Annotated in this window: 105 protein-coding genes, 2 tRNA genes and 1 riboswitch (2 of these 108 running past the window's edge); of the genes, 44 read left to right on the forward strand and 63 right to left on the reverse strand. The window is 47.9% G+C overall.

Annotation, left to right across the window (positions count from 1 at the left end; genetic code table 11):
• Positions 1-1,383, forward strand: the 3' portion of a protein-coding gene (argH, locus tag ACJJIZ_RS01495; RefSeq protein WP_444914996.1) for an argininosuccinate lyase. The gene continues 42 nt to the left of window position 1, outside the view; 1,383 of the gene's 1,425 nt are visible here — the last part of the coding sequence; its start codon lies beyond the left edge, outside the window; its stop codon occupies positions 1,381-1,383.
• A 7-nt stretch (positions 1,384-1,390) separates the two neighbouring features.
• Here the strand turns inward: argH and cyaY are convergent, their stop codons facing one another.
• Entirely contained in the window at positions 1,391-1,717 is a 327-nt protein-coding gene (cyaY, locus tag ACJJIZ_RS01500) for an iron donor protein CyaY (RefSeq protein WP_282930329.1), read from the reverse strand.
• Between the two features lie 107 nt (positions 1,718-1,824).
• On the opposite strand from cyaY, the gene lptM reads away from it, so the two are divergent.
• The 4 genes from lptM to ACJJIZ_RS01520 all read left to right on the forward strand — a co-directional run bounded on the left by lptM (position 1,825) and on the right by ACJJIZ_RS01520 (position 5,225).
• Positions 1,825-2,175: an LPS translocon maturation chaperone LptM gene (lptM, locus tag ACJJIZ_RS01505; RefSeq protein ID WP_282930330.1), complete on the forward strand. Its 351-nt coding sequence runs from the start codon at positions 1,825-1,827 to the stop codon at positions 2,173-2,175.
• 11 nt (positions 2,176-2,186) lie between these two features.
• Positions 2,187-3,440 (forward strand): diaminopimelate decarboxylase, encoded by a 1,254-nt coding sequence (gene lysA, locus ACJJIZ_RS01510; protein WP_444911921.1) that lies wholly within the window; start codon positions 2,187-2,189, stop codon positions 3,438-3,440.
• Positions 3,441-3,533: 93 nt separating this feature from the next.
• Positions 3,534-4,364: a diaminopimelate epimerase gene (dapF, locus tag ACJJIZ_RS01515; RefSeq protein WP_444914997.1), complete on the forward strand. Its 831-nt coding sequence runs from the start codon at positions 3,534-3,536 to the stop codon at positions 4,362-4,364.
• A 123-nt stretch (positions 4,365-4,487) separates the two neighbouring features.
• A complete protein-coding gene (locus ACJJIZ_RS01520; protein WP_444895478.1) occupies positions 4,488-5,225 on the forward strand; it encodes a DUF484 family protein in 738 nt (245 codons plus the stop codon).
• A gap of 74 nt (positions 5,226-5,299) precedes the next feature.
• Here the strand turns inward: ACJJIZ_RS01520 and ACJJIZ_RS01525 are convergent, their stop codons facing one another.
• The 5 genes from ACJJIZ_RS01525 to ACJJIZ_RS01545 form a co-directional block, all read right to left on the reverse strand.
• Positions 5,300-5,524: a hypothetical protein gene (locus tag ACJJIZ_RS01525; RefSeq protein WP_108731384.1), complete on the reverse strand. Its 225-nt coding sequence runs from the start codon at positions 5,522-5,524 to the stop codon at positions 5,300-5,302.
• A gap of 383 nt (positions 5,525-5,907) precedes the next feature.
• Positions 5,908-6,246 (reverse strand): P-II family nitrogen regulator, encoded by a 339-nt coding sequence (locus ACJJIZ_RS01530; protein WP_108731383.1) that lies wholly within the window; start codon positions 6,244-6,246, stop codon positions 5,908-5,910.
• An 87-nt stretch (positions 6,247-6,333) separates the two neighbouring features.
• On the reverse strand, positions 6,334-7,593 hold the full coding sequence (gene amtB, locus ACJJIZ_RS01535; RefSeq protein WP_444914998.1) for an ammonium transporter AmtB: 1,260 nt from the start codon (positions 7,591-7,593) through the stop codon (positions 6,334-6,336).
• Between the two features lie 54 nt (positions 7,594-7,647).
• Positions 7,648-7,986 carry a P-II family nitrogen regulator gene (locus tag ACJJIZ_RS01540; protein ID WP_282930336.1) on the reverse strand — a complete coding sequence of 113 codons (339 nt, stop codon included), beginning with the start codon at positions 7,984-7,986 and terminating at the stop codon, positions 7,648-7,650.
• Between the two features lie 52 nt (positions 7,987-8,038).
• Positions 8,039-8,752, reverse strand: a complete 714-nt coding sequence (locus ACJJIZ_RS01545; protein ID WP_444914999.1) for a TorF family putative porin — start codon at positions 8,750-8,752, stop codon at positions 8,039-8,041.
• A 437-nt stretch (positions 8,753-9,189) separates the two neighbouring features.
• On the opposite strand from ACJJIZ_RS01545, the gene ACJJIZ_RS01550 reads away from it, so the two are divergent.
• From ACJJIZ_RS01550 to ACJJIZ_RS01575, 6 genes are all read left to right on the forward strand, one after another.
• Positions 9,190-9,432: an accessory factor UbiK family protein gene (locus ACJJIZ_RS01550; protein ID WP_444915000.1), complete on the forward strand. Its 243-nt coding sequence runs from the start codon at positions 9,190-9,192 to the stop codon at positions 9,430-9,432.
• 29 nt (positions 9,433-9,461) lie between these two features.
• Positions 9,462-10,958 carry a YifB family Mg chelatase-like AAA ATPase gene (locus tag ACJJIZ_RS01555; protein ID WP_444915001.1) on the forward strand — a complete coding sequence of 499 codons (1,497 nt, stop codon included), beginning with the start codon at positions 9,462-9,464 and terminating at the stop codon, positions 10,956-10,958.
• Positions 10,959-11,111: 153 nt separating this feature from the next.
• Positions 11,112-13,529, forward strand: a complete 2,418-nt coding sequence (locus tag ACJJIZ_RS01560; RefSeq protein ID WP_444915002.1) for a Kelch repeat-containing protein — start codon at positions 11,112-11,114, stop codon at positions 13,527-13,529.
• Between the two features lie 182 nt (positions 13,530-13,711).
• Entirely contained in the window at positions 13,712-13,999 is a 288-nt protein-coding gene (locus tag ACJJIZ_RS01565) for a putative quinol monooxygenase (RefSeq protein WP_444915003.1), read from the forward strand.
• 7 nt (positions 14,000-14,006) lie between these two features.
• A complete protein-coding gene (locus ACJJIZ_RS01570; RefSeq protein WP_444915004.1) occupies positions 14,007-14,450 on the forward strand; it encodes a MarR family winged helix-turn-helix transcriptional regulator in 444 nt (147 codons plus the stop codon).
• A complete protein-coding gene (locus ACJJIZ_RS01575) occupies positions 14,447-14,644 on the forward strand; it encodes a putative antibiotic biosynthesis monooxygenase (RefSeq protein WP_444915005.1) in 198 nt (65 codons plus the stop codon). Before ACJJIZ_RS01570 ends, ACJJIZ_RS01575 begins: the two co-directional genes overlap by 4 nt.
• A 32-nt stretch (positions 14,645-14,676) precedes the next feature.
• Here the strand turns inward: ACJJIZ_RS01575 and bla are convergent, their stop codons facing one another.
• The 6 genes from bla to ACJJIZ_RS01605 form a co-directional block, all read right to left on the reverse strand.
• Positions 14,677-15,549 carry a subclass B3 metallo-beta-lactamase gene (gene bla / locus ACJJIZ_RS01580; RefSeq protein ID WP_444915006.1) on the reverse strand — a complete coding sequence of 291 codons (873 nt, stop codon included), beginning with the start codon at positions 15,547-15,549 and terminating at the stop codon, positions 14,677-14,679.
• 9 nt (positions 15,550-15,558) lie between these two features.
• Entirely contained in the window at positions 15,559-16,509 is a 951-nt protein-coding gene (locus tag ACJJIZ_RS01585) for an alpha/beta hydrolase family protein (RefSeq protein ID WP_444915007.1), read from the reverse strand.
• 145 nt (positions 16,510-16,654) lie between these two features.
• Positions 16,655-17,212, reverse strand: coding sequence for a GNAT family N-acetyltransferase (locus ACJJIZ_RS01590; RefSeq protein WP_444906662.1), 558 nt, complete (start codon positions 17,210-17,212; stop codon positions 16,655-16,657).
• A 12-nt stretch (positions 17,213-17,224) separates the two neighbouring features.
• Positions 17,225-17,728 carry a GNAT family N-acetyltransferase gene (locus tag ACJJIZ_RS01595; RefSeq protein ID WP_444906663.1) on the reverse strand — a complete coding sequence of 168 codons (504 nt, stop codon included), beginning with the start codon at positions 17,726-17,728 and terminating at the stop codon, positions 17,225-17,227.
• Positions 17,729-17,745: 17 nt separating this feature from the next.
• Positions 17,746-18,198 carry a YaiI/YqxD family protein gene (locus ACJJIZ_RS01600; RefSeq protein ID WP_152450565.1) on the reverse strand — a complete coding sequence of 151 codons (453 nt, stop codon included), beginning with the start codon at positions 18,196-18,198 and terminating at the stop codon, positions 17,746-17,748.
• 2 nt (positions 18,199-18,200) lie between these two features.
• The gene (locus tag ACJJIZ_RS01605; RefSeq protein ID WP_252084134.1) at positions 18,201-18,419 is read right to left on the reverse strand and encodes a DUF3565 domain-containing protein; all 219 of its coding nucleotides are present in this window, start codon (positions 18,417-18,419) and stop codon (positions 18,201-18,203) included.
• Positions 18,420-18,572: 153 nt separating this feature from the next.
• On the opposite strand from ACJJIZ_RS01605, the gene rep reads away from it, so the two are divergent.
• Complete coding sequence (gene rep / locus ACJJIZ_RS01610; RefSeq protein ID WP_444899313.1) at positions 18,573-20,606, forward strand: DNA helicase Rep; 2,034 nt, start codon at positions 18,573-18,575, stop codon at positions 20,604-20,606.
• Positions 20,607-20,792: 186 nt separating this feature from the next.
• On the opposite strand, the gene ACJJIZ_RS01615 is transcribed toward rep, so the two are convergent.
• Both ACJJIZ_RS01615 and ACJJIZ_RS01620 read right to left on the reverse strand, forming a co-directional pair.
• Positions 20,793-22,721: a hypothetical protein gene (locus ACJJIZ_RS01615; RefSeq protein WP_444915008.1), complete on the reverse strand. Its 1,929-nt coding sequence runs from the start codon at positions 22,719-22,721 to the stop codon at positions 20,793-20,795.
• A 324-nt stretch (positions 22,722-23,045) separates the two neighbouring features.
• Positions 23,046-23,468 carry a c-type cytochrome gene (locus ACJJIZ_RS01620; RefSeq protein ID WP_444916179.1) on the reverse strand — a complete coding sequence of 141 codons (423 nt, stop codon included), beginning with the start codon at positions 23,466-23,468 and terminating at the stop codon, positions 23,046-23,048.
• 191 nt (positions 23,469-23,659) lie between these two features.
• Between ACJJIZ_RS01620 and ACJJIZ_RS01625 the strand changes: the two genes are divergently transcribed.
• Positions 23,660-23,736 (forward strand) — tRNA-Arg (locus tag ACJJIZ_RS01625).
• A 478-nt stretch (positions 23,737-24,214) separates the two neighbouring features.
• On the opposite strand, the gene moeA is transcribed toward ACJJIZ_RS01625, so the two are convergent.
• Together moeA and narL are read right to left on the reverse strand one after the other, a co-directional pair.
• On the reverse strand, positions 24,215-25,456 hold the full coding sequence (gene moeA, locus ACJJIZ_RS01630) for a molybdopterin molybdotransferase MoeA (protein ID WP_444915009.1): 1,242 nt from the start codon (positions 25,454-25,456) through the stop codon (positions 24,215-24,217).
• A gap of 41 nt (positions 25,457-25,497) precedes the next feature.
• Positions 25,498-26,163, reverse strand: a complete 666-nt coding sequence (gene narL / locus ACJJIZ_RS01635; RefSeq protein WP_108731363.1) for a two-component system response regulator NarL — start codon at positions 26,161-26,163, stop codon at positions 25,498-25,500.
• 198 nt (positions 26,164-26,361) lie between these two features.
• Here narL and ACJJIZ_RS01640 point away from each other — a divergent pair, with 198 nt between their 5' ends.
• A complete protein-coding gene (locus ACJJIZ_RS01640) occupies positions 26,362-27,975 on the forward strand; it encodes an MFS transporter (protein WP_444906669.1) in 1,614 nt (537 codons plus the stop codon).
• 54 nt (positions 27,976-28,029) lie between these two features.
• On the opposite strand, the gene ACJJIZ_RS01645 is transcribed toward ACJJIZ_RS01640, so the two are convergent.
• From ACJJIZ_RS01645 to ACJJIZ_RS01700, 12 genes are all read right to left on the reverse strand, one after another.
• On the reverse strand, positions 28,030-29,229 hold the full coding sequence (locus ACJJIZ_RS01645; RefSeq protein WP_444915010.1) for a hypothetical protein: 1,200 nt from the start codon (positions 29,227-29,229) through the stop codon (positions 28,030-28,032).
• Between the two features lie 100 nt (positions 29,230-29,329).
• Entirely contained in the window at positions 29,330-30,448 is a 1,119-nt protein-coding gene (locus ACJJIZ_RS01650; RefSeq protein WP_444915011.1) for an ATP-binding cassette domain-containing protein, read from the reverse strand.
• The gene (gene modB / locus ACJJIZ_RS01655; protein WP_444915012.1) at positions 30,448-31,170 is read right to left on the reverse strand and encodes a molybdate ABC transporter permease subunit; all 723 of its coding nucleotides are present in this window, start codon (positions 31,168-31,170) and stop codon (positions 30,448-30,450) included. Before modB ends, ACJJIZ_RS01650 begins: the two co-directional genes overlap by 1 nt.
• Complete coding sequence (gene modA, locus ACJJIZ_RS01660) at positions 31,167-31,949, reverse strand: molybdate ABC transporter substrate-binding protein (protein ID WP_444915013.1); 783 nt, start codon at positions 31,947-31,949, stop codon at positions 31,167-31,169. Before modA ends, modB begins: the two co-directional genes overlap by 4 nt.
• Positions 31,934-32,413: a molybdopterin synthase catalytic subunit MoaE gene (gene moaE / locus ACJJIZ_RS01665; protein WP_444916180.1), complete on the reverse strand. Its 480-nt coding sequence runs from the start codon at positions 32,411-32,413 to the stop codon at positions 31,934-31,936. The genes modA and moaE overlap by 16 nt, the downstream gene beginning before the upstream one ends.
• Positions 32,414-32,423: 10 nt before the next feature.
• The gene (gene moaD, locus ACJJIZ_RS01670; RefSeq protein WP_282951930.1) at positions 32,424-32,669 is read right to left on the reverse strand and encodes a molybdopterin converting factor subunit 1; all 246 of its coding nucleotides are present in this window, start codon (positions 32,667-32,669) and stop codon (positions 32,424-32,426) included.
• 21 nt (positions 32,670-32,690) lie between these two features.
• Positions 32,691-33,182: a cyclic pyranopterin monophosphate synthase MoaC gene (gene moaC / locus ACJJIZ_RS01675; protein WP_444915014.1), complete on the reverse strand. Its 492-nt coding sequence runs from the start codon at positions 33,180-33,182 to the stop codon at positions 32,691-32,693.
• A gap of 3 nt (positions 33,183-33,185) precedes the next feature.
• Positions 33,186-33,728 carry a molybdenum cofactor biosynthesis protein B gene (gene moaB, locus ACJJIZ_RS01680; RefSeq protein WP_108731355.1) on the reverse strand — a complete coding sequence of 181 codons (543 nt, stop codon included), beginning with the start codon at positions 33,726-33,728 and terminating at the stop codon, positions 33,186-33,188.
• 2 nt (positions 33,729-33,730) lie between these two features.
• Positions 33,731-34,330 carry a molybdenum cofactor guanylyltransferase gene (gene mobA, locus ACJJIZ_RS01685; protein WP_444915015.1) on the reverse strand — a complete coding sequence of 200 codons (600 nt, stop codon included), beginning with the start codon at positions 34,328-34,330 and terminating at the stop codon, positions 33,731-33,733.
• Positions 34,331-34,334: 4 nt separating this feature from the next.
• Entirely contained in the window at positions 34,335-35,312 is a 978-nt protein-coding gene (moaA, locus tag ACJJIZ_RS01690) for a GTP 3',8-cyclase MoaA (protein ID WP_444915016.1), read from the reverse strand.
• Positions 35,301-35,451, reverse strand: a riboswitch (molybdenum cofactor riboswitch). It overlaps the preceding gene by 12 nt.
• A gap of 196 nt (positions 35,452-35,647) precedes the next feature.
• Positions 35,648-36,856, reverse strand: coding sequence for an alginate export family protein (locus tag ACJJIZ_RS01695; protein WP_444915017.1), 1,209 nt, complete (start codon positions 36,854-36,856; stop codon positions 35,648-35,650).
• Between the two features lie 143 nt (positions 36,857-36,999).
• Complete coding sequence (locus tag ACJJIZ_RS01700; protein ID WP_444915018.1) at positions 37,000-38,301, reverse strand: MFS transporter; 1,302 nt, start codon at positions 38,299-38,301, stop codon at positions 37,000-37,002.
• Between the two features lie 412 nt (positions 38,302-38,713).
• On the opposite strand from ACJJIZ_RS01700, the gene ACJJIZ_RS01705 reads away from it, so the two are divergent.
• The 4 genes from ACJJIZ_RS01705 to ACJJIZ_RS01720 all read left to right on the forward strand — a co-directional run bounded on the left by ACJJIZ_RS01705 (position 38,714) and on the right by ACJJIZ_RS01720 (position 46,684).
• Positions 38,714-40,189 (forward strand): NarK family nitrate/nitrite MFS transporter, encoded by a 1,476-nt coding sequence (locus ACJJIZ_RS01705; protein WP_444915019.1) that lies wholly within the window; start codon positions 38,714-38,716, stop codon positions 40,187-40,189.
• Positions 40,190-40,290: 101 nt separating this feature from the next.
• Positions 40,291-42,063 carry a bifunctional protein-serine/threonine kinase/phosphatase gene (locus tag ACJJIZ_RS01710; protein WP_444915020.1) on the forward strand — a complete coding sequence of 591 codons (1,773 nt, stop codon included), beginning with the start codon at positions 40,291-40,293 and terminating at the stop codon, positions 42,061-42,063.
• A 599-nt stretch (positions 42,064-42,662) separates the two neighbouring features.
• Complete coding sequence (locus ACJJIZ_RS01715) at positions 42,663-46,229, forward strand: hypothetical protein (protein WP_444915021.1); 3,567 nt, start codon at positions 42,663-42,665, stop codon at positions 46,227-46,229.
• 119 nt (positions 46,230-46,348) lie between these two features.
• Positions 46,349-46,684, forward strand: a complete 336-nt coding sequence (locus ACJJIZ_RS01720; RefSeq protein WP_444915022.1) for a hypothetical protein — start codon at positions 46,349-46,351, stop codon at positions 46,682-46,684.
• Between the two features lie 91 nt (positions 46,685-46,775).
• Here ACJJIZ_RS01720 and csrA read toward each other — a convergent pair whose 3' ends face one another.
• Complete coding sequence (gene csrA, locus ACJJIZ_RS01725) at positions 46,776-46,964, reverse strand: carbon storage regulator CsrA (RefSeq protein WP_444915023.1); 189 nt, start codon at positions 46,962-46,964, stop codon at positions 46,776-46,778.
• Between the two features lie 731 nt (positions 46,965-47,695).
• Between csrA and ACJJIZ_RS01730 the strand changes: the two genes are divergently transcribed.
• Both ACJJIZ_RS01730 and ACJJIZ_RS01735 read left to right on the forward strand, forming a co-directional pair.
• Positions 47,696-48,538: a hypothetical protein gene (locus ACJJIZ_RS01730; RefSeq protein WP_444915024.1), complete on the forward strand. Its 843-nt coding sequence runs from the start codon at positions 47,696-47,698 to the stop codon at positions 48,536-48,538.
• Between the two features lie 126 nt (positions 48,539-48,664).
• Entirely contained in the window at positions 48,665-49,123 is a 459-nt protein-coding gene (locus tag ACJJIZ_RS01735; RefSeq protein ID WP_444915025.1) for a hypothetical protein, read from the forward strand.
• Between the two features lie 215 nt (positions 49,124-49,338).
• Here the strand turns inward: ACJJIZ_RS01735 and ACJJIZ_RS01740 are convergent, their stop codons facing one another.
• Positions 49,339-49,914, reverse strand: coding sequence for a hypothetical protein (locus ACJJIZ_RS01740; RefSeq protein ID WP_444915026.1), 576 nt, complete (start codon positions 49,912-49,914; stop codon positions 49,339-49,341).
• Positions 49,911-50,603, reverse strand: a complete 693-nt coding sequence (locus ACJJIZ_RS01745) for an AHH domain-containing protein (protein ID WP_444915027.1) — start codon at positions 50,601-50,603, stop codon at positions 49,911-49,913. The genes ACJJIZ_RS01740 and ACJJIZ_RS01745 overlap by 4 nt, the downstream gene beginning before the upstream one ends.
• Before the next feature lie 262 nt (positions 50,604-50,865).
• Here ACJJIZ_RS01745 and ACJJIZ_RS01750 point away from each other — a divergent pair, with 262 nt between their 5' ends.
• From ACJJIZ_RS01750 to ACJJIZ_RS01805, 12 genes are all read left to right on the forward strand, one after another.
• The gene (locus ACJJIZ_RS01750) at positions 50,866-51,078 is read left to right on the forward strand and encodes a hypothetical protein (protein WP_444915028.1); all 213 of its coding nucleotides are present in this window, start codon (positions 50,866-50,868) and stop codon (positions 51,076-51,078) included.
• A gap of 160 nt (positions 51,079-51,238) precedes the next feature.
• Entirely contained in the window at positions 51,239-51,757 is a 519-nt protein-coding gene (locus tag ACJJIZ_RS01755; RefSeq protein WP_444915029.1) for a hypothetical protein, read from the forward strand.
• Between the two features lie 519 nt (positions 51,758-52,276).
• The gene (locus tag ACJJIZ_RS01760) at positions 52,277-52,654 is read left to right on the forward strand and encodes a hypothetical protein (RefSeq protein WP_444915030.1); all 378 of its coding nucleotides are present in this window, start codon (positions 52,277-52,279) and stop codon (positions 52,652-52,654) included.
• A gap of 184 nt (positions 52,655-52,838) precedes the next feature.
• Positions 52,839-53,378, forward strand: coding sequence for an SF0329 family protein (locus ACJJIZ_RS01765; protein ID WP_444915031.1), 540 nt, complete (start codon positions 52,839-52,841; stop codon positions 53,376-53,378).
• Positions 53,379-53,904: 526 nt separating this feature from the next.
• On the forward strand, positions 53,905-54,597 hold the full coding sequence (locus tag ACJJIZ_RS01770) for a hypothetical protein (RefSeq protein ID WP_444915032.1): 693 nt from the start codon (positions 53,905-53,907) through the stop codon (positions 54,595-54,597).
• Between the two features lie 8 nt (positions 54,598-54,605).
• Complete coding sequence (locus ACJJIZ_RS01775; RefSeq protein WP_444915033.1) at positions 54,606-55,022, forward strand: hypothetical protein; 417 nt, start codon at positions 54,606-54,608, stop codon at positions 55,020-55,022.
• A 247-nt stretch (positions 55,023-55,269) separates the two neighbouring features.
• On the forward strand, positions 55,270-55,788 hold the full coding sequence (locus tag ACJJIZ_RS01780; protein ID WP_444915034.1) for an HD domain-containing protein: 519 nt from the start codon (positions 55,270-55,272) through the stop codon (positions 55,786-55,788).
• A 345-nt stretch (positions 55,789-56,133) separates the two neighbouring features.
• Positions 56,134-56,430 (forward strand): hypothetical protein, encoded by a 297-nt coding sequence (locus tag ACJJIZ_RS01785; protein WP_444915035.1) that lies wholly within the window; start codon positions 56,134-56,136, stop codon positions 56,428-56,430.
• 607 nt (positions 56,431-57,037) lie between these two features.
• Positions 57,038-57,400 (forward strand): hypothetical protein, encoded by a 363-nt coding sequence (locus ACJJIZ_RS01790; protein ID WP_444915036.1) that lies wholly within the window; start codon positions 57,038-57,040, stop codon positions 57,398-57,400.
• Positions 57,401-57,495: 95 nt separating this feature from the next.
• Positions 57,496-57,825 carry an energy transducer TonB gene (locus ACJJIZ_RS01795; RefSeq protein WP_444915037.1) on the forward strand — a complete coding sequence of 110 codons (330 nt, stop codon included), beginning with the start codon at positions 57,496-57,498 and terminating at the stop codon, positions 57,823-57,825.
• Positions 57,826-58,451: 626 nt separating this feature from the next.
• Complete coding sequence (locus tag ACJJIZ_RS01800; protein ID WP_444915038.1) at positions 58,452-58,862, forward strand: hypothetical protein; 411 nt, start codon at positions 58,452-58,454, stop codon at positions 58,860-58,862.
• A gap of 114 nt (positions 58,863-58,976) precedes the next feature.
• Positions 58,977-59,120: a helix-turn-helix domain-containing protein gene (locus ACJJIZ_RS01805; protein WP_444915039.1), complete on the forward strand. Its 144-nt coding sequence runs from the start codon at positions 58,977-58,979 to the stop codon at positions 59,118-59,120.
• Between the two features lie 133 nt (positions 59,121-59,253).
• On the opposite strand, the gene ACJJIZ_RS01810 is transcribed toward ACJJIZ_RS01805, so the two are convergent.
• Positions 59,254-59,739 carry a hypothetical protein gene (locus ACJJIZ_RS01810; protein ID WP_444915040.1) on the reverse strand — a complete coding sequence of 162 codons (486 nt, stop codon included), beginning with the start codon at positions 59,737-59,739 and terminating at the stop codon, positions 59,254-59,256.
• 845 nt (positions 59,740-60,584) lie between these two features.
• Here ACJJIZ_RS01810 and ACJJIZ_RS01815 point away from each other — a divergent pair.
• The gene (locus ACJJIZ_RS01815; RefSeq protein ID WP_444915041.1) at positions 60,585-63,671 is read left to right on the forward strand and encodes a TonB-dependent receptor; all 3,087 of its coding nucleotides are present in this window, start codon (positions 60,585-60,587) and stop codon (positions 63,669-63,671) included.
• Positions 63,672-64,193: 522 nt separating this feature from the next.
• Here ACJJIZ_RS01815 and ACJJIZ_RS01820 read toward each other — a convergent pair.
• The 7 genes from ACJJIZ_RS01820 to ACJJIZ_RS01850 form a co-directional block, all read right to left on the reverse strand.
• Positions 64,194-64,658: a PraA/PraB family alkane oxidation protein activator gene (locus tag ACJJIZ_RS01820; protein ID WP_413663995.1), complete on the reverse strand. Its 465-nt coding sequence runs from the start codon at positions 64,656-64,658 to the stop codon at positions 64,194-64,196.
• A 1,122-nt stretch (positions 64,659-65,780) separates the two neighbouring features.
• A complete protein-coding gene (gene can, locus ACJJIZ_RS01825; protein ID WP_282930420.1) occupies positions 65,781-66,428 on the reverse strand; it encodes a carbonate dehydratase in 648 nt (215 codons plus the stop codon).
• A gap of 1 nt (position 66,429) precedes the next feature.
• A complete protein-coding gene (locus tag ACJJIZ_RS01830) occupies positions 66,430-67,254 on the reverse strand; it encodes a peptidylprolyl isomerase (protein WP_282930421.1) in 825 nt (274 codons plus the stop codon).
• 54 nt (positions 67,255-67,308) lie between these two features.
• Positions 67,309-67,998 carry a respiratory nitrate reductase subunit gamma gene (narI, locus tag ACJJIZ_RS01835; protein ID WP_282930422.1) on the reverse strand — a complete coding sequence of 230 codons (690 nt, stop codon included), beginning with the start codon at positions 67,996-67,998 and terminating at the stop codon, positions 67,309-67,311.
• A gap of 4 nt (positions 67,999-68,002) precedes the next feature.
• On the reverse strand, positions 68,003-68,725 hold the full coding sequence (narJ, locus tag ACJJIZ_RS01840) for a nitrate reductase molybdenum cofactor assembly chaperone (protein ID WP_444906695.1): 723 nt from the start codon (positions 68,723-68,725) through the stop codon (positions 68,003-68,005).
• 19 nt (positions 68,726-68,744) lie between these two features.
• Complete coding sequence (gene narH / locus ACJJIZ_RS01845) at positions 68,745-70,292, reverse strand: nitrate reductase subunit beta (protein ID WP_444915042.1); 1,548 nt, start codon at positions 70,290-70,292, stop codon at positions 68,745-68,747.
• A 2-nt stretch (positions 70,293-70,294) separates the two neighbouring features.
• Positions 70,295-74,089: a nitrate reductase subunit alpha gene (locus ACJJIZ_RS01850; RefSeq protein ID WP_444915043.1), complete on the reverse strand. Its 3,795-nt coding sequence runs from the start codon at positions 74,087-74,089 to the stop codon at positions 70,295-70,297.
• A gap of 296 nt (positions 74,090-74,385) precedes the next feature.
• Here ACJJIZ_RS01850 and ACJJIZ_RS01855 point away from each other — a divergent pair, with 296 nt between their 5' ends.
• On the forward strand, positions 74,386-76,236 hold the full coding sequence (locus ACJJIZ_RS01855) for a histidine kinase (protein ID WP_444915044.1): 1,851 nt from the start codon (positions 74,386-74,388) through the stop codon (positions 76,234-76,236).
• A 481-nt stretch (positions 76,237-76,717) separates the two neighbouring features.
• The gene (locus ACJJIZ_RS01860; RefSeq protein WP_444895521.1) at positions 76,718-77,395 is read left to right on the forward strand and encodes a CHRD domain-containing protein; all 678 of its coding nucleotides are present in this window, start codon (positions 76,718-76,720) and stop codon (positions 77,393-77,395) included.
• 97 nt (positions 77,396-77,492) lie between these two features.
• Here the strand turns inward: ACJJIZ_RS01860 and ACJJIZ_RS01865 are convergent, their stop codons facing one another.
• Entirely contained in the window at positions 77,493-78,692 is a 1,200-nt protein-coding gene (locus ACJJIZ_RS01865) for an alginate export family protein (protein ID WP_444915045.1), read from the reverse strand.
• Between the two features lie 379 nt (positions 78,693-79,071).
• Between ACJJIZ_RS01865 and ACJJIZ_RS01870 the strand changes: the two genes are divergently transcribed.
• Entirely contained in the window at positions 79,072-79,515 is a 444-nt protein-coding gene (locus ACJJIZ_RS01870; RefSeq protein ID WP_444915046.1) for an SRPBCC family protein, read from the forward strand.
• Positions 79,516-79,716: 201 nt separating this feature from the next.
• On the opposite strand, the gene rtcA is transcribed toward ACJJIZ_RS01870, so the two are convergent.
• The 5 genes from rtcA to ACJJIZ_RS01895 all read right to left on the reverse strand — a co-directional run bounded on the left by rtcA (position 79,717) and on the right by ACJJIZ_RS01895 (position 83,802).
• Positions 79,717-80,736 (reverse strand): RNA 3'-terminal phosphate cyclase, encoded by a 1,020-nt coding sequence (gene rtcA / locus ACJJIZ_RS01875; protein WP_444915047.1) that lies wholly within the window; start codon positions 80,734-80,736, stop codon positions 79,717-79,719.
• Between the two features lie 45 nt (positions 80,737-80,781).
• Positions 80,782-81,942: a slipin family protein gene (locus tag ACJJIZ_RS01880; protein ID WP_444915048.1), complete on the reverse strand. Its 1,161-nt coding sequence runs from the start codon at positions 81,940-81,942 to the stop codon at positions 80,782-80,784.
• 369 nt (positions 81,943-82,311) lie between these two features.
• A tRNA-Ser gene (locus ACJJIZ_RS01885) sits at positions 82,312-82,383 on the reverse strand.
• 14 nt (positions 82,384-82,397) lie between these two features.
• Positions 82,398-82,526 carry a hypothetical protein gene (locus ACJJIZ_RS01890; RefSeq protein ID WP_444915049.1) on the reverse strand — a complete coding sequence of 43 codons (129 nt, stop codon included), beginning with the start codon at positions 82,524-82,526 and terminating at the stop codon, positions 82,398-82,400.
• Positions 82,527-82,572: 46 nt separating this feature from the next.
• Positions 82,573-83,802: an RtcB family protein gene (locus ACJJIZ_RS01895; RefSeq protein WP_444915050.1), complete on the reverse strand. Its 1,230-nt coding sequence runs from the start codon at positions 83,800-83,802 to the stop codon at positions 82,573-82,575.
• A gap of 219 nt (positions 83,803-84,021) precedes the next feature.
• On the opposite strand from ACJJIZ_RS01895, the gene rtcR reads away from it, so the two are divergent.
• From rtcR to ACJJIZ_RS01910, 3 genes are all read left to right on the forward strand, one after another.
• Entirely contained in the window at positions 84,022-85,620 is a 1,599-nt protein-coding gene (gene rtcR / locus ACJJIZ_RS01900; protein WP_444915051.1) for an RNA repair transcriptional activator RtcR, read from the forward strand.
• A gap of 60 nt (positions 85,621-85,680) precedes the next feature.
• Positions 85,681-87,171 carry a C13 family peptidase gene (locus ACJJIZ_RS01905; RefSeq protein WP_444915052.1) on the forward strand — a complete coding sequence of 497 codons (1,491 nt, stop codon included), beginning with the start codon at positions 85,681-85,683 and terminating at the stop codon, positions 87,169-87,171.
• Positions 87,172-87,259: 88 nt separating this feature from the next.
• On the forward strand, positions 87,260-88,042 hold the full coding sequence (locus ACJJIZ_RS01910) for a TSUP family transporter (RefSeq protein WP_444915053.1): 783 nt from the start codon (positions 87,260-87,262) through the stop codon (positions 88,040-88,042).
• 84 nt (positions 88,043-88,126) lie between these two features.
• Here the strand turns inward: ACJJIZ_RS01910 and ACJJIZ_RS01915 are convergent, their stop codons facing one another.
• From ACJJIZ_RS01915 to ACJJIZ_RS01960, 10 genes are all read right to left on the reverse strand, one after another.
• Positions 88,127-89,353 (reverse strand): glycosyltransferase family 2 protein, encoded by a 1,227-nt coding sequence (locus tag ACJJIZ_RS01915; protein WP_444915054.1) that lies wholly within the window; start codon positions 89,351-89,353, stop codon positions 88,127-88,129.
• Positions 89,350-90,333, reverse strand: coding sequence for a glycosyltransferase family A protein (locus tag ACJJIZ_RS01920; RefSeq protein WP_444915055.1), 984 nt, complete (start codon positions 90,331-90,333; stop codon positions 89,350-89,352). Before ACJJIZ_RS01920 ends, ACJJIZ_RS01915 begins: the two co-directional genes overlap by 4 nt.
• Positions 90,334-90,601: 268 nt before the next feature.
• Entirely contained in the window at positions 90,602-91,645 is a 1,044-nt protein-coding gene (locus ACJJIZ_RS01925; RefSeq protein ID WP_444915056.1) for a DUF5700 domain-containing putative Zn-dependent protease, read from the reverse strand.
• Positions 91,646-91,896: 251 nt separating this feature from the next.
• Positions 91,897-93,681, reverse strand: a complete 1,785-nt coding sequence (locus tag ACJJIZ_RS01930) for a DUF885 domain-containing protein (protein WP_444915057.1) — start codon at positions 93,679-93,681, stop codon at positions 91,897-91,899.
• 205 nt (positions 93,682-93,886) lie between these two features.
• A complete protein-coding gene (locus ACJJIZ_RS01935) occupies positions 93,887-94,624 on the reverse strand; it encodes a YopT-type cysteine protease domain-containing protein (protein WP_413663975.1) in 738 nt (245 codons plus the stop codon).
• A 627-nt stretch (positions 94,625-95,251) separates the two neighbouring features.
• Positions 95,252-95,989, reverse strand: coding sequence for a YopT-type cysteine protease domain-containing protein (locus tag ACJJIZ_RS01940; protein ID WP_444915058.1), 738 nt, complete (start codon positions 95,987-95,989; stop codon positions 95,252-95,254).
• A gap of 642 nt (positions 95,990-96,631) precedes the next feature.
• Positions 96,632-97,639, reverse strand: a complete 1,008-nt coding sequence (locus ACJJIZ_RS01945; RefSeq protein ID WP_444915059.1) for a fumarylacetoacetate hydrolase family protein — start codon at positions 97,637-97,639, stop codon at positions 96,632-96,634.
• Positions 97,636-98,196 carry a VOC family protein gene (locus ACJJIZ_RS01950; protein ID WP_252084079.1) on the reverse strand — a complete coding sequence of 187 codons (561 nt, stop codon included), beginning with the start codon at positions 98,194-98,196 and terminating at the stop codon, positions 97,636-97,638. Before ACJJIZ_RS01950 ends, ACJJIZ_RS01945 begins: the two co-directional genes overlap by 4 nt.
• Before the next feature lie 14 nt (positions 98,197-98,210).
• A complete protein-coding gene (gene hppD, locus ACJJIZ_RS01955; RefSeq protein WP_444906715.1) occupies positions 98,211-99,290 on the reverse strand; it encodes a 4-hydroxyphenylpyruvate dioxygenase in 1,080 nt (359 codons plus the stop codon).
• 274 nt (positions 99,291-99,564) lie between these two features.
• Positions 99,565-99,816, reverse strand: coding sequence for a hypothetical protein (locus ACJJIZ_RS01960; protein WP_413663971.1), 252 nt, complete (start codon positions 99,814-99,816; stop codon positions 99,565-99,567).
• Between the two features lie 348 nt (positions 99,817-100,164).
• Here ACJJIZ_RS01960 and ACJJIZ_RS01965 point away from each other — a divergent pair, with 348 nt between their 5' ends.
• On the forward strand, positions 100,165-101,145 hold the full coding sequence (locus tag ACJJIZ_RS01965) for a calcium/sodium antiporter (RefSeq protein ID WP_413663970.1): 981 nt from the start codon (positions 100,165-100,167) through the stop codon (positions 101,143-101,145).
• A gap of 138 nt (positions 101,146-101,283) precedes the next feature.
• Positions 101,284-102,270: a glycerophosphodiester phosphodiesterase family protein gene (locus ACJJIZ_RS01970; RefSeq protein ID WP_444915060.1), complete on the forward strand. Its 987-nt coding sequence runs from the start codon at positions 101,284-101,286 to the stop codon at positions 102,268-102,270.
• A 6-nt stretch (positions 102,271-102,276) separates the two neighbouring features.
• Here the strand turns inward: ACJJIZ_RS01970 and ACJJIZ_RS01975 are convergent, their stop codons facing one another.
• The 8 genes from ACJJIZ_RS01975 to ACJJIZ_RS02010 form a co-directional block, all read right to left on the reverse strand.
• Positions 102,277-102,597, reverse strand: coding sequence for a chaperone modulator CbpM (locus ACJJIZ_RS01975; RefSeq protein ID WP_413665909.1), 321 nt, complete (start codon positions 102,595-102,597; stop codon positions 102,277-102,279).
• A 5-nt stretch (positions 102,598-102,602) separates the two neighbouring features.
• The gene (locus tag ACJJIZ_RS01980) at positions 102,603-103,556 is read right to left on the reverse strand and encodes a DnaJ C-terminal domain-containing protein (protein WP_444915061.1); all 954 of its coding nucleotides are present in this window, start codon (positions 103,554-103,556) and stop codon (positions 102,603-102,605) included.
• 142 nt (positions 103,557-103,698) lie between these two features.
• A complete protein-coding gene (locus ACJJIZ_RS01985) occupies positions 103,699-104,067 on the reverse strand; it encodes a hypothetical protein (protein ID WP_444915062.1) in 369 nt (122 codons plus the stop codon).
• A gap of 408 nt (positions 104,068-104,475) precedes the next feature.
• Entirely contained in the window at positions 104,476-105,039 is a 564-nt protein-coding gene (locus ACJJIZ_RS01990) for a TFIIB-type zinc ribbon-containing protein (RefSeq protein ID WP_444915063.1), read from the reverse strand.
• A 182-nt stretch (positions 105,040-105,221) separates the two neighbouring features.
• Positions 105,222-107,219, reverse strand: a complete 1,998-nt coding sequence (locus ACJJIZ_RS01995) for an ankyrin repeat domain-containing protein (protein WP_444915064.1) — start codon at positions 107,217-107,219, stop codon at positions 105,222-105,224.
• A 205-nt stretch (positions 107,220-107,424) separates the two neighbouring features.
• Positions 107,425-109,134 (reverse strand): flotillin family protein, encoded by a 1,710-nt coding sequence (locus ACJJIZ_RS02000; RefSeq protein WP_444915065.1) that lies wholly within the window; start codon positions 109,132-109,134, stop codon positions 107,425-107,427.
• Positions 109,135-109,788: a YqiJ family protein gene (locus tag ACJJIZ_RS02005; protein ID WP_444915066.1), complete on the reverse strand. Its 654-nt coding sequence runs from the start codon at positions 109,786-109,788 to the stop codon at positions 109,135-109,137.
• Complete coding sequence (locus ACJJIZ_RS02010) at positions 109,788-110,450, reverse strand: PspA/IM30 family protein (protein WP_444915067.1); 663 nt, start codon at positions 110,448-110,450, stop codon at positions 109,788-109,790. Before ACJJIZ_RS02010 ends, ACJJIZ_RS02005 begins: the two co-directional genes overlap by 1 nt.
• A 735-nt stretch (positions 110,451-111,185) precedes the next feature.
• Between ACJJIZ_RS02010 and ACJJIZ_RS02015 the strand changes: the two genes are divergently transcribed.
• The 3 genes from ACJJIZ_RS02015 to ACJJIZ_RS02025 all read left to right on the forward strand — a co-directional run.
• Complete coding sequence (locus tag ACJJIZ_RS02015) at positions 111,186-112,598, forward strand: nicotinate phosphoribosyltransferase (protein ID WP_444915068.1); 1,413 nt, start codon at positions 111,186-111,188, stop codon at positions 112,596-112,598.
• A 197-nt stretch (positions 112,599-112,795) separates the two neighbouring features.
• Positions 112,796-114,427 carry a TldD/PmbA family protein gene (locus tag ACJJIZ_RS02020; RefSeq protein WP_444892495.1) on the forward strand — a complete coding sequence of 544 codons (1,632 nt, stop codon included), beginning with the start codon at positions 112,796-112,798 and terminating at the stop codon, positions 114,425-114,427.
• Positions 114,428-114,462: 35 nt separating this feature from the next.
• Positions 114,463-115,343, forward strand: the 5' portion of a protein-coding gene (locus ACJJIZ_RS02025; protein WP_444895545.1) for a TldD/PmbA family protein. 451 nt of this gene lie beyond the right edge of the window; the window shows 881 of its 1,332 coding nt (coding positions 1-881); it begins with the start codon at positions 114,463-114,465; its stop codon lies beyond the right edge, outside the window.

The following is a 115,343-nucleotide window of genomic DNA, read 5'->3' on the forward strand; positions in this document are numbered from 1 at the left end:
GCCGCCAAACTCTGGGGCGGCCGCTTTAGTGAAGCCACCGATGCCTTTGTCGAGCGATTTACCGCCTCGGTGACTTTTGACCAGCGCATGGCCATGGAAGACATCCAAGGATCACTTGCCCACGCGCAGATGTTGTCAGAAGTGGGGGTATTAAGTGCTGATGAATATCACAAGATAGCCGACGGCCTGAAGGGCATCGCCGAAGAGATAAAAGCGGGAGAATTTCCCTGGTCTGTGCAGCTCGAAGATGTCCATATGAATATCGAAGCGCGCCTGACCCAACGCATTGGTGCCACTGGCAAGAAACTGCATACCGGCCGCTCGCGCAACGATCAGGTGGCAACCGACATCCGCCTGTGGCTGCGTGGGCGCATCGATCTAATTGCTGCCGAACTGACCCGCCTGCAAAATGGCTTGGTCGATATAGCGGAGCGCGAAGCCGATACCATTATGCCCGGCTTTACTCACTTACAGAGCGCGCAACCGGTGACCTTTGGCCACCACTTACTGGCCTGGAATGCCATGCTGAGCCGGGATTTCGCGCGCCTCATGGATTGCCGCAAACGGGTTAACCGCTCACCGCTGGGGGCCGCAGCACTGGCCGGCACCAGCTATCCGATCAATCGCGCACGCACAGCGGAGCTGCTGGGCTTCGATGCCCCCACAGAAAACTCCCTCGACTCAGTCAGCGACCGGGATTTCGCTATCGAGTTCTGTGCTTTCGCCGCGCTGCTGCTCACCCACCTGTCTCGGGCCAGTGAAGAGCTGGTGCTGTGGACTTCCAGCCAGTTCGACTTTATTGATCTGCCCGATCGCTTCTGCACCGGCTCCTCAATTATGCCACAGAAGAAAAATCCCGATGTTCCGGAGCTGGTGCGCGGAAAAACCGGCCGGGTTAACGGCCACCTGATTGCGCTGCTGACACTGATGAAAAGCCAACCGCTGGCCTACAACAAGGACAACCAGGAAGATAAAGAACCGCTATTCGATGCCGCCGATACCGCACTGGATTGCCTGCGCGTGTTTGCCGATATGGCGCCGGCACTGAAGGCAAAAAAAGAAAATATGCTGGAAGCTGCGGCCAAGGGCTTCTCCACCGCAACGGATCTGGCCGATTACCTGGTACGCAAAGGAGTGGCCTTCCGCGATGCTCACGAGATTGTCGGGCAGTCCGTATCCTTTGCTATTGAACAGGATAAAGACTTATCCGAACTCAGCCTGACCCAACTACAACAGTTCTCAACAGAAATTGACGAAGATGTATTTGAGGTGCTGACTTTAGAGGGCTCGGTTGCGGCTCGCGATCATATTGGCGGTACCGCACCAAACCAAGTGCGCGCGGCCTGTAAACGCGCACGGGAAGAGATTTCGCAGCGCACTTAAGCGCTGTTTAAGCGGATAATCCGAGGGAAACCTGTTCGCCTTGCTGCTCGCTCAATACGCGGTCGAGCAAAGTCGGCAGGTCCTCACCGGTCGTGGTGCACTTCCAACCGGGATTTTCAAAAGAAAGATGGTAGCCACCGGATTTGGCGGCGACCCACAACTCCCGGTTGGCGGACTGGCGCGAGAGAATTACCTGGCTGCCATTGTCTTCCAGGGTCAGGGTCAGCACCGCATCACTGCGTTCGTAGTCGATATCCCAATCGCAGTGATCGAGTGCATCCTCAATACCGATTAGAGTCTGCTCCACAGCCGCATCATATTCCGCTTGGCTCATCTTTGGTTACTTCTGTTACCGTGTAATGTGTTGAATCAGGTGGGCCGCTATACTATCAGGCTTTTGCCGGTTGCCGCTGCGAATCTCCGACTCTCAGGATGTTATCGATGCTCAAAAAACGACTCTCTCTATTAACAATCACCATCGGTGCCACCGCACTGTTACTGGGCTGTGGCCAAAAAGGTCCTCTCTATCTTCCACAGGACCCCGCCATGCCCGCCTCCAATATTCCAGGTGGCCCGCCGGAGACAGTACCCACCAGTGGTGCAGCACAACCCGGCGAGCCCGGCTCTGCAGCAGAGCAAGCGGTGGAAACTGTTGATGAAATTGAATCTGAAGACGGCTATGGGCCCGACTTTGATATCGATGACACCATTGAGACCGGCCCGACTATCGAAGTCGACGACGAATCGGGCACAGCGGATGACTCCAATGTCGAGGAAGATTTAGAAGAGTAAGAACCGGTCATATGAGAGAGTTTAGTTATCGCGACGGTAGCCTGTGGGCTGAGCAGGTTTCACTGGAACAAATAGCTGAGAATTTCGGCACCCCCACTTATGTGTACAGCCGCGCACACTTTGAACGGCAATATCGGGATTACGCCGAGGCCCTCGGCAATCGTCCCGGCCTAATCTGCTACGCAGTGAAAGCCAACAGTAACCTGGGCATTCTGTCACTGCTGGCACAGCTGGGGGCGGGCTTTGATATTGTTTCCGGCGGGGAACTTGAGCGAGTGCTGCTCGCCGGCGGCGACCCATCGCGAATCGTATTTTCCGGAGTGGGTAAAACCTCAGAGGAAATGCGGCGCGCTCTGGAGGTTGGGGTGCACTGCTTCAATATTGAATCAGAAGCGGAAATTGATCGCCTTGAGCGCGTGGCCGCAGAGTGTGGCAAGACCGCCCCAATTTCCATCAGGGTCAATCCCGATGTGGATGCCCAAACCCACCCCTATATTTCCACCGGTCTCAAAGAAAATAAGTTTGGCATCGCCATAGACAAGGCGATCGAGGTTTATCAGCACGCGGCGGATTCCGAGCATCTGAAAATTACCGGTGTGGACTGCCATATCGGTTCCCAGCTCACCGAAGTCGCCCCCTTCCTGGATGCACTCGATCGCCTGCTGGTTCTTATCGATCAGCTCGCCGAGCTGGGAATTACCCTGGAACACCTGGATCTGGGCGGAGGCCTCGGTGTGCGCTATCGGGGTGAGGAACCACCCCCTGTCGGGGATTACCTGGCGGAGGTCCACAAGCGTATCGGCGAACGCAATTTATCCCTGATTCTCGAACCCGGCCGCTCCATTGCCGCCAACGGCGGCGCCCTGCTGACCCGGGTCGAATACCTGAAGCGTACCGAAGAACACAACTTTGCTATCGTCGACGCCGCCATGAATGACAACCTGCGTCCAGCCCTTTACCAAGCGTGGCAGGATATTGTGCCAGTGACACCGGACGAGAGTGAAAGTACCCTGTGGGATATTGTCGGTCCGGTATGCGAAACGGGCGACTTCCTGGGTAAAAATCGCTCCCAATCTCTACGAGAGGGGCAGCTGTTAGCCATGTTGTCGACCGGTGCCTACGGTTTCACCATGAGTTCCAATTACAACAGCCGCTGTCGCGCTGCTGAAGTACTTGTGGATGGCGACAAAACTTACCTGGTGCGTGAGCGGGAGACTTTTGCCGACTTGGTTCGCGGTGAGACCACTGTCCCCAAAAAAGCCTGATCAGCTACTTGCATCGCAGTGGGGTCCATTTTTCAGCCCGGGCCCCAAACCGCAGCTAACGCCGCGGAAAATCAGTACGAACAGAGAAATGGAATGCGCGTTAAATTCAGCAAGATGCATGGGCTCGGCAACGATTTCGTGATGCTCGACGGCGTCAGCCAAAAAATTAAACTGACCCCGGAAAAAACTCGTCGCCTGGCAGACCGCTGCCTCGGCGTGGGCTGCGACCAGGTACTGCTGGTGGAGCCGCCCCGCACACCCGAGGCGGATTTTCGCTATCGAATATTTAACGCCGATGGCAGCGAAGTGGAAAATTGCGGCAATGGCGCCCGCTGCTTTGCCCGCTTTGTACGTGAACGCCGCCTTACCGGTAAGAAAAATATCCAGGTAGAAACTGCCGCCGGTTTACTACACCTGAGAGTACTGGACGGGGATCAGGTTAGTGTCGATATGGGAGCACCGGTCCTCGAGCCCCAAAAAGTACCTTTTTCCGCCGATCGCCGTGCAGAGTCCTATCCCCTGGAAGTGGACGGGGAGACCTTCACCATTGGTGCTGTATCCATGGGCAACCCCCACGCGGTTCTGCTGGTGGAAGATATCGCTTCCGCACCGGTAGAAAGACTCGGGCCCCTAATTGAACGCCACCCGCGGTTCCCACAAAAGGTCAACGCTGGCTTTCTGCAAGTGGATACACGCACCGAAGCCCAGCTCAGGGTATTTGAGCGCGGGGTTGGCGAAACTCGTGCCTGTGGCACAGGCGCCTGTGCTGCCATGGTATACGCACGCCTGCGAGACCTGGTGGATGACAAAGTCCAAATTCAGCTCCCCGGCGGCATACTGACAATTCACTGGAGCGGACCCGGCCAGCCAGTTACTATGATCGGGCCCGCAACCACGGTTTTTCACGGGCAGATTATTCTCTAAACAATTGTCCGGGTATTTGGCAGTAAACCCGCCACAAGCGGGTACGGGATAACTCAGAGAGCAGAACGCTTCATCACATCAGTTGTCCGATGCCCCATCCCCGTGCCAGAAAAAGCAAACACAATGGAACACACAGACGCCAATCAGCCCCCAGAAGAGATTGCCGGCGACACTCACAAGGAAACCCAGCGTGACGATAAACTGCTGGCACGGCAGGTAGCTCGCTACCTGATTCAAAATCCAGAGTTCTTTGAAGAGCGCATGGAACTGCTGGAAACCATCAAGTTGCCGCGGGAAAATGGCAAGACCGTGTCGCTGATGACCCACCAAACGAATTTGCTGCGAGAGCGCAATATCGAAATGCGCCAGCGCCTCGACCAGCTCTTGCACAACGCCCGGGACAACGACCAGTTATTTTTCAATAGCCGCCGACTTATCCTGGCACTGCTGGAAGCTGAAAATATCGGTGAAGTCACAGAAGCTCTCTATGCCAGTTTCGCCGCTGACTTCAATGTTGAGTTCACCAGCCTGACTCTATTCGAGCCATTATCTGCTCCCCGCCAAAGCCTAGGACAAGTTCAGACCAGCACATTTTCCGATGCCGAGACGGCAATTGGCGGAATAATTCGTAACGGCCGCCCCATCTGTGGTGTTTTGCGCCAGCGGGAAAAAGAATTCCTATTTGCGGAAAAAGCGCAATATATCGCTTCAGCTGCCGTAGTTCCTTTGGGCAATCAACTTGGCACCCTAGCGGTAGGCTCTGCTGATCCCCAGTACTACCGGTCTAGCCTGGGTACTTTATTCCTATCCTATATCGGCGAAGTCCTGGAGCGCCTGCTACCGAAACTGCTCAATCGGTAAAAGCTCTGAGAGGCTGAGAGGGGTTTGGCCAACTGTCACTCCTCCTGCTGGAGGAGCAACAGCGACCAGAGAGATTAGATAGGGCGGCTGCCATATTTTGGCTGCGGTTTGCGCGGGGGGTCGGCGGTAACTTCTGGATCAACTTCACTAATCGCGCCGCCACCGGCGAGAAACTCCTCTACATCGGAACTTAACTGGCTTCTGGCGCGCTGGCGAGAGGTGATACTGCGCTCTTCTGCAAATTCCTCGGAGTCCTTGCTGCGAGAGTTCTTACCCTGATCTTCATAACCATCTTTCATAGCTAAAACCCTGTAACCTTTACTCCTGTTACAGAGGGAGTACCTCTGTGCCGCCCCTTTCCCGCGGCATCTACAAAACTGACAACCACTTTTCAGTGGCGATCCCCTACCGCGTCAATAGCGGCGATTAATTTATAGGCAGTTCCCCACCCCCGTGCCAGTAACACAAGGAGGAGGCTGTAGAGTTTTTTGTTGGGAAATGAAATGGGAATATTTCAGTTAGTTATGCAGATTTTTGCGCCTGCCCCCGTAGCAGGTATTTCAAGCAAAATAGATAACAAAGATCGAAGGCGAGATAGCGGGACTTATCAGAAGTGCGTATAAAGCCCCTTGCGGGGCTTATGATACTCAATCGCTACGTTATGAAAGAGTTATCAAACAGGTTACACAGCTTCGCTACCGGTTTCACCGGTACGGATACGAATGACTTCTTCGAGAGCCGTGATAAAGATTTTGCCGTCACCGATTTTGCCGGTTTGCGCCGCCTTGGTGATTGCCTCAACAGCGGAGTCCACCATCTCATCATCAACAGCGAGTTCCAATTTTACTTTCGGTAGGAAGTCCACCACATATTCGGCGCCACGATAAAGTTCTGTATGGCCTTTTTGACGCCCAAAACCTTTTACCTCGGTGACGGTCATTCCCTGCACGCCCACTTCAGACAGGGCAGTGCGTACATCATCCAATTTGAAGGGCTTTACTACAGCCGTAATCAATTTCATCTTGAGTATTTCCCCTGATTCGTCCTCGTCGAGAGAACCTTACCCAGGCCACTGCCCCGCCTATGGGGCAGCACCGACACTGTTAACTTACTTGTTCATAAATTCCGGGTAAGCTTCCATTCCGCATTCGGTCAAGTCAACACCCTCTTGCTCCTCATCTTCGCTCACACGGATACCAGTGACGAGCTTGAGCAGGTACCACACTGCAAATGAACTGACGAATACCCAGCCAAAGATGGTCAGTGCACCAATCAATTGCCCGCTGAAACTGGAATCATTGTTAGTCACAGGTACCAATAGCAAACCGAGCAAGCCGACAACGCCGTGTACGGAGATAGCGCCCACCGGATCATCGATTTTCAACTTATCCAGGGTGATGATAGAGAAGACCACCAACACACCAGCGATCATACCGAAGAGGGTTGCCTGCAATGCACTCGGGGTCGATGGCTCCGCAGTAATTGCTACCAGACCGGCCAGGGCGCCATTGAGCAACATGGTCAGATCCGCTTTACCGAACAGGATACGGGCGGTGATCAGTGCAGCAATAGCACCACCGGCAGCAGCGGTATTGGTATTCACAAAGACCATGGCGACGGAGTGCGCACTGGCAGCATCGCCCAGCTTCAGTACGGAGCCGCCATTGAAGCCAAACCAGCCCATCCACAGGATAAAGGTACCCAGGGTTGCCAACGGCAAGTTAGCACCGGGAATGGCATACACTTGGCCGTTGGGGCCGTATTTGCCTTTGCGCGCGCCCAGTAGCAGGACACCAGCAAGCGCAGCCGCTGCACCCGCCATATGCACGATGCCGGAACCGGCAAAATCAGAGAAACCGAGATCACCCAGGTTGTACAGGCCGAAGACCTCTTTGCCGCCCCAGGTCCAGGCACCTTCCAGCGGGTAGATAAAGCCAGTCAAAACTACTGCAAAGGCCAGAAAGCTCCACAGCTTCATACGCTCGGCAACCGCACCGGAAACAATGGACATGGCGGTAGCGACAAAGACTACCTGGAAGAAAAAGTCTGAAGCCCCGGAATAAACGGAGTCACCTTCGAAACCATTTTCAGCTGAATCGCTGAGGACACCTTCCAGACTAAATGCCTCAATACCAGACAGAGCCCAGCCACCATCGTACATAATGGCGTAGCCAGTCAGCAGATACATAATGCAGGCAATCGCAAACAAGGCCACATTCTTGGTGAGAATTTCTGTGGTGTTTTTGGAGCGCACCAAGCCGGCTTCCAGCATGGAAAAGCCGGCGGCCATCCACATCACCAAGGCGCCGCACATCAGAAAGTAAAAAGTATCAATTGCATACTGCAATTGAAAAATTTGGTTCTCCATATTCCTCTCCGTTCAAATCTGGATATTTATTAAAATTATGTTTTCGGTTTTTAATTAAATTGCTGCATTACCGGTTTCTCCGGTACGTATGCGCACGACCTGCTCAAGCTCTGCGACAAATATTTTTCCGTCACCGATCTTGCCACTCTGCGCGCTGGAACCAATTGCTTCGATAACCGCATCCAGTTGCGAATCTGCCACCGCTATTTGCAGCATGGTTTTCGGAAGAAAATCCACCACATACTCTGCGCCGCGATACAACTCCGTATGCCCTTTTTGGCGACCAAAGCCCTTCACTTCAGTGACCGTTACACCATTAACCCCCGACTCCCGCAGGGCATCTCTCACAGCATCCAGCTTGAAGGGTTTAATGATTGCAGTGATTAATTTCATGGTATTCCCCTAAAGAAAAACGAGCCCTCGCATTAACGAAGGCCCTTTTGTATTACCAGGTATAAGCCGCGCCGGCGAGCAATGTAGGTTCGCACCAGTCGGTCTCGTAGCACTCTTTATCGCTGACATCGGTGCCCACGAAAGAAGCGCTCAGGCTCAAGCCGCCAAATTCTTTACTGAGGGAAACGGAGTAATCGATATAGGAATCAGATCCATCGAGAAAACCTTCTTCTTCAAAAAGGTTTAATCCCAGATGTAGATCGAGAGAAAGGTCTGAGGGAAGAGCGAAACTATATTCCGCATAAGGGTAATAAAACTCACCGGTATCCGCCCAATAATCATTGGAATAGGCAAACCCCAACGTTAAATCTGAAAAACTCAGGCTGCCGTATATTTCCTGATAATCTTCATCGGCATTTCCGCCGTGATAGGCGTAATAGATGTAGCCAACATCAAAGCTGACACTGTCATTGATATCTCCGCTATAACCGCCGTAAAAATCCTGTTCATAATCGGTTTCATCGGAGCCGTAATCAAAATCCACTTGGGATGCCCAGGTGCCAATATAAATGCCGTTTCCAAAATCAACATCGACACCACCCTGTACTGCGGGGCCTCCATCAGTCTGGCTAATTCCACGGAATCTATAGTCAGAAACAAGACCGGCATTGGCACTGATGCTGGGGCCACCCTCGGCGGCCATCGATAAATTTGCAGCGCCCAGTGCGAGAGCGGCACCGGTGACAAGAGTGGCAACTTTATACATTTTATTTTCCACTGTGATCCTCCAAGAATTTTTAAGCTGTTATTTCGAGTGCTTTTATGGCGCCGCCTGCAATCAGTCCTTCACTGTCGGGTGTGACAGAGGGTCGCTTGCGTCTCGTGAACTGCTACTTTCCCAGACTCCCAATGATCGTTAATGGGACACCTGCACAGATTGTTTGCAGACTTGATGCCAACACCGCAAGCGCAAATAAAATCAATGAGTTAGAGGAAATTAAGTTAGTGAAATCAGTACGAATAGAGGCGAATTGGCAATGAGATGCACCAACATAGGCCCCTCCACCAGGCCGTGCACTGAAGTGGGGAGCAAAGGTTTTTAGTGCACTCAGAACGGTGCGCAGGTAGTCTGCTTTTTCCCCAAAATGCACTGGGTTACAATCCAGTACTATTCATATTCACCCGATTAGCGAGGAATTGCCTGTGGCAGCCGATAAACTGCAACAGCTGCTGAAAGAGCTACAACAACAAGGCGCCGTGGTAACCAGCGACTTGCGTAGTGCTCTTGAGGTTTCACTGGACAAATTGCCGCTGGTCTCCCAACGGGAGTTCGATACCCAAGTGGAGATACTGCGTCGCACCCGCGAAAAACTGGCACGCCTCGAAGATAAAGTCGAAATGCTGGAGCAAGCATTAGCGCAGAGAGACAGCGCCGCCGAGGACTAAGACACAGGAGTCACTTCAAGGATGAAATCGTGAGCCTCTCAGTTACCTACTCCCGAGCCCAGCTCGGGGTCTCCGCCCCCTTGGTAACGGTGGAAACCCATCTGGCAAACGGCTTGCCCGCTTTCCATATTGTCGGCCTGCCCGAAGCTGCCGTCCGCGAGAGCCGCGACCGGGTGCGCAGCGCCCTGATCAACAGTCATTTCGAATTCCCCCAACGCCGTATCACCGTCAACCTGGCCCCCGCCGACCTCCCCAAGGAGGGCGGCCGCTACGATTTGGCGATTGCCATTGGTATCCTCAGCGCCTCGGGACAGGTTCCCACCGAAATTCTGGAACGCTATGAATTTATTGGCGAGCTAGCACTCACCGGTGCCTTGCGGGAAGTAAGTGGTAGCTTACCGGCAGCGGTAGCCAGCACCAATGAAGACCGTAAACTCGTTGTGCCTACCGAGAACGGTGCGGAAGCCGCGCTGGCAACCGGCGAAGTCAGCATTGCCAACTCCCTGCTGCAAGTTTGCGCCGAACTTCATGGGCGTGAATCTATGCCCAAAGCTGTTGCAGAGCCTATTACCGAAGAGCACCTGTGCGCGGACTTAGCCGATGTGCGCGGTCAACTAAAGGCCCGCCGCGCTCTCGAGGTGGCAGCAGCCGGCGGCCACAATCTGCTTTTTTACGGCCCTCCCGGCACCGGCAAAACCATGTTGGCCAGCCGCCTGCCGGGCATATTGCCCCCGCTGACAACCGAAGAGTCACTAGAAGTAGCGAGCGTTTACTCCAGCGCAGGCCTACCCCACCAGAGCCTGCGCCCTTTCAGGGCCCCGCACCATAGCGCCTCACCAACGGCGCTGGTGGGTGGTGGCAGCACCCCAAGGCCCGGTGAGATATCCCTCGCGCACCGGGGAGTCCTATTCCTCGATGAAATGCCCGAATTTCCCAGGCACGCTCTGGAGATACTGCGGGAACCCCTGGAGAATGGTGAAGTGCGTATCTCCCGCGCGCGAGCCCAAGTCACCTATCCCGCTCACTTTCAACTGGTCGGGGCTATGAACCCCTGCCCCTGTGGCTATTTAGGCGAGCCTCGCTGTCGCTGTACCCCAGACCAGATAGATCGATATCGCAACAAGCTCTCGGGCCCGCTATTAGATCGTATCGACATGCAGGTAGAGGTGGGCGCTATGAATGCAGTCCAACTGCAGGATTCAGCTCCCGGAGAAACTTCCGATACCGTGAGAGAGAGAGTTTGTGCCGCACGCCAGCAACAAATACAGCGGCAAGGTAAGACAAATAACCTGTTAAAAGGCGCAGAGCTGGAAAAGCACTGTGCCTTGGGGGAAAAGGAAAAGCACCTCTTACGCCAGTCAGTAGAAAAGCTGGGGCTATCCGCGCGTAGTTACCATCGGGTCCTTAAAGTAGCTCGAACCCTGGCAGACCTCACTAATTTTGAACATATAAGTACTACTCAAATTGCTGAGGCACTAGCCTATAGAAATCTCGACCGAAGAAATGTAATTGCTTTATCAAACTAGTCAAAAACCTGAGTTATAAAGTAGATAGTTATTAACCCTTTCCAATCCCTATCAATATTTAGGATTAAAATCAGTATCTAAATACTGTTATTATTTTCTATATAAAATTAGCTCTAATTAATACGTAAGTACGTACTCATAAAGGACGAGTCGATGATAAAAATAAAAATTAACCCCATTTTATCATTATTTATCACTATATTTATTAGTATTTTTTTAACTGGCTGTGGTGGTGGTGGTGGTGAGAAGTCTGACTCATCGTTGAGCCAACAAAATTTGACATTCGCCTACACTGGTTCAATTGATTTATATCTTGGCGACAGTTTACAAAATACTGCAACTGGGCAAGGCTCAGGCTTAATCGCTTATAGTTCTAATAATCCAGAAATAGTCACTGTTGATTCAGAAGGCTTAATCACTGCTATAGCCGCAGGCTCAGCTACCATAACGGCAAATATAGATCAGGACAATCAATACTTTTCCGCTTCATCTAGCTATCAAGTTAACTCTGAAATAAAAACAATCAGTATGACTGCGTGGGTAGGCAAATCTGATACTAAAATTCAGTTTTCTGAGTCAGATGACAATATCTTATTTTATCGTAGCGCTGAGAATGAGTGTAATCTAGAAAGCTATAATACTTGTAAAAATGGGCAGTTAAGTACTATCAACGGTCAAATAGTTACCGATACAGCTGCCACTCTCTCCCAGCCAGCTTTCTACAATCTTGTTTCTGATACTTCAAAAGCCTCTGTCACAGTAACTACATCAGAATTTTCTGGGAGAGAGGGACACCAGGTAATAGCTTTTAAAGAAAAACTTTGGCTCATCGGTGGTTATGATGGTTTGGAGTACCAAAATGATATCTGGTCCAGTAGTGATGGAATTATTTGGGAACTACAAACCAAAAATGCACCTTTTCCTCTAGCCTGGTCCCCTAAAGCCGCCGTATACAATAATAAATTATGGGTTGTTCTAAGTCCTATTAGTAACCCTGAAAATAATGAAATTTGGTCATCAGATGACGGCATTACCTGGGAACTGGTTACGGATAATCCCAATTTTCCGAGTCGCATTACACAGAGGTTTATTACTCACGATGATAAATTATGGATCATTGGTGGTGCGTATAGAGATTCAACAGGGGACAATTTTCACAATGATGTATGGTCGTCTACTGATGGAGTCACATGGACTCTTGTTACAGAAGACCCCTCATTCTTAATCGGATGGGCAGCAGAAACCATTAGTTTCAACAATAAACTATGGATGATCGGCGCCCTGGGATTTGATTTCACAAAGAGTGAAATTTGGTCATCAGAGGATGGAGAACATTGGAAACAGGTATCAGAAGAGACCCCATTTATGGCGAGAGAAGACCACCAACTAGTATCCCATGACAATAAGCTTTGGGTAATTGGTGGCAGTGAAGGTGGCAGCCCAAATAATATAAACGATATTTGGTCATCAACAGACGGAGTTAGATGGCAGCAAGAAACCGAAAGTACTCCTTTTTCATCCCGTGAAAACCATCAAGCTATTAGTTTTACCGGAAAAATATGGTTAATTGGCGGTCGGTCAGGTGGTATGTTTAGTGGGTTAAGAAATGACATCTGGTCATCTATAGATGGTGTGAATTGGCAACAACACACAAAAACTGATGAGATACCACCAAGAACACAACATCAAGCTATTTATTATAAAAATAAATATTGGATTATTGGTGGTTCTGGAAGTTCAAAGAATGATATCTGGTCATCTAGTAACGGGGCAGATTGGACACTAGCGACAGACAGTCCAAATTTCCCTTTCAGTTATCGACATCAAGTCGCGATCCACAATGAAAAAATATGGTTAGTTGGAGGTAATGACGGAGCATGTTGCGAGCAATCTCACGGATTAAAGAATGACGTTTGGTCATCTATTGATGGAATAGATTGGAAGTTAGAGTCAGAGACTCCTGGATTCTCAGCCCGATTCGGCCATCAACTCATAAGTTACGATGAGCGGCTATGGCTTATTGGAGGTACCGAAGATTATGGCGATACAGGAAAAAAAGATATCTGGTCATCAATAGATGGTATTAACTGGACACTTGTCACAGATAACCCTCCATTTATATCTCGCCACTTTCATCAGGCACTCAGTTTCAATAATAAAATTTGGGTTTTTGGAGGAAAAGGGGACTTAGGTTCAGATGATGTCATGTGGTCATCTACCGATGGTATCAATTGGTCAAAAGAAACGCTTAACCCAATCTTTAATACTCGTTACGATCACCAATTTGTAGCCTTTAAGAATAAGCTATGGCTAATTGGGGGATGGGACACAGAAATGGCGGAATATACCAATGATATATGGTCTTCTATGGATGGGGTTAACTGGACTCTGGAAACCTCTTCCGCCCCCTTCTCAGCCAGAGGCTCTCACGAAATAGTGAGCAATGGTGACCATCTATTACTTATTGGGGGTCAGGGTGAGGGAATAAATAATGACATATGGAAATCAGAAGACGGTATCCAGTGGCGTAAGCTTTACAAGCGCCAAGTTTATTTTGCCACTCCAAGGTAGCTCATTACTAGTTTCGTGCAATCTTCATTTCTGTGGCTCCTAGTTGAGCCACTGCTATCTCTACAATGTTAAGTAAACCGACTGTTCTCCTCCACTCCTTACATTAAACTGACCCACAAGTAGTTTGACAATCCACCCCATTTGATTATCATGATAACTAAATTCCATAGAGAGCGACGTTTATGGCTATAAATTTATTCATTATTGCCAAGATTTCTCCCAAGACAGAGTTCTTTGACCAAGCCAAGCAGGCCATCCTGTCCATAGTGGCTAATACATTGGAGGAAGAGGGCTGCCTGAAGTTTGCAGTACACGAGGACGGGGAAAACTTGTTTTTATACGAGGAGTGGCGCAGTCAGGAAGATCTCGATAAGCATTACACTATGCCCTACATCACCCCGATTTTCGAAGCCTATCAAGAGTGGCTAAAAGAGCCTGTGGAGATCAATAAGCTGGAGAGGTTAGCTTAAAACCCTTATGTTTTTTCTCAAAGAACTTCCCTCACAACAGATGGTTGAGGGATATTCCAAACGATTTTCTGTAAAAGATCCTGCTGCCGTTCAGGGCGCCCTCACCATGATGCGGGATGCGAGCCTCCTATTGCGGGAGCTGGAGGGGTATTTTTCTGAACACGGAACCTCCCAGCTGCGCTTCCTGGTAATGATCGTTATCGACCGGGAGCCTCAAAGAGACAGTTTGCTAGCTTCAGAAATCGCAGAGCGCATCGATGTTTCTCGGCCAGTAATGACACGAACCCTGAAAAGTATGGTGGAAGATGAGCTCATCGTTATGGGAGCAGACTCCAGCGATGGTAGGGCAAAATGTGTAGCACTTGCCAAGAGTGGAAAACAATTTTTACAGAAAATCTTACCCGGGTATTTTAAGACAATTTCTAAATTTATGGAGGAGTTGAACAAATGAAGAAAGCGATACTACACGCCCTGTGCATCTGGGCATTGGTTTACCCTATTGTTACTCTATTACTTCTAGGGATGCAAGCACTGGAATTGCAAATTGCAATTGGTTTAAAAGCGCTAATAATGACCGCTATTCTGGTCCCACTAATGTATTTCTATCTTGTACCAAAGGTGCATCAATTTTTGGCTCGGCATTAATTCTGACAGGCCATGTTTTATATCACCAATATCTAATCAACTGAATCTCTCTCAGTCTCTAGCTTTTTATTTAATTTTGCTTCCGCTTTCTCTGCATATTGATGACAGTTCACTGATTTTTTCTGTATAGCTATGTTTTTAAACTCCCAGCCGCTGGCAGGTGCATGAGGGGTAAGTAGTAAATCACAAGGTAAATCCCGCACACGGGCAAAGCTTGTGCGGAAGTCCTCGACGATATTTGGATAACGGCGGTTATCAATCAGTTGATAACCGGGCGCTGTAAGGCTATCCACATAAGCTATATCTTTAGTTTTACCATCAACTTTGTCTTCCCAGGTCCAGGCCATACTGCCTGGTGTATGGCCTGGGATAAAATGTACGCGTAGACGCAAATCCCCTAGAACCACTTGCTCGCCATCGTGCAGGATTCGATCCGCCTTTATTGGCGGATATAAAAGTTCGTCGGCAAAGTGAATATCATTGGCACCACCGCGAGCCATTAACACCGCTGACTCGGCATTAGTTACCACCTGTGCACCAGTTACGCGTTTTAGCTCCGCTAAGGAACCTATGTGGTCTGCATGGGCCTGGCTGTGCAAGATTAATTTGAGATCCGAGGGGGCGACTCCCAACCTGCGCATATTCTCCAATAAATGCTCGGCCGTCTGCTCCATGCCACCGTCAATTAGAATTGATCCCTCTTTGCCTTTTAATAACAGTGAGGTAATTCCCTCGGTACCTATTTGCCATGTGTTACCTGCAATCTTTAGAGGCGCTACTGGCTGACGCCAGGATTCTGGTACCTTGTAGGTTTCCAGTTGTGGTAAGACAGCAAAGTTTTCCGCTACCGAAAAACTGGAATAAGCTGCCATTACTATTGCGGCTAACTTGATTCTTTTATTCATTGATCAGTCTCAACTTTTACCGGCACCAGGGATACACCCGGGAGCTCCATTTAGTGCAGTCTTTTTGATCCATCCAGCAATTCTTTCAAAGACTTCTCCCCGGTGATTTACGCCATCCTTATCCGTCATATAGTGATCGTAACCGGGGTACTCCCAATAAGTCAGCTCACAACGTCCGGCTGATGCGTAGGCATCTCGTGCTGCTCGGCCGGAACTGACCGGGGCAGATTTATCTTCTGTGCCCTGGATCAATAATACGGGGGCATGGCTGTTCAATAAATCGTTGACCGGTACCCGATCGACGACATCGGCCCACCAACGCATAGAGTTTCCACCCCAGACTTCCGCGCTTTCTGGGTTAGCTCGGGCATAGGCGAGTTTGGCATCTACCTCTTTAGCTACGTGGGGCGGAACCAAGCTCTTTAGCACTTGAGCAAAGGATTCCCCCAATCCACTTGAAAAGACCACTGCCGCATCGGGATTTAGCCTCGGCGCCAGTCGTGCAACAAGATCACCACCTTCGGAACCGCCGAACAAGACCAGCTTGCCATTCCACCAATCAGCCCCGCGCAGTTCGTCGACAATCTGCTCTACATCTACCGCACGCTGCTCAACGGTATGGTTAGCTACATACTCTTTTGAACAATCTTTAAATTGCTCTTCCGGGCTGTCAGAGTGAGTTACACCATATTTTTCTACCACTAAAACAACATATCCTGCCGCTAACTCTTTAGCCTGCTGGATAGTAGTATTTTTAACAGCAGGTAGGCAGCCAGATCCCTGGGCTATCAGGAACAAGCCATATTTCCCTTTAGCCGATGGTTGCTCTAAAGACCAGTAAAGCGTTGATCCATCAGGGCGTTTACTGACTTTAAGTAGAGGTTCGGCGGACACGCCGATATGCAAAGTCGCTAGCAGAAAACCAGTTGCCGTTATAAAGGCCGATTTAAGAAAACCCATAGCGAGAACTCCCTGCCCTCACCTGAAATTAATGGTGGGGCTATATTTGCTTGGTTATTGTTGAAGAGGGGGTGGACCTCATATTCATCCCCTCTCCGAACCCAAGAAAAAGTAATGGTTCCCGAGCTAACTGAAGCTAATCACATCAAGATTTTTTCCAATCATCAGCACTTAAGCGATAAAGGCAGTGCCGCTGTAGATGGCTTTCGCTGGGGACCAGTGGATGTTCAAAGACGAGAGAATCCCGCCGCATACCCAGTCGCTCCATCACCCTCTGGGAACGAAGGTTTTGTAGTGCAGTAAAGGAAACGACTTCGCTGAGATTCAGGGTATTAAAAGCTACATCCAAAGATGCTTGTGCAGCTTCACTGGCATAGCCTTTTCCCCAATGGGGAAAGGCCAAGCGCCAGCCAATCTCTACCGCTGGAGTGAAGGGCAAATCTTCGGTCACATTTTTCATACCGACAAATCCGAGAAACTCGTTGGTGTCTCTCAGCTCCAAGGCCCAAAAGCCCCAGCCGTACTTCTCAATATGCGCAATACTGCGATCCACACCGGCATCACTCTGCTGTCGCGTCAGCAATGAGGGGAAAAACTCCATCACCCTTGGGTCGGCATTCATTTCCGCGAATACAGGCTTATCTTCCGCTCGCCACTGGCGCAGCTGTAAGCGTTCGGTCGTGGGTTGTATTAATTCAGGCATGAAATATTCGCGCTATTCAATATTTTGTTTCTGCTGAAAATCTACAGACGGTGCGACCATAAAATCGCACTGATCCAGCCATTTTCGCTGCCCTGGATAAGCCGCTTCCTCAAAACCCAATTTCTGGTAGAGAGTCCGTGCCGCTAGATTAGTACGCAGGACAAATAAAGAGCACTCGATTGCATCCAGGGCTCTGGCTCCTGTTTGTGCAAGCTGTACTACCAGCGCACGCCCTAATCCGGCTCCGCGATGATTGGGAGAGACAATTAGGCGACTTAGGTGGCAACGACCCAGGTGTTGGTAATACTGCCCAAAAGCCAGCACATCACCGCTGCTGTCCTGAAGTGCGTAGCTGGGCAACTCCGGCCAACGACAATCCTCCAAGAAGGACCTCCCCTCGAACGGAAACCTGAAATCAGGACCACCCCACTGTTGGCACTGCTCCCTATCAGGTAGCCAAGACATCAATGTTGGGAATTGCCACTCTTCCATTGGCTTCAGTCTCAAATTATCCACGGCAATTCTCCTTAAAGTTACTTGCGACTCTTTGCCAGCCATCGATCTAACTGATCGGCAAAAGCTTTGCGGTCCGCCTGGCTAAGGGCCGGTGGTCCGCCGGTATGCACGCCGCTGGAGCGCAGGGTATCCATAAAGTCCCGCATATTAAGACGCGCGCGGATATTGGCCTTCGTATAGCGCTCCCCACGGGGATTAAGGGCTTCAGCACCCTTGTCGATCACCTCTGCTGCCAGTGGGATATCGCTTGTAATAATCAGGTCCCCCGCCTCACAGCGCTGCACTATCTCGTTATCCGCCACATCAAAACCGGCTGTCACTTGCACGGAGCGAATATAGCGCGACGGCGGCACCCGCACCGCTTGGTTGGCCACCAAAGTCAGTTCTGTGGCTGTGCGCTCAGCGGCGCGAAACAGGATTTCCTTGATGGCGACCGGGCAGGCGTCGGCATCGACCCAGAGTTTTGTCATGGCTATACAACCTTTTCGAGCGTATCGGGCGGTGCACCCTCATCGCATTTCTTGCAATTGAGCTGGAATCCCAGCATGGACTCGCGCCCTTGTTCAGTAATCACCCAGGGCCGGTTGGTCCAGGGAGGATTGTGGCGTACATGTTGGAAGTGGCCACAGGCGAGCTCCGCCACCCAGTGATTCTCTTCATCCAGGTGGTAGCCGGCGATGGGTTGTTGCATGGGGTTACACAAGCAGGGAATAAGGCGCAGTTATAGCCAATCCCAAGGGCAAAGTATACGTGTGGCCGGTGGTTCGCACTGGTACTGGGATGATTCGAGCCAAGACTGCTAGAATCTCCCGCTTTTCCGCGACGCGAAGATGCAGCCCCATCTATGACCCAGCTCAATCCCCGCCAATCCGAAGCCGTGAAGTACGTCGATGGCCCTTGCCTGGTGCTGGCCGGTGCCGGCTCCGGCAAGACCAGCGTAATCACCCGCAAGATCGCCTACCTGATCGAGCAGTGTGGCTACGCCGCGCGCAATATCGCCGCCCTCACTTTCACCAACAAGGCGGCACGGGAGATGAAAGAGCGGGTCAGCAAACTGCTGGCGGGCCCGGATGGCAAGCGCTCAAAAGCGAGTCACGGTCTCACCGTATCCACCTTTCACAACCTTGGGCTGAATATCCTGCGCAAGGAATACCGCGCCGCCGGCTTTAAGCCCGGTTTCTCCATCTTCGATGCCGAAGACGCCCGCGCCCTGATCAAGGAGCTGATGCTCAGGGATGGCGACCTGGATACAGACCTGTTGGATCGGGTACAAAACCAGATCTCCAACTGGAAGAACGATATGCTCACCCCGCGCCGTGCCCTCGAGCAGGCACAGAGCCCCGGTGAACAGGCCATCGCGGTTGCCTACGATCGCTACTGTGAAGCCCTCAAGGCCTACAATGCCGTCGACTTCGACGACCTGATCCTGCTGCCGGTACAGCTGTTCGACAAAGATCCAGAGTTACTGCAACGCTGGCGCAAAAAGATTCGCTACCTACTGGTGGACGAATATCAGGACACCAACAACTCCCAGTATCTGCTGGTAAAGCTGCTGGTGGGCGGGCGCGGTGGCCTCACAGTGGTGGGAGACGATGACCAGTCTATCTACGCCTGGCGCGGCGCGCGCCCGGAAAATATGAGTGCGCTGAAGACCGACTTCCCCAACCTTCGCCTGATCAAACTGGAGCAAAACTACCGCTCCACCAGCCGCATCCTCAAAGTGGCCAACCACCTGATCGCCCACAATCCTCACGAATTCGACAAAGCATTGTGGTCCGATCGCGGTCTGGGTGAGGAGATCCGCGTGCTCAAGGTGGCTAATGAAACTGAAGAAGCAGAACGAGTCGCCAACGAGGTTTTCCTACAAAAGAGCCGTCGCGGCTGCAAATTTATGGATTTTGCCGTGCTCTATCGCGGCAACCACCAAGCGCGCCTGATCGAAATGAAATTGCAGGAGCACCAGGTTCCCTACCAGATGTCCGGCGGTACTTCCTTCTTCGCCCGCGCCGAAATCAAGGATGTGATGGCCTACCTGCGCCTGTTGGTGAATCCGGATGATGACAACGCATTCCTGCGCATTATCAATACCCCGCGTCGCCAAATAGGTACCAGCAGCCTGGAAGCCTTGGGCAACTACGCCAAGGGCCGCGAGATTTCCATGTTCAAAGCCTGCTCGGAACTGGGCTTTAAGGAGCATATCAACGAGCAGGGCTACGAGCGCCTGAATCGCTTCGCCCTGTGGCTCGAAGGGGTACAGCGCAACTGTCGCGATACCACCGCCAATGGTGCCCTGCGTGAAATGCTGGAAGATATCGACTACGCCGGTTGGCTCTCGCAAAACGCCAGCAGCGAGAAGGTGGCCGAGAAGCGCATGGAAAATGTGTATTGGCTGCTGGAGAGCCTCAACAAGATTATGGAGGGCACGGACGATGAGTTGGAGCAGGATATCCGCCTGGAACAGGCCATCTCCAAACTGATCCTGCGGGACATGCTGGAGCGCCAGGAAGAAGAGGAAGCCACCGATAAGGTCAGCCTCATGACCCTGCACGCCGCCAAGGGCCTGGAATTCCCCCACGTGTTTATGATCGGTATGGAAGAGAACTTACTTCCCCACCGCAACAGTATTGAAGACGACAACATCGAAGAGGAGCGCCGTCTCACCTACGTGGGTATTACCCGCGCCCAGCGCACCCTCACCATGACCCTGGCGGGCAAGCGCAAACAGTTCGGCGAAACTCAGGACACCACACCCAGCCGCTTTATTGACGAATTGCCGGAAGAAGATGTGTTGTTGGAAGGATTTGGTAAAGCGACGCCGGAGCAGAATCAGGCGAAGGGAGAGGAAACTTTGGGGTCTTTGTTGAGTATGTTTGATTGATGAGTATGATCCTGTCGATCAACCCTACAAACAAAAAAGGCCGCTTAATAAGCGGCCTTTTTTGTTTCGAACTACCAGCTGACTTCAAAACTCTGATTCATGCCGCCGCCAATATCTTACTTATGCTTGTAAAAAGAATTCTTCTAAATCAGCAATTGCACTTTAAAAGCTAATTAGAGTAAAGAACTACTGAATTGCAGATGACTTCCAGCGACCAATATAACCCGAGGCCTCCACACAGGAGCCAGTACCATTCCTTTTACAATTATCAATTTCCTGATATAGACGAAGGTAATAAAAGGTACCATCAAAAAAGAGGGGCTCAACTTCTCGATATCGCCATTCTATACAATTCATGTTGCCTTCAGGACAACTACTATATGTTTCACCAGAAATAGGATCTACAAAATATCGATGTTCCCGCATAATATTTGTATCAGACCAGCCAAAACGACTCCACTCTCCCTCAGTTATATATTCACTTCCTTTATACACCTGAGCACCACTACCATCAGCATAGTATCGAAGTCCAAATGTATCATAATAATTCGGAAATTCCGGATCAAGTACATCGAAGATACCATCGTAAAGAAAAATATCTGAAGGCGTAGGTATCTCAGTACCACGCACAACCGGGGTAGCATAGTGCCCCCCAATCGAAATCAAAGAACCATCTGCTCGGCGTGACACTCCCAAAGTCCGTATGGCCGCATCATCAGCACCGAAAGTATAATACTCTACTTTCGTGCCCCTATTACTATCTATTATCAGATTCCCATCATCATTGAATGAGAGTACTCCACCATCTATATAACCAGAACGAAGATCAAATCTTTGGTTAATTGTACCATTTGTATTTGGAACAATAATGGACGGTTCCCAGGGGGCTACATGTGGATACCTTTCATCATCTGTTCGCCCCCTAAAGCCTGCAATAGCAAACGCAGCTGAAGATATCGCTTCTAGATTTCCTAATCTCTGTGTATTCACTTGAGCAAAATTATTCACCACATAGGAATCAACAGTTTCTGTTTCTCTTCCGTCTAGCTGTGGGCAAGAATAATCATAGTCAATTTTATATACCGAATAAAATGCAGCATCATAATATTTAATCAACTGAATACTATTCAGCTCAGCTGCATAGTATTCACCTTCATCCCAACACGATAAAAAATTATCTACTCGACCCGAGTCAGAGACATCTAAAACTGTCATATTATCAACAGTAGTATAATTCACAAAACTGTTTGATTGGTCATCATAGTTGCCATCAACAAATTGCCCAGAACCTGATCCTTCCCCATATAGGTTCATGGCAAAACCATATATACTTTCGCCATTAGGATGTAGCTCAACAAATAGCAAGTCCTCTCCAGAGTATGCCTTTACAGGTATAATCTGCTCTTCATCATTCAAAAATTGCTCGAGCATCTGGCCATAAGTATCCATCCCTATCGGAGATGTATTTTTTAACTCCAATGCTACTTTTGCAGCTATTGGATAATCTTGAATGAAATCATAAGTATTTTCGTGAGAAAAAAGGGAAGATTCACCACCATTAATAATATAACGTAACCCAATAGCACTCTCTAACAGTATTTCCTGTGGTAAAACCTGAGATGCACTCAACAATTCATTAGATGTAGTGATATTACCTTCATTCACTTTTTCCAGAAAAGCCGCCGAAGCAGTAGATAAGGCATTTACATAGAGTGTCGGCAGTTCATCACTAGAAACAATGCCATCTTTTTCATATTCTTCGATCTGTGAAAAATCACCAGCATAAGATTTAAGAATAATTTCTTTACGCTCTTCTGTGGCTGGATAACGGACAGCTATGCTAATTAGATCATCCTCCACTGCCTCTTTTATTTCTGCTGAAAATGCTTTCCCATCAACAGTTGCATCGTAATCAGTGTCACCTACCTTGACTATTACAGAAGCAACGCCTTCAATATTTTCTCCAATTAGACCTTGGATAGTGACCTGGACAGATTGTGAACCGCCACTTCCAGACGTTTCCGGCGATACGCTATTACCACTACTACCTCCGCCGCTACAAGCAGCCAATACAAACGATAGAGCAGTGAAAGAGAGGAGTTTCCCCAGCTTCATGAGTAATTTCCTTGAGTTATTGTATACATCTAACCTACAGGCAGGCACGAATAATACAGAGTTATCACGTCAGGAGGGATTAAATGCCTAATTACGACTTATTACATTTACCGCTGCAGCTTATCTAATACTGAATTTTCTTATGGTGATTTAAGACAGATGATATCCTTTGGCCTTATGCGACACTTAACAAGCTTATTTGATGTCCAGGTGTTAGCTGGAAATTACCGAAAGAAAAAGTCGATTAGAGGAAGGTGAGTTTTCCTTAGGCGAGATACAAAAAAGGCCGCTCAATGAGCGGCCTCTTTCCAATAGTGAAACAGCTTACTTGCTGTTATCCACCATGTAATTCACAGCAGCTTTGATCTCGTCATCGCTACAGTCCATACACAGGCCTTTGGCCGGCATGGCATTGATACCGTTAATGGCATTGTTGTAAAGAGTGTCCATGCCCTTGGCAATACGGGGAGCCCAAGCTGCGGCATCACCAAATTTTGGCGCACCTGCAACACCCATTGCGTGACAGGTCTGGCAGCTTGCGTTGTAGATATCCTGACCACTGCGAGCAGCGCTGCCGCTAGCACCCTCAGGAGCTGCCGCTACTGCCGCTGCACACTCTTCACCTTTCATGCAGGTTTCACCTGCCGGAGCAATTCGCTCTGCGATTTCTTCATCAACAGACTGCTGGGCCACTGCCGTAGCCGCACTGACGGCCAATGCCGCCACAATACCCAAAATACGCTTCATCATATTCCCCCAAAAGGACCGAAGTGAGTTGGCCCACAAACGTTCAAAATATCGTCGCAAACTCCTACGCCGCGCATTATAAGCACTGCACCGCCACCTGCCAAAGACTATATAAGCCAACAGAATGTCCTTTAACCCGCCCCCCAGCTTCTGTATAATCCGCCTCCCATTGGCACAGATAGCCAATTAAACCGCCCGTAGCTCAGCTGGATAGAGCGTCGCCCTCCGGAGGCGAAGGTCAGAGGTTCGAATCCTCTCGGGCGGGCCATATACAAAAAAGCCCGCTTATGCGGGCTTTTTTGTATATGGCTAACTCCCAGGGTTTTGTTCGAACTCAGGTTCGACTCGGAGGCAGCAAAGCTGTCGTAGAGCAGCGAGCCCAAAGGGCGAAGCTAATCCTCCCGCACACCATCCGCTTATGCGGGCTTTTTTGTATATGGTTAACTCCCAGGGTTTTGTTCGAACTCAGGTTCGACTCGGCGGCAGCAAAGCTGCCGTAGAGCAGCGAGCCCAAAGGGCGAAGCTAATCCTCCCGCACACCACCCTCTTATGCGGACCTCTTTGTATATGGCTAACTCCTAGGGTTTTGTTCGAACTCAGGTTCGACTCGGAGGCAGCAAAGCTGCCGTAGAGCAGCACCCCCCAAAAGGCGAAACAAACCCTCACCGTCTTTACTAACTTTTATCAAATTAATTTGGATATAACTTATGAGCCCATATTCAATACAAAAGCAGCTGTAAAAAACCCTACCCCAACGGCACCCTCAAAGGCTCAATCACCACCTGCTCCCCAGCCTCTACACTACCACTCTCTCGCGCTAAAACGATAAAGCAGTTAGCAGCAGCCAGACCGGAAAGAATATGGCTCCCCTGGGTACCAACCGGTTCTACTACCAATACCCCGTTTTCATCACTGCGATAAACACCCCGCTGGAAATCGGTACGGCCGGGCTTTTTATTCAACGGTTTTAACAGTTTTGCCTGTAAGGTCTGCGGGCCAGTCCACTGATCGCCTTTCATCACACTCAGGGCGGGGACGGCCAGCTGGTAGAAAGTTACCAGGGCGGAAACTGGGTTGCCGGGTAGGCCGAAGAAGGGCGTTCCCTGTAGGAAACCAAATGCAAAAGGTTTGCCGGGCTTCATCGCCACTTTCCAGAAGCCGATCTCTCCCAGCTCTTCCAACACTTCACGGGTGTAATCCGCTTCGCCAACGGAGACTCCACCGGAGGTGATAATAGCATCGGCCTCTTCGGAAGCGCGCTGCAAGGCATTGGTAATAGCCTGTTTGTTATCGGGCAATATACCCAAATCCAAAACGTCCAGGTCCAGCTGTTCCAGGGCGGATAACAGGGCAATGCGATTGCTATCGTAGATATCGCCCTTACCCAGGGCTTCGCCAGGCTGGCGCAGTTCATCGCCGGTGGAGAAAAGTGCGATTACCGGTTTGCGCACTACAGTCACTGTGCCCACACCGGCAGCAGCGAGCAGGGCAATATGTGGAACGCTGATGCGCTCTCCGGCCTTGAGCAGGCTAGCTCCTTCAGCCACATCTTCACCGCAGCAGCGAACATGGTCGCCAGCGCGAACTTCACAATTTATTCGTATCGACTCCCCTTGGGCATCGACATTTTCCTGCATCACTACCGTATCTGCACCTGCGGGTACTGCGGCTCCCGTCATAATGCGCACGCAAGTGCCGGGGTTCACCACACCGTCAAAAGGTGCACCGGCAAAAGATTTGCCGATCAGTTCCAGCGGCAAGCCACTGGCCAGGTCTTCAAAGCGCAGGGCGTAACCGTCCATTGCGGAGTTGTCGCAGGGCGGTAGGTTTACTGTGGAGATAACATCCTCAGCCAATACTCGACCGGCGGCTTGTGCCAGGGGCAAAGTCTCAGTGCCACTGGTTGGGCTCAGTGCCTCGAGAAGTTTTTCGCGGGCGCTTTCGATGGGCATCAGGCCCGGTTGGCTACAGCAGTCGATAGTGGGCATGGACAATATCTCTTACTTCATTCCTTTGCGGTTGGGACAAACTAGTGGCTGCGGTTTTGGGATTCCGGTCGCTTCTGATTAACCATCCACACAGCAGCTTCTACGCGGGAGCGCATGCCCAACTTTTTCAATAAGTGTTTAACGTGAACCTTTACAGTGGCATCACTGATATCCAATTCACGGGCGATTAACTTGTTACTGAGGCCATCGGCGATCAATTGCAAGATCTGGTATTCGCGACTGGTAAGCGTCGACAGGGTATCCGCACCAGAATTGTCCGGTTTGCGCAGAGCGGAGGCGAGGATCTCGGTAAGGCGCTGGCTGATAGCGAGCTTGCCGTGTGTGGCCTGGATAACCTGATCGAGAATATCTTCCGGCTCCATATCCTTGAGCAGGTAACCATCGGCACCGGCACGGATACAGGAAACTACGTCCGCGTTGTTATCGGAAACCGTGAGTATCACGATACGTGAGGCTACATCGGCTGCACGCATTGCCCGCAGGGTATCCAGCCCGTCCATACCGCGCATATTCAGGTCCAACAGAATAAGGTCCGGCTCGTGCTGTTTGGCTAGCTCCAGCGCTTCCTCCCCGCTACTGGCCTCGGCTACCAACTCCAGGCTGGGCTCCATAGCAAACAATTGCTTGAGACCTTTACGAAACAGAGGATGGTCATCAACCATCATTACCGTGGCAGAAGAAGTCATGGGGTGTCCTGCTTCATTGCTGTAAGTTGTACTAATTCTGAACAGTGACTTTAACACAGGGCTCAGTGCCTGCGCTTACCCCCAAATGGGTAGCTATTACGCGCGGGGGCAAAGGGGTTACTTACTGTTGGTAATTGAGCAGGGATAAGCCCCGGCCCATAGTGGCCGGACGAATCATTTCGAGGAGGAGTGGCCGCCGTGTCTGACATCTACGAGTGGGCCCCAGAGGACAGCAAATTCTGGCAGTCCAAGGGCAAAAAAATCGCAAACCGGAATTTGTGGATATCCATTCCCAGTTTGCTGTGCGGCTTCGCCGTGTGGCTCTACTGGGGCATTATTACCGTTCAAATGCTCAACCTTGGCTTCCCCATTGCCAAAGCCGATCTGTTTACCCTGATGGCAATTGCCGGCCTCACCGGTGCTACTCTTCGAATACCCAGTAGTTTCTTTATTCGATTGTTCGGTGGGCGCAACACCATTGTCTTTACCACGGCCCTATTGATGATACCTGCCCTAGGCACGGGTATCGCCTTGCAAAATCCTGAGACCCCATTGTGGGTATTCCAGTTGCTGGCTCTGCTGTCAGGTATTGGCGGTGGTAACTTCGCCTCTTCCATGTCCAATATCAGCTTCTTTTTCCCCAAGGAAAAACAAGGGTTGGCACTTGGCCTGAATGCGGGCCTGGGTAACTTCGGTGTTACCACCATGCAGATCCTGGTACCGCTGTTTATGACCTTCGGTGCCTTCGGCGCTGCCGGCGGCGATCCCATGACCCTGGTTAGCAGCTCTGGCTCCCTGATTGGCAAAGTACCAGCCGGTTCTGAAGCGTGGATTCAAAATGCTGGTTTTGTATGGCTGCTGTTCCTGATTCCACTGGCCTTTGTAGGTTGGTTCGGTATGAACAACCTGCGCACCGACGAAGTCACCCCGGATGTGGGCAGCTCTATCGGCGCGATGTTGAAGATGACCATGATGCTGGGAATCGGCCTCTTCACCGCAATCACAGGTCTGTGGCTATTGCTTCCCGAAGCGGCCAACGGTTCAGGCTGGGGTGTGCCCAAGGAAATCGTTCTGGTGCTGGTAATCGCCGCTACCGTGTTCGGCTTGAAGCTGCTGCCCGGTGAGATTAAAACCAGCTTGCAGCGTCAGTACCGTATCTTCAACAACAAGCACACCTGGGTGATGAGTGTCATTTACACCATGACCTTCGGCAGCTTTATCGGTTTCGCAGCGGCCTTCCCCCTGGCTATCAAGGTGATCTTCGGATACAGCCACGTGATGGTGGACGGGGTTATGACTCACGATACCATCAATAACAATGGCCCCAGCGCCCTGATGTACGCCTGGATGGGTCCGTTTATCGGCGCTCTGATTCGCCCGGTAGGTGGTTGGATCTCCGACCGCATCGGCGGAGCCCTGGTTACCCAAATCTGTGCTGCCATCATGGTGGGGAGTGCCCTGGGTGTGGCTTACTACATGAAGGCCGCCTACGGCTCAGCCACTCCGGAAGAGTTCTTCCTGCCCTTCTTCCTACTGTTCCTGGTGCTGTTCGCCGCTACCGGTATCGGCAATGGCTCTACCTTCCGCACCATCGCCATGGTGTTCCCGAAAGAGCAGGCAGGCCCGGTATTGGGATGGACTTCAGCCGTTGCCGCCTACGGTGCCTTCTATATTCCCAAGGTCTTCGGCGAGCAGATCAAAGCCACTACCCCGGAGTACGCTCTGGCAGGCATTGCTATCTTCTACGCGGTTTGCCTGGTGGTTAACTACTGGTTCTACCTGCGCAAGAACGGCGAATTCTACAATCCATAATTTGGTCTCACGGGCGGGGAACCGCTGTTGCGGGGAGGTTTAACCTCCCCTTTTTTATTTCACCTGAATCAATATCGGCGTTATATCCGAACCTTCAAGCAGGCTGGAAATCAGCTGTCTATCGGTATCCCTGCGATAGTAGATCGTCACTTCATCCAAGTCTTCAACGGTCGGCATCGTCGGGCATAGATGCCTGGCAATAGCTATACACATCTGCTCATAAAAATCTAAATCGTGCAGCTTATCCAGATAGATATGGCACCCTGCGATATCCTCAGCACTAATCGTATAGTTGTAACCTATGGGCGGCTGAAAATAGTAGGCCTGCACAGTAATAGACCCATCTGCATTTTCAGTGACTTCGTATTGGACAGGTCTGCCGCAGATACTCTGTTGGTACCCAACAAGATCCTCCGCAACTGAGGCAAGACTGTCATCCGTCTCAATGGTGCTCTCAATTTCACTGTAGGCTTGATGGATAGCTTCAAAGCAGCTCAAGCAAGACATAACACCCGCTTCTTGCAGCTCTGGCAGCAGTTCTGTCGCCATATCTTCAAGTAATTGCACCAGCTTTTCTGCCGAGATAGCGTCGCGAAAATAGTAAGAGCCTTCTCTCTCAGTCGCCGACTGAAAGATTTTTAGCTTGCGCTCAGGGCAATAGAAATCGAGGTGGTAGAGAGGCTGTTCTGGATCGGAAGTGTGGTTATTCAGCTCTACCTTGCCCAAATACGGGATAAAAAAGGTAAAGGACCAGTACTCCGGGCAGTGAATAAATCGCCGGCAGTGCTCTTCGATATAACCGGGCAAATGTTGAAGATCGAAGAAATTGGCCAGATGGTAGTTACCACCCTGGTATTTCACTATGGAGTCGTAGTTATAGAACGGGTGCTCGCCGTGGAAATCTATCTTAACGCTCTGCCCACTGGCTGCGCGGCAAGCCAGATGAAAGTACAAGGCATCGTCTTTGTAAGTAGAGTGGATAACGATAGCGTCGCCCTTTCGGCGAAGCTGATAACGGAAAGCATCGACCCGGTAGGGCTCACAATCCTCAAGTAGCTCGGCAATTTCCAGCTCACCCGATTCCAGGCGGCTTACTCGATAGTTGTGCCCGCCTTCTTCTATGCAACGAGTAAGTACTGGGTGTAGATCCTCAATGGTCACAGCTTTCGCTACAGGTAAGCCCTCGACCTGTGCTTTTTCCCGGTAAAACTTATCGCCCTCGTTAAAGAGAGAAATTCCCAACACAACGCCCATAGGAGCACCACTAAGTTAGCTGATGTTCAAACTTAGCAAAAAAATTACTGGGGTTTTAGGGATCGAAGAAATGCACTTTCAGAAATTGCCCTGGAACTACTTATAAACCGGCAAGACTACCGGCCTTAAACTGGGCAAAGTAGGTAGTGCCTTCACGCAGTTCTAGGCGCTCGCAGGAGAGACGGGAAATATCTGCGTAGAACACCTGATCAGCAGCGGCTAACTGTAAACGAATGCGGCCATCAGTAAGGTTCTGCTTAGCAACTAAAGTTACCGGCAGGCAATTGAGGATACTGGACAGGCCCGGCTTCTCTACACTGAGGCTGATATCTCCAGCTTCCAGCAGAAAAGCAGCGGTATCGCCTTTTCGATAATGGCCTGTCACCCTATCTGCAAAGATGGAAATTCCCCCTAGATCCAAAGTGAGCAGACCATCGCTTAGGGATTCCACTCGCGCTTCAATCCGGCTGCGGCAGCTATCCCCTACGCCGTGGCTATCCAGGCGCTGGGCAACTTCAGGTAAAGAAAGTGGTGCGGACAAATTGGCAGAATCCATCCACAAACAGCGCTGGGCCAGCAGCTGGATTTCATCAAAGTCGTGACTAGTCCAGATTACCAGCGCCGGATATCGGGCCCAGAAATCCCGTAGGGTCGGCAATAGGCGCCGCAGTACTTGGGCGCGGTCAACCGCTGAAAGCGGCTCATCAAATAATTGCAGCGGCGCATTGTTAAAAAGCTGGCGTAATACAGCCACACGCTGCGCTTCTCCGCCAGACAATAGCTCTACCGGCTGATGGAGTAGCGGATCAATACCAAAAGCCTTTAGCAGCCGATCACACTCTTCCTCGGGCAATGGCCTGCGGCTGTAACGGCGGGCTAGTGCCAGGTTATCTGCCACCGACTGGCCGGCAAACAAGCGGCTGTCCTGAAAGCCCAAAGAAAGCGTTCTTTTGTGGGTAGCCAGGGCGCGGAGTCCGCGCTGCCAAACCGTATTGGCAAAAGTGATATTGCCACGGCAATGGCGCTGGCCAGCCAAAGCAGCCAGTAATGTGCTCTTGCCGCTGCCGGAGGGACCGGTAAGGCCAAAAACTCCAGAGGCTGGCAGCTCTAATTGCCAGGGAGTCGCAGCGTTAAGCGGAGTCACCAGCCCTGAAACACTCAGTCCGGTGGAATCAGAAGTGGTAGACGCAGTACCGAATAGGGGTAAGGTGATTTCCATTAGCCCAGCACCCCCATTACCGGTTTAGCCTGCTCGTTGTTTGATCCGCGCGGGGCCAAACTATGTCCCAGCCAACGGGCAGCGAGTAGCAGTACCGTAGTAATTCCCATCAACATCAAAGCCAGCCGGTGCGCGGCTCCGTATTCCATCGCCTCCACATGTTGATAAAGAGCGATAGAAACCACCTGGGTCTCACCGGGAATAGCGCCACCAATCATCAGCACTACCCCGAACTCACCCAGGGTATGGGCAAACGTTAAAGCGCAGGCACTCACAATAGCGGCGCGACTCGCCGGCAAAAGAACTTTTAATAGTGCCGCCCAGGGCGGTATACCCAGTGCTGCGGCAGCCTGGGTCAGGCGCTGGCCATTGGCATTAAACGCGGCCAACAGCGGCTGCACCATAAACGGCAGGGAATAAATCACTGACGCAAACACCAGGCCAGTGAAGGAAAACACCAAGGGGCCATCAAAAAGTTGTGACAACCACTGCCCGGGCGCATAGTTAGGGGAAAATAAAAGCAGTAAATAAAAGCCCAACACCGTGGGTGGCAGTACCAGCGGCAGGGTAATTAATACCTCGATACCGTGGCGCCAGCGGCTCTGCCATTGGCTCAATTTCCAGGCCAGGGGAACACCGATAATAAACAGGAGTAAGGTGGTTAATCCGGCCAATTTTAAAGTTAGCCACAAGGCCTGCCAGTCGGCAGTGTCGATATTCATAAGCCACTCCCTCCATCTCTACTTCGATCTTGAGTTGGCAAAACACCGTAACCCAAGTGGTATAACTGCGCCTGCACTTCCCCTGAACGCAAATAGTTAGCGAGGGATTGTGCCTCTTTAGGTCGACGACTCTGGGTGGGAATCAGCAGCTGCTGTTCAATGGGTTTGTACAAATGCTGCGGCAGCAACCAGTAGTTGTCGCGGCCGGCTGCTTGCATCTGGCTGGCGGCGACAAAGCCCAACTGCGCATTGCCGGAATCCAACATTAAGTAGGCTTGGCCTGCATTGTGCGCTCGGGCTAATTGAGTTTGTTTTTTCTTCCACAAATCCAGGCTTTGCAGCGCTTGCCGTGCGGCACTGCCGAATGGCGCTACTTTCGGATCGGCTAATACAATTTTATCGGGCCAGGTTTGCAGTAACTGCTCGATATTCGATTCCGATTTTGGGTGCCAGAGGGCCAGTAAACCCAGGGCGTAAGTCTGACGACTGTTGCCCAGTGCCCCGCCCTGCTTTTCCAACAGTTCAGGTCGCTCGCGATCCGCAGACAGGAATAAATCAAAGGGCGCGCGGTGCGCTATTTGTTGGTAGAGCACCCCGGAGCTGCCGCTACTGATTTGCACCACACAGGCATGGCGACGCTCAAATTCCGGCAGTACCTCTTCCAGTGCCGGGCGGAAACTGGCCGCTACCGCCACCCGCAAGGTGCAGTTATCCGCATTTACCGGTAGCGCGATGGCCACCAGTAAAGCGGATAGCAGCAGGCTCAGCCGGCGGACCACTTTTCCATCTCCGCAGCATCACTGGCCCGGGCTTCGACCCAGCGCTCTGAAGGCTTACCGGACTCATCCGCAACCGCTTCGCGCTTCCAGAAAGGCGCCTCAGTTTTGAGGCGATCCATGATGTATTGGCAGGCGGCAAAGGCAGCCTGGCGGTGGGGGCTGGTAACGCCGACAAAAACAATCTCGTCGTTGATCTGCATGGGGCCAACCCGGTGGACGATAGTCACGCGGCCCAGGGACCAGCGATCGCGGGCATCATTGATAATCTGTTGCAGGCTTTTTTCGGTCATGCCCGGATAGTGTTCCAGGGCCAGGCCGCAGACATCACTGCCCGCATTGAAGTCCCGCACCGAACCCACAAACAGGGCGCAGGCACCATCACCACTGTTGCCTTGCAGCGCAGTATATTCAGCCGCTACGTCGAGGGGCGTTTCACAGACTTCAATACGATCAACGGCTTTCATATTGGCACCACTAACCGCCGGTAACCGGCGGGAAAAATGCAACTTCATCCCCAGCCTTCACCTGGGCTCCGGTTTCTGCAAGCTCCTGGTTCAGGGCCATACGAATATCATCCCTTTGCAGGTGCGGGCTCCAATCCGGGTGCTGTTCACATAGAGTTTTACGCAACTCGCTGAGACTGCCGGAAAAGTCCTCCAGGGTAGTCTCGCCCATGCCCAATTGCTGGCGCAGACGCGCGAAAAACAGAACCTTTACCATCGCTTTACACCTCTGAAATTTTTACGCCTTGTCCGCAGCATCGCTGCGCCAGTGGCCGCGCTTACCGCCGGTTTTTTGCAGCAGGCGGGTCGGGCCGATTTCCATCGCCGGGTCCACGGCTTTACACATATCGTAAATGGTCAGCGCCGCCACCGAGGCTGCGGTTAACGCTTCCATCTCTACTCCGGTGCGTCCGGCCAAGCGGCAGAAAGCGGTGATATGCACACTGTGCTTTTCCGGCTGTAATTCGAAATCCACCGCTACTTTGGTCAACGCCAGCGGATGGCACAGGGGAATTAAATCCGAGGTTTTCTTGGCGGCCTGGATGCCGGCGATACGAGCTACAGAAAGCACATCGCCTTTTTTGTGCGCCCCTTGGCTCAGCAGTGCAAAAGCCTCTGCACTCATACTGATACTACTCTCGGCCAGGGCACTGCGGTCAGTGATGTCCTTCTCGGTAACATCCACCATGCTGGCTTCGCCACGCTGGTTTAAATGGGTTAACTGGCTCACAAATTACCCCCGGCTCTCGCAGGGCGCGCTGGCAAAGCGCACATGGGGAATAAAGTTACAAGGCTTGTGGCGGGCATCCAGCTGCTCCAGCAATATGCCTTCCCAAGCAGTGCGACAGGCTCCGGTGGAACCGGGCATACAACATATCAGCGTGCGATTAGCCAGGCCGGCGAGCGCGCGGGATTGCACGGTAGAGCTGCCGATATCCCCAAGGGAAATATGGCGGAACAGCTCGCCGAAGCCGTCGACGGTTTTATCGAACAACGGGCTCAGGGCCTCCGGCGTGGAGTCGCGATCGGTAAAACCAGTACCGCCGGTCACCAATACCACCTGCACTTTCGGATCGGCAATCCAGGCGGAGACCACCGCGCGCATCTGGTAAACATCGTCCGGGGTAATGCGCTTATCTGCGAGCTGATGGCCGGCAGTTTTGAGGGCTTCCACCAGATACTGGCCAGAGGTATCAGTCTGCTCGTTGCGGGTATCGGATACGGTAAGTACCGCGATATTGAGCGGTACAAATTCTTTGCTTGCGTGTGCGGACATAATCAGTGGTCTCTCAAAAAACTGTTTTCTGGAGTTTTATCCGGCGTACTCAAGCCGAGATAATCTGCCGGCGTATTGATATTGCGATGCCAATCGCCAGCACTTTTTATGGGTATGGATTTGGCCCCCAGGTGACGCAGCAGCGCGCCGACAGAATTGCGCGCACTGCCTTCGACGGCACGGCGCAAATAATCCAGGCAGTCGCCATTTAAAGGCAGCCACAGGGGAAAAAAGAAGTTTTCAAAATAACAGGGCCGGCCACTTGCCTGCCCTTCAGCCAATAACTCTGCGAGGTGCTTCCGCCCGAGCAGAGGCATATCTACCGGAATCACCAGGGCTGCATCGGCACCAGTTGTCAGGGCCACCGAATAAAGGCCGCCCAGTGGGCCACGCTCTGGCACCAGATCTTCGATAGCTCCGGGGCGGGCGCCGCTGGTCACGACTTTTTCCAGCGGAAGCTCACTCAGCAACGCCTCGGCATGCTGCAAAAAATTGCCCTGTTGGGGGTGTGCCAGCAGGGCCTTGTCGCAGCCCATCCGGCTGGAGCGGCCACCGGCCAGCACCACGCCAATTGTCGATTTACTAACAAGAGCCCTGGCCATAACCCTAGCCCCCCAGCATCGCCAGGTTGCGGGTAGCGCCGGTAAAACCTTCGTGCAGCTGGTGGCCTGCGGTCTTATCCACAATCAACTCGCGGATATGAGCTGCCAGCGCCTCGCTATCGCCATCGGCGATGATTTCGCGCATATCAAAGCCCTGGTCGGCGAACAGGCACAGGTGCAACTTGCCCTGGGCCGATACCCGCAGGCGATTGCAGCTTGCACAGAAGTCTTTGCCGTAAGGGGTAATCAGGCCGATACGACCGGCGTAATCCGGGTGGAAATACTCCCGCGCCGGACCGGCATCGCGGGTGCGGATCACCTGCTCCCAACCTTCCCGCAGCAACAGGGTTTCTATATCGCCACCGGAGACATGGTTGCTGGCGAAGAACTCGCGGTTATCGCCGGTGCGCATCAATTCAATAAAACGCAGGGTCACCGGAGTCTCGCGAACCCAGGCGAGGAAATTATCCAGCTCCGCCAGGTTGTACTGGCGCATCAGCACTGCGTTGACCTTGGTATCGATACCCAAGGCCAGGGCGCGATCCAGGCCTGCTAAGGCTTTATCCAGGCGGTTGTGGCCGGTGATATGGTGGAATTGAGTTGGGTCGAGGCTGTCGATACTGACATTCACCTGATCCAAACCCGCGCGGTGCCAGTCGTCTATCTGACTGGGCAGGCGGTAACCATTGGTAGTGATGGCTAAGCGGCGAATCTTATCGCTAGCGCGCACGGCTTCGAGCAGCGGCACCAGGTCTTTGCGCAGGGAGGGCTCTCCGCCAGTAAGGCGTACCTTTTCCGTACCCAGTGAAGCGAAAGCGCGCACTAATGTGCCCACCTCAGCGACTGAGAGAGGATTTTCCCCTTCCAGGGAACGTCCGCAACCGATGCCCTCGGGCAGGCAGTAGTTGCAGCGGTAGTTGCAGATGTCCGTCACGGACAGGCGCAGGTAGTAAAACCTACGGCCAAAATTGTCTTGTAACATTAAACGCCTTTCCAATTTCGGGAGGCCGCGCAGTTTCCCGCTAGACCCTGGTGGCCGGTACGGCCACGGTCCCGGCACCTTGCAACGTCAATAAAAAACGACGCGGTTTAGGTAGCGGGACTCGGTGTTTAAACTGATGTCAGTGTATCAAGCTGGTTAATTTATGCTTGGGGCAAAGGTGGTACTCCCTTGGTGCTCGAACTGATGCTCCTCGGGGAGACATCAAAACGTGGAGCTTCAGTCGATTAAAATTTATAAATTATAAAAACAGGTTCAAGGTGCGGGGAAAACCCCGGCCGAAGCCGGGGGCCTCGCTAAGGAGTTCTTTCAGCCGCTTAGAAATTAGCGGTTACCATGATCCAAAGCTTGTCGGTGTCAGTGCTGTACTCATCAGCACGATAAGTTGCGTACTTAACGAGTGCAGAAATGTCGTCGGTGATTTTGTGCCCGTAGCTCAGGTTCCACTCATCACCGTAACTAACGGAGCCCTCGGCCGCTTCAAAGTTGTGATAGGTCAAGCCCAGCTTGCCACCGGCCACTTTCATAGAACCGCCAACATACAGATCTTCGACACCGTCAGCGGGGGTTCCCAGGAATTTATCAGTGAAACCCTGGAACTTGTGCAAGGTTGCCAGCGGGGTTTTAAAACCAACGTCATTGTCGGAACCCAAAACTTCATAACCGAGTTTTGCCGCAACAGGACCCAGATCAGCGCCAAGTTCTGCCAGGTAATAATTAGCACTATAGTCATACTGGTTGTCACCAATATCTGACTGGTGCGCATAACTCAGGTTGGCTTTTACCGGACCAAATTTACCTTTGTAATCTACCCCATAAGTGCGACTTGCATTATCGGTGAAATCTTCCAGATCCAGATTGTAAACAAAAGCGCTGATTTTATGGTTTTCAGCTACTGGATAAATCGCGTGTAGCAGTTGGATATCGCCGCCCATATCGGAACCAGCACTGTCTTCACCGAAAATACGGTTAACGTTGTAGACGTAGCTATAATCCAACTGGAAGCTATCGGCACTTCCGTACTGGTAACGAACACCATCGTAAGTCTGCTCGTTTTGTCTCCAGCCAACACCGCCGACAAATCGCTGCCCGTCCAGGTTAATGCGCTGGCGACCGGCGGTAATTATGGAGTTGTAACCATTGTAGCGAATATAGGCCTGGTTAATTTCAGTTCCTTCCGGATCAGCCACCACCGGGTATTCGCCTTCACCATTAACGGTGGAGTTGTAGCTGTCATTGCCAACTGCCGTAACATCATCCATTTCCAGGAAGCTGGTAAAGCCACGGTAGCTGCCACTGCGCCAGTTGAGGCGGGTTCTTAAAGTGGATGCAACTGCTTCATCATCAATACCATCCTGATCAACAGTCTCTACGCGGTAACGCAGATTCAATCCGACTTCACCGGATTTCAACGCATCCACCAGAGTGGCATTTTCACTTTCCTGCGCAGCGGCCTGCAATGCGACAGTGCTGCATGCCCCCAACAGTAAGGCACCGAGAATTTTTGGGAATTTGGAAACGGTCATGACGCTTTTCCTTTGCAACAACGGAGTGAACAGTGACAAATTACAATTTTTCAGACTCGACTGAAACCATAGATTTTTTCCTGCTTAATTAATCTTTACTCCCTAGCCTTTACTCAGGCGTAATCCCTTATTGGTAGTGGGCACTACCTATCCGGCAAAGCCTCGGTTTCGCTGGTTTCCTCAAGCAGGAAATTATTTTGCTGTGCGTACTGTAAACGCTGCATATAATTTTCTCTTTGAATCGCCAAATACATAACCAACATACAAATAGCGAGCACACCGTAGAGCAGCATAAAGGCCGCACTGTGGATACCTACTAAGTCCTGAGCGATACCAAAAAGAACAGGCAGGGTAAAACCACCGAGGGCACCAATAGTGGCTACGGTACCGCCAACACTCCCCATATGCGCAGGGAAATTATCGTGCAGCGCTTTGTAAACAGACGCGCGGCCAAATCCCTGGGCGATACCGATAACCAGTAGCAGTAAAGTGAACAGCTCAATACCCACTTCAATATTTAAATGCACATCCCGTTCCACCCCGTGAATAGTCATACTGGTGGGCGGGTAACTGAGGAAGAAAAGACAGACCAGGCAGGTCCAGAAAACACTCCAATTGACGGTGCGCGCACCGTAGCGATCAGCAAACCAACCCCCCAAAGCGCGCAGTGAACTGGAAAGGGCCACAAACAACAGGGTGAGTGCCATGGCTACCGGCGTGCTGACTTGGTACACCGACAGATAGTAATTCGGCAACCACAATAAAAGCGCGAGAAAACTGCCAAAAACAAAGTAATAGTAGAGCCCATAACGCCAAACCCGGATTTGCGTTAGCGGCTTTAAATGGCTGCGCAGATCCGGTTTTCCCCGACTACGCATATAGCGGGTTTCCTCTGGTGCAAAAAATTCGAATAAAACCATCATCAGAATAATCCCGGCCCCATAAGTCGGCCCAATCCACTCGCGACCAAACCAATTTTGAATGGCTGGAGCCAATGCCAAGGTAATTGCGGCTCCGGCATTTCCTGCACCAAAAATGCCCATCGCCGTGCCCTGCCGCCCTCTTTCGAACCACGGGCTGATATAGCGAATCCCCAAAACAAAAGACACCCCGGAAATGCCCAACCACAGCCCCGCCAGCAAATGGGCCCCGTAGCTATTGATAAAGGGCAATAAAAAGAGCACAGGCAGCAACAACAGCATCTGCAATAAAATCAGCTTTTTCGCAGAAAAATATTCCACCAGTAATCCCACCGGAAAACGCAACAGCGCCCCACTCAAAATCGGCGCAGCCAGTAGAACCCCGTATTCGGTCGCGGACAAATCCAGTTGCCCGCGAATCTCTACCCCCAATACCGCGTAGAGCGTCCAAACAGAAAAGTTAGCGGCGAACATGGCCGAGGCAAATATCAGCGCGCGCCCGGCGAGTTGCTGTGTATATTGCACGGCAGGCACCTCCAAAATATTGGCTGTCGAAAATTAATTGCCACCCCGGTTATTCACCGCATTGAGCCCCCGCCCCAGGAAAATGATCACAGAAATACAGCGGGGGCGAGAAATCTACAGAGGCAAGCTATTGGCAAGATGCACAAAAAATCGGCTAGCGACAATTACTCCCAAAAACCCTTTTTAATCATTATCAATTTCCGCCAACTACCCCCACAGGGGTAGAAACGCACTAAAAACCGCCCCTACCCACTCCGAGCTACTAACCCCAAGGGGTTACTCCCTTCCAACTACAAATCGATTTCCCTTCCACTTACCCCTTTTGCGCGCTTTCCCTCTGGCGCTGCTCAAATACTATCGGTCATGACCCTATCCACCTCTAAAAATTTCTGAGAAGCCGGAGAAAATAGTCATGAGTCAATCCAGCGGCCTCAATTTATTTAATTGGGGCGATCCCAAAATAAAGACGCTGCACGTTACTTGGTTTGCGTTTTTCCTGACTTTCGTGGTGTGGTTCTCCCACGCTCCGCTGATGGTCTTTATCAAGGAAGCGTTCGACCTCACCAGCCAGCAAGTAAAAGCCCTGTTAATCCTCAACGTGGCACTCACCATCCCCGCCCGTATCATTATCGGTATACTGGTGGATAAATTGGGGCCGCGCCTGGTGTACAGCGGGCTGCTGATGACCTCATCTTTAATCTGTTTGGGCTTCGCCACCGCAGACAGTTATGAATCCCTGGCCCTGTTCCGCTTCCTGCTGGGATTTGTGGGTGCCGGCTTTGTAATTGGTATCCGCATGGTGGGTGAATGGTTCCCAGCCAAACAAGTTGGCCTGGCAGAAGGTGTTTACGGCGGCTGGGGGAATTTCGGTTCTGCTGCCGGTGCCATGACCCTGCCCACCATCGCTCTGCTGTTCGGCGGTGAAGACGGCTGGCGCTATGCCCTGGGCCTCACCGGCATCATCGCCGGCCTGTACGGCATCATCTACTACCGCGTTGCCCGCAACACTCCTAAAGGTTCCACTTACTTCAAGCCGAAGAAGAGCGGCGGCCTGGAAGTGACCAGCAAGCGGGATTTCTACTTCTACCTGCTGATGAATGTGCCCATGTACCTGGCACTGGCAGCGCTGGCTTACAAACTGTCTCCCAGTGGCGTAGCCCTGCTGAGTCAGAATGCCACTTACGCAATGTGGGGACTGCTGGTAGCACTGTTCGCCTTCCAGACCCGTATGATCTGGAATGTAAACAAAGACCACCTGCGCGAAGGTGTGCCCGAGCTGGAGAAATACAACTTCAAGCAGGTAGCCATCCTCGACCTGGCCTACTTCGTCACCTTCGGCTCAGAGCTGGCCGTGGTTTCTATGCTGCCTCTGTTCTTCCTGGAAACCTTTGAAGGATTGAGCCCGGTGAAGGCCGGCCTGCTAGCCTCTGGCTTCGCCTTTATGAACTTGGTGGCTCGCCCAACCGGTGGATACTTCTCTGACAAACTGGGACGCCGCCGCAGCCTGATGTTCCTGATCGGCGGCCTGGCAGTGGGTTACTTTGTTCTGAGCCAGATCAACGGCGGCTGGTGGATTCCCGCTGCGGTAGTTGCCACCATGTGCTGCTCTTTCTTCGTGCAGGCCGGTGAGGGTGCCGTATTCGCCGTCGTACCCCTGGTGAAGCGTCGCATGACCGGGCAGATCGCAGGTATGGCCGGAGCCTACGGCAACGTCGGTGCGGTTACTTTCCTTACCGCCCTGTCCTATGTCAGCTACAGCCAGTTCTTCCTGATTATCTGCGGCGCAGCAGCGGTGATCTTCTTCGCCTGCCTGTTCCTGGAGGAGCCCAAAGGCAATATCGCCGAAGTGCTACCGGATGGCACAGTGCAGCTGATCAGCGTGGAGTGATCGGAAAGCTGTTATCAAGCAACAAACGCAAAGGAGGGCCAATGGCCCTTCTTTGTTTTTCGCCGTTGGTCTGAGGGGACGAAAAGAGATAGGAGAAAGCTGTGAGCGAAACCAATTCCGGGGTGCAAACAGAAACCGAGGCAAACCCCGAAGCCCAGACACCGCGATTGAGCCACGGCCTCTGCACTAGTGCCGGCATCAAACCGCAGAACGAAGACGCGGCAATCTATCACTGGCCAGCCAGCCCGCACTTACAGGAATACCTGGGCGCAGTCGCCGCACTGGCCGATGGAGTCAGCTCTGCCGAAGCTGGTGCCCAAGCCAGCCACACCGCCACCGAGCAGTTTGTGCGGGACTATTACAAGGTGCCGGATACCTGGTCTGTCGCCCACGCCGGACAGAAAATCCTCGCCTCCATTAACAGCAAGCTATACCGCAAGAGCCACGACTTTCCCCAACAGGAAAAGGGCTTCCTGTGCACCTTCTCTGCCCTGATTTTTAAATCCCGCACTGCCCACTATTTCCATATCGGCGACAGCCGTATCTATCACCTGCGCGGTGACAACCTTAAATGCCTCACCCGGGACCACAACATCACCCTGGCCCACCGCCAGCAGATGCTATCCCGCGCGCTGGGAATGGATACCGGCCTGCAAGTGGATTACGGCCAGCTCAGCCTGGCTAAGGACGATGTGCTGCTGATTACCAGCGACGGCGTGCACGACTTTATCAAGCAGGATCTGCTGCGCGAGCTGCTGGCAGATACCCAACTGAGCGAACAGGAAACAGCGGAAACCCTGGTGCGCCTCGCCGAGGAAAACGGCAGTGACGATAATCTCTCCGCATTAGTGGTAAAGGTAAAAGCATTGCCACAAACCACCCTGGACGACTACAGCCGCCAGCTTACCCGCCTACCCTTCCCGCCGGAGTTGGAACCAGGCATGGTATTGGATGGCTACCAGGTAGAGCGGGAGCTGTTCTCCTCCCAGCGCAGCCAGCTGTACCTGGTGCGCGACAGTGCCACCGGGGAAATTCTGGTAATGAAAACCCCCTCGGTTAATTACGAGGACGATATCCACTATATCGACCGCTTTATTCAGGAAGAGTGGATAGGCCTGCGTATTCGCAGCCCCCAGGTAGTGCGCCTGCACCGCCAGACCCGCCCGCGCACCGCGCTCTATTACCTGATGGAGTATGTGCAGGGCAGCACCCTGGAGCAGTGGATCACCAATAACCGCTTTCCCAAACCGGCGGAAGCATTTCGTATTCTTAAGGAAATTGCCACCGGACTACAGGCCTTCCACGATCAGGAAACCATTCACCAGGATTTGCGCCCGGCCAATATCATGATCGACGGCGACGGGCGGGTAAAAATTATCGACTTCGGCTCAGTTTATGTAGCCGGCAGCGCCGAGATTTTCCGCCCCCTGGAACACCCGGAAGCGCTGGGCACCGCCAGCTATTCCGACCCCCACTATATCCTCGGCCACAACAGCGGTATTCGCGGCGATATCTATGCTCTCGCCACCATCGCCTACGAAATGTTTACCGGCGAACTGCCCTACGGCGAGGAAATCGAAAACTGCCGCTCCCACGCCGACTTCGAACGCCTGCGCTACCGCACCGCCAGCCAGTTTAATCCGGTAGTCCCCATCTGGTTCGACCGAGCCCTGGAACGCGGATGCAGTATCGATCTGGAACAGCGCTACTCCACCCTAACGGAATTTATGCGCGATCTGGCCAATCCGAACCCGGATTACCTAAGGGAAGATCCTACTGAGAAAGGGGATGCTTCTTTGTTTTGGAAGATTCTTTGTGGGATTTGGGTGGCTACTTTATTGGCGGTGGCGGCGTTGTTTTCGTCTAGTGCTTGAGACTAGGGTTTTCGACACGATAATGTCTTTTTGGAAATACAATAGCCCTGAATTATTACAAAGCGCTATGATTTTCTCGTTAATTTTGGGCAGTCATCATTCAGGGCATGTTCTTTATTTAAATTTAATTTCGACATATTATTATATAGTTTCTTATATTGTTAACACTAAGCAAAGCTTCATATATCCCCGATAACACGTGGGCTAATTTATTGATGTTTAATGACTAAAGCCTTCAACCAAAAGAAATAAAATATTGAGATATATTGCAGCCGCTAGATGCTGAAACAACTGAGGTATTTGATTACTATCTGGAAAAGTATGGCTGATATAGTAGTTGAGCGATGTACTTGGATGGGGATCACCACCCTAAGTTAACTCATATCGAATGTTATGTTAATGTTAGAAAACACTCCGTATGGGACGATGTCGGATTAGCTTACCAGTGTGAGTAACAAGTTGTTGATGTATTGCGTTCCGCCCCTGCGAGGGACACCTTTCCTAACTGGGTAGACATCTATCTTCTGAAAAGGGTTGATAAAATGTTATTGATAAAAATTGAAAAAACGGAATTTATAATAAAAGGATAGATAACACTTATGGCAGGTGATGGCAAAAAACTTAGTAACCCATTTTCAACTGGCAGTGGAGGGGCAAGATTTGAGGCTAATATCCAAGCCACGTTTGTAACGTTAATGCTCAGTGGAGGCTATGCTCCTTGTTTGCCCTCATGGCCAATTGTTGAAATTAAGCTACAGGGTGCGGTTACAGGGTATGGTACCGATGATTTGATAGTGCTAGTAGAGAATCCGGTAAATAATGAACGTCGCCGATTACTTGGCCAAGTCAAAAACTCTATTGCTATAACTGCCAGAAGCAAGATTTTTGCAGAAGTTATTCAAGCTGCCTGGAATGACTTCAACAATTCAGATACTTTTACCAAGGAAAAAGATATCATCGCATTGATCACTGGGCCTATCAATGCTACTGATATTGATGGAGTAAATGGCCTATTAGAACAAGCTCGCCATACTCGTGATTCTAACGAATTCCTTACCCAGGTTTCTCGTGCTAATTTTTGCTCTGATACAGTTCGAGCTAAGCTTAATGCTTTTAAAACACAGCTAAAGGCTGCCAATGGTAATCATGATGTTAACAATACCGACTTACATGAATTTCTGAAACACTTCCACCTTCTTGGCTATGACTTAGCCAAAAAAGGAAGTGTCGTATCGTCACTGTTGCAGTCTCATATCTCCCAGTTTAATAAAGATATCCCAGACAAAATCTGGTACCAAATCCTCAGTGAAGTGCAAGACTTCAATCAATATGCAGGAACAATCACAATCGAGACACTGCCTGAGGATTTGGTCGGGCATTTTAAAGAACCTGAGATTACATATATCCCAGAGAGTTTAGCCAAGGAACTAACTGTTGCTGAAGCTGAAGTAACAGATAAACCAATTTTTACTGACTGGAACCAACATCCATCAGCTTCAAAGCTCGCCCTTGCAATGCTATTTGGCAGTTGGAATGAGTCCAGTGAGGCAGATCGTGAAGTGATAAGTCAGACGGTTGGTGAAAATTATAGTGACTGGATAACTAGCTTGAGGGAAATACTGCAAGTTCAAGATACTCTTTTAACCTACAAAAATGGTATTTGGAAATTCAAAGAGCGTTTGCAAGCATGGAAAGACTTAGGCAGCAGAATTTTTGATGACCACTTGAATAGTTTGAAAGATGTTGTACTAGAAGTCCTGCGCATCAACGACCCATCATTTGATTTACCGGGCGATGAGCGATACGCGGCAGCTATTTATGGCAAGGTTCTCCCACACTCAGGAAATTTACGTGAAGGGCTGGCAGAAACACTGGCATTAGTTGGTAGTCATCATACCTCATTAACAAATTGCAGCATGGGTAAAGCTGACAGTATTGCGGTACAAACAATCCGTGAACTTTTTGAGAATAGTGATTGGCTACGTTGGGGGAGCCTCAACAACTTACTCCCTACTCTTTCTGAAGCTCATCCGGGCGAGTTTCTTTCCGCTGTAGAAAATGCCATAGTTGCTTCTCCCTCCCCATTTATCAAGTTATTTGAGCAAGAAGATACAGGTGTTTTCGGTAGAAACTATATGACCGGTCTGTTATGGGCACTTGAGGGCATTGCTTGGGATGAAGTCCACTTGAGTCGGTCGGTTGTTGTGTTGGCTGAAATAGCAGCATATGACCCAGGAGGCAACTGGGCAAACAGGCCTGGAAACTCTTTATCAGATATTTTTCTACCATGGATGCCGCATACATTGGCTTCGGTTGAGAAGCGACAGGCCGCTTTAAAAACGATATGTGCTGAACAGCCAGCTGTCGCCTGGAAACTACTTGAAAGCTTACTGCCTAACCAACACTCCACAACTTCGGGAACCCATAAGCCTGTTTGGAGAAATATAATTCCTGAAGATTGGGACAAAGGGGCTACGAATAGTGAGTATTGGGAACAATCCAAATTTTGTGGCGAGCTTATAGTACAACAGGCAGACTTCGATATTGGAAAACTTGCAACACTGGTCGGACACTATGATCACTTGCCATCCCGTGCATCAGAGTCCCTTCAAGAAAAGCTCTTGTCAGACAGTTGCTTAAGTTTGCCGGAGCATAATCGGCTGCCAATATGGAACCAATTATGCCAACTAATTGCACGTCATCGTCGTTATCCTGAAGCTAAATGGTCTCTCACGAACGAAGTTCTTGTTTCACTGGAAGTGATTGCCGATAAACTGGCCCCCAACACTCCGAGCATCTTACATAGAAGGTTGTTCTCTGACTCAGAGTCCGATTTTTATGAAGGTGGTGGGAACTGGCGGGAGGAGCAGGAAAAATTATTCCAAGTTCGTAAATCTGCTATAGAGGATATTTTAAAAGAAGGCGGCATCAGTAAGGTGCTTGAGTTTTCGTCAACGATAAAAAATCCTCACCTAGTAGGAGAAGTACTCGCAGATTTTTCCACATCTGAGTTTGACGTAGAGCTATTACCTGACTTACTTGATATGACAGAACAAAAAATGTGGCCTCTAGTCGCCTCATATGCATGGCGCCGTAGACATATAGGAAATTGGGAGTGGTTTGATAATATAGATAAGTCCGAGTGGAATTCAAAACAGATTTCCAATTTGCTTTGCGCTTTGCCATTTGATAAGAACGCATGGGATAGAGCTAATCAATTACTTGGTGAAAACGAACATGAGTACTGGAGAAATACAAGTGCTAACACCTACCAGACCGAAGATGATACTGAGCACGCATTATTAAAACTTCTGGAGTATGATCGACCACATGCTGTCATTGATGGCCTATCAAGAAATATATTTCATAAAAAAGAAATAAATCCTGAACTAGCGTGTGAAGCACTGTTGGCGCTTGTACAATCAGAAGATCAGGCAGGAAGAATTGACAATTACAATATCACGGAAATTATTAAATCTCTTCAAGCGAATAGTAACACAAACAAAGATAAACTCTTTCAGGTTGAATGGGCATATCTTTCTTTGCTGGATCAGTATGCTGAGGGTTCACCAATAACATTGGAAAATAAATTAGCATCCAATCCTGTTTTTTTCTGTGAAATGATAAAGCTAATATATCGTGCAAGAGGAGTTGAAACTACTCCCGAAAAGCCAACTGAACATAGTCGCAAGATTGCCTCTAATGCATATCGTTTACTCTCTACATGGAGTACTGTTCCTGGTACTCAATCCGATGGGACGTTCGATCCAGATAATTTTTTAAACTGGATTATAGAAATGGAAGAATTAGTTAAGGAATCAGGGCATTATGATGTCGCATTGATACAGCTGGGCGATGTGCTTGTTCACTCCCCTGAGGAGCCAAATGGTCTATGGATACACCCCGTAATTGCAGATGTAATGAATAATAGAGAGCGATCCAAATTACGAGATGGATATCACACAGGTATTTTTAATTCCCGTGAAGTTCATACTCTTGATCCAGAAGCGAAACCTGAGAGGGCGCTAGCCGAAAAGTATCGACAGCGAGCAGATCAAGTTGAGAGTGCTGGGTATCATAGGTTAGCTACAACCATAAGGGATGTAGCTGACAGTTATGAATTAGAGGCTGAGCGAATTATTTCAACCAGCGACAATCCATATTAAACTCCTGTATAACGGATGTCTTTTACAGACCGGTTTCAGCTAAAAGTCAGTCTTTAATGTGAGAATTAGCTCTCAGGCTATTCATAAATAGGAAACCCATACCAGAATAAGGAAGGTATATGTATTATTCAGATACAAATCAAGTTCTTAGTAATATTGCCTCATATTTGAGTGAACGATATGGGGAAGACTTTAAGATGGATAGGGATGGCAAGCATGATCGCTATGCTACATATCAGTCAAAAAATTATTTCTTTAAAGTAATGACTGCCTTTATACAAGCAAGAGTGAACGAAGACTTTAACCAGCCAATAAATGAGCGTTTAGATAGCGTGCTAAGCGGTATCAAGATTCAGCCTAGAGAGGAATATTTATTGACTTCACGGCTTGTTGAAAGATCTTCTCCACATGAAATTCCTGTTGAATATTGTATTTCTCTACAATCAGCAGGCTAGTTACCTAATAAATAAAGGCAGTATCACTCTATGGGCTTGACGCGCTAATGCGCGTCACTGCTTTGGGTATTTCATTGTCGTGAACAGGCTATCAATGATTTATATCTCCCAGCGACCGTTCCTTTTGAACACGTATATATATTTCCTCACGGTGAACGGGTAGGGATTTTGGAGCTCGTATTCCTATCTTCACCTGATTGCCTTTGACTTCTAATACTGTGATTGAAACATTGGCTCCAATCCTTAAGTTTTCACCTGTCCGGCGTTTTAAAATCAACATAGTTATTTCCTACTGACAGTCAAACCATGGGTAAATCTTCTCTGATGGAAGGCTGAGAAAGTAACGTTGTGAGGAAATACGGGGTGGTGCGCGAGAACGGTAGGCATAGAAGAAGAAAAGGCAGGCACAACGCCTCCAGAGCTTGGGGAGTCGCTCCAAGCCGCTGAATGTTCTCCACTTTATTGAAGACGAGCGGGTTTCTAGCGTATGATCCATATAGCCATTTTGATAGGTGGTTTATCAATTTGGTCAGCTGGCCCTGGGTGTTGCTGCACCTTGGGTCAGCGCCTTTTACTTACTGTTACGTCACGCTACCGTTCTCCTGTGAGAGGATGGTTCTTTAGAAAACTCTTAGATGTCTTGATTCTCTCGAATCCCTTTGGCCTTTGGCCATCGGCCTTCAAAAGGCCACCCAATTCCGGCCAAAATACCAATAAATATCAATCGATTTTACGCAGCTTTGACACTAAAACAAACTGAATAAAATCCAATAAGATCATTTTTGTGCCTATATTTTTAATGGCGATGCCCTTTCCATTAAGTGCTTCAGGCCTGAATATCCGGTACGTAAGTCCCTTTCTACTCATAAGTAATTTTTCCAACCCGGACGATCCTATCGATAGATAGTTTTTTTCTGGATAGAAAATCTTCCAATTTTTGGAATCAGTTGACCAAATGATATGATGCGATTTCTTTTGAGTATTCTGATTTACCTTCGGTAGGGTGTAAAAGTGTATAAGTACTTCGGGTTATTAGCGTTAATATTTGTATCTGCCTGCGCTACAAATATACCGGTAGAAAAATTAAGTGGTTTAGAAGCAAGAACACACCTTGATCATGAATACTGGAGCGTCTCACTGCCGGGCAAATGGAGCTATGAGGATAGTGAGGGTATGATCATCGCCACATCTCCAGAAGGTCAATATGCGCTCTATATCACGGTTTATACCGCCTCAGCATCTGCACCCGGTATAGCCTGGGGCAACGAGGAGATTAAGCATCTTAAGTCTGGAAAATATTCAAGGCCGGGGTATCTTTTTGACTTTCAAAAAGAGCAAAGTTATGAAAAAAATGGCAATGCTTATTACGAGCTTGATGGCATAGATGTAAAGAATGAAATGAGGCTTTATAGCAAAGGAATACATCTGGGTAGTATATTCTATACAGTATCATTTCATGATTACTATTATACCGACTCTCTAGAATCAGACAGTATATTGGAATTGATTCTGAACTTGTTTGAGACAAAAGAAGATGAAATTAAGTGGGAAGCTATAGAAAGCCTAATCCAAGATAGTACAGCAAGTATAAGTTTTCAGCACAGCAACATTAACTGGCCTCAAATTTCCACCTGGTTGAAAGTAACTTTTGATGATCCCGACCAAAATGGGTTTTATGGCCAAATAAACGAGCTATGGATTAACTGTGAAAAAGATACTGGAACGGTAGTTACTACACGCTACTACGATAATCCAGTGTTTGGCATAAGCGACTGGAAAAAGTTAAGGCACCCCAACACACCTGTTGAGCCTGAATTAGTATACGAAATATGCAATTCATACAAAAAGGTTTAAACCAAACGCATACAAGACTTATAAATGGGGCGCTTCACTACCCAATCTCCCTTTCTGTAACAAGCTTCAACTGAATTGGTTGTAGGGTAAGCATGATCCTCTCGAATTGACCATAGAAGTAATTAAATGAAGAAAATCATCCCGATATCTGAACAGCAAGCAAAAGCAAGGTTAGCAGAACTTCAGGAAGCAAAGATATCTCATGCCTGGATAGGACATGGAAGTGCGATCTTTTTAGAATTGGGAGAGCTCACACCACCGAAACGAGGGAATAACCCTTCCGGTGAACAAACAATAATGATCGAATGGTCATGGAGACTAGAAGACAAGCAATCAATAGTACTGGGGAGTTGGAGTGATCAGACTAAAATTAACCAGCTTCCAGCATTATTAGTCGGAAGAAAGATAGAAACGATTAAACTCTTTGGCCGAATACCAGAGTTAGAAATATCCTTGAGCAAAGACCTTTGGTTACTGACATTTATGACAGATAAGAAGTATCCTGAGTGGTCAATTAGGTTTATAAATGGGCAATGGCTGGATTATGATAATGGTTCGTTTAACATTGAAATCACAAAAATTTAATAAAAGTATGAAGCCAAATTTTAGCTCCAAAAACTAGTATTTACTAACACTTATTTAGCACTCTTCTATTTTAATAGAAACACCTTCGGGATAAAGCGTTAATTATAAGACTTCCCAAATTTAGGAGACTCCCTGTAAGCAAAGATATTGTGGGGCTTCTTATTAGCCCCACTAGGTTATATTGCTATAAAAGAGCAACGTCGTTTTAACCTAAGTTAGAATGCTGCTACGAGATTCTCCGAGAAGTTCAACCCTTTCAGCTCAGCCTCTTCTACAAGAGACTTGAAGCGGTCTCCACAATAGAGATTCGCACAGCGGTCAAATCGAGTCTTGAAAATTAAATTTGAAGCAACATCTTCATCGGTGAAGCCGATGTTTTTAATTCCCATCCAAAGATCATCTTGAATATCAGCCTCACTTACGGACTTGTCGGCGGAAACCGCATTCAAGCAGTTAAAGATTACATAGGGCTCACCATCCAGGGTAATAGGCAGGAACTCCCCGTACGGCGCAAGCTCTTTAGAAAGCACCGAGTGGGCTTTGGATGAGAGCACCAAGTGTGCTCCATTCCAAGTAGTGATATCAGGTTTCACGCTCTGATCTAAACCTTCTACCTGGATAAAAGCCCCTCCATGATCCTCCCAAATATCCTTAATAGACTTATTGTCCCAAGGATAATTCTTAAAGGCTTTCATACCGCCCATACGTTTACCCACGGTGAACATTAGCTTCTTGAGGTCAATACTGAGATTCAAAAAGTCTTCGTGGTTAAAACTGATCCTATAAGTCATTGCCCATTCCAATTCTTATCAGAAGGCGCTGTCACCTTCTCCGGTTGAGTACCATTCTTCAGGTGTGTACGAATAATGGTCAACTTAGCGCGTATTTCAGATTCACTATTAAGGTTATTGATTTGGCCGTAAACCCAACGTTCATAATTGTGCGTGTGGATCTTACTATGAGGAGTTGCTTTAGGCATTGCCCAATGACCGTTCTGCTCGCTTGAGCGCGGCATCCACACACCGTTATCAGGATCATTTATCCTAACATCGTGCATGAAAAGTGTCAGTCGGACATCGGCGGTAGCAGGTAGCTTGCCTTTCCCTTCAACAATATGGTGAGCTGTGTACTCTTTACTAGGCTTGGCCCTACCAACTAGACGTAGGTTTGTTTCAAGAACTTCAGTAGGGTGGTGCCTCTCCTGCTCATAGGCTTCTATACGCTCTTCATCGTCCTCTATACCCCGAAACTCATCTCGGTACTGCTGAAGCTGGCTCTGAACCGAAACCATTGACATGATGGTTCGGCGTTCATGCTTTAATTGTTCCATTTCCACCTTGAGACCTGCCAAGCGCTCCTTCCGCTGCTCTTCGGTTTCACCCGCCACTTTCAGCTTACGATAGTGATAGTTCTTACAACGATTCTCATATTGTTGAATGCAAAGGTCTAGTGGGGAGAGCTCCCAAACATGGGGCGTCACACGTCTACCGTGGTCGTATTCCATCAGTCTTCTCGGTAAGGTGGTTTTAACTATGGCTAAATTGTCGATGGACATGACAAGTGAGTCCAGGGACTTAATAGCTTAGTAAGCTCGATATGAGACCCAATTATCAAAAATATCATTATTAGAATAGTGTGAAACTAGAAGTATCAGATATGTATAGAATTCGGGGAAAAATCAGGCTGATTCTTGCACGCTTGTACCGCATAGATAATACACTTTCAAAATGGAGTCGTTAGTTATGAGTTATTTAGTTGATAGTGATTTTGAAAAGTATTATTCACTTGCGCTAGATGTCCCAGATCTTGCAGAGAAAATGCCATCCTATAGTCAGCGATTTCGTGCAAAACCGAGGCTAGATAAATGGATAGCTCCCAAAGCGCACTTCTACGCTAGTGATAATTTCACAGGTAAAGAAGAATCTATACCAGACATAACTATTTGGGCTTTATGAAATATGGCTCTAAGCCCTAGAGCATTTCCGGCTCTAAAAAATATTCTCAAATCATCTGGTGAGTTCTTACCACATCGCACTATTCAGGCAACTTTTAAACTCTTGATATTTTCCAGTAAGTAATATGATATGCTTAGTTTGAGTAGTCTGTGAAATTCAAATGAAAAAGCGCAAGAAATTACTTTGGCTCAGCCTTCTTACTGTCTCTTTAATTGGAGTCGGATTCATACTTGGAATGTTTGGTAGTGCCCTAAAGCCTCCAGCAAATGCTGGTGAACTATCTCCTAGTATTGATATAGCTGATCTAGAGCCAGGGGAAATACTTACTCGGGATGTTCATTACGAGAAGGCGCGAGACATAAGATATATAATTTATAAGAATTATGAGTCGGAATTTATAGTTTTCAGCGTTCCCCTCAGAGATGGCATGGTAGATATGCCAGACTTAAAGTGGTGGAGGTGGGGCCCAGAATGTAGAAACTTTGGTCCGACCATGAAAAACGGTAAGGTAGTCCCAAATAGCCAGTTCAAATGTCATGACCACGAATTAAATACGTGGCTAGCTAAAGAAAATGTCTGGGATCTTAATGGGAATAACCTCGGTAAATATACAGAAGACATGGAAAGAGTAAAATTTTCAATAAAAGGCTTTGACCTTTTATTACATATGTATTACTAGAAAATTAACCAAAATCTCCTCCTTCTGTTATTGAGCTTTATAATGTCTGACATGCTTCATTATGAAAGAACTAAAAGTATAAACTAATATGGGATTAACAAATTATTTAGTATGTAGACTTAGTATCGCGATGCTATGTGGGTTCATCTCATATTTATTGGTAGCGACTTTTCCAACCCTTATTGCTCCAGAACTGGCGGATTTTTATAGAACACTAGGGATGTATTTCCTTTATACAGCCGTTGTTCAATTAGCAGGGTTGTTATTTTTGATGTTTGGGAGCAAGCGATTACTGAATATCACAAATTTGGTTTTATCCTTGATGTGTTTTATACCTATAATAATTTACTTTATAAAAATTGCTCCAAATGTCCTGAGTTAACAATATTGGTACGATCGAGCCTTTTCCGCTGAACTACTATCGCTTTGTGGCTATAGAACTTACTGTAAGTTCTGAGTATTCCATTGAACAGGTAAAGGTACTATTATCCAAATAGATCCTGTTAATGGTTGTAAGTAATGAAAGCAAAATTACAAGAATTAATTAATGATAAACCCATAGAACAAAGCCCTCATTATCTTTTGAGTCAAGAATTGGAGTTCGATTTTTTTAAGTCCATTTCTACATTTGCTATGGCATTTATAGGCGGTATTGTTACTCTCAAAACTGCTCTTGGTATTGATACACCCATTAGTGAAGGATTCACTTTCTCTTTGGTTGTCGCCATGATATCAGCTTTATGTGCCTTTCACGCACAACATGAATTAATTAGCGACCTACGTAATGGTCGAACCCCCAGTAAAATAAAGCAGCTATTCAGGTTTTTCCCCGGACCTATCCTCCTTGGAGTGGCTATCGGATCGGCCTTTACCTATTTCGAAAGCTCATTGCACTAACAGTATTAACTTTATAATTTGTTTAAGCACTCTGGTCTCTAAACGAGTAATCAGAATAGGGGGTAAGGAGAATCTGCTGTATTCTCATCCCCTGAATTTGTGGTACCACAATATTGGAACGAAACAATCAATTGCACAACAGCCGTGAACTGATGAATTTATGTGTAAGTAGGAATATCCCCCAATGAAATGGAGCAAGCTGAAATCTCTAGTTGAAGAAAAGTTTTCTCCATCCCTGGATGGCTGTATCTCTATCAATAGTACCAGTTATGGAAACTGTTCATGTGGACATGCCTGGCTTACTCTTGATAAAGAAGTCATAGCAAACTTCTGTACAAGGGCCTTTTGGAATAGAGCGAGTGGTGATTACTATAGAAAAGATAATCGCTGGGTTACTGATTCCGAAGTGCCTGTGCATGTAAGTGAAAAGCAGAAAATATCCTATGGTGAGATGGAATATGGAGAGTTATCTCGGCAAGATGCCTATCAAGCCTGCTGGGAATTCGTTCATACCCTCAAAGTGGATGAAGCTCTAAACTCCGACAATCCATTGATTCAATCCCTAGCCACACTGGATAGGCGTTTAGGTAAGCGTAGACTCAAAGAGATTGATACAGCAACTTTACATCCATTAGCAAAGAAATTATTGAGCATAAGATTGGAGTCTGAAGGTATTAAAGCCCCAGCAATCACGGAACAAACCTCTTCAACGCAACATCCATAGGTTATTTAATTATCTAAGTATCCAGCAAGCCATCAAGATAATATTACAAGGTTTAGATAGCAGGGCCATTTACTCCAACACTTAACACCAGGCATACCCGGTACGATAGTCCACTTTTCAGAAATGTAGCTCCAAATATAGATAACGCGCTCTGATTTAACATAAAACTTTGGGCGAAGATTATCTATCACACCCCATTTTTTTATTTCTTATTCTCGGTGTAATGCTATGTTATTTCTTGCGTTAGTAGCATCAAGGTCCAAAGGCTTCCAAGTGCATACCTACTATACACCGTACTAACTTTCTGATTCTTAATGATTTATGTCTGTGATTGATAAATATCAAAAATAGAAGATGTGAAATAGCTCCGTTTTTAGAGCGATATTATCAGCCAAAAATACACTATAACAAACTCAGCAGTACAGGATCTCTATTTTCACTTCCTTGACCCTAATTGGCTATTGTCATCTAATCAAATCGTTCTCGATAAGGAAATTCCACAATAATAACAACTGGGAAGTTAGGTATGACAAAGACATTTTCACAGCATGCTGTAGACAAGATTAATTCTATTATGAATGATCACAGCAATCATGTTGGTAGCCAGCTTAAAATAGGTAACCCCACAAAATATAAAAATCATATTTCTAGCGATTGTATAACAATGGCAATTTGGGTTCTTAAATATAGTTTTGAGAAGCTTGGAAAGCTTAATTCCAGCAAGCGAGTGGGTGGACTTGGAGAAAAAGGTACCGAGTTAGCAAAATACTTGATTAATACTCATAACTGGAAAGGCGTATATTATAATCCTGACGTTAAGCACCCTAGTGATGGTCTTGGTGAACATATTGCGAGCTACTACAATCAGGTAAAGAAAAACTGTACCTATAGTGTCAGTCGTGTGCCGATCAGCAATACTGTTATAAACTATAAGCCGAGCAAAAATAAAGTGACCACCTATTTGGATTTAACCAAGAAACAAGACGCAGATTACAACACATTTTCAAATATTCCATTTGGACTGGGAATGTCAAGTGGCGGTAGGCATGTATGGCTTTATTCAAAAGAGTTTGTGTACGAATCACACTGGGAAAAAGAAGCTGGCGATGGATTATATACTAAGACACAATTAAAAATGTTTCCCTGGCTCTCAGGAATTATTGTTGTACCACCAGACACGCACAACCTTTTAACTATTACTTCCACCAACTGTAAGTAATTATATTTATGCTAAAACCTATAAAAATCCTACTACTATTTTTAATGACATTGTCATCCTTCACCTGTGCTAGCACGGAAACGGATGATGTTAAACTGGACAAAGCTCAAGTTAATGTTGTTTTACGAGAGTGGAACAAAAAAGGATTCGGCGATAAGATTGAAACAACTACATTAACGATAATAACAGCTCCAGATTACAAGGGTGATATCGTTATTTTACGTGAAAATGAGCCAAAACGTGGTTTCACTGCGGAAGTTTACAAACCAAAGCCAAATGCACTGAACCCTGAGCTATGGGAATTTATATCTGGTGATATTGAAAAATCCATAGTGAAACAACCTAATGGCAAATTCCATTTATCCGAGATGGTTGATAAAGGGGTAAGAATAGAAGTTATCGACCTAAGCAATGAAAATAAATAGCTATATAATTTAGAGTAGCAACCCAGAGCCCCATAGATTTGTCGTTTGCATTACTACTTTCTATGGAATTTGGATAGCTACTCTATTCGTCATAGCCAGACTATATTCCTCCGATTTAAGATCAGCTCTATTTCTAGACCATCACAAGTTTCTAATGGTTGGGTACATTATCCAAGAGATAAGACAGAATCATCAGAACTTCTGTAAATTTGATTTTAACGTAACCAGTTTTAGGAGATATATTTCATTGAGCGATAAGGTGAATATGAGAAATAAAGCGCGTAGTTTTGCTATTCAGGCACATGGGGACCAGCGGTATGGTAGCTTCCCATACTCGGTTCACCTTGATGAAGTAGCTAAAATCGCTAGCGAGTATGGTGAAGAGGCCGAAGTGGTAGCATATCTTCACGATGTAATTGAGGATACCGATGTAACAGCTAAAGAGATTGAAGATATATTTGGCGAGCTGGTATCCAGGTGTGTGTGCATACTCAGTGATGAGCCGGGAGAAACCAGGAAAATAAGAAAATCTGCAACATATCAAAAAATGGCCAAGGTATCGGGATCAGAAGAGCTTGCTTTACTAGTAAAGGCCGCTGACCGCCTAGCCAACATGAGAGCTTGTCTTCGATCAGGTGATAAAGCTTTTCTTAATATGTATCGAGGAGAATATGAAGTCTTTCGTCGATCAGCCTATCGGCCAAACCTCTGTGACAAAATTTGGTCAGAAATAGAAGAAATACAAAATTTATATCACGGTAAGTAGGAGAGATGATTTTGAATATCACAGGGAGATGAATAAGATCATCAAGGTAAAAATATTGTTAATTTACTTACAGTTTATAAATCGATAATACAATCTCAGCAAAAATACTTCTACACGATTTATGATAAAAGGACTTCTAAATGACCCCGTTGATTCATCCTACTCAGCCGCTCTTGGAGCACAATATCTTTTCTAGTTTGCTATCCAGCTTAATACGCTAGTTCGTAGGTAGCATGCTGATCTGATATCTGACAGTTTACATTCCTGCTTGCTTTGCCCTTTTCGCTAAGCTATAAGAGAGTTGCTCCTTACTAGGGGCAGGCAAGTAAAAGGTCATATGTATCAATGAAAAAGCTGCTTAAAATATCAACGTTTGTTAGTTGCTTTACAGTTTTGTCAGCTGGAGGGGCGTTTCTCTTTTCACCCCCCATAGCTTGCAGCACAGATTACGAGTTTCAAAAGTCCCTTGTTGTAAAACATATTGAATCTAAAGGTTGGCCAATAAAATATCTGATTCCAATGGATAATCCTGATAACAGTTGCCAAGCAAGTTTTCTTTATAGATCAGACAATCAACACATAAAGTTTGTTGTTGTCGCCGGCACTAAAGTGACATGGTGGGACTTCAATGAACGCGATTAATAGAAATTCCAAAAAACTGGCACTATTGAACAGCTAGTTATGTATCAAGTAGGAAGAAATGAATGGCAATAAAATGCCCTGAGTGCAAGTCGAAAAATGTAGATGAAGTATTCCCCTTTAGTTTTTCTAAGTCGCGCTGCCCAGATTGTGGTTTTGAATACATTTTAAGTATTTGGTACCGCCTATCTGTTCATACGTTCTTGTGGTCGGTGCTGATATTCTTAGTCATTCCTTTTAACTTTATTGTGTCAGCTGATAATGTTTCTAATACAGTAGGGTTTACATTGATTGGCTTGATGATGATTTGTCCTATGGCCTACTGGTATATCACGTATACATGCTATCGCGTAGAAACTCCCAATAGGGTTAGTAAAACCAATTTTTTGATTTTTTGGGTTCTTACAGTGGCAACATATACCCCAGCAGTTATCTATATAGCAGGCTCTAATGCATAACAATGCGCTGTATATCAAAGGCCAATTTTGTGCATTTTTACCCAGTCGCTGCGCTCCCATTATCGTGCATAAAGCGTCCAAAACTGTCCGCAGCTGAACGTGGCGATATTAATCAATTAGTAACATCAGCCTTAAACTAAAGAAGAAGAAAATTGAAATATCTACTCCTGATTCTTATCTTTCTTACCATTTGCGGCTGTGCTTCTCAAGAGCCGAGAGAAATTTTGTTACCGAAGATCATGAATATTGAAGGTAAAAATTTCATTTCTGCAAATGTATTTAAAGAGTATGAATTAGAAATTAGCAGGCCAAATAGTGGCGAATTCAGCGTAAATATACCGGAAAAAGAAGCACCCAATTACTATGCATGCGGTGGAGTTTACTGGGACGATTCCCTATATGCTCAAAAGATTCTAGAAGAAGCAGATTTAGTATTGGATTTTAAGGGCGTGAAAGAAATTTGGGTCCCAATTGAAGGCGAGCCTAAAAAACCATATATTTTCGAAGTTCGGTAGCATAGCGAGTTCCTGTATCCGATTGTGTACACTCTTTTCGCCATACTGAAGCAGGACGGTTTCATTCCGATAAGGCAAGAAGGAATCAATACGTTATGAGAATAGCCACATTATTTATATTGCTTTTTTTCGCTACATTTAGCTATTCTGAAGAGATTACCAATTGCCCCCCACAACTTCAACGAATTGAAGGATATGACCCGAGTTATCCAATCCGAGAGAGCCGACAACCTGTAGATGGCTGGGTAGTTCTAACCGCTCGCCTTAATCCGGATGGGGGGTTAGAAGAGATCGACATTGTAGAATCAGTGCCAGATAATTTTTTTGATAGATCTGTTTTAAAAGCTGTAAGAAGTTGGAAGTTCGACTGGTCGGGTAGCTGGTGTAAGTATAAAACTAAGATTAGCTTCGTATTTAGTGGCTGACCATTTTATGATTAAGTCACTTACAAGTAAGTTATATAAATTATGAAAAGATACGGCTACAAATTCGCCAAAGATGATGGCGGGCTATCTAGATTGAGTGGACTCCGCTTCTTTATCGGGCTATGTACTTTTTTCAGTACAATCGCCAGCTTGATTTTCTCTGGTGAGAGCTACTTAAAGCTATACTTAGCCACACTCTTCGCTTTTTGGCTTGCGGCCTTCTTGGTAGAAGTTATCCCCAAAGTAAGATCCTATCCAGTTATATTTTCCGCACTAACGGCAAGTATAATTTTCTGGATTGATCAGAGAAATGTTTTCATAGTCCGTCATTGTGAAAACTGGAAATGTGTTAATGTTGAAGATTTAAGCGGTAAAATAATATATTTGGGTTTTTGTGGATTAGTAATAATTGCTTCTCTGTGGTCTTTGCGAAGACAGTCACACTAACGCATATAGGTATCATTCGACCCATTGGCACGAAAATGTTATATGGATATAGTGCACCAATAAACGACATAGCTTCAGCACACAATAGTAGTTTATAATTTATTTAAAATTTAATTCCTGTGCGACATATACCATCAATAATTGCTGCAATTCTTATTCCTTTGATAGTACTTTTGTTAATGGCCGGAACGTTAGGATTTTCTAAAATAAATTCAGCCGGCCCAGCATTTATTTTTATTTTTTCAATCTCTATATCACTAGCACACATGATTATTTATGTACCACTTGCATTAATCATAGAAAGATACTTTGGGTTAAATCTATTCAAATGTATTTGTCTAGGCCTAATTGTTGGCTCACTATACCCTGGAGTTAATGCTTGGCCGTATCCTGATGGAAGTTACATTGGTAAGGTTGAAGATACTTTAATGGGCATAGATGTGATCAAAGCAATTAATGGCTATCCAACGCTTTGGGGTTGGTTAATTTACCTAAAGCATGTACTTACAGTAGGCCTCCTTTTTGGAACCACTAGCGGTTTAGGTTACGGTCTTTTTTATAAAAGGCCGGTATCCTCTATCCATAGATAGAGAGATCTAATTGTTATAGATAAATTCATCAACACTTCATTAATGGCCCTCAAGTACACTGAATTTTTTATGTCATACGGTTCTACAGAGCACTTGAGATAAAAGTACAATGTATTGCTGATACGAAAGTTAAGGTTGCAACATGGCATGACTCAGGAGCGATTAGCACAGATTACATGGCTCAGTGTGCGTACCGTTCAGCGCACCGAAAGAGGTCAACATTTTGGCTCGCAATTACCAAATAGAATAAGAATCTAATTTCTCTGGTATTGTCGCTCTTTATAAGAGCCATAGTTTAGTCAGATTAAAAGTGCTTGACCGGTAAAGCCCCTAATATTTTAGGGACTTAATAAGATTGTCAGTTAAGTAAATTTACATGGCAAATTTCTGATTATAGTTTTGCCTGCCCCCAAAAGGTTTTGCAGATTGACTTCCAGAGTTTGCCGACTAGATCCTGATTGGAACGAGAGGCAGATTCTACAATTGCTCTATGTAGCTCCTTTTCAGATTCAGTAAATTCGCTTCTATATTTTTCTTCAATCTGTGCATAGGTCAGCCCTTTTGCCTTCATAAACCAAGATAAGAGCTGCCCTAAGTAAGATATTTTTTCTCTTGTTTTTTTCAGCTCATGATTTCTCTGAAGTACAGCGCCCTCACCTAACATCTTCCAAATACCAGCTTCAATCTGTTGAGCTTGCTCTGCAGTAAGCTGCTTATCTTTAGTTGCTTCTTCAAACATTTCATCTGCAAGTGCCTGTACGTTATCTGGCATAGTTGAAAGTGGAAGGGAATATTCTCGCTCTCTGATTTTATAATCTTGAATAGTTGCCTGTAATATATAAATTACCGCAGCAATTAATGTGGTGATAAATTTCATTGTTATGCCTCTGTTGATTGAAGATTTTATATAAGTATTTTGAACTCAAGCTGATCCTCTAAGAGCTAAGAAATATCGGTATAAGTTCCTCCTAAAAAGACTGGATTAGGACCCTACTGATGGATCAAGAAAGGAAGACATGCACCAGATCTGAGCATAAAAATCACATACCTGAAAAATGCTATAAATTTAATAGATAGAATTTTTACAGAAATTTATTTGATAAGTGATATATCAAGTTCTATAGAATATATATCTAGACTCACCAAACAGAATGACATGCTTTTAATAGAATAAGCTTACCTGGAAAAATATCTGTCAGAGGGAAAACAAACGCCAGAATTTAAATTAAAAATTTTTAAATATTAGAGTTTTATGATTTTTTTGATATTTTCAACCTACTTTAGACAAGGCCATTCTCACTACTAGCATACTTATCTAGTAAGACATAGGTTTACCAAATAGTAACCACATTTAATTTCCATGCTTCTTTAACGGACAATAAGCTGAATCAAGCTAGACATTAACCTTATGATATCTATGAAAAGCTCTTTCTTTCATATTTTATACAATTCTGTTCTACGTCAACATTCTGTGAGGACTTACATTATATCTACAATGTAAATATGAGATCCTGAAGGTAATTATTTGTTGAAAAAGTTCTATTTAATATAGATACCCACCAACCATTTAGGCACGGTTTTCAACGCTCAGACTTCGATTGCGCCCAATTCTTGTGCGTTACTTAGAAAAAGTAAAATTTTTAAACTTCTATCTTCTTTTTTATCCCCCCTAATATCTTTTTTTTACGTCTTCAATCTAGTTGGGCCCCAAGGAAGGCAGTTTTGGCCTTGAAAAAAAATAATAGTGAGCATAAGAGAGAGAAACTCAGTATGATGATGCGCCTTCGTAAACAAAAAAATTTGATTGCTCAAGCAATCCCCGCCGCAAACCCAAACGACTATTCAACCCCCTGGTACAGTGTGGCAATTGCCTGTTTGGTAATAAATACTGCATCTGTGGCAGCATTTGCCCAGGAGGGGCAAGGGGACAAGCCCAGTAACTATTCTGGTTCGGCTATTGAAGAAGTTACGGTTACCGCACAGAAAATTGAGGAAAGCATTCAGGATGTGCCTATTGCAGTCTCTGCGCTATCTGGGGATAACATGGATGCTTTAAAGATCGAAGGGGGCAATGAACTGTTGCGAGCCGTTCCCAATGTTAACTTCTCCAAAACAAACTTTAGCTCATACAATTTCTCTATTCGAGGAGTGGGAACTCAGTCAATTTCTGCCAGTAGTGATCCTGCCGTTGCAGTAAGCTTTAATAATGCTTCTTTAATCAGGAATCGTCTGTTTGAGCAGGAATTTTTTGATGTACAGCGGGTAGAAGTTCTGCGTGGCCCTCAGGGCACATTATATGGTCGTAACGCCACTGCTGGTGTGGTTAATATGTTACCAATCATGCCGGAAGATGAATTCGCCTCAGAGATTGAGGTTGAAGTGGGCAATTATAATAGTAAGCGTACCAAGGGTATGTTGAATATACCGCTGGGTGAAACCATGGCTTTCCGCTTTTCTGGAGCCATGACCAAGCGGGATGGCTTTGATTACAATACTTATACCAAGAATGATGTTAACGACCGAGATCTCTACTCCACGCGTGCCATTTTTGAATGGACTCCCAGTGATAAGTTTAATGCTAATTTGATTTGGCAACACTTTGATGAAGATGACAAGCGATCCCGCACTGGTAAGCAGCTTTGTACTACTGACCCCGGTGATGACATGGTCGGGAACACAGAGACAACAAGTCTATCAAAAGGTATGACAAGTCAGGGCTGTTTGCCTGGTTCGCTATACAGCGCAGATGCTTTTGATGCACCCAATGGAACGGGGCTCGCCTATATACTTTCAGCAGCGGGGCTGATTGACCCATACCTTTTTGGAGGTAGTTTATCAGACTGGAAAGATCCCTACAGCGGTGTAGAGCAGTCGCGAGATTTACGTGAAATATCTACTAGTTTTGACCCAGTATTTCGTGCGGAAAATGACTTGGTACAGCTGAATTTTGAATGGGCTTTATCTGATACCCTCACCTTTTACTCCCAGTCTACCTATGCTAAGGATGATTACTATTCTTCACAGGATTATAATCGGTTTACCACTGGCGCGGTCTTTAATGACCTAGCAGAAATAGGTGATCAGTGGTCATTGGGCCCCACCCCCGGAGGCATTTATACTGACCCACAACTTGGTCCTTCTGACGGTATTTTGGGAGTTGATATCAGCCGTTCCGATAATGAACAGTGGAGCCAGGAATTCCGGTTGCAGACTGCATTTGATGGGCCCTGGAATTTTTCTTTCGGTGCGAACTACCTGAATTTTGAAACCCAGGATGACTACTTTGTCTTTAATAATATGTTCACCATGATTGCTGAATATGTTTACAGCCGGGGAACAGATGAGGATGGCAATAATATTCCGATCAATTGCGTTGACCCCACCACAGATTTAGTTGGGTCAGACTGTATATATATCGACCCTAATTCCCTGGAAAATATTGATGAAATGGGACACAACTACTTCCTCAGTCGTAACTTAGTAGATACCCGTTCCTGGGCTGTATTTGGGGAGGCATATTGGCAAATCACGGACGATGTAAAACTTACCACAGGCCTCCGGTATACTGATGACGAAAAAACTACTACCCCTATATCCAGCCAGTTATTACTTGGTACGTATCATGAAGATGGTATTACTGTTCCAGGTAACAGCTCAGGTGGATATACGCATATGGGATATCCTGAAGGGGAGAAGTTTTCTCAAAGCTGGAAGGAGTATACCGGACGAGCGGTGCTGGACTGGCGAACAGATACCCCCTTTACCGATGATACAATGTTCTATGTTTCTTTTGCTCACGGTTATAAAGGAGGCGGCTCCAACCCACCACGGGCGGAGATTGACCCTGCGCGGGTTCAATATCAGCCACTAGACAACACTTTTGAGCCGGAATTCGTAAATTCCCTTGAATTCGGCACCAAGAATGTTTTGCTGGATGGCCGCCTAAACTTAAACGCAACTGCCTTCTATTACGACTATACCGACTACCAGGTTTCCCAGATTGTTGACCGTATCGCATTAAACGAAAACTTTGATGCAGAAAGTATGGGACTGGAGTTAGAGCTGGCATGGCAAATGACAGAGAGTACCAGGATGAATATGAATGTGGGTTACTTGAGAACCCGCATAGCGGAAGGGGAGGAATCCATAGATGTCATGGATCGTACCCAGGGGAATGAAGATTGGACCGTTCTGCGGCCCTCCTTACAGGTACCTTCCAACTGTATTGCCCCAGTCGAGTATGTTGAAGCTGCTATTGCTTTGGAGCCTATATTTTTCATGACACCCCTATGGGCATTATGTGCAGGCTCAAGCCAGTGGGGGTCATACTCTGATGCGATTGACGCTCCCCTAAGATATGATCAAATTTTAGCTCTTTTCGGTTACGATCTGCCCCAATATAATCCCCTAACAGATGCCCCAAATGGCGGGCGTGGTTTTTCTGCTGACCTAAGTGGCAATGAATTACCAAATGCTCCTAAGTTAACGTTTAACTTAGCAGTGGAGCATGTTATTCCCCTTTCAGATTGGGAATTAGCTTTACGTGCAGATTACTATCGACAGTCTGAGAGTTATGCGCGGGTTTATAATACCGAGTATGACCGCTTAAAAGCCTGGGATAACTTCAATGCGTCAGCGACCCTTACTCATCCGGAATCAGAATTGCAAATGCAGTTGTATGTGAAGAATATCTTTGATGATACGCCTATCACAAGCGCCTTTACCAATAGCGATGACTCCGGCCTTACCACCAATGTATTTACCCTGGATCCGCGTATTATAGGCTTTAGTCTAAATAAGCGTTTCTAATTTTTATATTTCCAGTAAGACACTAATGGTTCTATAGTGTCTTACTGGTATTTCAGACTGGCTATGCTTGAAAATACCTCCATTTCTAATTTTCTTATCACTCATATAAATCATCGATCAATCGTATAGCCGGCGGTTGGTGATTGTTTGCTAGGGCTAGCCACACACCTCCCAATTGTACTTTATTTTGGGAATACCCTAGTCTCCCTACATTGTCTTCTTATTAAGACCTAAAGTAACTTTGAGCCGAAATGCAAGTTTATACAATCTATAGACAAATAGTTTGGCAAAAACTATATATCTGTACATTTGGTAAATTATTAACGTGCCGAGTTAATGAAGCGAACGGGTCAACTAATGGCAGGCATATTAAAAAAAGAGGATGAGAAATTTTTTTGCAGATAATGATTGATATTTAGAAACAGATATCTTGGTTTTTTTATGAATATAAAAATGTGGCCAAGTAGAGTAGCCAGTACTTTCTGACTACTCTACTTTAGATATTGGGTTTTTAAAGGTTACTTATGGCACGAAAGATGCCTGGGGATTTGTGGAGATAGTACCGGTTATTTTGCAGTCGCTACCAAAACCTACGCTTGGGAGTACCGCGGCATTAAAAGTAATTTCTCCGGTTGATTGGTTAAAACTACCGGTAATATCACCAAAACAATTGCCGGTAATAGCTGCAACAGTTACATCTTTTAGGGTAACGGTATTCCCTGCATTACCTACCAATGTATAGGGCAGATTGGTAAAGCTAACTGACCCACAAAGGAAACCAGTATTCAATGACAAGCTGCCCACAGAGGCGTTACCTGCTGAATTTGTAGTAGAACTACCAGATAGACCACAAGTAAGGTTTATACCCTTAGATACTTTTATATCACCTACATTGGCCAGGCCAATGGTACCTTGGGGAGACCAGGTGTCAGCGGCTGCACCGGTGCTAACAATTGCCAGGGCGAGCGCGGTAAGGATCTTTTTCATGTTCATTATTTCCTATTTTTAGTAATTAGAATAGGTAGAAGTATGAATACGCTGGGTATTCATCCCTTACGGGTAATGCATCTACATTAATCATCGCTGGAGAAGAAAAAAATTGGGCCCACTTAAACTGCAGTAATATTCAACTTCCAAGTCCTCTTATCTCCACTCCTATAAGACGCTTTTCTCCGTCAGTTCGGAGGGATACAAATTTTGATAAACATGGTATTTGATGCCAGTTTTAGTTATATTTTTTTCGTGAGGATAAATATCGGGAGCGCTTATTAATTTTATGAATTTATAAATTACTTAATGATTTTCATTTATTCGTGAATATATTTATTTATAATAAGTAAGCCACAATCTGGGGGCGTAAAACTCTTTATCTTTGTCTGCTTATCCTTAATTTCTTGTTACTAAATTTGAATATTTTTCAAATATTGAGTTTCAAGTAATCGAAGGTTTTAAGATAAATATTTTTGTCTCCTATCGATGTTCGAAAATCAGATAGACTTCAGACGATAAAGTGGCATATAAAGTAGCGTTTTAGGAAAAGCAGAGTGCTACGGGGAGCAGCAAGCACAGAATAGGAGAAAGAGAGATTTTAGCGTATAACTCACATATCTAAATTGATGTTCAAATGATCAATTTGATTTTGTACTTCTAAAAGTTGTTCAGCTCGTTCTAGGGTTTGTCATTCCGTTTTTGCCAAAAGATTATCTCCTCACTAAAATCTATCTCTAGCTCTTATTACGCCAGTATCCCGAGATCTTGAGTGCGTTGGCTTTATTTCGCAGCTTGGGTAGTTCTTCTATTTGAGGGCCCTGTCAGTAATAAACCGCTCTTTATTTATCATACTAGGGATTTAGTCGCTGTGCCTTGCACTCAGTGCAGTATTGGGAGTTAGAAGAAATAAAGATAAGCATGGGTCGAACATGTGATTGAGGATAACGGTATTTATGGTTACCCTCTTTGCAGTTTGGAAAGAGAAGGCGGTATCGCCGCCCTACCTGATGCTGATAGCCGTCGGCTTTAGCGGAATCAAACGCTGTATTTCTAAAAATATTTAAACGCAACTGCACTATTTATACTTATGGTCTAGAACGGGATAAAGCAGTTATAAACTCACCCCTCCTCCTGCACCTCACCATAAACATGATAAATCTCTGGCACCTGGCCGCGGTCGTCCATCCGCATTCCCAGATCTCTAATCAGGCCGTCGCGAATATCGTAGATCCAGCCGTGCAGGCTGAGGCGTTGGCCTCGGTCCCAGGCGTGCTGGACTATTTTGGTCATGGCCAGGTTTTGTACCTGTGCCATCACATTTAATTCACAAAGGCGCGCTGAGCGGGATTCTTTATCGAGGGATTCCAGCTCTTGCCTGTGGCGGGCGTAGACATCCTTGATATGGCGCAGCCAATTATCCACCAAGCCACATTCGCTGTGGCCCATGGCAGCCTGTACGCCGCCACAACCGTAATGGCCACACACCACCACGTGTTCCACCTTGAGTACTTCTACGGCGTATTGCAGTACCGAGAGACAATTAAAATCTGTGTGTACCACCACGTTGGCGATATTGCGGTGAACGAACAGCTCCCCCGGTGCCATGCCCACAATCTCGTTGGCGGGCACGCGGGAATCGGAGCAGCCGATCCATAAATACTTGGGTACTTGCAGGCGGCTCAGGCGTTGGAAAAACTCCGGGTCCTGTGCCGTCCTATCTTCCGCCCAAGCGCGATTACGCGCGAACAGTTGGCGAATCTCTGCCACCTCAGTGGGCCTCCCCCGATAAGTCCAGGCCGGATATTTGCGCGGCCTGCACCATTTTTTGCAGGTAGTCGCTGGTCATTTGGCGGCGGCGTTTTTCGGTCAGGTATTCCTCGATACGCTCCGAGACATATTCGTATTCCAGTGGGCGGCCCGGTTCGCATTGCTCCACATAAATCAGGTGCACACCGTATGGAGTCTCCACGGGTTCCGCTACCAATCCGGTGCCCTGCTCGAACACTGCGCGCTCAAAGGAGGCGACGGTATCACCGCGCCCTACTTGGCCGAGGCTACCACCGGCTTCGGAGGAGGAGCAGGCTGAGTGGGATTGGGCCAAACGAGCGAAAGATTGCAGCGGATTGGAGTCGGCGCGAATCTGTTCCAGCATATTCTCGGCAGCGGTGCGAGCCTTGGCGCAGGCCTCGGAGTCATCCGGTGCGGCCGGGATCAGGATATGGCGTACTTCTGCGAGGGGATCGGAGCGGAACTTATACGGGTGGGCTTCGAAGTAAGCGCGGCACTCAGCGTCGGTTGCCGGGTTCACCTGTAGCTCGCCTTTTAATAGATCTGAGACTGCGCGATCGAAAGCCTCACTGTGCAAGTCTTCGTCGGCAGCGCAGAGACCCTGCCCTGCAGCTCGATCTCGTAACAGCCAGCCGATAACCAGAGCACGTGCGGCGCAGTAGATCGCCTGACGCGGAGAATCGGCAGGCTGGTACTGCATTTCTTGGTAGATCAGGTCGGCGGGGATTTCAGTTCCGTTAACGGCCACTACCTCGGCCATCTCAAATTCTCCGCCTGCAGCATCAGTGGCCAGTAATGTATTCATGACTCAACTCCACACTGGGCCCGCTCATGGCGGGCCATTTAATAGTTACAGGGATTAGCGCGCGGCTTTGGCGCGAACTACCTGGTAATTGCGGCGGAAGTACTGCACCGGAACACTCCATACGTGTACCAGGCGGCTGAAGGGGAACAGCAGGAACAGGGTCATGCCGAGGAAAATATGCAGCTTGTAAATGATGTTCACTCCGCTGATTGCAGCAGCTGCACCGGCACCATCTAGCGTGACAATGGACTGAGCCCAAGCCATCAGTTTGAGCATTTCAGCACCGTCCATATGGCCAGCAGATACCACAATACTGATCAGGCCGAGGATCAATTGCGCGTAGAGCATCAGCAGTATGGCCAAGTCCATTTTGGAGGTGGTGGCGCGTACGCGCTTATTGGTGAGGCGGCGTTTAACCAGAATGGTGAGACCGATAAAGCAGATTACCCCAAAGAAACCACCGATTCCCATTGCCATCATCTGCTTGGTGGAAGCTTCAATGCCGAGGAAGTGCCACACTGCCTTGGGTGTGAGTAGGCCGACAAAGTGGCCCGCGAGAATGGCGATCACCCCGATATGGAACAGGTAACTGCCGATGCGTAATTGCTTGCGCTCCAACAACTGACTGGAGCCGGTACGCCAGGTGTACTGATCCCGGTCGTAGCGGATCAGGCTACCCACCAGAAATACCGTGAGGGCGACAAAGGGATAGATGGCGAAGAGCAGCGTATTCAGATAGTTCATCTTGTTACTCCTGTGGTGCGGGCTGGGCAGAATTCTGCGCGGCGTTGGCCCAGTTAAGGGGCTGGCCGTCGCGCAGCTGCGCATTGCTGGGCCGCGTTATTGACTGGTCGCAACTGTTGGCGCCGCTAAAGCTAACGGCCTCTTCCTCCCAGATCTTGTCCAGCGCCTCGGGGGTATCGTCACGTTCTTCGTTGGCGACTTCTTCCTTGAGTGCTGTGAGATCGACATATACCCCTGCCATCTGCAAGAGCGCATCCATCAACAGGTGGTAGGGACTCTCACGCTTGGACAAGCGCGCGCTTAACAGGGCAATCACATGGGTAATATCGTGAACCCAGCCGTAGGCTGCTTCCCCCTGGGTGGCACAGAACTCCAAGTAGGTGGGCAGGTAATCCGGCAGTTCGCGCTCATTCAGCTCAAGGCCGGCACTGCGATAGCGCGCGGTCAGGTCTACCATGGCTTGGCCACGATCACGGGATTCGCCGTGGATATGCTCGAAGATATGCAGGGATACAGCGCGGCCGCGCTCAAACAGACCGTCGTATTCGCTCTGCCAATCGAGCGCATCCATACGCTCGTAATGGGAGATAAATGCCAGCAGCTTGTCGCGCAACGGAGCATCCAGATCCTCGGATTCAGCCAACCAGCTGGTCAGCTCATCCAGGTGCGCCACCAGCTCATCGGACGGGTAATCCAGCAGGCGGGCGATCAGGTTTAGTACTTTCATCGGTATTCTCCGCTCGACCTTAGTCGACTACTTTGGCGGGTATTACTTCGCGCACCGCTTGTTGCTTGCCACCGAAAATATTGGTGCTGTCGTTGCCGGTGCTACAGCCATTGCCGAAGCTGAAACCACAGGAGGACTTCATGTCGTAGGCGTTTTCGGCGTAGGCTTTATGGCTTGAGGGCACCACGAAGCGATCCTCGTAATTGGCCAAGGCCATATAGCGATACATCTCTTCTACCTGGGCTATGGTCAAGCCAGCCTCTTCCAGCAATTCGCGCTCCTGAATGCCGTCCACATGGATGCCACGCATATAGGCGCGCATCACAATCATGCGTTCCAGGGCACGGGCCACTGGCTTCTCGTCGCCGGCGGTGAGCAGGTTGGCCAGGTATTGCAGCGGGATACGCAGGGTGGAGAGATCGGGGATCTCGGCGCCGCGACCCACGGTGACAGTTTCCACTTGGCCGGCCTGTACTGCGTTCTGGATCGGAGACAGGGGTGGCACGTACCAAACCATGGGCAAGGTGCGGTATTCCGGGTGCAGCGGCAGGGCGATCTGCCAATCGATAGCCATCTTGTACACCGGGGAGTTTTGCGCAGCTTCGAGCCAGGCTTCGGGGATACCTTCGGCGCGGGCAGCTTCCTGGACCTTGGGATCGCTCGGGTCGAGGAAGATATCGCACTGGGCCTGGTAGAGCGCTTTTTCGTCTTCTACAGAAGCGGCTTCCTCGATGCGGTCTGCGTCATAGAGCAACACCCCCAGGTAGCGGATACGGCCCACACAGGTCTCGGAGCAGATGGTTGGCTGACCCGCCTCGATTCGTGGGTAACAGAAGATACACTTCTCAGATTTACCGGTTTTCCAGTTGTAGTAGATCTTCTTGTAGGGGCAGGCGGATACGCACATGCGCCAGCCGCGACATTTGTCCTGATCGATCAGAACGATGCCGTCTTCTTCGCGCTTGTAGATGGCACCGCTGGGGCACGCAGAAACACAGGCCGGGTTGAGGCAGTGTTCGCACAGGCGCGGCAGATACATCATGAAGGTGTTTTCAAATTCACCGTAAATGTCGGCCTGCACCTGCTCGAAGTTTTTGTCCTTTTTACGCTTCTCGAATTCGGTGCCGAGAATCTCTTCCCAGTTGGGGCCCCATTCGATTTTTTCCATGCGCTCGCCAGTAATCAGCGAGCGCGGGCGGGCTACCGGTTGGTGCTTCTGCTCCGGAGCCTTGTGCAGGTTCTGGTAGTCGAAGTCGAACGGCTCATAGTAGTCGTCGATCTCCGGCATATCCGGGTTGCCGAACAGGTTGGCTAGTACGCGGTGCTTGCCACCAATCTTCGGCTGCAATTTACCGTTCTTCTTGCGGGTCCAGCCGCCGTTCCATTTGTCCTGGTTCTCCCACTCTTTGGGGTAGCCAACACCGGGTTTGGTCTCGACGTTATTGAACCAGGCGTATTCAACCCCCTCGCGGGAGGTCCACACATTTTTACAGGTCACCGAGCAGGTGTGACAGCCGATACATTTATCGAGGTTCAGCACCATGCCTATCTGGGCTCTAACTTTCATTGCTACACCTCCTCTCGCGTCGGCTCTTTGACGTCTTCGCCATCCAGCCAATCGACCTTGTTCATTTTCCTGACCACCACAAATTCATCCCGGTTACAGCCCACAGTGCCGTAGTAGTTGAAGCCGTAGGACTGCTGGGCGTAGCCACCGATCATATGGGTGGGTTTCATCACCGCGCGGGTTACGGAGTTGTGGATACCGCCCCGGGTGCCGGTAGTTTCCGCTCCCGGTGTATTCACGATGCGCTCCTGGGCGTGATACATCATGGCCATACCGTCGGGCACTCGTTGAGATACCACTGCGCGGGCAGCAATGGCGCCGTTGACGTTGAAGATTTCGATCCAGTCGTTGTCTTCAATACCTGCCAACTTGGCGTCGTACTCACTCATCCAAACGATGGGTCCACCGCGAGACAGGGTGAGCATCAGCAGGTTATCGGAGTAGGTGCTGTGGATGCCCCACTTTTGGTGCGGGGTGATCCAGTTCAGCAGGATCTCCTTGTTACCGTTGGGCTTCTGGTTCAACACCGGTTGCACGGTTTTCAGGTTGATCGGCGGCTTGTACACACACATGTTCTCGCCGAAGTCACGCATCCACTCGTGATCCTGGTAGAACTGCTGGCGGCCGGTGATGGTGCGCCAGGGGATCAACTCGTGCACATTGGTGTAGCCGGCGTTGTAGCTCACATGCTCATCTTCCAGGCCAGACCAGGTGGGCGAGGAGATAATCTTGCGAGGCTGCGCCACGATATCGGCGAAGCGAATTTTTTCGTCTTCCTTGGGCTTGGCCAAATGGGTGTGATCGCGACCGGTAATCTCACCGAGGGCTTCCCAGGCCTTCACGGCTACCTGGCCGTTGGTTTCAGGGGCCAGTGACAGGATCATCTCCGCAGCATCTACCGCACTGTCGATACGAGCGCGGCCATCGCGAGCAGTTTCGTCCTTCCAAGTGCGATTGAGCTTTTTGAGGAAGTCCACCTCGTCATCAGTATTCCAGCTGATGCCCTTACCGCCGTTGCCGAGTTTTTCCAGCAATGGGCCGATAGAGGTAAAGCGGTTGTAGGTATTGGGGTAGTCGCGCTCCACCTCAATCATGCTCGGCGCGGTAACGCCGGGGATCAGGTCGCACTCGCCTTTCCACCAAGCCTGTACACCAAACGGCTGGGCGATTTCTCCGGGGGTATCATGGTGGATCGGCAGAGTCACCAGATCCTTTTCCACCCCCAGGTGGCCATCGGTCAGGTTGGAGAATTCCTTCGCTATGCCTTTGAAAATTTCCCAGTCACTTCGCGCCTCCCAGGCCGGGTCCACCGCCTTGGTGAGCGGGTGAATAAAGGGGTGCATGTCTGAGGTGTTGAGGTCGTCCTTCTCATACCAGGTGGCCGTCGGCAATACGATGTCGGAGTAAAGACAGGTGGTAGACATACGGAAGTCCAGTGTCACCAGCAGATCCACTTTGCCCTCGCTGGGGGCGTCATGCCAGGCCACGTCTTCTGGTTTTTTGCCGCCTTCTTCACCCAGGTCTTTGCCCATCAAACCGTGCTTGGTACCAAGCAGATGACGCAGCATGTACTCGTGGCCCTTACCAGAGGAGCCGAGCAGGTTGGAGCGCCAGATAAACATATTGCGCGGGAAGTTCTGCGGGTTATCCGGGTCCTGGTTGGCGAATTTGAGCGCACCGCGCTTGAGCTGCTGCACCGTGTAGTCTTTGGCAGACATACCGGCGGCGGCGGCATCTTTAGTCAGTTGCAGGGGGTTGATCCCCAGCTGCGGCGCGGAGGGCAACCAGCCCATGCGCTCGGCGCGGCTGTTGTAGTCGATGATGGAAGCCTGCCACTTGCTCTTGTCGGCCAGCGGCGAAACCACTTCATCCATCTCCAACTTCTCATAGCGCCATTGGCTGGCGTGGTTATAGAAGAAGGAGGTACCGTTCATATGGCGTGGTGGACGCTGCCAGTCGAGACCGAACGCGAGTGGGGTCCAGCCGGTCTGCGGACGCAGTTTTTCCTGCCCCACATAGTGGGCCCAACCACCGCCGCTCTGGCCGATACAACCGCACATCATCAGCATATTGATGATCCCGCGGTAGTTCATATCCATGTGGTACCAGTGGTTGAGTCCGGCACCCAGAATTACCATGGAGCGTCCACGGGTCTTGTCGGCGGTGTTGGCAAACTCACGGGCAACCTGGATGACATTCTCACGACGACAACCGGTCACCTTTTCCTGCCAGGCGGGTGTGTAGGGCTTGTCTTCGTCGTAGCTCTGAGCACAGTTGGGGTCGTCGAGGCCGTGCTCGACACCGTAGTTCGCCAGGGTCAGGTCGTAGACGCTGGCTACTTTTAGAATCTCGCCATCTTTGTTTTGAACAAGCTTCACCGGCACCTTGTAGTCGATCACTTCATCGTGTTCGGTATGCTGGAAGTAGTTGTGCTCGTGGGTCTGGCCACCGAAATAGGGGAAGGCGACCTGGGCGATTTCATCGGCGCAGTCTTTGAGGCTGAGCTTCAGCTCCAATTCTTCGCCACTGCGACCATCGCGCTGTTCAATATTCCACTTGCCACGGCCTTCTTTCGCTGAGGGCTCTCCCCAGCGATAACCCATGGAGCCCTGAGGGGAAACCAGCTGGCCATCGTGATTAACACCGATAGTTTTCCATTCCGGGTTGTTATCCTGGCCGAGGTTGTCCGCCAGGTCAGAAGCGCGCAGGAATCGGCCCTGTACCAGCTTGCTGTCGCGCTCTTCCAGGGTCACCAGCATCGGCATATCGGTGGTGGTGCGCACATACTCGGTGAAGTAGGCGCTGGGCTTGTCGACGTGGAATTCTTTCAGGATCACATGGCCAAAGGCCATCGCCAGGGCCGCATCGGTACCCTGGCGCGGTGCCAGCCAGGTGTCGCCAAACTTGGAGCACTCTGAGTAATCAGGGGTGACCACACAGGTTTTGGCGCCCTTGTAACGCACTTCACTGAGGAAATGCGCATCCGGAGTACGGGTTTGAGGCACATTGGAGCCCCATACGATCAGGTAGTTGGAGTTGTACCAGTCGGCGGACTCCGGCACGTCGGTTTGCTCACCCCAGACCTGCGGTGAGGCGGGCGGCAGGTCACAATACCAATCGTAGAAACTCAGACAGTTGCCGCCGATCAGAGACAGATAACGAGCACCAGCGGCGTAGGAAACCATGGACATGGCGGGAATCGGCGAGAAGCCGGTCACCCGGTCGGGACCGTATTTCTTGGTGGTGTAGACGTTGGAAGCGGCAATCAGCTCGTTAACTTCATCCCACTTGATCCGCACAAAGCCGCCCATACCGCGACGCTCTTTGTAGGACTGCGCCTTGGCCGGGTCTTCGACAATACTGGCCCAGGCCTCCACCGGATCACTGTGTCTCAACTTGGCTTCGCGCCAGAGTTTTACCAGACGTTTGCGGATTTTCGGGTACTTGAGGCGGTTAGCCGAGTACATATACCAGGAGTAGCTGGCACCACGGGGGCAGCCACGAGGCTCGTGGTTGGGCAGGTCCGGGCGGGTGCGCGGGTAGTCGGTCTGCTGGGTTTCCCATGTGACCAGGCCGTCTTTGACGTAGATCTTCCAGCTGCAAGAGCCGGTACAGTTCACCCCGTGGGTGGAGCGCACAATCTTGTCGAACTGCCAGCGACGACGGTAGCCATCTTCCCAGCTGCGGTCGTCATTCGTCTTTTCCCCGTGTCCTCCGGAAAAGGGCTCTTTTTGTTTCTTCAGATATTTCAGTCGGTCCAGGAAATGGCTCATGCGGTACTCCCAGGGCATCGGCATGCGGTTAAAGCATCGGTTTAACGGGAATATAAAAGGGAGGGACGGCAGGATCACCTGACCAAAAAGGGGTAGAAAAGGGACGAAATACCCCCGAATAGGTAGGGAAACGGCATCAGTGGGCCGTTATGGTGGAGCCCTATCCCAGCAATAACAGGGCCTCTGTGTAAAAAACAGGCGCCAGGTTAAATTATGTGCAAAACTGGCGATCTTTAGTGGTACCCACAACTTTGTGCGCCAATGGACGGCACAATAGAGATCAGCCATCCACAACCGCCCCAGGGCGAAGTGAATCCGATATGCTGAACCGAATTCGACAGTCCATCGTCTACCGCATCGGCACCCTGATGCTGCTCACTGTGCTGGTAGCACTGAGCTCTATGGTGGCGTCCTATATTATCTCCGATGCCGCCGAAAACGATGCCGCCGCCGTTAACCTGGCCGGCTCATTGCGGGCTATGAGCTACCGACTTGCGGCCACCGCACCCTCCGGGGATGTCGAAACCACAGCTGAGTTGGCAGACGAGGTGACCGCACGCCTGACCCGGGTACTCAGCATTTCCGACTTCACCGCCAGCGATAACCTGCCCGCAGCGCGCAATTACCGCAAGGTAATCGAAAGCTGGGAGGGAGAAATCCGCCCACTGCTGGAGTCCATTGCCGCCGGGCGGACTTCTATGGACTCCTTGCAGTTAGCTAATCGTCTGGAGCCCTTTATCGGTGATGTGGATACATTGGTGTTCGATTATCAGACCATCGCCGAGGAAAAAATAAGCCTGCTGCGTTTGGTGCAGGTGGGGTCACTATTTGCCATTGTGACCCTGGTTTATCTCTCTTTGTGCATTCTTCACCGCTCTGTGGAGCAGCCTCTCAAGCAGCTGACCAACCGCTCCCTGAGCATCGCCCAGGGAGACTTCAACCAAAACCGCCTGGAGATTAACAGCGAGGACGAGCTGGGGGTTTTAGCGCGCACCATTAATTATATGAGCGATGAAATTCACGCGACTCACCGGGATCTTGCCCATCGCGTGGAGTTGAAAACCTCACAGTTACAGAAGAGCCATGAGGCATTGGACTTCCAGTACCGCTTGGCTCGACGGATCAGCGAAGGGCCGCTCTCAGGAGCGGAATTGGGCCAGTGGCTGGGAGAGTTCGCCAATGTCGCCAGCTTGAATAACCTCGACCTATGTTTGATGACACCGGAGGGGGAGGCGCCCTATGAACATTTGGTTCAAGGACTCGGTAATGCCCAGTGCACAGGCAGTGAATGCCATATCTGCGTAAACACCTGCGGCCCCTCTGATGAAGACCAACAGCGCGTGTACCGATTCCCACTGGAAGTGGACAAACGCAATTACGGTGTACTCACCTGCACCCTACCCCGAGGTGAGAGCCTTGATGAAGAACAGCAGCAACGCTTGGCTACCTTTGCCGACAGTGTCACTGCGGCCATCGCCATTAATGAGCGAGAGGCTCAGGAGCGCCGTGTTGCCCTACTGGACGAGCGCGCGATCATCGCCCGGGAGCTACACGATTCCCTGGCCCAATCCCTGTCCTATCTGAAAATTCAGGTTACCCGACTCAACCGCGCCAATCGCAGTGAGCAGGTGGACAAGTCCAAAGTAGAAGAGATTATTACCGAACTGAAAGAGGGTCTGGATTCCTCTTACCGCCAGCTGCGCGAACTGCTCACCACCTTCCGGCTGCAAATAGGTCCCGGCGGCCTGCGCAGTATCCTGGAACAATCTATCCTCGCTTACCGCGAGCAGCACCCGCAGATTAACGTCCTCCTGGATTACCATCTGGACGAAGTACCCCTCACTCCCCACGAGGAAATTCACCTGCTACAACTGGTGCGCGAAGCCTCGCAAAATGCTGTGTACCACTCCCAGGGCGATATGGTTCAGATCAGCCTGACCCAGGCCGACAACCACTCCCTCAATGTACGCATCCTCGACAACGGCATCGGTATCAGCAACGCGCCGGAGAAACGCAATCACTTCGGTATGTCGATCATGCAAGAGCGCGCCAGCAACCTGAATGGCAATCTGAATATCCGCCGCCGCGACGAAGGGGGCACCGAAGTGCGTTTCAACTTTATTCCCCTCTACGCCCGCGAGCGGGAATTGGTGTGGAAAGACGTGGGGTGATAACTCTCTACCTTTATGAAAGGTCACTTGGGGCGAGCACATAATTGCCGCCCCTACCATTCGAAATCCGCCAGTATTTTTATTACTAAAAAGGGAGAAGGAGAGAATACACCGCGCTCGGGACCCTATGAGGCATGGATGCCGATTAGGAGGTTACAGGGATGTATTCACTGCGTGTCTCGAGTGCGGTGTATTCTTTCCTTCCACCCCAGTAGTAACTATCTTCATCGACCTTATTACCTATCCAAGCGCTCTTCCATCCTGAAGCTCCTCCAACACCCAAGTAGCTATCGTCAAAAATTCTGACTCTTAAATTGACCCCCAAGGGCTAACCGCGAGCCCATATGCTACAAGTACTTATCGCTAGCCTATCCCGTGATTCACACCAATTACATTGGTGAATATCAGCCTCCTCGATGGCCTGGCATCCAACCATTCCATCAAGCAATAACTATATCGATTTAATAGAGAGGAGAGGTTTATGAAACTGAGTTCATTGCCCAGAGCCACTTTCTTAATGTTGACAGTATTTCTGCTGGCTTATTCTGCATTCACGGTTTCCGATAGCCATAACAAAAAGGAGAAAGATCCATCAGCTGCCAAGCATGGAGCTGGTGGTGAGAAAGCCTGGTCCAAAGCGGGCAATGACAAGATGTTCACCATCTTTAAATCTGACTTAACTACCGCTAATGAAAATATGCTCGGCAAGAAGGTGAATCCGCAAACCCCCAAAGATGCCGATGGCTTCTTTATTGGCGCCTACGACAAACAGTCACATATGCTGCACTTTATGGTGGGCTACAGCGATCTATCAAAGGGCGGGGTGGCAATGTCGCACTTCCATATGCAATGTGCAGGCGATGGCAAAGAGCCTCCTATTTGCAAGCCGGGTAAACCCAGTGGCCCAATTATTCAAACTATCTGCGGAATGCCCAATCACCCGGGTATGGTCCCGGACTGGCCCGAGACTAAAACTGACAAGGGCAAGCACGGCTTGGCAAAAAAATGTGCTGAAGGCACCAGTGGATATATCATGGGCAAGTGGATGGTGGAGGAGCCCTATCGCAAGGCGCTAATGGATGGGAAGGTCTTTGTTAACTTGCATACCCAGCTGGACCCCAAAGGTGAGGTTTCCGGCCTGCTAACAATGGATAAGTAGATTGCAAATTTACTGCTGAGACAAGAAAAAGCTGGGCTTCCTTATTTATGGAACCCAGCTTTTTTATATCTACCTGAAAATTGTTAATTAACAAAAATCAGAATTTTGCTGTAAGCATCAACCAGAGCTTATCGGTATCCTCACTGTAGTCATCTGCATCGTAAGCGGCGTATTTTATTAACGCTGAGAAATATTCATTAAACTCATGACCATAACTGATATTCCATTCAGTCCCGTAATCTGCTGAACCTTCATTGGCCTCAAAACTGTGGTAAGTAATTCCCAAATCTCCCCCGGAAAGCGCCAGGCTGGCACCGAGATATAAATCTTCAACACCATCTGCTGGAGTTTCAATGAACCTATCTGTGTAGCCTTGGAATTTGTGTAGTGTCGCCAGTGGTGTGCTAAAACCCACACCGTCGTCAGAACCCAGAACTTCATAACCCAATTTGCCTTTTACTGGCCCTAATGGAGCGGCAACTTCAGCAAGGTAATAGTCGGCTGCAAAATTACTGGGATTATTGCCGATATCCTCCTGGCGGGCATAACTCAGCTGAGTTTCAAACAGGCCAAAATCTCCCCGGTAAGCGGCACCGAAAGTACGGGATGAGAAGCTCTCAGCGTTATCCAGGTCCAAGTTGTAGAAGAAGGCAGTTAACTTATGCGCTTCTACCAATGGATAGCTGGCATGAAACAGTTGAATATCCCCATCCAGGTCCGATAAGTCACTGTCTTCACCAAAAATACGGTTTACGTTGTAGATATAGCTGTAATCCAGCTGTAACTCTCCTTCCCCGCCAAATTGGTAACGCAGGCCGTCATACGTCTGTTCATTCTGGCGCCAACCCACGCCACCGATAAAGCGCTGATCATCCAGGTTAATTCGCTGTCGACCAGCAATCACCATAGAGTTAAAACCACTGTACTTTAAGTAAGCTTGATTAACCTCTGTGCCCTGGGGGTCGGCAACCACGGGGTGCTCGGTATTGCCATTCACGGTGGAATTGTAATTGTCGTTGCCAATTTCACTAATGTTATCCACTTCAAAAAACGCATCAAAACCACGGTAACTGCCACTGGTCCAATTCAGGCGGGTTCTCAAGGTTGAGGCGATAGCAACATCGTCCATATTGTCCTGATCAACATTTTCTATCCGGTAGCGAAGATTTACCCCCGCCTGCCCTGAAGTCAGGGCATCAGTGAGTGTGGCGCTTTCATTCTCTGCTGCAATTCCCTGAGAGCCGGAAATGCCAAGGATGATGGCCGCGATTACGGTGGATAATTTCTGTTGTTTCATTCGCCGTTCCTTTGCAAAAATATTTTGGGTGGAAGGCAACTGCACAAATATGATCGAAACTATTACCGATCACAGCAGTTATCCCTGTGCGAGTGAATTATGCAGGCGGAGTACCCAGCGATTTATTGATGTATATCAGATTGATGCCTCGCTTTTAGAAAGATTCACCGGAGGTTTATGAATAAAAATTTCTTACGGGAAAGAATATTGATTAAGCGCATTTGAAAACACAAAGCTGGCGGCTACTAACAAAAAACGTAATAGCTTTCATATTTACCAGAAAAATTAATGGGCTTAAAAAACTTGTGAAAGTAATGCCAGCTGCTAAAAGTTATATTCAAATTCGCTCCAGCAATGAAAACAAAAGGGAAAGACAATCATGCCTGACTACACCACCTCTTTCTTAAGCCCTGTGACTCAGGAAGAAGCTTACCGGGCAGTTGCTGAAAAGATGTCCCAATGGTGGACGCCAACTAGCGGCCCTTTCCTGGCGGTGGGCGATACCGCCAAGACCGGATTTGGTGGCGAGTCCTACTGGGTGTTTCGCGCCAAAGCTTTGGTACCGCAGAAGTTAATCGAACTTGAGTGTATAGAGTCTAATATGGTTTCTGAGCAGGTTGATGATCCCCAAGAATGGCAAGGCAGTACTCTTCGCTTTGAATTTGCTAACGAACCCGGTGGTACCCGCCTCACCTTTACCCATATCGGTCTCTCACCGGAGATGAAATGCTGGAAGATGTGCAAAAGCGGATGGGATTACTATTTGCCAGGAAGCCTTCAGAATTACCTCAAAGATGGGACTGGCAAACCAAATAGCTATTAGTGAGATAGGAGGACCCCGCAGGTGCGGGGAACAAAAGGTGTGAAAACAGGGCTTTTAATCGCCTTCCGGTTTACCGCTGCATCTACAGAGAACACTAAAACTCTAACCTATTGTTTTTAAACAATTTTTCGACGGCTTTGGCAATATCTCAGGGCTGGGGCAACCCGGCCCCTTGTACCTAACATCGGGCTTTCTTTTCTCTTAGCAGTTCTCAACCACTACTCGCCACTGATCCTCTCCCACTTGGTTCACATCGATGGTCACTCCTGTTATCTGACGCACGACTTCGATATTGGTCAAGAGGTGGAGGCTCGGCTTCAGGGTAGTAAAGCTTCCACCGGCACCCAGCACCAATGGGAGTATCAATTGGTCGGCCAAGTGTTCGCCCACAGGTACACCGGCGTGCATATAGCGTTGCATCTGCCGAATCGCGCGATCGGCAACTCGCTCAGCGCTAACACCTTGCTGCCCCATAGCCTCGAACACCTCAGTCACTTGCTGGGATTGCAGACGCAGGGACAGCACATTACCAGGCCCTTGGGACTTCACCTGCCTTTGATGCAGACGCTCCGATCGCCATTCGCACTTCTTGCGCACCTGCGCTAATTCCCGCTGGGCTACATGGGCGGGAATATGGGCAAAGGTAGCCACTGCTTCGCGATCCAGAAGTTCGCCGCGTTCCGTCAGCTCCAGTTTTGACCACTGAGATAGCGGCTGGATACGTGTGCGCCATAAGCCACCTCCGGCAGGATAGAAACCATAATCATCCAGGGCCACTTCCACACCGGCGCCCATACGAGCCAACAGGGGCAAATATGCCTGGGCTATGAAATCAAAGCTGGGAGCCTTTTTATTGTGAGTGCCGCCTTCAAGACACAGCTCACTGACACTATCGGCCAATAACAGCGGTAGCAACACGGTTTGAAACACCAAACTGGTACTACCGGCCGAACCAATAGGAAAGTGGTATTTACCAGGACGCACTTTTCCCGGTGCAAAAGTAATTTCCGAAGCACCCAATTGTTCGCCGCTGACTTCGGCATGGCTAATCGCTTTGGCTGCTCGCAAGCAGGCTAGGTGCTGACGCAACAAACCGGGTTTTATACGACCTGCTCGAATATTCTTAATTCGAACCGGTACTCCCAAACAAACAGACAAGGTGAGGGAAGTCCGCAAAATCTGTCCGCCGCCCTCCCCCTGGGCGCCGTCTATCTCAATCACTGTTTAATTCCTTAAAATTTACAACTTTTTTGGTGAATGGCGCTTTTAAGCCGTAGGGCGTAACTTCACCAACTCATTCATCACCCCATCGAGACCACCATATACGGAAATTTTATCGATGCGGGTACTGACTCTCTCCAGAGCTTCCAGTTCTTTCAAGCGCAACAGTACCGGGTTGTTATCCATCAGCTTGGCGGTATTGTGCAGAGATCGCATAGCTTGGGTTTCTTCTCGGCGCTTGATCAGGTTTGCCTCTGATTCTTTCTGTGCTTCTACAACCTGATTAAGGATCATTTTCATATCTCCGGGCAAAATAATATCCTTGACTCCGACACTAGTAAGCTCGATACCATATTTCGCCAGTTTGTCACGGATGCCAGTCGCAATCACAATATTCAGCCTGTCCTTATCGGCCAGAAGGCTATCCAGGGTTTGGGTACCCACGGCCTCGCGCAAGTGCAGCTGCAATTCGCGATAAATAAAGCCTGTACTATCGCTGAGCTTTAGCGCCACCTTTTTTGCATCAGTAATTTTGTAAGCGCCGGTTAAATTGACACGCAGGCTGACCCTATCCTTGGTCAGAATTTCCTGGCCACTGACTTCGATGGTTTTCAACCGCAAGTCCAATACCTTGACCTCGATAGAGCGGTTGTATTTCCAGTAGCCATAACAGCCGGGCTGTAACACCTTTTCCAACTTACCGTTGACCATTAACAGGCCCACGTGCTCATCGGGAATCTCGTTGTAGCTTACCGCCTGAAGGGCGGTGCGCATTTGTCCAGCACGTACACCTCGCCCCAGTAAGCCCAGGACTTTTTTATCGATGGCGTATTCCTCAGAAATGTCCACGATTTCCACCCGCACGGATTCACCGCCCTTCCACACAGCACGAAAAGTACCCGGTGGCAAAATATCGACCAGGTGATTATCCCGGTAAAACAATCCCACCTGATGGTCTGACAATTCATAGGATTGCAGGTATTCACCAAGGACCTCACCATAGGTGTTTAACAAAAATTTGGCTTTGATTTCACCGAATACCACATCGGTAATATCATAAGTTTCTGCCCGTACATCACCGGACAATAGGGATATACGATGGCTGCCAGGTGGCAGCACCCCTTCAAAACGGTTGCGGCGAAATAGCAACACTCGCTCGCTATCCGCAACATCCACGTTCTTCCATATTTTGAACAGAGATATCATGGTTCTTATCTTTTATTCCATTTCCATACTGCGCTACCCCATTGGGCCGCAAGGGTGGGGCCCGTCCAGCGAAAGGTGGTAAACCGTTTGTGCCGAGCGGGGCCCAGCGGCAGAGGACTTACGATTTCCCCCACATGGCTCCCCCTGAGCCTGCAGCCAATATCCTTGGCCAGGAGACACAATCATAAATCTTGCCGCTGGATCGCACAGGGCAGACCCACGATTAACGACACAGTTGCCAGAATGCCTCCGCAGTAAATCGCTAAATCCTATTTACCGTATCGAGAGGCTATCGGACCCCAGGTAGATTTTTAATGGGGAGTCGAACCCCAGGCTCTCGCCTCTTTCCAGGTCGTTTGGATAACGATGGGACTTTGGCAGGAATCGAACCTGCTACCAATCGATAAGTTATCGACTGCTCTACCAAATGAGCTACAAAGTAGGCGTTTGAACTTCTATCCCGTGGGTACACCTGCCGCCATAGGCGGTGGTGCCGGGCCGGGATTCAGAACCGGCTCCGCTGACGGGCTAAAGGCCTCAAACTCGGTTGCGGCAACCCGGCGAATTCGCCCGGCGGCCTTCATACTTTAGCAATTGCCTTAGTTCGGCCGATCCCTGGCCTAAAACGCGTCAGCCTTTGACGCAAACCACTTGCTTGAGGGTGTAGACGATTTCCACCAGGTCTGTCTGTGCTGCCATAACCTTTTCTATAGGTTTGTAGGCCGATGGGGTTTCATCGATCACACCCTCGTCTTTTCGGCACTCCACATCGGCGGTGGCCGCGCGATGCTCTTCCAGGGAGACCAGCTTTTTGGCCTTGGTACGGGACATCACTCGTCCGGCCCCATGGCTACAGCTACAGAAGCTTTCTTCGTTACCCAGCCCCCGCACAATAAATGACTTGGCCCCCATACTACCGGGAATAATACCCATTTCACCGGCACGCGCTCTTACAGCGCCTTTCCGGGTCACCAACACATCTTTGCCATAATGATGCTCACGGGAAACGTAATTGTGGTGACAATTCACCGCTTCCATCCGTGCCTCAAAATCCATCCCCAGGGCCTGCTTCACCGCGCTAATAGTTCGCACCATCATTACTTCGCGATTGATACGGGCAAACTCCTGCGCCCACTCCACCGCCTGCACATAGTCATCAAAGTGCTCTGTACCTTCCGGGAAATAGGCCAGGTCACTGTCCGGTAAGTGGATATGCCAGCGCTCCATATCCCGCTTGGCTTTCTCAATAAAGTAAGTGCCTATTCGATTTCCCACTCCCCGAGAGCCACTATGCAACATCAACCACACGCTACCCTGTTCATCCAGGCACATCTCGATAAAGTGATTGCCTGTACCAAGTGTTCCCAAGTGATTAATATTATTAGTATTTTTTAATACCGGATGCCTCTCTTTGAGCAGTTCAAACTGGGCGGCTAGAGGCGCCCAACCGGCAAGTGCATCGTCCGGTGGATTCTCCCAGGCCCCCTTGTCCCGCCCTCTCCCCCGGTGCCGGCCAGTGCGGCCGTGGGGCACGGCGCGTTCGATGGCGCTGCGCACTCCAGCCAGGTTGTCCGGCAGTTGCGCCGCCGTCAGACTGGTGCGAACCGCCATCATGCCGCAACCAATATCCACCCCTACGGCAGCGGGAATTACTGCCCCCAGAGTTGGGACCACACTGCCAATGGTGGCGCCTTTGCCAAGATGTACATCGGGCATCGCCGCAACCCATTTATGGACGAATGGCATCTGCGAGATATTTTTGAGCTGCGCTTTGGCCTCATCTTCAAAAGGCACACCCAGGGTCCAGGACTTAATCGGTACCCCACCTGCCTGCATTACTTCATATGGCATTGGTTTCATCTTCCACTCCTTTTGAAACCGCGCTTGGTATTCATGTGTTTCATTTAGTTATTGATATAGCGAATTGGGTGCCAACTTTTGCAAACAGCTAAAAAATACTTGTAACTTATTGTTTTTTAACGATTTATTTTCTATCTCAGGGTTTTTTAGTAGATTTCTTGAGACAAGGGATTCATAAATATCTATCTTTTTTGATAGTTAAATCATATTTTAGATAGCATGAAGACAATCGCTATCAGTATTCTCGGTACCAGTAAGGACCGGCGCGGCAAAGGCGACAAGCGCTGGGATAAGTGGCGCCCAAACATTTCCATGTGCCAGCACGATGACCTATTGATCGATAGGCTGGAGCTCCTTTTCGACAACCACTCGAGAAGCCTGGCTGACCAGGTCACAGAAGATATTGCGCGAGTCTCTCCAGAGACCGAAGTGGTCCACCACCGGGTGAACTTCAATGACCCTTGGGATTTCGAGAGCGTGTATAGCAATCTGCTGGATTTCGCCCGCGCCTATAGCTTCAAGCCGGATGACGAGCAGTACCTGGTGCATATCACCACCGGTACCCATGTAGCTCAGATCTGCTTGTACCTGTTAACAGAGGCGGGGTATTTCCCCGGGCGTCTGCTGCAAACTTCCCCGGCGCGAAAGAACAGTAGCTTGCCGGGCGAATACCAAATCATCGATTTGGACCTGTCCAAATACGACCAGATTGCCTCGCGCTTCCAGAGGGAACACCAGGAGGGCACCACCTATCTGAAGGGGGGAATCGAGACCAACAATCTCGCTTTTAACCAGATGATCGAGCAGCTGGAGCAGGTATCGATTCGCTCCGACGCCCCCATACTAATTACCGGTCCCACAGGGGCAGGTAAATCCCAGCTGGCCCAGCGTGTCTTTGAACTACGAAAGCAGCGGGGCAAGCTGGAAGGTGGCCTGGTAGCCGTTAACTGCGCCACCCTGCGCGGCGAAAATGCCATGTCCGCCCTGTTCGGCCATCGTAAAGGCGCCTATACCGGTGCCACCACCCACCGGCCAGGCTTGCTTATGGAAGCAGATAAGGGCCTGCTGTTTCTCGATGAAATCGGTGAGTTGGGATTGGATGAGCAGGCCATGTTATTGCGTGCGATTGAGCACAAACGCTTTATGCCTTTCGGCTCTGATAAGGAAGTAAGCAGTCACTTCCAGCTGATCGCCGGTACCAACCGGGATCTGGTACAGCTCTGCCAAGAAGGTAAATTTCGCGCGGACCTGCTCGCCCGTATCGATCTATGGACCTACCGACTGCCCTCTCTACGAGAGCGTATTGAAGACCTGGAACCCAATATAGATTTTGAGCTGGAGGCTTTCTCCAGGAAATCCGGGCATCTTGTCAGCTTTAATAAAGCAGCACGGGAAAAGTACCTGAGTTTTGGGCGCTCCCGCGAGGCCAGCTGGTCTGCGAACTTTCGCGACCTTAACGCCAGTATCCTGCGTATGGGTACCCTCGCCGACGGTGGGCGTATCACGACTCAGGTAGTAGAAGAGGAAATCCATAGGTTGCGGATTAAATGGCAAAATCCAGTAACAGATTCATCACTATCCCTTGCCCGTATCGAAGCACTGTTGGGTCGTGACCACATCGAGCAGATGGATTACTACGAGCAAATCAAACTAGCTGGGCTAATTCAGGTTTGTGCAGAGTCCAATTCGATGGCAGAGGCCGGACGCAAGTTATTTCAAGTAAGCCGCACCTCAAAAAAATCCAATAACGACTCACACCGGGTACGCCAACTTTTAGATAAATACGGTCTTAAATTCGACCAGCTGAATAAAACATAGAGGCCACTTGGCATCATTTTTTGTTAGTCTGATTCCAAAAGCCGGATGCTGGATCATGGAATGAAATACACCTATTTAACGCCGCTTATTTTCTTTCTCAGCGCCTGTGAGCCAACCCAATTCGCAGGTGGTACCGCCTTGCCAGATGGCTCTGTTTACAAAGGCGAGATGCTTAACGGTCTGTTTCATGGACGAGGTCAGCTCGAATGGCCAAATGGCAGCCATTATCGTGGCGACTTTCGAGAAGGTCGCATGACAGGTGAAGGTGAGTTAACTGGAAGTGATGGCTGTAGCTATGAAGGGGAGTTCCTAAACGGAGAATTCCATGGCAAAGGCCGCTATAACTGTGATGAAACTGAATGGGCGGGAGAGTTCCGTGAAGGGGAGCTGCATAGCGGTACTTTAAATTGGGATGAAGGTGGGAGCTATCATGGTGAATTTTTAGACTTTGATCCCCACGGCGAAGGCAAACTCACTGCGGAAGATGGCAGCCTTTATCAGGGTGCCTTTGAATACGGATACTTAATACAGGGCAGCTACTCAGATAGCGATGGCTATCGCTATACCGGCAGCTTCGAGTACGGCTCCTATTCCGGCGAAGGTGAACTCACCCAGCCTGACGGCACGATTATCCGTGCCACTTTTCGCTATGGAGAAGCAGAAGGAGAAGGCGTACGAATAAGTACGGATGCTGAAGGAAACACTGTCGAGGAGCCTGCCTATTTCTCCGGGGGTACCTATTACCCCAGCGAAGACGCCTGGCGCGCACAGACGGATATTCCCGGTGCCCAGGCAGAAACCCGTCTCTATAGCGAAAGTGAGCGCTTACATGACGCTATAAAAGCCCTCCCCTCGCAGAGGCCCGGCGTACGCGATACTTACACCCTACTGATAGGTGGTGATGGCACCTCTCCGGTATTCGCAAGGGAGCTGGACTGGGTGGCAGAGCGCCTCGATGAAGCCTTTAACATTGACCAACGTATGCTGCGCCTCAGTAACGGCGGCGGATACGGTTTCCCCCTGGCTACCCGCACCAGTATCCAGGAAAGCCTCAATGCTATTGATCAGTTAATGGACCCCAAAGAAGATTTACTTCTTATACACCTGGTCAGCCATGGTGCTCGAAATGGAGATTTCAAAATTGCAGAGGGGGAGATTCCCCTAAATGATTTCTCACTGAAAGATGGGCAACGATTGCTGAACAATATTAACGCCCAGTACCAGTGGATTGTTGTTTCAGCCTGCTTTTCCGGTCAATGGGTAGAAGCCCTACATAGCCCCAATCGGGTCATCTTTACTTCGGCCGCTGCGGATCGCAGCTCCTTTGGATGTAGCGATGATTCCGAGCGCACCTGGTTTAGTTCCGCGCTTTACGGTGAAGCCCTCAATCAGGGAGTGAATAATCCTGAGGCATGGTTTGAAGCCGCCAAGTTAAAAGTAACCGAGATGGAACAGGAACAGGGGATTAAAAGAAGCCGACACTCCCTACCCCAATATTCAGTGGGAGAGAATTTCCTAATGTGGTGGCATGAAAAAAAATCGATTTATTAATTTTGGAATTCCGGTACAAACCGACTAAAAAATTATTTTTGGTACTAATCACTATCTACCATAATACCAAGCGAAAGGAGATACCTTCTTGGAGTTCGCTAGCCTCTCTATAGCGTTATTGTTTATTTTGTTTTTCGTCGCCGTTATTGCGGGCCTACTTGATACACTAGCAGGTGGGGGCGGCCTGATAACTGTACCGGCCCTTATTCTTAGTGGCGTCCCACCACTAGCTGCCTTGGGCACCAATAAACTACAAGGCAGTATTGGTACTGCAACTGCTACCTACATGATGCTTAAAAATAACAAGATCAGTTGGGATGGGATTAAAAATCTAATGCTATTTGCCTTTATCGGCGCAGCCATGGGCACAATAGCAGTACAGTTCATTAATACTGATGTTTTGTCATTTATTATCCCTGCTGTTCTTTTATTTATTGCTATTTATTTTATAGTTTCTCCATCCCTTACTCATAGTAGTACTAAACCCAAGGTCTCAAGAAAGAAATATCAATATGGCGTAATCCCATTTATTGGTTACTATGATGGTATGTTTGGCCCCGGAACTGGATCATTTTTTGCCTTATCAGGCGTTGCCTGTAGGGGACAGGATTTACTAACCTCCACGGCCAATGCAAAACCTCTTAATTTTTCTACTAATATCGCATCTTTAATCGTATTCTTATTTGCCGGTCAAATTTTATGGGCTGCGGGAATCTTAATGATGATTGGACAAGTTATAGGTGCCTGGCTGGGATCTCATTTTCTATTTAAAATTAATCCTGGTTATTTACGGGGAATGGTAGTTCTTATGTGTGGAGGAATGTTACTAAAATATATCCACTCTATGGGATGGATAGATTACATCTTCTGAAGGGTATGGAGGTGGCTGGAACTCAGAAAAATCAGATTAAACATTAAGACTTTGGATTATTTTATGGAGTATCTAAAAAGATCTTTAATGAACTTCTTTTTTAAGCTCCATCAACTCCTTCTTGATCTCGGTGATTTGATTCGATAGCTTGCTCTCAAAATCCTCATTGATTATCGACATATACTGCTCAAACCGGCTCTGTTTTATTAGATATTCTAATCTCTCTAGCAATTCATCATTAGAAACTCTTCTCCTGGCTCGTTTCCTGGTAAATTTTATCAGTGGCTTTACCCAGTCAGGCAGTCGATAATAAGTATTTTGAAAACCTCTGCTCATGGAGTATCTAAAACCATTTTGCCGTATATAGCTAGATAGCTTTGATGGTAGCAACCTATAAAATAGATTTAAATATTTATCTATCTTATTGCAGTCAGAATACCACTCTTTCACCAAACTCTGCTTATCTCTGTCCAACTTCAGATTGCCCAAAGCTTCATTAAATTCTCTTTCTGTATATTTTTCGACTAATTTTGATTTGGTTAATAGAGAAATTACTTTTTTATCACCATAAAGCGGTCGTAATTCTATCAAATACAGCAACCAACACCCCAGAAGATCATTCTTATAATCCGCATCACTAGCATTTTTTGTTAAGTAGTCAAATACAAAATGGTATTGATTCACCAATCGCTGAACCATTAGATCACTTTTCTTTTCATCCATGTTGACTAAACTATACGACCCAATTTCTGGCAAAACTAATATTGATTTAGCCTTGACGGTTGTTATCCAATGTAAAGAGTGTCCATTAACGCAGGAACCCAAAATAAATTCGGATATTTTATTTCCACAAACAAAGTCCCTGCGATAAAACCTCCTGACATTTATAGAATTTATTTTTAAAACAAACCTGGATTTATCACCAATGGATTCTGAGAATTTTTTCAGGGGTTTATTATGGCTAAAAAACACTATATCCGGATTCTCACTATTGACTATATCCTGTAATTTAGGGATCAATGTAGGGTACCAACAATCTCCCTCATCGATAAATCCAACATACTCTCCTAAAGTATTTTTTACTCCAAATTCAAAAATTAGCTGGTCATCAATCTGTGAAGTACTCGGAATATGAATACTTCGAATTCTGGGCATTGAACCTGTAAAGTTATTAATCCGGCTTCGCTCATCATTTTCGCAAAAATGAAGAACAAGTATCTCTATGTCCTTGTACTGCTGTCGAATAATACTCTGTAGACAGGTATTGAGATAGACACCGCTAGACTTTGAAATAACGACAATCGAAATCATGCGTATACCACTGAAGTTCGGTAATCTAATACAGAATTAGCAATATCTGGATCTTTGTCAAAGAGCATTCTCAAATCCGCATTACTCAATGATAGAAAAGATCTTGTAAACTGAGATTTAAAGCTCCCCCTATACTCTTCGTCAAGATTACGCCAGCACCAGTTAAACAATGCTAACTTGCTTTTGACATACAAGTGGTAAAATCTATCTCTAAGATTAATATTCTTATTAAAGAAGTCTTCAATCTCATCAAAAACCTGTAATACAGATATACGCCGTGCATCTGAAATATTTGACAGCCTATTTCCTGTGGAATCTACATTATGAGTACAAAAAGGGGATTCAAATAATGCAATATCTTTAGCATTTGTAAGCAAATTCCAATGTGCTAACACATCATTATGTACAGGCGTTTGTGAAAATCTAAGGGAAACCCTTTTTGCATAACTGGTTTTAATCAATCTATTCCAAGGGAAGGGTGTTAAACATAGAATGCTATCATGATCAAAAGTGGAAAAAGTCCTGCTACCAAAGGTTCTAATCGCCCTATAGAAAATGAAATTGTCATCACCTGCCATACCGAGATTAATAGTGCTTCCCGGAAATCTACACTGATAGGCCATCAACAATACATCACTGTTAACTTTTGTAGCCATTGAAACAGCTCGATCCAACATATTTGGGAGGATTAGATCATCGGCATCAAAAAATAAAGTCAGCGGTTCAGCTATTTCATCGAGAGCACTATTCCTACAGTAGCCTGCCCCATTGTTTCCATCGTTTAAAATAATTTTATATGGGATTCTATTTTTCTGAAGAAAATCAGCGGCCAACCCAACCGTGGTATCTGAGGAATTATCGTCAGATAAGTAAATTTTTACATCAGTCGTATTATTATGAACAATAGAGTTCAACGTATTAACAATATTATTTTTTTCATTGTATGTTGGTATCACCACCCCAACTTTACTGTTAGGCATACAAACTCTCTTTATAATTCTCTCAATTATCCCAAAGCAGCAGAATTAAATGTAAACTCAATAAGTAAATTAATTTGAATATAATCAAGTCTGATAAAGGCTGTACCACTTAAAGTAGACAGCTATACACCTTTTTTCAAACTTATTGATCGATGATTTGCTTAAGCTAGATGATTTCGGGAAGGCTAAGGTATACAGCAAAAGAATTAGACGCCTACTCAAGGCGCCTAGATTTACCAGAACCAATTCTTAGAGTTTTGATTAGGTGCTATATGGCAAGAATAATGTCTTCAATCGGCTTATCAAATTTTATTAAATCTTTATTTTTCTCATCCTTATAAAACTTGATATAAGCTTTAAACATAGCTGAAGGTGATTCCTGCAAAAGTGAAATCAGATAATCCCTACCCTTTAACTCTTCGATTCTATTGCCGATATAGAAACCTACAAAATACAACGGGCTATCCCATACTGCAGAAAAACCCAAATGATAGATTTTGTTGAAGTCTAAACTTGAGTCACGGCATGCACGAAAAAGCACTGTTTCAAATAAAACAAAGTTACTATCTATTCGCTGTAAATTTCTTTTAAATTTTTTCTTAAACCATTCTGTGTACTCTTTTCCGTCTGTAACACTTAATGGAGAACCCACAATAGAGGCTATCCCCTCCAGGCGGGTTTGATTTAAGATTTTCTCACAATTAGAGTCTGGATTTTTTTCCTTCCCATAAAAATTTGACTGCGCAACGTGATATAACTCATGTGTTGAAAGTGTCAGTAAACCTTCATAATCGCCTTTAAAATACTGCAGTGCAATATAAAAGTTATCATCATGGGCCCAACCGTCAGAAGTTCCCCCAACTACTATAAAAATATTAGTATCAAAGAAAATATCTTTAGGAGAATAATCACCAACGCCCCTCTTTACACTGTTTAAGTATTGCTGAGGATTGCGCTTTATTATCTTGAGTATATCTTCAACTTCGGACAACCGTTCATTTAACTGTTGAAACCTAAAGGGATCATTTTTAACTGGATTACCTTCAACAACATCGATCAAACTAGACCGAAATGACTCTGCATTGGCTTTATTGTCAAATCTTGAGGTTTGATGGATCGTTGCTCGTATCCCCTGCAAACTCATTAGCTGATCTAATTGATCATCAGATACTTTGTCTCCAGATAAAATATCAACTAATCTATCAGCACTCTCAAAATCAATTGTTATATTATCGGTTACTTTCGCTGAGGAAAAAGCCGTAAGGCTTATCAGTGACAAGCCTAAAAAAATCACCCACTTAAAGATATTCATTTTACCTCTCGTAAAAATGTAAAGAAAAGAATAACCAGGTATTTAATCTAAAAAGAATGCTTATTGTGTGATTATTAGACCTTTATTGCCTACACAACCTCCACTCCGAATATGAGACAAAAATATTGCATTTTACGCCACTAAAGGAGCTTGTGTTTTCAGCTATCTAAAAGAAAGTTTTGCTTACGACAGAGGACATCTTGACAAGATTGAATCCCACCCGCAGATTGTGAATGGGATTCAGGGTAGGCTTAGGCAGACTTCTGCTCTTCAATAAAGCGCTGCATCCGCTCTTCCAGCATCGAAAGAGGCAAAGCACCATTACTTAGCAGTGCATCGTGAAATGATCGCAAATCAAACTTATCGCCAAGCTCTTTTTCCGCAAGAGCTCGCAGCTGTCGAATTTTAATTTCCCCCATCTTGTAAGATAGCGCCTGACCCGGCCAGGATATATAGCGATCTACTTCTGCACGTACATTAGCCGGAGAGAGGGATGTATTATTGGAAAGAAAGTTTAATGCCTGCTGTCGTGACCACCCCTGAGAATGAATGCCAGTATCAATTACAAGGCGTGCGGCACGCCACATTTCATAGCTGAGTCGCCCAAAGTGCTCATAGGGAGTGGTGTACAGTCCCATCTCTTTACCCAGTCGCTCTGAATAAAGGGCCCAACCTTCTCCATAAGCACTCAGATAAAGGTTGCGACGAAAGTCCGGTACATTCTCAAGCTCTTGCGAGAGAGCATTTTGTAAATGATGGCCCGGTACAGCTTCATGCAAGGTAAGAGCAGGTAGCTCATACAAGGGACGCTGGTCCAGCCCGTGAGTATTCAACCAGTAGGCACCACCGCGAGTACCGCCAATGGCGGCTGGATTATAGGAGGCCGTAGTGTAGTTAGGTGCTATTTCACTGGGAACTGGTACCACGCCATAGGGAGTACGCGGCAATAAATTAAAGAACTCCGGCAATACATAGTCAATCCGCTTGGATATATAGGCCGTTTCCTTGAGCAGCTGTTCCGGCGTTTTAGCGTAAAACTGTGGGTCTGTGCGCAGGAATTGGGTGAATTCTGTAAAGCTGCCCTTAAAGCCTGACTCCTTGATCAGGGCTTTCATTTCCGCGCGGATTCTCTTCACTTCGGCAAGGCCCGTGCGATGAATCTCCGCAGGGTCCAGATCCAGGGTCACGTAGTAGCGAATGTTGTGGCGATAGTAGTCGCTACCACCAGGCATCTGTTCAGCACCCAAAGTCTTTGTGGCCGCCTTTAGGTAGTCGCCCTCAAGGAAATCCGCTACCCGTCCAAATGCGGGAATAGCTACTTGCTTAATCACAGCTAAGCCCTGCTCTCGCAGACGCTTCTGCTCATCGGGCGCGATGTTTTGCGGCATCTCAGAAAAAGGCTTATACAAGCTGCTTTTACTGGGATCTTTATATACTTGAGCGCGTACCGTTGGCGCTATACCTTCTACAACGATTTTGGGCAACACAAAGCCAGAGCGAATACCTTCGCGCATATTGGCAATGTTCTCATCGAAGTAGCGACCAAATTCACCGATACGGGCAATATAGTCCTCGTAATCGGCGATATCCCTCATCGCCAAACCACTATTTGCCTCAAGCGCATTTGCGTAAAAACTTGAGAAGGTGTTTAGGGGAATTCGGTCGAGAAACAGTTCCTCTTCCTCAACTGAGCTGGCAAGAACCCAAGAAAGAAGCTCGCTATTGACGCGGTCTGAAGCACTTAACTTACTTTGATCGATAGCCTCAAGGCGCCGGATAAAGGCCTGCTCAGCCTCTATACGACGTTGACGATCCTCTGCAGTTACCCCGGGCAGTTCTCGATTGTAATCGGAAACGCCAACTCGCCCGGCAGTAATCGGGTCTTCTCTCAGCGTGTATTGCCAGTGATCGTTAAGAACACTTTGAAGCTCTTCTGTAGCAGTTGCTGCCCAGGCTGAGGGCATCAATAGGCTAGTGGCAATAAGCGGTCCTGTTAGGGACTTGAGGTAGTAGGTAAGTGATTTCTTGAATTTCACCCTTGGCTCCGTAGTGCTGTTGGTATCTAAAAAGAACAACAGAGCTTGCTCTTTTAGTTACCCTACAGAGTAGGCGTGGCAAGCTTGTACCAGCACTATACACGAAGGATGGATAATAGTGACTCAGCGGAATAGACATACCGCCACAAGCAGGGTGGAGGAGTATAATTTCCTCCACCAAGCGGTCAATCAGCTGGCTTGCGACTCAGGTGGCATGCGCATAACAGCGCACGTCATAGCTCCCACTCAGACCAATGGCATACATAGATGTATTCCAGAAAGAGTTTACAAACCAGTTGCGGAATGCATTCTTGGTTGGGAACCAGAATTCTCCAAAATTTGGGTCGAAAAACAACACATCTTCTGCTACCCAAGCTGCCATGGCGTGGGCACCCACCTTACCTGAAATACCGATTTTCTTGTAAGAGCCAGCGCTTCTCGTCGGCTCCCTAATAATTTCATCGGCAAGCGCTGCAGAGTTGCGCATAGTAGTTTGCCCACGATCTAAACGAGGGCCTGTGACCACGTGAATTTGGCGCTGACCATTTGGCCCAGCGATACCCACACCGCCATTATTCTGAAGAGGCAGAATATTGTGAGATTGCAGCCACGTCTCTGAGACCTGATCCTGGTTTGGTGCATTTCCACCAATCTGGTGCAAGGTCATCACATGGAAAAGATGCTGCTCACTCAATGTATTATTGGGGAAGAGCCAATTCCAAAGGCTTCCATCCTCTGCGTGAAATTTGATCCAGTGGGCACTCAGGGATTCACAGACTCCGCCAGCAGTATCCTGGTGTATGGTGATCTGTGCCTTCACCGGATCCAAACATTGACTGAAATTATATTGAAGTGTGCCACCGTGCTGGGCCACAGATCTCTGAACAGGACCAACCCTTGTCCCGGTAAGTGCAAGTACTGTTTTATCAAACCAAATCGGCATGTCCATCTCCCCTGTATTCACAATGTAGAAACACTTATTCAGCGATTAGTTAACTACTTCTGAGAAGTGCTTTCCGGTATATGCATTAGATTGAAACAGAAAAATTACAGGGCAGATAGGTGTCCATTTTTTTTTAAAATCGACTCTGGCACTCTTTTCTCAGGCCAAAGATAGCAGTTCGAAATAGATTGAGGCGCAAGTATTTATTTGACTCTGGCACTATTTTTTATGGGTAAGAATATCACGGCTATTTACGATTAATTCCATGCTAGAACAGACCCAACTACACTTGCCAGTCAGATTACACAGGTCCTTTAATTCGACTCTGGTACTATTTTTGGTGCAAAAAAATTGACCTATGACATGGAAACTATCTAAATGGAAATATTTTTTTGTAGTTGGCGACAATTGATTTTATCTTTCCAGAGATGGAGCTTATTACCTCCAGATAATTACGACTTGAAAATGAGTCAATGATAAGAAGTGAAATAGGCAGAAGTGATAATCACTAAAAAAGGCAGCCGGGTAAACCCGGCTGCCGAGCGCCCATGGGGGAAGGGCTAAGAGGAAAAAATTGGTAGTGGATTGCTACTACTAATAGAACCAACAAAAACAGCTACTGCCAATTTATGTGCGGCGAGCGTAAGAGCGAACTTCATAGCCACCGCTTAGCCCTACTGAATACATAGAGTTATGCCAAAATGATTGGGTAAACCAATTAAAGAAGGAATTTCTGGATTCGAACCAGAATTCACCAAAGTTCGGGTCAAAGAAAGTAATGTCCTGCGCAACCCAGGCAGCCATTGCATGACCAGCGAAAGTGCCATCAAGGCCTATCTTCTTATAGCAACCAGCACCGCCAGTTTGATCCAAAATAATCTCCCTTGCCAAAGCATTGGGAGAGAAAACGCCACTCTGGCCTTGCGCTCTACGAGGATTGTGAATACCCCGGATAGTATTTCCTCCCCGGCCATTCGGGAAAGCTCCACCAAATACATTTTGACTGGTAGGGAAGATATTTTGTGTGCTCAGCCAGGCTTCTGTAGTTCTGTCCTGGTTATTCTGTGTGCCCGCCTGTTGCAGGGTCATTACGTGAAATAAGTGTTGCTCATCCAGTACACCCGCTGGCATTAACCAATCCCACAAGCTCCCTCCATCAGAGTGATGCTTGATCCAAAAGGCGGAAAGCGCTTCACAAACACCGCCAGAAGTATCTTCGTGAATAGTGATTTGTGCTTTTACCGGATCCTTACACTGGCTGAAGTTGTATGTCAGTTGACCCCGATGATTGGCTACAGATTGTTGTACGGGGTTTACGCGTGTTCCAGTTACAGCGAGAACGGTTTTATCGACCCAAATAGGCATATTCGATCCCTCATTTTATGAGATAAAAACGCTGCACAAATCCTTTTTTAAAAACTGAAAATTTGTAGCGCCTGTGAATTGGGCGGGCATTGAACCAGAAAAGTTCCAGGGCCAACAGAGTATAAAAGCGCTTTTTAAATCGACTCTGGCACTATTTTTTTATCCAGCGTTAATCTTGCCTGAATCCTACTTTGTTAAAATCTACTAGCCAAAAATAATCTGGCAACAAACAATATTTAGCCGTTTCTAACTGCGAAGACAAAATAGAGATAAGAAGATATTTTTACTTATAAATATTTATCATTCTTAATCTCAAATAGGACGCATAGCAATTTATAGAAAGTATACTTTTACAAAACTCATCAGTTTAAAAAAGTGGCTTGTAACAACAAACTGCTAGAGTAGGTGTGCAAGTAAAAAGCTATGCAATAAATTGCATAGAAAACTACACAACAACGCCTGTGCCAGTCTCTTTGCCAGCACACTTTTAGCCACTCAATACAGCACTACTAAGTTGGTTGTGAAAAATTTAGGCAGGAATGATTCAACAGCAAAGTGGTAGGTAAGATGCCTCGACCAAATTCTGTCCCTAGGTCGTTAACTCCAGGGGATAAAATTCGGTCGAGGTTTGGCTAAGCGGTGTTAAACCTGCTCTACAGTCTGCTCAATACGTCCAAAGATAGATTGCCCTTGATCATCGAGCATTTCGATGGAAATGGTATTTCCAAAGTCCATAAATGGCGTGCTTGCAGAGCCATTCTGGATGGTCTCAATCATGCGAATCTCGGCAATACAGCTGTAACCAACACCGCCTTCTGCTACAGGCTTACCGGGGCCTCCATCCAACTTATTGGATACCGTTCCAGAGCCAATAATGGTGCCTGCGCAAAGTGGACGAGTTCTGGCCGCGTGGGCGACCAGTTGCCCGAAGTGGAAGGTCATATCCACACCGGCATTGGGCTCGCCAAACTTCTCACCATTCAGATGGGAAACCAGTGGCAGATGCAATTTACCCTCGCTCCAGTTTTCACCCAGCTGTTCAGGGGTTACGCAAACAGGGGAGAAAGCACTAGAGGGTTTGGACTGGTAGAAACCAAATCCTTTGGCCAGTTCCGCAGGTATCAATCCGCGCAGGGATACATCATTGACCAACATTACCAACTTGATATGTGGCAGCGCATCCTCAGCGGAAACCCCCATAGGAACATCGTCGGTGATCACGGCAATTTCTGCCTCGAAGTCGATGCCAAAGCCATTGCTTTGCGGCATCTTTACCGGCTCGCGTGGATCCAGGAAGGTATCGGAACCACCTTGATACATGAGCGGATCGCTGTAGAAGCTCTCCGGCACCTCGGCACCGCGGGCTTTGCGCACCAGCTCAACATGATTCACGTAAGCACTACCGTCGGCCCAGTGATATGCACGCGGTAAAGGCGAAGCACACAGAGTTTGGTCAAAGGTTTCCCCTTGAATCTCGCCACTTTGCAGGCGTTCGTGTAGCTTCTCCAACTCGCTGCTGACTGATGCCCAATTGTCCAACGCACTCTGCATGGTGGGGGCAATATCGCCAGCTGGCACCATACGGGTAAGATCGTCGCTAACAACAACCAATTGGCCATCGCGGCCGGATTTAAGGCTGGCTAACTTCACTGTGCCTCCCCTTCAGTTTTTTCCACAAATTCTTCTTCCCCATGCATCCAGGCGGCGTGCCTTGGGGCTTTTTTAGTACGTGACCACTCTTCCAACATATCCTCAGCAACCCGCTTCAGCTCTTTGTGCATACCGGGCTTGGCGGTATTGGCGGCCAGCTCGATACGATGGCCGTTGGGGTCGAAGAAGTAGATCGACTGGAAGATAGTGTGATTGGTAGGGCCGAGTACGTCGACCCCGGCCGCTTCCAGTCGCGCTTTGGTCTCAAGCATTTCTTCCATGGACTCCACTTCGAAAGCGATATGCTGTACCCATTTGGGTGTGTTCTCATCGCGCCCCATCTCCGGGGAGTTGGGGATTTCGAAGAAGGCAAGCACATTCCCCATACCCGCATCCATAAAGACGTGCATGTAAGGGTCCGGCTCACCGGTTGAGGGTACCTCGTTTTCGGCAATGGCCAGCTGGAAGTCCATGCCGAGAAGATCGCGGTAGAATTCCACTGTCTCCTTGGCGTCCCTACAGCGATACGCCACGTGGTGAATGCGCTTAATGCCCATTGAAGCCTCCGTTATTATTCCTTTTCTTTAATGACGCCACGCTTGAGCTGGTCGCGCTCAATGGATTCGAACAGGGCCTTAAAGTTACCCTCACCAAACCCTTCATCTTCCTTGCGCTGGATAAACTCAAAGAATACCGGGCCGAGCATATTAGCGGAGAAAATCTGTAGCAGCAGGCGTGGTTGGCCGCCCTCAGTGGTGCCATCCAGCAGGATGCCACGGCTCTGGAATTCTTCAGTAGGTTCACCGTGCCCAGGCAGGCGCTCTTCCAGCATTTCGTAGTAGGTGTCCGGCGGCGGGGTCATAAACTCCATGCCGCGCTCTTTCAGGCGATCCCAACAGGCAATTAAGTCATCACAAGCAAAGGCGATATGCTGGATACCTTCGCCGTTGTACTTCATCAGGAACTCTTCGATCTGGCCGCCGCCACCAGCTGCTTCTTCGTTCAGCGGAATACGGATCTTGCCATCCGGTGCAGTCATCGCCTTGGACAGCAGGCCGGTGTATTCGCCTTTGATATCGAAGTAACGAATCTCGCGGAAATTGAACAGGTCTTCGTAATACTTGGCCCAGTAATCCATACGGCCGCGATACACGTTGTGGGTAAGGTGATCCAGAGTGTGGAAACCACAACCTTCAGGGCGACGCTCTACGCCTTCTTCCCAGATAAAGTCGATATCGTAGATGGACTCACCATCTTCGTAGCGATCAATCATGTACAGGGTCGCACCGCCAATACCTTTGATTGCCGGCAGGTGCAGTTCCATCGGGCCGGTATTCACATGAACAGGCTGTGCACCTTTACGCAGGGCCTCTTCGTAGGCGAACTTGGCATCTTTTACGCGGAAGGCAAGGCCACAAGCGGAGGGACCGTGCTCTTGGGCGTAGTAATAAGCGTGGCTGTTGGGCTCGTAGTTGGTGATAAAGTTGATATCACCCTGGCGCCACAACTCCACTGCCTTGGAGCGGTGACGGGCGATTTTCTCAAAGCCCATGGCGGTAAAAACGGTTTCAAGGATGCCTTTTTCCGGCGCTGTAAACTCTACGAATTCGAAGCCGTTAAGTCCCATCGGGTTTTCAAATAAGTCGGCCATGCGGTCCTCCATTTCTTATCATCGCAGCACTTCAAAGCGGGGCTGCGGATTGTGGATTTAAAGCGCAAACGAAGTTAGTTGCAGATGTAACTAATGTCAAGAAACTCTGGATCAGCTAAAAAATGAGTACTAGAAGAGTGCTTTTAGTCACCAGCCTCCAAAGCTAGCGCCTGGGAGAATAACCAGCTGGCAACGGGTCCTTGAACAGGATCGGGAGAGTAATCGGGAGCCGGGTGCGACACAGTGGTTGCGCCACACCCGTGCACAGCCGACCTTATTTACGCGTGCATTTACCGGTATCGGTACGACACATATGATCCTTGTGAAACTTGCCGGTCATCTGGTCGCACTGGGATTTGCTCACATCTCCAGCACAGGCATTTTCGGCATGCTGGCAGCAACCGGTTTCAGCGGTGCCCATTCCTTTATTGCCGTCCATCCCTTCATCTTTCTTGCGCTGTTCGCAGGCAGACAGGGTCAAAACCATCGCCGCGGCCAGTATCCCAATTGAAGCTTTGAGTCTCATAAAGGCCTCCTAAATACCCGGCTTAGCGGCCGGTGACATGGATATCGCGGAATCTGCCGCGCATTGCTTTGTGCGACCCGCGTAGATTTACCCGACATCTCCACCAGCTCAGGGATTTTGCGATTAGGCGCGCCATCCCATTATCACCCTGCAGATTTACCGGGCCATGCATTGACTGTAGCCCACACTGGCAGCGAAACCATCTGACTGACGGGACATTTACGTTAATTTGCCCCTGACAGCCCATCCAAATAACTGAATACCTTTTTGTATTTGCCAGAGCCGGTACAATCGGCCCCCGTTTGTCGGGTAAAAACCCCGCCTGAATGTATTTATTGAGGACCCCCTATGCTTCTCGCCGCTGCTGCCATCATTGCTGGCTTTATTGTGCTGGTCTGGAGTGCCGATCGCTTTGTGGATGGAGCTGCCGCCACTGCTAAACATTGCGGCATGCCCACTCTGTTAATTGGCATGGTGATCGTCGGCTTCGGTACTTCCGCTCCGGAAATGGTGGTCTCAGCCATTGCCGCCTTGAATGGCAACCCCGGCCTCGCACTGGGTAATGCCTACGGTTCCAATATTGCCAATACCGGTTTGATTCTCGGTTTCAGTGCTCTGCTGATCCCACTATCGGTACACTCAAAGATTGTGCGTAAAGAGCTGCCACTGCTGCTGGCAATCACCCTGCTCAGTGGTGCCTTCCTGTGGAATGACCGCTTGGAGCGCTGGGAGGGTATTGTTCTGTTATTCGGTTTCTTCGCCTTGATCGGCTGGAGCATCTTTTCTGCCATGCGCAATAAAGGTGACCAGCTTGAGGGAGAAGTAGAAACTGAGCTGGAAGACAACCCTATGCCACTCGGAACTGCCATATTTTGGTTGGTAGCAGGACTGGTGCTATTGATTGTCAGTTCCCGAATTCTCGTATGGGGAGCAGTAACCATTGCCGAATCTTTGGGGGTCAGTGACCTGGTGATAGGCCTGACTATTGTTGCCCTGGGAACCTCACTGCCGGAACTGGCAGCAACTTTAGTGGCCGCACGAAAAGGTGAGCACGATATCGCCATCGGTAACGTTGTCGGCTCCAATATGTTCAATCTGCTAGCGGTGGTTGGCATTGCCGGCACCATTGCTCCCATGAACAACGTACCCCACGAGGTGCTGTCCCGAGACTGGCCGATGGTTCTGGGCCTCACAATTGCCCTGTTTATTTTTGCCTACGGCTTCAAAGGCCAGGGCCGAATCAATCGCTGGGAAGGCTCCGCGCTACTAATGGCTTACCTCGTATATACCGGCTACCTGGTGGGAACCATTACCAAAGCTGCACTCTAATGATATTCGGGGTGGTGCCGCACCACCCCATAGTTACTGCCTGAACTCACCATAATTCGCCGCCTCTGCGCCCATTTCTCTTCCCAAAAACTGACTAATATCTGCAACACCTTCCAAGGAAAAGTGCAGAGCAGCTAGATGAAGAGAAGCACCATTGGCAAAACCGTAGCGCTAACAGCCCTATTTGGACTCGGTGCAATTTACCTACTCAATGCCTCTTGGCTAGCGACAGCCCAGCAAGGAAAACCAATCCTGATTGCCCATCGCGGCGTCTACCAAACTTACAACCGGGATAATTTGACCCGTGACGAATGCACCGCAGTCCGTATCTATACCCCGGAACACCGCTATCTGGAAAACACTATTCCCTCTATGGAAGCTGCCTTTTCTCATGGCGCGGACATTGTCGAAATCGATATCCATCCCACCACTGATGGCGACTTCGCGGTATTTCACGACTGGACCATAGACTGCCGCACGGATGGAACAGGTGTCACCCGGGAACAGTCCATAAAGGGCTTAAAGAAGCTGGATATTGGTTACGGCTATACCTTTGATGGCGGCAAGACATTTCCCTTTCGTGGCCAGGGGGTGGGTTTACTTCCCACTTTAAAAGAGGTCTTGCTGTACTTTCCCGGCAAGCAGTTTCTGATCAATATTAAGAGTAATGATCTAACAGAAGCAGAACGATTGGATAACTATCTTCGGCAACACCAATTGCCTATTAATTCCCGGCTCATGGTCTACGGTGGCGATCGCCCAATTAAAAGGATACGGCAGTTGCGGCCAAATGCATTGGCCTTCAGCAAGACAAGCGCCAAACAATGTGCTTTGCAATATGCACTGTTCGGTTGGAGTGGCTACTTTCCCGAGTCTTGCCGGAACAGTATTGTTGTTGCACCCAATACTTGGCGATGGGCTTTGTGGGGCTGGCCCAATCGCTACTCTGAACGAGTGGCCAAAGCCAATAGCTTGGTGATGGCAGTGGACCATAAAAATGGCAAGCGGGGCTTGCCCGGTATTTACACACTGGAAGAGCTCAGTTTTCTACCCGAAGGATATAGCGGAGCTATTTGGATTGAGAAGATCGAGCTGATTGGCCCATATCTAAAATCAAGACAATAGATAACCTTAGCGTTTTCGACCTTTCTCCAGCCGTGCCAGATGCGCCTGAAGACGCTCTATTTCTTCCAGCAGCTCTATCGCTAATGCAGCGCCGGCAAGATTTACCCCCAGATCTCGCTCCAGGCTGTAAACCCGGCGCACACGGCGCACACAAATTCCGCTAAAGCGCCACTGCACTTCCCTGCTACGCGGCTCAATAATTCCCTCCTCAACCAAGGCAATGATACGCTCCGCCGGCACACCACAAGCCCGACACAGTTCACTCAAAGTTAACTCACTCTCTTCATCCAGGAGAACACCGCTAAGCTGCTCAACCTTTTTAGGCATCACAATTATCCTCCCATGGACTGACGTGGATTGAAGTTGAATGCGTCGCCAAACTGACGGTATGCCTCGCGTTCAATATCAGTAGTGGCTGGTGGCGTAACAGTTTGCATCACTATATACATATCCCCCGGCTGCTTTGCCGGGATACCGCGGCCCTTGAGGCGCAGTTTTTTACCATTGGTGCTGTTTGCTGGAATGGTCACTTTAATGGGACCATCGGGAGTGGGTACCTGAACTTTGGCTCCAAGCGTTATCTCCCAGGGAGCCAAAGGCAAATCCAGGTAAACCGTTTTACCTTCTGTATGGAAAAGGGGATGGGGGTTGAAAGCAATTTCCAGATAGAGATCACCAGGCTTACCTTCTCCAATGCCAGGCTCACCCTGTCCAGCTAAGCGAATCTGTTGCCCTTCAGTGATCCCCTTGGGAATTTTTATATTAAGAGTGCGCTCACGCAGTTGCGGTCGCCCATCTGCACCCAATACCGAGTGCTTTAAGGTTACTTGGCGTGTACCGCCACGATAACTATCTTCGAGGTCTACTGTGATGCGGGCATAGGTATTTTCACCCTGGGCACTATAAGAGCGGCGCTGCCCCTGCCCATAAGCCTGACGAAACCCGCCGCGGCCAAACAAGCTTTCAAAGAAGTCACTAAAAGCTTCAGGATCAGCTTCGGTATATCCACCACCGTGAAACTCAAAACCCTGGTCCCAATTGGGGGGCGGTCGGAAGTCCTGGCCAGACTGAAAACCACTGCCGAGCTGATCGTAAGCAGCTCGCTTCTCTGGATCCTTCAATACTTCATAGGCCTCATTTACTTCCTTAAAGTGTTCTTCGGCGCCCTCCTCTTTACTGACATCCGGATGATATTTACGTGCTAATTTCCGATAGGCACGCTTAATCTGTGCCTGATCCGCACTCCGATCCAGGCCGAGTATTTTGTAATAGTCCTTGTATTCCATGGCTTTAATAAAAGCCGATGGTGACGGGATTCGCCATATATTTATGATATAAAATCGGTAAGAAGATTAATTGAGATCCTCCCCCTTCAACTAAGATTTAATAATATGGCGCCGATTAGATAAACGACGCCAAGTTGCAGAATTAATAACCGGTCTCGTAAAACATTGATCCATCTAGATACTCGATAGACCCATCGGTATAGTGAATATAGACCTCGGCAGGATTTGAGGCATACGCTCGCACTGTCACAGAACAGTACAAACCAGAGCTACAACCTTTAATCCAGTTCACATAATCTATAGATTTTGTAATATTTACTATTTCCCAGCTTCCTGAAGTCGAGGCGCCAAAACTAAAGTCCAAACCACCACAACGATTTGTTCCGTTGCCAATTACTTGCCCCCCAGCTTTGACGTTAAGGTTACATTTAAGATCAGCAGAAAATGCAGGCAATGCAATGGCAGAGGCAACCAGCAAAGACAGTACTATTAATATTTTTTTGACATCCATTTGTAGAACCTTAAGATTATTTATTATTAATTGATAAACCAAAAACAACCAACCTCGTTAATGATGTTATCACCGCCAACAAACACTTCCCATAACAACATAGATACAAATTAAACAAATAATATGAACTGGCTATCAATATAATTAAACTAATATCCAATAGCATGAAATTTCAAGGAGACACTTGTTCCGGATACTTGGAATCAATGAACGGCCAAAAAACTGAGACCCAAAGCCACTTTATAACAAGCATTATTCGAATAAGGCAAAAATAAAGAAGATAGATATATAGATAAGTTAAAGGGATTTAACCACAACTACTCAACCTCTACTTATAAAAATATATTAGTGTATTTAATAGAGAACCAAATTTTCTTTGACTCCATAAAAAATAACCTCTATCGGAGACTATCGTTCAGCCGAGTAAGGATCTTCTGCATTTAAATAGGCTAAGAGATCAACTCTCTGACCCTGTGCGTACAGCCACTCGCGAAACTCCTTTACTTTTTTATATCGCTTATCGCCAAACTTGCTCCGATATATTTCCGAGAAATTCTCTTGAGCTTTACTATTCCTAATTTTTTTCTGCCATTCATGGGTAACTAGAAAGTTCAGTGAACCGGCAAGTCCTTCAGATTTTAATAGTTCCCACTCACCCTTATCCAACCAAATACCACCCACAACAGCACTGTAATCAATACGATGCTCACTACCAACCATAATCCTTATCTTTTGCATAATAGCACCGGATACAGGACATAAGATCGCTTGCTTGCTATCTTCAATAAGCATATCGTTAAGACTGCTGAGGTCTTTAGAAAACTGATATTCAGGATTCTGTCTTTTCCAAGAAAGGAAGTCTTCCACCAGAATCCAATTACCCCCACAAGAACTACAAGTATATCCACGGAATAATTCTTCAATAAATCCATGTTTAAGAACGCCATCTTTACAGCTTGTACAATTCAGCATATTAAACTCTAAAATATAACTTTCGAATTAAGAATGAATATCACACAAAAAAACTACAATACAGCTAACTTAACCAACTAGATTTCAATACACTCACTTTAACCTCATATTTAACATTCAGCTTCTATTTTTTTATAAGAAAGGCCGCCAAAGCGGCCTTCACAAGCTCAATAAAAGTTGTTTTAGGTTTTCAAATCAGCACTTAACATATTAGAAATTTTCTCTCCCCCTACTTCCTTAGAGAAATCATACAGGGAAATACCTTCTTCCACATAGAAATTTGCACTTGCTCCAAACTTTAACAACAGGCTAACCATTTCAAAGTCTTTTAAGTAAACGGCATATGTTAATGGGCGATAATAATTATTTATAGTACTCTTGTTTACATTAGCACCATTAACCAAAAGGCGGCTTACCTTATTTATATCACCGCTCTCTATTGCTAATAATAATGCCGTTTTTCCGTCATCAAGTTCATGATCTATATCTTTCCCTAAATCAATTATCTTAGGAATTATTTTTGATGCTTGATCACTATCAGCAAGTTCAAAAAATAGGTGGCCGTCTGAATCAGCAGCAGCCTCCGCCCGTCTTAAATTTGATTCTGCTTGTTTTCGGTTAAAATTATTGTCTAGCTGATGTACCCACTTCATATAATACGAAACAGCCAGAACTGGACTATTCACTTTACAGCCGGCTTTTTTAGCTTTAATAGAACTATCTATTGCCCCATCATACCATTGCATATAATGAAGCCTTAGCTTTGCCTGCTTCTGTAAAAAACATTTCTCAGAATGAATCTTTTCAGAAGAAAATGAGTACAAATTATCAGCTTTTTTTAATTCACCTTCAGAAATTAAGAACTCAAATAATTTGCTATCTCTTAGAATCCAATAAATTGGTCTCTGATTACGAGATACATCTGAAGACTTATCAATTGCCATCAAATATTGATTAATAGATTTAGTTTTTTCGCCTTGCATTTCATAGTTCAAACCCCAATTTGCATACAACCATAAATTGTCAGTTCCAAGTTTTTCAGCAAGGATATATTCATCATTTGCAGCCGAATATTTTCCCTGATGTGTATATACATATCCCAATAGGACATGAGTATCAGCAAACTCAGGTTCAAGATCATTAGCAATAAGAATTAATTTTTCAGCTTTTTTTATACCAGCTGGCCAGTTTGTTTTCATATGAAATCTAGCCAACTCTAAGTACGCCTTATAGTACTCTGAATTCAAACTTAATAATTCATCCAAAATTGCTTTAGCTCTATATATGTTATCCCTATAACCTGTATTAATTAAATTATAGGCTTCCTTATACATTCTATCTTCGACTTCATTATCGTTTGGAACGTCAAAATTAAGAATTCGAGAAAGACTATCTACACTTAAATTATTTTGCTTTAGAGAGGTTAATTCTTCAGTTTTAATTAAGTTTTCGTCTGATATATGCTCGCCAGACCCTATATAAACTTCCCCAGCTTTCACCTCAGTATTTTTCACTTTAATTAAAGGTGTACCGTTTGTAGATATCGCAAAAACTCTACTTATGTTTTTAATCGTATTGACATCTAAAAATCGGCTTAATGTTAAATTATTTTTAGAGAAATTATATGCAGGCCTAAATGTATAAAGTTTTTCAATTGGAAAACCATTAAGCAACAAATTATCTATTAAACTTTCAGAATATGAAAGATTTCTATTTATATTTAATTTTTCCACGCCTGCATATTCTAACTTATTGACAATTCTAGATTTTAGGATTTTGTCAGCATATTCTGGGCCAGGCCACGTAATCTGTAGAGGAACAATTTCCTTCAAAAAAGTTTCCTCTTGACTATATATATGCAATTCGATTTGAGAGGTTTTTATAGCAGAAAATTTATTTCTTTTTCGCTGTATATACAACTTTAATCTATTAAACCCTGAACTAACTCTACGAGGCGCATATCCCCAAGTTATTTCAGAGATTTCGTAACCTAAATTTGCATGCCCTATATTTTCACTTACCCATATATCCAGAGTAATTTCTGCTTCAAAATAATCTACCCTTGCTAGGGATACATCAAGTACTTTAGTTCTATCATCAGAAAAATCATTGGCTGAAATATTTACAGAAAATGAAAAAAAATAAAGAACAGAAAGAATAATATATAACTTCCTTTTCATAAATGTACCTATAGCTTCCGCGATTAAAATCTATGCAGGGTTTAATTATAAAAAGAGTTTTTATTAATAGGTAGGATAAAGGATAGTGATGATAACTATGTCACAAAAAATGTGGCTCAAAGGCTAATCACACTTTAGCTAATGCTTAGAATAATAAAGAGAGAGCCCTCTCTCTTTATTATTTAATTAAATATAGACCAAGTGATTAAGATTCTATCTCTTTTGAAGCACTGAAATCAGCTACACCGGCTTCTTTTAACAAAGAATCGACTAGTGGCGCCATAGCCCGATGTTTTAGAGCACTACCCACTAGAGCCTCAGGCAAGCTTTGCCCTTTGGATTCAGCCTCGCCATCTAAAATGCCGCTGCTTGCTCTACCATCAACACCATTTAAGCCTTCAACAGAAATAATTTTCATGCCCTCAATACTCTCCATCGGCTTAACGCTTTCTCGGATAATATTGGGCAGATTTTCGTGCAAGCTGAGCACCTTCTTAAGAGCAATTTGGGCTTCATTGAGGCTGTTATAGGCTTCATTCATCAGGCGCTGACCCTCAGCGTCCACTGCATATTTTTCACGATCAGCTTCAACTTTAATACGAATAGCCTCAGCTTCAGCTGCAGCCTGCAAGCGCAATGCTTCGGCCTTATCTTCAGCAGCCGCTTTCTCCGCATCGGCCATTACTTTAATACCCGTGGCCTGACGTTCCGCTACTTTTTGAGCTTCAATAATTTCAATGCGCTTATCACGCTCTGCAACTTCAACATCCTTGGCAGTGCGGACTTGTTCTTCTGCTTTTACGGCTTCAGCCCGGGCCACGTTTGCTTGTTGGTCAGCAAGGGATTGCTCTTTTGATTTCTCTGCAACGGCAATGGCACGTTCCTGTTCAGCAATTTCTACCGACTTCTCTTTGGAAATACGCTGTTCATCGAGGATTCGATCTCCCTCGATTTCCTGCTCTTTCAAACGGCGCTCTTTTTCAATCTCCAGTAACTTGGTCGCCTGTTCAGCGGCGATCTGGGATTGGCTCACTTCGCGCTGTGCTTCAATTTCAGCCTTGCGTGCTGCACGTTCCTGCTCAGCTAGTTCACGGGCAATATCCGCCTTCTGGGCAGCTTCGCGGTTTTCAAGCTCGCGTTGTTGCTCCAGACGCGCGTAGCGTTTTTCTTTTTCAATTTCTAATTTCTGGCGTTCAGCTTCGAGATTTTTCTTCTCGATCTGTACCATGGTTTCCTGCTCTACATCATTGACCTCTTTACGGCGCACCTCAATAGAGCGGGTCATACTGGCGAGGCCCTCGGCATCAAACACATTATCCTGATTGAAGAATTCTTTATGGGTTTGATCCAAACCGGTCAAAGATACAGCCTCGAGTTCCAATCCATTTTTTAATAGATCTTCGGAAACTACCTGCTGAACTTTTTGTACAAACTGGCTGCGCTGCTCGTGTAGCTCCGCCATTTCCATTTCCGCAGCTACCGAGCGCAATGCATCAACAAATTTACCCTCGATCATTTCCTTTAACGCTTCGGGGTCTAAAGTACGCAGCCCCAAAGTCTGTGCAGCATTAGCTATCGCATCTACATCCGGCTTTACTCGCAGATAAAATTCAGCAAGTACATCAACACGCATGCGGTCCTTGGTAATCAGCGCTTGATGCTCTTTACGGGAAACCGCCAGACGCAAAGTGTTCATGTTTACCGGGATAATTTCATGCAAAACCGGAAATACAGGTGCGCCACCATTCATAATAACCTTTTGCCCGCCCATACCGGTCCGTACAAATGAGCGCTCTTTCGAGGCTCTGGTATATAGGCGTGCAAATATAGCCCCGATAACAATCAAGGCCACTAATATGGTACCGCCAATAAATAATAAAAACGAAAAATTTCCTATCACTGCTAGTTTCTCCATTTAGTTATTCTCTATAAGATGTATACTGCTGGGGCGAGTTACTCGAAAATGTGCTCCCAGCTCTTCAACCAGTAACACCTTATCCCCCTGATTAAATGTTTCACTTTCATCCGGTTCCACCATTACATAGTGTGTGGTTCCGTATTCATCACTAAAACGCGCTTCTGCTGGTGAACCGATTTCTGCTTTACCGATCGTAATAATCGCTACACGGCCAATAAAGGAATTTCTCTCAACTGCCTCGGATTCATCACCCACAGCAAAGCGCCGCATAATATTGCCAACAAAACGTACCTGAGGTAGCGCAAGAAAAAAGACTGCCACAGCAAGTAAACCGCCCGGCAATAAATACCCAACAAGAGACTCTATGAGCATTTGGGCTACTAGGCCCGTCACTCCAAAGCTAACCAGAAAAGTTACTAACAGTATAAGTGCAGGAACTTCACCGAAACGCAACCACCCAAGCAGCTTAGTCATCCCCCCAGACAACCCTGTATCTGGCACGTCAACATCAAAATCTGGTAATAAATTATCCAGTAAATCTGAAATACCAACACCAATCAATGTCATGATGCCTTCAAGAAGCGCTATCATAAACATTAAAATCAGCGCACCGGTAAAGATCAGGTTTTGGTCTTGCAATAAAAATATCATCAGCCCCCCGATTTAATCTTGGCTAAACGTTCTTTCACACGATTATTTCGCGCGAACTCCTCAAGTTCTGCTAATTTGCTGGCATCTATCCCAGAGTCAAATGTCGATATAGCTGTATTACCTACTGCTCGATTAAATGCATCGGTAGCTTGTTCTACCTGGGCTTTTGGCTTTCTATCCCTGCCATATTCATCCGCAGTAACTCTACTACTTACCTTTTTATTGACTGCAATAAAATCTTGTAACTGCTCACGCATTTCACGTTTCTTACCTTGCAGGGCAAGAATATAGGAACCTAGTTCCTTTATTTCTATCTCATTTTCATTGATCGCTTTTTCTAAAATTGGAAGTTGCGCCTCAATATCCATTTGTTTGGCAATGGCGACTTCAGCCAAATCATCACGACCTTCATTTATAGCAATATCAATTTGTTCAGCTAAACGCTTATGACGAGCATTTTCATCGCTTAACGCTCTACTGTTTAGATACTTGGATGCCTCCACCTTCCCTAGCTGATCTCGCACATCTGCAATTGCATCATCCACCTCCCGAATTGCCTGCTCCATCACTGACTCTGGTGCAGCGGCTTCAACCGAGTCCACGACGGCATTGGCGGACACAGAGATTAAACGTGATATGCGCTTTATAAACCCTTCACTCATAACTTATCTCCTGCTCCCAAATAGAAAAATCCACCTTATTATTGGTTACAAACTTCAAATGATGTCGAAACAGTGTCCAATCTCTCACCAAAGATACTGTTTATGCTTTCCTGCTATGACGGCAAGACAATTTTTCCGCAAAGTATTACGAGTCTGCAGCAGAGTTTTTATAAGTAGCGCAATAGGATTGGAATCAATACTAAATTATATCAATGCCGTATTCTCTACGAGCAATTCCAATATCATTCAAATTAGTAAACTGCGATGACTTTTTCCCAAACAATAAGTCATTAATGGAAGGAACGCTTCTACACAGGAAAGTTATGACCGGGCAGATTTTTTTGCTCTGCCGAACCTCTCTCTACAGCAACCAATTTACGCATTTTTTACTTTGTGTGACAGCGCTACTGTGATCGATCGACACCATGGTAGGCATAGTCATCCGCCGGTAAACACGCCGAAATTTACTGGAGTTCATTGAGCATGACGTTCCTTTGCCTCACATGCATATAAATGTACACATACCAATAGAGTAGGTCAATCAATAGGAGGTAAAATGAGTGGATGACAAGTTTTTAAACGTGGGTCGCTTGCTTTTATGCTTTGCTTAAGTAGCAGCTATTAGCGCTGTAAAACTGAACATTGTGGTTGGTATACAATTCAAAAATCAATTACACGCTATAACAGCAGGCAAATAGTGACATAAAATCAACGCCAACTTATGGTTTTGAAAATATGAACGCGCCCGGCTCTAATTCATCCTTTAAGTGCTTGGGAAATCCTATTCTCAATGTCGATAGCTATAAAACTAGTCATTATCTGCAGTACCCCCCAGGAACATCACATATTAGTAGTTATGTAGAGTGTCGTGGCGGTGAATTTGCGTCGACGGTATTCTTTGGCTTGCAGGCGTTTATCAAGCAATACCTAAGCACCCCCATCAGTTTTCATCAAATTAATGAAGCTGAAAATATTTTAAAACCCCATGGACTGCCATTTAACCGTGATGGATGGAATCATATTTTAAACGACCACAATGGTTTAATGCCCCTTGAAATTACAGCGATAGAAGAAGGACAAGTTATTCCAGTAACCAATGTTTTAGCTCAGGTTGTTAATACCTGCCCCTCCTGCTTTTGGCTCACCACTTATATTGAAACTGCACTTTTACGGAGTATCTGGTATCCATCAACCGTAGCTACCCAGAGCCGCGAAATAAAGAAAATTATCTCACAGTATTTATTTGAAACAGCGGAAAATCTGGATACGCTGGAATTTCGTTTACATGATTTCGGGGCTCGGGGAGCCAGCAGTCTCGAAACAGCCATGCTGGGAGGCATGGCTCACTTAGTTAATTTTAAGGGGACTGATACGATATCCGGAATATTAGCCGCAAAAAGATTTTACAACGCCGCTGTACCTGGAGCTTCCATTCCCGCCGCTGAACACAGCACAATTATCGCTTGGGGACAGCAGCATGAGGAAGATGCTTACCGTAATATACTTGAGCAATTTTCTGGGGAAGGAAAAACTGTGGCTGTTGTCAGCGATAGCTACGATTTGTGGAATGCTATAGAGAATATCTGGGGGAAAAAATTAAAGGATAAAGTTACTCAAAGTGGCGGCACATTAGTAATAAGGCCTGACTCCGGCAACCCAGAGAAAGTCGTGATAGAAGCAATAGAAAGGTTGATGCGAATATTTGGCTCGCAGAAGAATAAAAAAGGGTATCGATTACTACCCCCCTTTATTCGAGTTATACAAGGAGATGGTATCACCCGCTTTGTAATCCCGAAAATTCTCCAAGCAATGAAAGAAAACAATCAAAGCACAGAAAATCTGACCTTTGGTATGGGTGGAGGATTACTACAAAAAGTTGACCGCGATATGATGGGGTTTGCAATGAAGGCCAGCGCTATCTGTATCAATGGCAGTTGGTACGATATTTTTAAGAATCCGAGAACCGGGCCCGAGAAAAGGTCCAAGGGTGGCCGCCTTGCCTTGATTCGCGGCGATGATGGTGCACTTCGAACTATTGCACAGAGCGATCTAAAATCAGAAGCTAACCTGCTGAGGCCGGTTTACCGCAACGGTATTCTGCTTAAGGACATTACTTTCGACAAAGTTCGAAGAAATGCTGCCCTCTGATTCCCGTTCCACCCTCACAACGTCTTACCCCTACGAAACTTCACTTTACCGAGCGAGTACTTTACAACTTTAGGTTGGTCCTGTTAGTTGTGCGTATCCAAAGTCTGACCTCCGTGCACACAAGGCCTCCAGCGTCAGTCGTAATAACAATAAGTACCCGAGAGAGTGCTCGTGCTCTCGTGGGGTAAAGGTAGCCAATGGAAAGAAGAAAATTCCTCAAGATCGCCGGCGTCGGCTCCAGTGGTATTTTGTTGCCTCTACAGGGCATTCAGGTCAGCGCGGAGCAGCTGCTCAATGAGGGCATGCACAGCTCCCATAAAAGACACCTGGCTGATGTAGTCCTGAATACCGCGCGCAAAGCCGGGGCCAGTTATACCGATGTGCGTATCGGCCGCTATCTGAACCAGTACGTTATGACCCGCGAAACCAACGTGGAGAATATCGTCAACACAGAATCCCTTGGCGCTGGTATTCGTGTGATCGCCAATGGTACCTGGGGCTTCGCCGCCACCAACGACCTTACAGCGGATGGCGTCGCCCTTGCCGCGCGCCAAGCAGTTGCCGTAGCTAAGGCCAATGCCAAGTACCAAACCGAGCCCGTGCGTTTGGCACCGGTAAAAGGCGTGGGCGAGGTTTCCTGGCAGACACCTATCGAACAAAATGCCCTGCAGGTCCCCATCAGTGAAAAAGTCGATTTCCTGATGGATGTTAACAATGGGGCACTCAAAGCTGGGGCCAGCTATATCCGCTCTTCCCTGTATTTGGTGAATGAGCAAAAGTACTTTGCTTCTAGCGACGGCTCCTATATTGACCAGGATGTCCATCGCCTATGGGCACCTATGCAGGTGACCGCTGTTGATAAGCAGAGCGGTGCTTTCAAGACTCGCAACGGTCTCAGTGACCCAGTGGGGAGAGGCTATGAATACCTGGCCGGTCACGACAAAGACAAGATTCGCGGTCAGACCACGCTCTACAAAGCTTCCTATGATATGGCCGAGGATGCAGTGCTCGCAGCCGAGCAAGCCCAAGCCAAGCTGTCAGCCAAGTCCATCGATCCGGGCAAGTACGATTTGGTACTGGAACCCTCACATCTGTGCCTGACCATCCACGAATCTGTGGGCCATCCTCTTGAGCTGGACCGCGTGCTGGGTTACGAGGCCAACTATGCGGGAACTTCCTTCGCCACCCTGGATAAGTGGCGCAGCGGTAAATTCCAGTACGGCAGCGATAAGGTCACCCTGTTTGCCGACAAGGTGCAACCGGGCTCCCTCGGTGCCGTCGCCTATGACGACGAGGGGGTAAAAACCAAGCGTTGGGACTTGGTAAAAGATGGCATCCTGGTGAACTACCAGGCTACCCGCGATCAGGTGCATATGATCGACCAAAAGGAATCCCACGGTTGTAGCTATGGCGATAGCTGGTCCAGTGTGCAGTTCCAGCGCATGCCCAATGTCTCTTTGGCGCCAAGCGAAAAAGAATACTCGGCAAAATCCATGATCCGCGATGTGGAAAAAGGCATTTACATTGTCGGACGCGGCTCTTATTCCATCGATCAGCAGCGCTACAACTTCCAATTCGGCGGGCAGCTGTTCTACGAGATCAAAAACGGCGAGATCGTCGGCCAGGTTGAGGACGTCGCCTACCAGTCCAATACCCAGGAATTCTGGAATTCCTGCTCGGCGATTTGCGACAGCAGCGATTACCGCTTGGGCGGAACCTTCTTCGATGGCAAGGGCCAGCCGAGCCAGGTGAGTGCAGTCTCCCACGGCTGTTCCACCACTCGTTTTGACCAAATTAATGTAATCAATACCAAGCGCAAGATTTCCTGAGCGGCGCACAAGAATAAGTAATTGGAGAAAAGGCAATGGCCATTCTGAGTAGAAGTGAAGCGAAGCGTATTCTCGACAAGGTTTTAAAATACAGCCGCGCTGATGAAGCCAGCGCGCAGCTGGCCGGCAGCGAAACCGGCAATATTCGCTACGCGCGCAACAGCGTTTCCACCAGTGGTATCGTCAATGATATCGAGCTGGCCGTAGAAGCCCGTTTCGGCAAGAAATCCGGTGTGGCCACTATCAATGAATTCAGTGATGCCTCCCTGGAAAAAGTGATGCGTCGCGCCGAAGAGTTGGCCAAGCTATCTCCGGAAAACCCGGAAGCCATGCCGATGCTGGGACCGCAGAAATATGTCAGCGTAGACGGCTTCGCCAAGTCCACTGCAGATATCACTCCAGACCAGCGCGCCAAGGCGGCGGCAGATTCCATTATTGCAGCCAAGGAAAAGAAAGTGGTTGCCGCAGGTTACCTGGAAGACCAGCGCTCTTTTGCTGCAGTCGCCACCAGTAAACGCTTGTTCGGCTACCACGCTTCTACCTCTGCCAATTTCACTGTAACTATGCGCACCGAGAATGGCCTGGGTTCTGGTTGGGCCGAAAGTGACGTTACCGATTTCGGTGCAATGAATACCGGCAGCACCTCCTCTGTCGCTATCGACAAGGCGGTCCTGTCCCAGGAAGCCCGTGCCCTGGAACCGGGCAAGTACACCGTGATCCTGGAGCCCAATGCGGTGTCCGGCCTGGTGGGTTACATGATGAGCGGCTTCGATGCGCGCAGTGCCGACGAAGGCCGCAGCTTTATGAGCAAGAAGGGCGGCGGCAACCGGACCGGCGAGAAGATGTTCGACAAGCGCGTAAATTTCTACTCCGACCCCACCAGTCTCGATGTGCCGGCTCAACCCTGGACCGACGG

Source organism: Microbulbifer maximicatervae (SeqCode) (assembly GCF_052467225.1).

Excerpts from the sequence above, each read along its gene's own strand:
- ACJJIZ_RS01720 (WP_444915022.1), top strand. The coding sequence starts at position 46,349 with ATGTATTATTCAGATACAAATCAAGTTCTTAGTAATATTGCCTCATAT.
- ACJJIZ_RS01600 (WP_152450565.1), bottom strand. The coding sequence starts at position 18,198 with ATGACAAAACTCTGGGTCGATGCCGACGCCTGCCCGGTCGCCATCAAG.
- ACJJIZ_RS01905 (WP_444915052.1), top strand. The coding sequence starts at position 85,681 with ATGAAATACACCTATTTAACGCCGCTTATTTTCTTTCTCAGCGCCTGT.
- ACJJIZ_RS02020 (WP_444892495.1), top strand. The coding sequence starts at position 112,796 with ATGGAAAGAAGAAAATTCCTCAAGATCGCCGGCGTCGGCTCCAGTGGT.
- ACJJIZ_RS01890 (WP_444915049.1), bottom strand. The coding sequence starts at position 82,526 with ATGAAGGCCGCCGGGCGAATTCGCCGGGTTGCCGCAACCGAGTTTGAG.
- ACJJIZ_RS01525 (WP_108731384.1), bottom strand. The coding sequence starts at position 5,524 with ATGAAAGATGGTTATGAAGATCAGGGTAAGAACTCTCGCAGCAAGGAC.
- ACJJIZ_RS01865 (WP_444915045.1), bottom strand. The coding sequence starts at position 78,692 with ATGAAACAACAGAAATTATCCACCGTAATCGCGGCCATCATCCTTGGC.
- ACJJIZ_RS01965 (WP_413663970.1), top strand. The coding sequence starts at position 100,165 with ATGCTTCTCGCCGCTGCTGCCATCATTGCTGGCTTTATTGTGCTGGTC.
- narJ (WP_444906695.1), bottom strand. The coding sequence starts at position 68,725 with ATGAAAGTACTAAACCTGATCGCCCGCCTGCTGGATTACCCGTCCGAT.
- ACJJIZ_RS01540 (WP_282930336.1), bottom strand. The coding sequence starts at position 7,986 with ATGAAATTAATCACTGCAATCATTAAACCCTTCAAGCTGGATGCTGTG.
- ACJJIZ_RS01820 (WP_413663995.1), bottom strand. The coding sequence starts at position 64,658 with ATGAAAAAGATCCTTACCGCGCTCGCCCTGGCAATTGTTAGCACCGGT.
- ACJJIZ_RS01695 (WP_444915017.1), bottom strand. The coding sequence starts at position 36,856 with ATGACCGTTTCCAAATTCCCAAAAATTCTCGGTGCCTTACTGTTGGGG.
- ACJJIZ_RS02010 (WP_444915067.1), bottom strand. The coding sequence starts at position 110,450 with ATGAGTGAAGGGTTTATAAAGCGCATATCACGTTTAATCTCTGTGTCC.
- moaD (WP_282951930.1), bottom strand. The coding sequence starts at position 32,669 with ATGGTAAAGGTTCTGTTTTTCGCGCGTCTGCGCCAGCAATTGGGCATG.
- ACJJIZ_RS01785 (WP_444915035.1), top strand. The coding sequence starts at position 56,134 with ATGAAAAAGCTGCTTAAAATATCAACGTTTGTTAGTTGCTTTACAGTT.
- ACJJIZ_RS01995 (WP_444915064.1), bottom strand. The coding sequence starts at position 107,219 with ATGAAAAGGAAGTTATATATTATTCTTTCTGTTCTTTATTTTTTTTCA.
- ACJJIZ_RS01975 (WP_413665909.1), bottom strand. The coding sequence starts at position 102,597 with ATGCCTAAAAAGGTTGAGCAGCTTAGCGGTGTTCTCCTGGATGAAGAG.
- ACJJIZ_RS01570 (WP_444915004.1), top strand. The coding sequence starts at position 14,007 with ATGTTTTTTCTCAAAGAACTTCCCTCACAACAGATGGTTGAGGGATAT.
- ACJJIZ_RS01545 (WP_444914999.1), bottom strand. The coding sequence starts at position 8,752 with ATGTATAAAGTTGCCACTCTTGTCACCGGTGCCGCTCTCGCACTGGGC.
- ACJJIZ_RS01620 (WP_444916179.1), bottom strand. The coding sequence starts at position 23,468 with ATGAAGCGTATTTTGGGTATTGTGGCGGCATTGGCCGTCAGTGCGGCT.
- ACJJIZ_RS01740 (WP_444915026.1), bottom strand. The coding sequence starts at position 49,914 with ATGACTTATAGGATCAGTTTTAACCACGAAGACTTTTTGAATCTCAGT.
- narH (WP_444915042.1), bottom strand. The coding sequence starts at position 70,292 with ATGAAAGTTAGAGCCCAGATAGGCATGGTGCTGAACCTCGATAAATGT.
- ACJJIZ_RS01775 (WP_444915033.1), top strand. The coding sequence starts at position 54,606 with ATGCTAAAACCTATAAAAATCCTACTACTATTTTTAATGACATTGTCA.
- narI (WP_282930422.1), bottom strand. The coding sequence starts at position 67,998 with ATGAACTATCTGAATACGCTGCTCTTCGCCATCTATCCCTTTGTCGCC.
- ACJJIZ_RS01915 (WP_444915054.1), bottom strand. The coding sequence starts at position 89,353 with ATGATTTCGATTGTCGTTATTTCAAAGTCTAGCGGTGTCTATCTCAAT.
- ACJJIZ_RS01765 (WP_444915031.1), top strand. The coding sequence starts at position 52,839 with ATGAAATGGAGCAAGCTGAAATCTCTAGTTGAAGAAAAGTTTTCTCCA.
- ACJJIZ_RS01960 (WP_413663971.1), bottom strand. The coding sequence starts at position 99,816 with ATGAGACTCAAAGCTTCAATTGGGATACTGGCCGCGGCGATGGTTTTG.
- ACJJIZ_RS01735 (WP_444915025.1), top strand. The coding sequence starts at position 48,665 with ATGAAGAAAATCATCCCGATATCTGAACAGCAAGCAAAAGCAAGGTTA.
- ACJJIZ_RS01880 (WP_444915048.1), bottom strand. The coding sequence starts at position 81,942 with ATGATATCTCTGTTCAAAATATGGAAGAACGTGGATGTTGCGGATAGC.
- ACJJIZ_RS01560 (WP_444915002.1), top strand. The coding sequence starts at position 11,112 with ATGATAAAAATAAAAATTAACCCCATTTTATCATTATTTATCACTATA.
- ACJJIZ_RS01860 (WP_444895521.1), top strand. The coding sequence starts at position 76,718 with ATGAAACTGAGTTCATTGCCCAGAGCCACTTTCTTAATGTTGACAGTA.
- lysA (WP_444911921.1), top strand. The coding sequence starts at position 2,187 with ATGAGAGAGTTTAGTTATCGCGACGGTAGCCTGTGGGCTGAGCAGGTT.
- ACJJIZ_RS01615 (WP_444915008.1), bottom strand. The coding sequence starts at position 22,721 with ATGAAGCTGGGGAAACTCCTCTCTTTCACTGCTCTATCGTTTGTATTG.
- ACJJIZ_RS02015 (WP_444915068.1), top strand. The coding sequence starts at position 111,186 with ATGAACGCGCCCGGCTCTAATTCATCCTTTAAGTGCTTGGGAAATCCT.
- csrA (WP_444915023.1), bottom strand. The coding sequence starts at position 46,964 with ATGTTGATTTTAAAACGCCGGACAGGTGAAAACTTAAGGATTGGAGCC.
- ACJJIZ_RS01575 (WP_444915005.1), top strand. The coding sequence starts at position 14,447 with ATGAAGAAAGCGATACTACACGCCCTGTGCATCTGGGCATTGGTTTAC.
- moaB (WP_108731355.1), bottom strand. The coding sequence starts at position 33,728 with ATGTCCGCACACGCAAGCAAAGAATTTGTACCGCTCAATATCGCGGTA.
- ACJJIZ_RS01850 (WP_444915043.1), bottom strand. The coding sequence starts at position 74,089 with ATGCCGATGCCCTGGGAGTACCGCATGAGCCATTTCCTGGACCGACTG.
- ACJJIZ_RS01605 (WP_252084134.1), bottom strand. The coding sequence starts at position 18,419 with ATGCAACAACCCATCGCCGGCTACCACCTGGATGAAGAGAATCACTGG.
- ACJJIZ_RS01980 (WP_444915061.1), bottom strand. The coding sequence starts at position 103,556 with ATGGAATACAAGGACTATTACAAAATACTCGGCCTGGATCGGAGTGCG.
- ACJJIZ_RS01565 (WP_444915003.1), top strand. The coding sequence starts at position 13,712 with ATGGCTATAAATTTATTCATTATTGCCAAGATTTCTCCCAAGACAGAG.
- moaE (WP_444916180.1), bottom strand. The coding sequence starts at position 32,413 with ATGAAAGCCGTTGATCGTATTGAAGTCTGTGAAACGCCCCTCGACGTA.
- ACJJIZ_RS01705 (WP_444915019.1), top strand. The coding sequence starts at position 38,714 with ATGAGTCAATCCAGCGGCCTCAATTTATTTAATTGGGGCGATCCCAAA.
- ACJJIZ_RS01895 (WP_444915050.1), bottom strand. The coding sequence starts at position 83,802 with ATGAAACCAATGCCATATGAAGTAATGCAGGCAGGTGGGGTACCGATT.
- ACJJIZ_RS01645 (WP_444915010.1), bottom strand. The coding sequence starts at position 29,229 with ATGGGCGTTGTGTTGGGAATTTCTCTCTTTAACGAGGGCGATAAGTTT.
- narL (WP_108731363.1), bottom strand. The coding sequence starts at position 26,163 with ATGACTTCTTCTGCCACGGTAATGATGGTTGATGACCATCCTCTGTTT.
- ACJJIZ_RS01715 (WP_444915021.1), top strand. The coding sequence starts at position 42,663 with ATGGCAGGTGATGGCAAAAAACTTAGTAACCCATTTTCAACTGGCAGT.
- moaA (WP_444915016.1), bottom strand. The coding sequence starts at position 35,312 with ATGTTACAAGACAATTTTGGCCGTAGGTTTTACTACCTGCGCCTGTCC.
- ACJJIZ_RS01585 (WP_444915007.1), bottom strand. The coding sequence starts at position 16,509 with ATGGGTTTTCTTAAATCGGCCTTTATAACGGCAACTGGTTTTCTGCTA.
- lptM (WP_282930330.1), top strand. The coding sequence starts at position 1,825 with ATGCTCAAAAAACGACTCTCTCTATTAACAATCACCATCGGTGCCACC.
- cyaY (WP_282930329.1), bottom strand. The coding sequence starts at position 1,717 with ATGAGCCAAGCGGAATATGATGCGGCTGTGGAGCAGACTCTAATCGGT.
- rtcR (WP_444915051.1), top strand. The coding sequence starts at position 84,022 with ATGAAGACAATCGCTATCAGTATTCTCGGTACCAGTAAGGACCGGCGC.
- ACJJIZ_RS01855 (WP_444915044.1), top strand. The coding sequence starts at position 74,386 with ATGCTGAACCGAATTCGACAGTCCATCGTCTACCGCATCGGCACCCTG.
- ACJJIZ_RS01800 (WP_444915038.1), top strand. The coding sequence starts at position 58,452 with ATGGCCGGAACGTTAGGATTTTCTAAAATAAATTCAGCCGGCCCAGCA.
- ACJJIZ_RS01520 (WP_444895478.1), top strand. The coding sequence starts at position 4,488 with ATGGAACACACAGACGCCAATCAGCCCCCAGAAGAGATTGCCGGCGAC.
- ACJJIZ_RS01950 (WP_252084079.1), bottom strand. The coding sequence starts at position 98,196 with ATGGGCATTAAGCGCATTCACCACGTGGCGTATCGCTGTAGGGACGCC.
- ACJJIZ_RS01650 (WP_444915011.1), bottom strand. The coding sequence starts at position 30,448 with ATGGAAATCACCTTACCCCTATTCGGTACTGCGTCTACCACTTCTGAT.
- ACJJIZ_RS01985 (WP_444915062.1), bottom strand. The coding sequence starts at position 104,067 with ATGGATGTCAAAAAAATATTAATAGTACTGTCTTTGCTGGTTGCCTCT.
- mobA (WP_444915015.1), bottom strand. The coding sequence starts at position 34,330 with ATGGCCAGGGCTCTTGTTAGTAAATCGACAATTGGCGTGGTGCTGGCC.
- ACJJIZ_RS01755 (WP_444915029.1), top strand. The coding sequence starts at position 51,239 with ATGAAAAAGCGCAAGAAATTACTTTGGCTCAGCCTTCTTACTGTCTCT.
- hppD (WP_444906715.1), bottom strand. The coding sequence starts at position 99,290 with ATGGCCGACTTATTTGAAAACCCGATGGGACTTAACGGCTTCGAATTC.
- ACJJIZ_RS01530 (WP_108731383.1), bottom strand. The coding sequence starts at position 6,246 with ATGAAATTGATTACGGCTGTAGTAAAGCCCTTCAAATTGGATGATGTA.
- ACJJIZ_RS01810 (WP_444915040.1), bottom strand. The coding sequence starts at position 59,739 with ATGAAATTTATCACCACATTAATTGCTGCGGTAATTTATATATTACAG.
- ACJJIZ_RS01760 (WP_444915030.1), top strand. The coding sequence starts at position 52,277 with ATGAAAGCAAAATTACAAGAATTAATTAATGATAAACCCATAGAACAA.
- modB (WP_444915012.1), bottom strand. The coding sequence starts at position 31,170 with ATGAATATCGACACTGCCGACTGGCAGGCCTTGTGGCTAACTTTAAAA.
- dapF (WP_444914997.1), top strand. The coding sequence starts at position 3,534 with ATGCGCGTTAAATTCAGCAAGATGCATGGGCTCGGCAACGATTTCGTG.
- bla (WP_444915006.1), bottom strand. The coding sequence starts at position 15,549 with ATGAATAAAAGAATCAAGTTAGCCGCAATAGTAATGGCAGCTTATTCC.
- ACJJIZ_RS01990 (WP_444915063.1), bottom strand. The coding sequence starts at position 105,039 with ATGCTGAATTGTACAAGCTGTAAAGATGGCGTTCTTAAACATGGATTT.
- ACJJIZ_RS02000 (WP_444915065.1), bottom strand. The coding sequence starts at position 109,134 with ATGGAGAAACTAGCAGTGATAGGAAATTTTTCGTTTTTATTATTTATT.
- amtB (WP_444914998.1), bottom strand. The coding sequence starts at position 7,593 with ATGGAGAACCAAATTTTTCAATTGCAGTATGCAATTGATACTTTTTAC.
- ACJJIZ_RS01590 (WP_444906662.1), bottom strand. The coding sequence starts at position 17,212 with ATGCCTGAATTAATACAACCCACGACCGAACGCTTACAGCTGCGCCAG.
- ACJJIZ_RS01940 (WP_444915058.1), bottom strand. The coding sequence starts at position 95,989 with ATGCCTATTTGGGTCGATAAAACCGTTCTCGCTGTAACTGGAACACGC.
- rep (WP_444899313.1), top strand. The coding sequence starts at position 18,573 with ATGACCCAGCTCAATCCCCGCCAATCCGAAGCCGTGAAGTACGTCGAT.
- moeA (WP_444915009.1), bottom strand. The coding sequence starts at position 25,456 with ATGCCCACTATCGACTGCTGTAGCCAACCGGGCCTGATGCCCATCGAA.
- ACJJIZ_RS01870 (WP_444915046.1), top strand. The coding sequence starts at position 79,072 with ATGCCTGACTACACCACCTCTTTCTTAAGCCCTGTGACTCAGGAAGAA.
- ACJJIZ_RS01920 (WP_444915055.1), bottom strand. The coding sequence starts at position 90,333 with ATGCCTAACAGTAAAGTTGGGGTGGTGATACCAACATACAATGAAAAA.
- ACJJIZ_RS01925 (WP_444915056.1), bottom strand. The coding sequence starts at position 91,645 with ATGAATATCTTTAAGTGGGTGATTTTTTTAGGCTTGTCACTGATAAGC.
- ACJJIZ_RS01795 (WP_444915037.1), top strand. The coding sequence starts at position 57,496 with ATGAGAATAGCCACATTATTTATATTGCTTTTTTTCGCTACATTTAGC.
- ACJJIZ_RS02005 (WP_444915066.1), bottom strand. The coding sequence starts at position 109,788 with ATGATATTTTTATTGCAAGACCAAAACCTGATCTTTACCGGTGCGCTG.
- ACJJIZ_RS01750 (WP_444915028.1), top strand. The coding sequence starts at position 50,866 with ATGAGTTATTTAGTTGATAGTGATTTTGAAAAGTATTATTCACTTGCG.
- ACJJIZ_RS01970 (WP_444915060.1), top strand. The coding sequence starts at position 101,284 with ATGAAGAGAAGCACCATTGGCAAAACCGTAGCGCTAACAGCCCTATTT.
- ACJJIZ_RS01830 (WP_282930421.1), bottom strand. The coding sequence starts at position 67,254 with ATGAATACATTACTGGCCACTGATGCTGCAGGCGGAGAATTTGAGATG.
- ACJJIZ_RS01770 (WP_444915032.1), top strand. The coding sequence starts at position 53,905 with ATGACAAAGACATTTTCACAGCATGCTGTAGACAAGATTAATTCTATT.
- ACJJIZ_RS01935 (WP_413663975.1), bottom strand. The coding sequence starts at position 94,624 with ATGCCGATTTGGTTTGATAAAACAGTACTTGCACTTACCGGGACAAGG.